General features: G+C 35.7%; 84 protein-coding genes, 1 other RNA gene and 13 pseudogenes (1 of these 98 running past the window's edge). 47 read left to right on the forward strand and 51 right to left on the reverse strand.

Features of this window, described 5'->3' with window-relative positions; all coding sequences use genetic code 11:
• The 3 genes and pseudogenes from AKG34_RS10585 to AKG34_RS10595 all read left to right on the forward strand — a co-directional run.
• On the forward strand, nt 1–137 hold the 3' end of the coding sequence (locus tag AKG34_RS10585) for an ATP-dependent Clp protease ATP-binding subunit (protein WP_053346049.1). It extends 1,993 nt beyond the left edge of the window; only the last 137 of its 2,130 coding nucleotides appear in the window; its start codon lies off the left edge, out of view; the stop codon is at nt 135–137.
• A 535-nt stretch (nt 138–672) separates the two neighbouring features.
• Nucleotides 673–2,556 (forward strand): annotated as a pseudogene (pulA, locus tag AKG34_RS10590) (type I pullulanase); the annotation flags it as partial.
• A gap of 383 nt (nt 2,557–2,939) precedes the next feature.
• Complete coding sequence (locus AKG34_RS10595; protein WP_053346051.1) at nt 2,940–3,440, forward strand: PCYCGC motif-containing (lipo)protein; 501 nt, start codon at nt 2,940–2,942, stop codon at nt 3,438–3,440.
• A 99-nt stretch (nt 3,441–3,539) separates the two neighbouring features.
• Here AKG34_RS10595 and AKG34_RS28805 read toward each other — a convergent pair.
• Nucleotides 3,540–3,897, reverse strand: a pseudogene (locus AKG34_RS28805) (transposase); the annotation flags it as partial.
• Nucleotides 3,898–4,115: 218 nt separating this feature from the next.
• Between AKG34_RS28805 and uvsE the strand changes: the two are divergent.
• Together uvsE and AKG34_RS10605 are read left to right on the forward strand one after the other, a co-directional pair.
• The gene (gene uvsE / locus AKG34_RS10600; protein ID WP_053346052.1) at nt 4,116–5,087 is read left to right on the forward strand and encodes a UV DNA damage repair endonuclease UvsE; all 972 of its coding nucleotides are present in this window, start codon (nt 4,116–4,118) and stop codon (nt 5,085–5,087) included.
• 534 nt (nt 5,088–5,621) lie between these two features.
• Nucleotides 5,622–6,194 (forward strand): site-specific integrase, encoded by a 573-nt coding sequence (locus AKG34_RS10605; RefSeq protein ID WP_223305274.1) that lies wholly within the window; start codon nt 5,622–5,624, stop codon nt 6,192–6,194.
• Between the two features lie 532 nt (nt 6,195–6,726).
• On the opposite strand, the gene AKG34_RS10610 is transcribed toward AKG34_RS10605, so the two are convergent.
• Nucleotides 6,727–7,122: a GyrI-like domain-containing protein gene (locus AKG34_RS10610; RefSeq protein WP_053346053.1), complete on the reverse strand. Its 396-nt coding sequence runs from the start codon at nt 7,120–7,122 to the stop codon at nt 6,727–6,729.
• Between the two features lie 435 nt (nt 7,123–7,557).
• Between AKG34_RS10610 and AKG34_RS10615 the strand changes: the two genes are divergently transcribed.
• The 6 genes and pseudogenes from AKG34_RS10615 (at nt 7,558) to AKG34_RS29625 (ending at nt 11,915) form a co-directional block, all read left to right on the forward strand.
• Complete coding sequence (locus AKG34_RS10615; protein ID WP_053346054.1) at nt 7,558–8,217, forward strand: GntR family transcriptional regulator; 660 nt, start codon at nt 7,558–7,560, stop codon at nt 8,215–8,217.
• Nucleotides 8,218–8,236: 19 nt separating this feature from the next.
• Nucleotides 8,237–9,454 carry an L-2-hydroxyglutarate dehydrogenase gene (lhgO, locus tag AKG34_RS10620; protein ID WP_053346055.1) on the forward strand — a complete coding sequence of 406 codons (1,218 nt, stop codon included), beginning with the start codon at nt 8,237–8,239 and terminating at the stop codon, nt 9,452–9,454.
• A 26-nt stretch (nt 9,455–9,480) separates the two neighbouring features.
• Nucleotides 9,481–9,822 (forward strand): DUF3870 domain-containing protein, encoded by a 342-nt coding sequence (locus AKG34_RS10625; RefSeq protein WP_053346056.1) that lies wholly within the window; start codon nt 9,481–9,483, stop codon nt 9,820–9,822.
• Between the two features lie 331 nt (nt 9,823–10,153).
• Nucleotides 10,154–11,092: a glutarate dioxygenase GlaH gene (glaH, locus tag AKG34_RS10630; RefSeq protein ID WP_053346057.1), complete on the forward strand. Its 939-nt coding sequence runs from the start codon at nt 10,154–10,156 to the stop codon at nt 11,090–11,092.
• Between the two features lie 173 nt (nt 11,093–11,265).
• A pseudogene (locus AKG34_RS10635) lies at nt 11,266–11,742 on the forward strand (FAD-dependent oxidoreductase); the annotation flags it as partial.
• A gap of 41 nt (nt 11,743–11,783) precedes the next feature.
• Nucleotides 11,784–11,915, forward strand: coding sequence for an IS3 family transposase (locus tag AKG34_RS29625; RefSeq protein WP_083450750.1), 132 nt, complete (start codon nt 11,784–11,786; stop codon nt 11,913–11,915).
• Nucleotides 11,916–12,086: 171 nt separating this feature from the next.
• Here AKG34_RS29625 and AKG34_RS10640 read toward each other — a convergent pair whose 3' ends face one another.
• Nucleotides 12,087–13,205, reverse strand: a complete 1,119-nt coding sequence (locus AKG34_RS10640; protein ID WP_053346058.1) for an NAD(P)/FAD-dependent oxidoreductase — start codon at nt 13,203–13,205, stop codon at nt 12,087–12,089.
• A 175-nt stretch (nt 13,206–13,380) separates the two neighbouring features.
• Between AKG34_RS10640 and AKG34_RS10645 the strand changes: the two genes are divergently transcribed.
• Nucleotides 13,381–13,974 carry a hypothetical protein gene (locus AKG34_RS10645; protein WP_053346059.1) on the forward strand — a complete coding sequence of 198 codons (594 nt, stop codon included), beginning with the start codon at nt 13,381–13,383 and terminating at the stop codon, nt 13,972–13,974.
• A gap of 147 nt (nt 13,975–14,121) precedes the next feature.
• Here AKG34_RS10645 and AKG34_RS10650 read toward each other — a convergent pair.
• Nucleotides 14,122–15,236: pseudogene (locus AKG34_RS10650) on the reverse strand (transposase).
• A 699-nt stretch (nt 15,237–15,935) separates the two neighbouring features.
• Between AKG34_RS10650 and AKG34_RS10655 the strand changes: the two are divergent.
• The gene (locus AKG34_RS10655) at nt 15,936–16,874 is read left to right on the forward strand and encodes an MBL fold metallo-hydrolase (protein ID WP_053346060.1); all 939 of its coding nucleotides are present in this window, start codon (nt 15,936–15,938) and stop codon (nt 16,872–16,874) included.
• A 552-nt stretch (nt 16,875–17,426) separates the two neighbouring features.
• On the opposite strand, the gene AKG34_RS10660 is transcribed toward AKG34_RS10655, so the two are convergent.
• Both AKG34_RS10660 and AKG34_RS10665 read right to left on the reverse strand, forming a co-directional pair.
• Nucleotides 17,427–19,034: an FMN-binding glutamate synthase family protein gene (locus AKG34_RS10660; RefSeq protein WP_053346061.1), complete on the reverse strand. Its 1,608-nt coding sequence runs from the start codon at nt 19,032–19,034 to the stop codon at nt 17,427–17,429.
• A gap of 141 nt (nt 19,035–19,175) precedes the next feature.
• Nucleotides 19,176–20,270 (reverse strand): CdaR family transcriptional regulator, encoded by a 1,095-nt coding sequence (locus AKG34_RS10665; RefSeq protein WP_053346062.1) that lies wholly within the window; start codon nt 20,268–20,270, stop codon nt 19,176–19,178.
• Between the two features lie 312 nt (nt 20,271–20,582).
• Between AKG34_RS10665 and AKG34_RS10670 the strand changes: the two genes are divergently transcribed.
• The 4 genes from AKG34_RS10670 (at nt 20,583) to AKG34_RS10685 (ending at nt 24,597) form a co-directional block, all read left to right on the forward strand.
• On the forward strand, nt 20,583–21,722 hold the full coding sequence (locus AKG34_RS10670; protein WP_053346063.1) for a glycerate kinase: 1,140 nt from the start codon (nt 20,583–20,585) through the stop codon (nt 21,720–21,722).
• Nucleotides 21,723–21,740: 18 nt separating this feature from the next.
• Nucleotides 21,741–23,087 carry a GntP family permease gene (locus AKG34_RS10675; RefSeq protein WP_053346064.1) on the forward strand — a complete coding sequence of 449 codons (1,347 nt, stop codon included), beginning with the start codon at nt 21,741–21,743 and terminating at the stop codon, nt 23,085–23,087.
• 183 nt (nt 23,088–23,270) lie between these two features.
• A complete protein-coding gene (locus AKG34_RS10680; protein WP_053346065.1) occupies nt 23,271–23,618 on the forward strand; it encodes a PadR family transcriptional regulator in 348 nt (115 codons plus the stop codon).
• Complete coding sequence (locus AKG34_RS10685; RefSeq protein ID WP_053346066.1) at nt 23,605–24,597, forward strand: HAAS signaling domain-containing protein; 993 nt, start codon at nt 23,605–23,607, stop codon at nt 24,595–24,597. Before AKG34_RS10680 ends, AKG34_RS10685 begins: the two co-directional genes overlap by 14 nt.
• 166 nt (nt 24,598–24,763) lie before the next feature.
• Here the strand turns inward: AKG34_RS10685 and AKG34_RS10690 are convergent, their stop codons facing one another.
• The gene (locus AKG34_RS10690; protein ID WP_053346067.1) at nt 24,764–25,297 is read right to left on the reverse strand and encodes a DL-endopeptidase inhibitor IseA; all 534 of its coding nucleotides are present in this window, start codon (nt 25,295–25,297) and stop codon (nt 24,764–24,766) included.
• Between the two features lie 479 nt (nt 25,298–25,776).
• Here AKG34_RS10690 and AKG34_RS10695 point away from each other — a divergent pair, with 479 nt between their 5' ends.
• From AKG34_RS10695 to ssrS, 3 genes are all read left to right on the forward strand, one after another.
• Complete coding sequence (locus tag AKG34_RS10695; RefSeq protein WP_236695008.1) at nt 25,777–26,052, forward strand: ArsR/SmtB family transcription factor; 276 nt, start codon at nt 25,777–25,779, stop codon at nt 26,050–26,052.
• Nucleotides 26,053–26,166: 114 nt separating this feature from the next.
• The gene (locus AKG34_RS10700) at nt 26,167–26,664 is read left to right on the forward strand and encodes an SRPBCC family protein (RefSeq protein WP_053346068.1); all 498 of its coding nucleotides are present in this window, start codon (nt 26,167–26,169) and stop codon (nt 26,662–26,664) included.
• A 315-nt stretch (nt 26,665–26,979) separates the two neighbouring features.
• A non-coding RNA gene (gene ssrS, locus AKG34_RS26845) (6S RNA) lies at nt 26,980–27,166 on the forward strand.
• 219 nt (nt 27,167–27,385) lie between these two features.
• Here ssrS and AKG34_RS10705 read toward each other — a convergent pair.
• On the reverse strand, nt 27,386–27,928 hold the full coding sequence (locus AKG34_RS10705; RefSeq protein WP_053346069.1) for a ribonuclease H-like YkuK family protein: 543 nt from the start codon (nt 27,926–27,928) through the stop codon (nt 27,386–27,388).
• A 594-nt stretch (nt 27,929–28,522) separates the two neighbouring features.
• On the opposite strand from AKG34_RS10705, the gene AKG34_RS10710 reads away from it, so the two are divergent.
• Complete coding sequence (locus AKG34_RS10710) at nt 28,523–30,148, forward strand: family 14 glycosylhydrolase (RefSeq protein ID WP_161804922.1); 1,626 nt, start codon at nt 28,523–28,525, stop codon at nt 30,146–30,148.
• A gap of 281 nt (nt 30,149–30,429) precedes the next feature.
• Nucleotides 30,430–30,759 carry a hypothetical protein gene (locus AKG34_RS10715; protein ID WP_053346070.1) on the forward strand — a complete coding sequence of 110 codons (330 nt, stop codon included), beginning with the start codon at nt 30,430–30,432 and terminating at the stop codon, nt 30,757–30,759.
• A gap of 353 nt (nt 30,760–31,112) precedes the next feature.
• Here AKG34_RS10715 and AKG34_RS27960 read toward each other — a convergent pair whose 3' ends face one another.
• Nucleotides 31,113–31,283: a hypothetical protein gene (locus AKG34_RS27960; RefSeq protein ID WP_161804923.1), complete on the reverse strand. Its 171-nt coding sequence runs from the start codon at nt 31,281–31,283 to the stop codon at nt 31,113–31,115.
• A 635-nt stretch (nt 31,284–31,918) separates the two neighbouring features.
• Here AKG34_RS27960 and AKG34_RS10720 point away from each other — a divergent pair.
• The 7 genes from AKG34_RS10720 (at nt 31,919) to AKG34_RS10750 (ending at nt 40,530) form a co-directional block, all read left to right on the forward strand.
• Nucleotides 31,919–33,907: a transporter substrate-binding domain-containing protein gene (locus tag AKG34_RS10720; protein WP_053346071.1), complete on the forward strand. Its 1,989-nt coding sequence runs from the start codon at nt 31,919–31,921 to the stop codon at nt 33,905–33,907.
• 48 nt (nt 33,908–33,955) lie between these two features.
• Nucleotides 33,956–35,332 carry a sigma-54-dependent transcriptional regulator gene (locus AKG34_RS10725; RefSeq protein WP_053346072.1) on the forward strand — a complete coding sequence of 459 codons (1,377 nt, stop codon included), beginning with the start codon at nt 33,956–33,958 and terminating at the stop codon, nt 35,330–35,332.
• Between the two features lie 169 nt (nt 35,333–35,501).
• Complete coding sequence (locus tag AKG34_RS10730) at nt 35,502–36,503, forward strand: TAXI family TRAP transporter solute-binding subunit (RefSeq protein ID WP_053346073.1); 1,002 nt, start codon at nt 35,502–35,504, stop codon at nt 36,501–36,503.
• A 26-nt stretch (nt 36,504–36,529) separates the two neighbouring features.
• On the forward strand, nt 36,530–37,630 hold the full coding sequence (locus AKG34_RS10735; RefSeq protein WP_053346074.1) for an ABC transporter substrate-binding protein: 1,101 nt from the start codon (nt 36,530–36,532) through the stop codon (nt 37,628–37,630).
• A 19-nt stretch (nt 37,631–37,649) separates the two neighbouring features.
• Nucleotides 37,650–38,816 (forward strand): ABC transporter ATP-binding protein, encoded by a 1,167-nt coding sequence (locus AKG34_RS10740; protein WP_083450754.1) that lies wholly within the window; start codon nt 37,650–37,652, stop codon nt 38,814–38,816.
• Entirely contained in the window at nt 38,780–39,724 is a 945-nt protein-coding gene (locus AKG34_RS10745; RefSeq protein ID WP_053346075.1) for an ABC transporter permease, read from the forward strand. The genes AKG34_RS10740 and AKG34_RS10745 overlap by 37 nt, the downstream gene beginning before the upstream one ends.
• Complete coding sequence (locus AKG34_RS10750) at nt 39,724–40,530, forward strand: ABC transporter permease (RefSeq protein WP_176527609.1); 807 nt, start codon at nt 39,724–39,726, stop codon at nt 40,528–40,530. Before AKG34_RS10745 ends, AKG34_RS10750 begins: the two co-directional genes overlap by 1 nt.
• 76 nt (nt 40,531–40,606) lie before the next feature.
• Here the strand turns inward: AKG34_RS10750 and AKG34_RS10755 are convergent, their stop codons facing one another.
• Nucleotides 40,607–41,248: a hypothetical protein gene (locus AKG34_RS10755; protein ID WP_053346077.1), complete on the reverse strand. Its 642-nt coding sequence runs from the start codon at nt 41,246–41,248 to the stop codon at nt 40,607–40,609.
• Nucleotides 41,249–41,612: 364 nt separating this feature from the next.
• On the opposite strand from AKG34_RS10755, the pseudogene AKG34_RS26850 reads away from it, so the two are divergent.
• From AKG34_RS26850 to AKG34_RS10790, 8 genes and pseudogenes are all read left to right on the forward strand, one after another.
• A pseudogene (locus AKG34_RS26850) lies at nt 41,613–41,854 on the forward strand (FAD-binding oxidoreductase); the annotation flags it as partial.
• Nucleotides 41,855–42,571: 717 nt separating this feature from the next.
• Complete coding sequence (locus AKG34_RS10760; RefSeq protein ID WP_180320462.1) at nt 42,572–43,018, forward strand: HEAT repeat domain-containing protein; 447 nt, start codon at nt 42,572–42,574, stop codon at nt 43,016–43,018.
• Nucleotides 43,019–43,785: 767 nt separating this feature from the next.
• Nucleotides 43,786–46,107: a xanthine dehydrogenase family protein molybdopterin-binding subunit gene (locus AKG34_RS10765; protein WP_053346079.1), complete on the forward strand. Its 2,322-nt coding sequence runs from the start codon at nt 43,786–43,788 to the stop codon at nt 46,105–46,107.
• A complete protein-coding gene (locus AKG34_RS10770; RefSeq protein ID WP_053346080.1) occupies nt 46,107–46,949 on the forward strand; it encodes an FAD binding domain-containing protein in 843 nt (280 codons plus the stop codon). Before AKG34_RS10765 ends, AKG34_RS10770 begins: the two co-directional genes overlap by 1 nt.
• Nucleotides 46,942–47,433 carry a (2Fe-2S)-binding protein gene (locus AKG34_RS10775; RefSeq protein WP_053346081.1) on the forward strand — a complete coding sequence of 164 codons (492 nt, stop codon included), beginning with the start codon at nt 46,942–46,944 and terminating at the stop codon, nt 47,431–47,433. The genes AKG34_RS10770 and AKG34_RS10775 overlap by 8 nt, the downstream gene beginning before the upstream one ends.
• Nucleotides 47,434–47,475: 42 nt before the next feature.
• The gene (locus AKG34_RS10780; RefSeq protein WP_053346082.1) at nt 47,476–47,931 is read left to right on the forward strand and encodes a hypothetical protein; all 456 of its coding nucleotides are present in this window, start codon (nt 47,476–47,478) and stop codon (nt 47,929–47,931) included.
• 761 nt (nt 47,932–48,692) lie between these two features.
• Nucleotides 48,693–49,514, forward strand: a complete 822-nt coding sequence (locus tag AKG34_RS10785) for an alpha/beta fold hydrolase (protein WP_053346083.1) — start codon at nt 48,693–48,695, stop codon at nt 49,512–49,514.
• A gap of 416 nt (nt 49,515–49,930) precedes the next feature.
• Nucleotides 49,931–50,761 carry a class I SAM-dependent methyltransferase gene (locus tag AKG34_RS10790; RefSeq protein ID WP_053346084.1) on the forward strand — a complete coding sequence of 277 codons (831 nt, stop codon included), beginning with the start codon at nt 49,931–49,933 and terminating at the stop codon, nt 50,759–50,761.
• A gap of 237 nt (nt 50,762–50,998) precedes the next feature.
• On the opposite strand, the gene AKG34_RS10795 is transcribed toward AKG34_RS10790, so the two are convergent.
• Nucleotides 50,999–51,445 carry a MarR family winged helix-turn-helix transcriptional regulator gene (locus AKG34_RS10795; protein WP_053346085.1) on the reverse strand — a complete coding sequence of 149 codons (447 nt, stop codon included), beginning with the start codon at nt 51,443–51,445 and terminating at the stop codon, nt 50,999–51,001.
• Between the two features lie 178 nt (nt 51,446–51,623).
• Here AKG34_RS10795 and AKG34_RS10800 point away from each other — a divergent pair, with 178 nt between their 5' ends.
• The 4 genes and pseudogenes from AKG34_RS10800 to AKG34_RS28810 all read left to right on the forward strand — a co-directional run bounded on the left by AKG34_RS10800 (nt 51,624) and on the right by AKG34_RS28810 (nt 57,993).
• Nucleotides 51,624–53,057, forward strand: a complete 1,434-nt coding sequence (locus tag AKG34_RS10800) for a DHA2 family efflux MFS transporter permease subunit (RefSeq protein ID WP_053346086.1) — start codon at nt 51,624–51,626, stop codon at nt 53,055–53,057.
• Nucleotides 53,058–54,865: 1,808 nt separating this feature from the next.
• Nucleotides 54,866–56,407 (forward strand): CehA/McbA family metallohydrolase domain-containing protein, encoded by a 1,542-nt coding sequence (locus AKG34_RS10805; RefSeq protein ID WP_053346087.1) that lies wholly within the window; start codon nt 54,866–54,868, stop codon nt 56,405–56,407.
• A 98-nt stretch (nt 56,408–56,505) separates the two neighbouring features.
• On the forward strand, nt 56,506–57,561 hold the full coding sequence (locus AKG34_RS10810) for a HupE/UreJ family protein (RefSeq protein WP_053346088.1): 1,056 nt from the start codon (nt 56,506–56,508) through the stop codon (nt 57,559–57,561).
• Between the two features lie 88 nt (nt 57,562–57,649).
• A pseudogene (locus AKG34_RS28810) lies at nt 57,650–57,993 on the forward strand (hypothetical protein).
• 517 nt (nt 57,994–58,510) lie between these two features.
• On the opposite strand, the gene AKG34_RS28815 reads toward AKG34_RS28810, so the two are convergent.
• The 10 genes from AKG34_RS28815 to AKG34_RS10855 all read right to left on the reverse strand — a co-directional run bounded on the left by AKG34_RS28815 (nt 58,511) and on the right by AKG34_RS10855 (nt 71,001).
• Nucleotides 58,511–58,690, reverse strand: coding sequence for a tyrosine-type recombinase/integrase (locus tag AKG34_RS28815; protein ID WP_236694928.1), 180 nt, complete (start codon nt 58,688–58,690; stop codon nt 58,511–58,513).
• A gap of 2,291 nt (nt 58,691–60,981) precedes the next feature.
• Nucleotides 60,982–61,134 carry a YfhD family protein gene (locus tag AKG34_RS27500; RefSeq protein WP_152952274.1) on the reverse strand — a complete coding sequence of 51 codons (153 nt, stop codon included), beginning with the start codon at nt 61,132–61,134 and terminating at the stop codon, nt 60,982–60,984.
• 216 nt (nt 61,135–61,350) lie between these two features.
• On the reverse strand, nt 61,351–61,878 hold the full coding sequence (locus AKG34_RS10820) for a GNAT family N-acetyltransferase (RefSeq protein ID WP_053346089.1): 528 nt from the start codon (nt 61,876–61,878) through the stop codon (nt 61,351–61,353).
• A gap of 323 nt (nt 61,879–62,201) precedes the next feature.
• Entirely contained in the window at nt 62,202–63,179 is a 978-nt protein-coding gene (locus AKG34_RS10825; RefSeq protein ID WP_056522828.1) for an NAD(P)H-dependent flavin oxidoreductase, read from the reverse strand.
• Between the two features lie 80 nt (nt 63,180–63,259).
• The gene (locus tag AKG34_RS10830) at nt 63,260–65,140 is read right to left on the reverse strand and encodes a sigma-54-dependent Fis family transcriptional regulator (protein ID WP_053346091.1); all 1,881 of its coding nucleotides are present in this window, start codon (nt 65,138–65,140) and stop codon (nt 63,260–63,262) included.
• 267 nt (nt 65,141–65,407) lie between these two features.
• Nucleotides 65,408–66,184 (reverse strand): acetoin reductase, encoded by a 777-nt coding sequence (locus AKG34_RS10835; protein WP_053346092.1) that lies wholly within the window; start codon nt 66,182–66,184, stop codon nt 65,408–65,410.
• A 35-nt stretch (nt 66,185–66,219) separates the two neighbouring features.
• Entirely contained in the window at nt 66,220–67,602 is a 1,383-nt protein-coding gene (gene lpdA, locus AKG34_RS10840; RefSeq protein ID WP_053346093.1) for a dihydrolipoyl dehydrogenase, read from the reverse strand.
• Between the two features lie 17 nt (nt 67,603–67,619).
• The gene (locus AKG34_RS10845) at nt 67,620–68,849 is read right to left on the reverse strand and encodes a dihydrolipoamide acetyltransferase family protein (protein ID WP_053346094.1); all 1,230 of its coding nucleotides are present in this window, start codon (nt 68,847–68,849) and stop codon (nt 67,620–67,622) included.
• Nucleotides 68,850–68,952: 103 nt separating this feature from the next.
• Nucleotides 68,953–69,987, reverse strand: a complete 1,035-nt coding sequence (locus AKG34_RS10850; protein ID WP_053346095.1) for an alpha-ketoacid dehydrogenase subunit beta — start codon at nt 69,985–69,987, stop codon at nt 68,953–68,955.
• Between the two features lie 21 nt (nt 69,988–70,008).
• Complete coding sequence (locus AKG34_RS10855) at nt 70,009–71,001, reverse strand: thiamine pyrophosphate-dependent dehydrogenase E1 component subunit alpha (protein WP_053346096.1); 993 nt, start codon at nt 70,999–71,001, stop codon at nt 70,009–70,011.
• 1,184 nt (nt 71,002–72,185) lie between these two features.
• On the opposite strand from AKG34_RS10855, the gene AKG34_RS10860 reads away from it, so the two are divergent.
• Both AKG34_RS10860 and AKG34_RS10865 read left to right on the forward strand, forming a co-directional pair.
• Nucleotides 72,186–72,767, forward strand: a complete 582-nt coding sequence (locus AKG34_RS10860; RefSeq protein WP_053346097.1) for a TetR/AcrR family transcriptional regulator — start codon at nt 72,186–72,188, stop codon at nt 72,765–72,767.
• A gap of 26 nt (nt 72,768–72,793) precedes the next feature.
• Nucleotides 72,794–73,996 carry an MFS transporter gene (locus tag AKG34_RS10865; RefSeq protein ID WP_053346098.1) on the forward strand — a complete coding sequence of 401 codons (1,203 nt, stop codon included), beginning with the start codon at nt 72,794–72,796 and terminating at the stop codon, nt 73,994–73,996.
• A gap of 545 nt (nt 73,997–74,541) precedes the next feature.
• Here the strand turns inward: AKG34_RS10865 and AKG34_RS10870 are convergent.
• The 10 genes and pseudogenes from AKG34_RS10870 to AKG34_RS10915 form a co-directional block, all read right to left on the reverse strand.
• Nucleotides 74,542–76,530 carry an acetoacetate--CoA ligase gene (locus AKG34_RS10870; RefSeq protein WP_152952275.1) on the reverse strand — a complete coding sequence of 663 codons (1,989 nt, stop codon included), beginning with the start codon at nt 76,528–76,530 and terminating at the stop codon, nt 74,542–74,544.
• 117 nt (nt 76,531–76,647) lie between these two features.
• A complete protein-coding gene (locus AKG34_RS10875; protein WP_236694929.1) occupies nt 76,648–77,922 on the reverse strand; it encodes an ATP-binding protein in 1,275 nt (424 codons plus the stop codon).
• 262 nt (nt 77,923–78,184) lie between these two features.
• Nucleotides 78,185–79,330 carry an acyl-CoA dehydrogenase family protein gene (locus tag AKG34_RS10880; protein ID WP_407946283.1) on the reverse strand — a complete coding sequence of 382 codons (1,146 nt, stop codon included), beginning with the start codon at nt 79,328–79,330 and terminating at the stop codon, nt 78,185–78,187.
• A gap of 116 nt (nt 79,331–79,446) precedes the next feature.
• A complete protein-coding gene (locus tag AKG34_RS10885; RefSeq protein WP_053346101.1) occupies nt 79,447–80,694 on the reverse strand; it encodes a GTPase in 1,248 nt (415 codons plus the stop codon).
• Between the two features lie 154 nt (nt 80,695–80,848).
• Nucleotides 80,849–81,601, reverse strand: coding sequence for a helix-turn-helix transcriptional regulator (locus AKG34_RS10890; protein ID WP_053346102.1), 753 nt, complete (start codon nt 81,599–81,601; stop codon nt 80,849–80,851).
• 263 nt (nt 81,602–81,864) lie between these two features.
• Nucleotides 81,865–82,611 carry a type I methionyl aminopeptidase gene (gene map / locus AKG34_RS10895; RefSeq protein WP_053346103.1) on the reverse strand — a complete coding sequence of 249 codons (747 nt, stop codon included), beginning with the start codon at nt 82,609–82,611 and terminating at the stop codon, nt 81,865–81,867.
• A 512-nt stretch (nt 82,612–83,123) separates the two neighbouring features.
• On the reverse strand, nt 83,124–83,324 hold the full coding sequence (locus AKG34_RS10900; RefSeq protein WP_053346104.1) for a hypothetical protein: 201 nt from the start codon (nt 83,322–83,324) through the stop codon (nt 83,124–83,126).
• Between the two features lie 646 nt (nt 83,325–83,970).
• On the reverse strand, nt 83,971–85,029 hold the full coding sequence (locus tag AKG34_RS10905; protein ID WP_053346105.1) for an LLM class flavin-dependent oxidoreductase: 1,059 nt from the start codon (nt 85,027–85,029) through the stop codon (nt 83,971–83,973).
• Between the two features lie 16 nt (nt 85,030–85,045).
• A pseudogene (locus AKG34_RS10910) lies at nt 85,046–85,987 on the reverse strand (ring-cleaving dioxygenase).
• A gap of 51 nt (nt 85,988–86,038) precedes the next feature.
• Nucleotides 86,039–86,482 carry a MarR family winged helix-turn-helix transcriptional regulator gene (locus tag AKG34_RS10915; protein WP_053346106.1) on the reverse strand — a complete coding sequence of 148 codons (444 nt, stop codon included), beginning with the start codon at nt 86,480–86,482 and terminating at the stop codon, nt 86,039–86,041.
• Between the two features lie 420 nt (nt 86,483–86,902).
• Here AKG34_RS10915 and AKG34_RS28820 point away from each other — a divergent pair, with 420 nt between their 5' ends.
• The gene (locus tag AKG34_RS28820; protein ID WP_236694930.1) at nt 86,903–87,043 is read left to right on the forward strand and encodes a spore germination protein; all 141 of its coding nucleotides are present in this window, start codon (nt 86,903–86,905) and stop codon (nt 87,041–87,043) included.
• A gap of 83 nt (nt 87,044–87,126) precedes the next feature.
• Here AKG34_RS28820 and AKG34_RS10920 read toward each other — a convergent pair whose 3' ends face one another.
• The 3 genes and pseudogenes from AKG34_RS10920 to AKG34_RS28825 form a co-directional block, all read right to left on the reverse strand.
• Nucleotides 87,127–88,386 (reverse strand): glycosyl hydrolase family 18 protein, encoded by a 1,260-nt coding sequence (locus AKG34_RS10920; RefSeq protein ID WP_053346107.1) that lies wholly within the window; start codon nt 88,384–88,386, stop codon nt 87,127–87,129.
• A 1,200-nt stretch (nt 88,387–89,586) separates the two neighbouring features.
• Nucleotides 89,587–90,222, reverse strand: coding sequence for an isochorismate family cysteine hydrolase YcaC (ycaC, locus tag AKG34_RS10925; RefSeq protein ID WP_053346108.1), 636 nt, complete (start codon nt 90,220–90,222; stop codon nt 89,587–89,589).
• Between the two features lie 144 nt (nt 90,223–90,366).
• Nucleotides 90,367–90,550, reverse strand: a pseudogene (locus AKG34_RS28825) (ring-cleaving dioxygenase); the annotation flags it as partial.
• A 121-nt stretch (nt 90,551–90,671) separates the two neighbouring features.
• Here AKG34_RS28825 and AKG34_RS10930 point away from each other — a divergent pair.
• Nucleotides 90,672–91,213, forward strand: a pseudogene (locus AKG34_RS10930) (NADPH-dependent FMN reductase).
• Between the two features lie 471 nt (nt 91,214–91,684).
• Here AKG34_RS10930 and AKG34_RS28830 read toward each other — a convergent pair.
• The 3 genes and pseudogenes from AKG34_RS28830 to cdaS all read right to left on the reverse strand — a co-directional run.
• Nucleotides 91,685–91,881: pseudogene (locus AKG34_RS28830) on the reverse strand (DDE-type integrase/transposase/recombinase); the annotation flags it as partial.
• Nucleotides 91,882–91,918: 37 nt separating this feature from the next.
• Nucleotides 91,919–92,062 (reverse strand): annotated as a pseudogene (locus AKG34_RS29445) (NADPH-dependent FMN reductase); the annotation flags it as partial.
• Between the two features lie 237 nt (nt 92,063–92,299).
• Nucleotides 92,300–92,920 carry a sporulation-specific diadenylate cyclase CdaS gene (gene cdaS, locus AKG34_RS10935; protein WP_180320463.1) on the reverse strand — a complete coding sequence of 207 codons (621 nt, stop codon included), beginning with the start codon at nt 92,918–92,920 and terminating at the stop codon, nt 92,300–92,302.
• Between the two features lie 315 nt (nt 92,921–93,235).
• Here cdaS and AKG34_RS10940 point away from each other — a divergent pair, with 315 nt between their 5' ends.
• The gene (locus AKG34_RS10940; RefSeq protein ID WP_053346110.1) at nt 93,236–93,556 is read left to right on the forward strand and encodes a 2Fe-2S iron-sulfur cluster-binding protein; all 321 of its coding nucleotides are present in this window, start codon (nt 93,236–93,238) and stop codon (nt 93,554–93,556) included.
• A gap of 351 nt (nt 93,557–93,907) precedes the next feature.
• Here the strand turns inward: AKG34_RS10940 and AKG34_RS10945 are convergent, their stop codons facing one another.
• Both AKG34_RS10945 and AKG34_RS10950 read right to left on the reverse strand, forming a co-directional pair.
• Nucleotides 93,908–94,471, reverse strand: a complete 564-nt coding sequence (locus tag AKG34_RS10945) for an MOSC domain-containing protein (protein WP_053346111.1) — start codon at nt 94,469–94,471, stop codon at nt 93,908–93,910.
• A gap of 417 nt (nt 94,472–94,888) precedes the next feature.
• On the reverse strand, nt 94,889–95,767 hold the full coding sequence (locus tag AKG34_RS10950; RefSeq protein ID WP_053346112.1) for a helix-turn-helix domain-containing protein: 879 nt from the start codon (nt 95,765–95,767) through the stop codon (nt 94,889–94,891).
• A gap of 101 nt (nt 95,768–95,868) precedes the next feature.
• Here AKG34_RS10950 and AKG34_RS10955 point away from each other — a divergent pair, with 101 nt between their 5' ends.
• The gene (locus tag AKG34_RS10955; RefSeq protein ID WP_053346113.1) at nt 95,869–96,774 is read left to right on the forward strand and encodes a DMT family transporter; all 906 of its coding nucleotides are present in this window, start codon (nt 95,869–95,871) and stop codon (nt 96,772–96,774) included.
• Between the two features lie 245 nt (nt 96,775–97,019).
• On the opposite strand, the pseudogene AKG34_RS28525 reads toward AKG34_RS10955, so the two are convergent.
• From AKG34_RS28525 to AKG34_RS27510, 12 genes and pseudogenes are all read right to left on the reverse strand, one after another.
• Nucleotides 97,020–97,175 (reverse strand): annotated as a pseudogene (locus tag AKG34_RS28525) (NAD(P)-dependent oxidoreductase); the annotation flags it as partial.
• Between the two features lie 149 nt (nt 97,176–97,324).
• Nucleotides 97,325–97,702 (reverse strand): VOC family protein, encoded by a 378-nt coding sequence (locus AKG34_RS10960; RefSeq protein ID WP_053346114.1) that lies wholly within the window; start codon nt 97,700–97,702, stop codon nt 97,325–97,327.
• A 423-nt stretch (nt 97,703–98,125) separates the two neighbouring features.
• Nucleotides 98,126–98,512 (reverse strand): iron chaperone, encoded by a 387-nt coding sequence (locus AKG34_RS10965; protein WP_053348073.1) that lies wholly within the window; start codon nt 98,510–98,512, stop codon nt 98,126–98,128.
• A gap of 234 nt (nt 98,513–98,746) precedes the next feature.
• Nucleotides 98,747–99,241 carry an amidohydrolase family protein gene (locus tag AKG34_RS10970; RefSeq protein WP_330219146.1) on the reverse strand — a complete coding sequence of 165 codons (495 nt, stop codon included), beginning with the start codon at nt 99,239–99,241 and terminating at the stop codon, nt 98,747–98,749.
• 506 nt (nt 99,242–99,747) lie between these two features.
• Nucleotides 99,748–100,473, reverse strand: a complete 726-nt coding sequence (locus AKG34_RS10975) for a YjjG family noncanonical pyrimidine nucleotidase (RefSeq protein ID WP_152952276.1) — start codon at nt 100,471–100,473, stop codon at nt 99,748–99,750.
• 354 nt (nt 100,474–100,827) lie between these two features.
• Nucleotides 100,828–101,085 carry a DUF2533 family protein gene (locus tag AKG34_RS10980; protein ID WP_053346115.1) on the reverse strand — a complete coding sequence of 86 codons (258 nt, stop codon included), beginning with the start codon at nt 101,083–101,085 and terminating at the stop codon, nt 100,828–100,830.
• 846 nt (nt 101,086–101,931) lie between these two features.
• Nucleotides 101,932–102,357, reverse strand: a complete 426-nt coding sequence (locus AKG34_RS10985; RefSeq protein ID WP_180320464.1) for an OsmC family protein — start codon at nt 102,355–102,357, stop codon at nt 101,932–101,934.
• A gap of 608 nt (nt 102,358–102,965) precedes the next feature.
• Nucleotides 102,966–103,601, reverse strand: a complete 636-nt coding sequence (locus AKG34_RS10990; RefSeq protein ID WP_053346116.1) for an FMN-dependent NADH-azoreductase — start codon at nt 103,599–103,601, stop codon at nt 102,966–102,968.
• Between the two features lie 627 nt (nt 103,602–104,228).
• Nucleotides 104,229–104,411, reverse strand: coding sequence for a twin-arginine translocase TatA/TatE family subunit (locus AKG34_RS10995; RefSeq protein WP_053346117.1), 183 nt, complete (start codon nt 104,409–104,411; stop codon nt 104,229–104,231).
• Nucleotides 104,412–104,454: 43 nt separating this feature from the next.
• Nucleotides 104,455–105,864: a metallophosphoesterase gene (locus tag AKG34_RS11000; protein ID WP_053346118.1), complete on the reverse strand. Its 1,410-nt coding sequence runs from the start codon at nt 105,862–105,864 to the stop codon at nt 104,455–104,457.
• Nucleotides 105,865–106,912: 1,048 nt separating this feature from the next.
• Nucleotides 106,913–108,172 (reverse strand): MFS transporter, encoded by a 1,260-nt coding sequence (locus AKG34_RS11005; RefSeq protein ID WP_053346119.1) that lies wholly within the window; start codon nt 108,170–108,172, stop codon nt 106,913–106,915.
• Nucleotides 108,173–108,662: 490 nt separating this feature from the next.
• A pseudogene (locus AKG34_RS27510) lies at nt 108,663–109,074 on the reverse strand (transposase); the annotation flags it as partial.

The raw sequence follows: 109,074 nt of genomic DNA on the forward strand, positions 1-109,074 counted from the left end.
GGGCAAGACCGCTCCGACGTGTTCTTCAGGAACAGCTCGAAGATGGCATTACTGACTATATCTTTGATCAGCCTGAAGTGAAAAACTTCATGGCAGTTGTTGAAGATAATCAGGTTAAAATAATCAAAACACCATAAAGAGTACTAGAAATGCCTCCAAGACCGTAAAACTGTTATGGAGGCATTTTTTTTTATCACTTTTTAAGGTTTATAATTTCAATAGGAATATTTACAAGACAAAGAGAGGTATATTCTACACAGAAGTAGAATTTTATGTAAAAGTGGTACAGGTTTATGATTTTTGGAGCAACATAGATAAACTTAACTATAAAAAATGGACATCGAGATTCTAAATTATTCCTGATCTTATTTCGGGTGAAAATACTTATCATTTATTAATGAATCCATCAAGTTTATTAACATATGTCTCTGAATACGCTAGGACGTTTGAATCATATTGATAGTCACACACTGATTTTTGATAGCAACCCTTCATAAAAAGGAAATAATAAAAATATATGAAATAAATTCCTGTTTTGAAATAGGAATTTCATTGGAGGAATGACCTATTAAAGATTCAATTTTTTATTTTGAAGAGGAAAATACCAATCAAACACCTAATGATAAAGATCTCGATAATAAGTCGGATGTTCTACCCATTGCAAATATTCATCTCGTAAACCCTGAAGAACTGGATAATCTTTATTACTATGAAGGAAAAGACTTAGGAAATTCCTATTCAAAAGATAAAACTTCATTCCGGTTATGGGCTCCCACTTCATCTGAAGCTAAGCTCGTTACTTATAAACGTTGGGATGATACAGATGGAATAGAAATTGATATGCAGCGTTCGGAGAAGGGAACGTGGACTGTTGAAATATCCGGTGATCAGGATGGGTTGATTTATACATATAAAGTGAAAGTGGGCGATGTATGGAATGAAGCTGTGGATCCCTATGTCCGGGCAGTGACTGTAAATGGGAATAGAGGTGTTGTAATAGATTTAGCAGACACCAACCCAGAAAAGTGGACAAATGATAAACCTGCGCTGAATAGCCCTGAGGATGCAATTATCTATGAAATTCATATCAGGGATTTATCGATTCATCCTGAAAGTGGAATTCAAAATAAAGGGAAATTTTTAGGAGTAACGGAAATGGGTACCAAGGGTCCTGAAGGAGTTAAAACTGGTCTCGATCATATTAAGGATTTGGGTGTGACTCATGTACAATTTATCCCCATTTTTGATTTCGCTACTGTCAATGAATTGAAATTAAATGAACCTCAATATAATTGGGGATACGACCCAAAGAATTATAATGCACCAGAAGGGTCTTATTCGACTGACCCCTTTCAACCAAAGCTCAGAATTCGTGAGGCGAAGCAGATGATCCAAGCATTACATGATAAGGGATTACGTGTAATTATGGATGTAGTTTACAATCACGTATATTCGGTGGATGATTCTAGCTTTAACAAACTTGTACCTAACTATTTTTTTCGCTTTAACGAGGACGGCACACTATCCAATGGTACCGGCGTAGGAAACGACACAGCGTCCGAACATAAAATGATGCGTAAATTTATCGTTGAATCTGTAATCTATTGGGTGAAAGAGTTTAACCTCGACGGCTTCCGTTTTGATTTAATGGGGATTCATGATGTGGAAACGATGAATGAAGTGAAAAAAGCTATTGATGAAATTGATCCGACTATTATTGTTTTAGGAGAAGGGTGGGATATGAATACCCCATTGTCTCAGGATCAGAAAGCGAATCAAAAGAATGCTTATAAAATGCCTGGTATAGCCCATTTTAATGATGCTATCCGGGATGGGTTAAAAGGCTTTGTGATGAATGAACATGATAAAGGCTTTATCAATGGCAAACCAGGGATGGAAGATATCATTAAAAAAGGGATAGCTGGTGGATTGAAATACGATGATCATATAGCAACCTATCAAAATCCAGCCCAGGTCATCAACTATGTCGAAGCCCATGATAATTATACATTATGGGATAAGCTCGTAATTACCAATCCAGATGCGACAGAGCAAGAACGCAAACAGATGCACAAACTAGGTTCCTCTGTGGTATTACTGTCACAGGGAATTCCAATGATCCATGCTGGGCAAGAATTTATGCGAACAAAGGATGGAGATGAAAATAGCTATCAATCATCTGACTGGGTTAACCGATTGGATTGGAAAAGAAGAGCGGAGTTTGATAATGAAGTAGAATATTTAAAAGGGCTAATTTCGCTTCGAAACAATATTTCAGCTTTCAGGTTAAGAACAGCTGAAGACATCGAGCAGCAGTTAATATTCCTTGAAGCTCCTGCGAATGTGATTGCATTTTCTCTAATGACAGAACATTCAACGATTGTTGTTATTCATAATGCAAACTGGGAAGCTGTAAATATTACACTCCCACTTCATGGAAATTGGTCTGTTTTAGCGAATGGTCAGCGGGCGGGTCTTGAAGAAATTGAAAGGATTCAGGGGATTCATATAACCGTTTCCCCTTTAAGTTCATATGTGTTGAGAAGGATTTTGTAATAGTAGTGTGGATTAAGAATCAGCAGCTGCATAAAGAATATGAAACGGCAGATATACAAGGACCGAGGTCCAGCGAATCTTACGGCAAAAGTGTACCCAGTAAAGGCGAAATGAACACCAAAGTAACACTTGCTGGTTTTGATTGTAGCCGGTGTTTCTCCCATAACAATTCCGCTGACCGTATTAAAGAAGAAGAAAAACAATTGAGAATAAATTAATATGGAAGGGTCCTTTAATGAATGCCTTTCTTACATTACTTGAATAATTTAAAAATAACTTTTCATGAAAACATCATTTAATAATGTACTTTTTGTGAAATAACTTGTAGAAATACATTCCACCCCATAAAATGGGAGTAACTATAATATTCAAGGAGTGTACAAATGAATTTTAAATTAATAGCCATAATTGGTATCTGTTCATCTTTACTACTTTCCGGTTGTTCGAATGAAGAAAAAAATGTTGCGGATAAAGAAACTAGTCATGAAGGCCATTCAGCACATACTGTTTCTGGAGATCTTCAAGAAGAGACTAAAAGTAAGGAAATAGCACCTGAATTTCTATCTGAAAAGCCAGAAGAAATGAAAACCATCTATTTAGCGGTTGCTCAAAATCAGGAACTATTAGAAAAAATACCATGCTACTGTGGTTGTGGAGAAGAAGCTAACCATAAAAACAATTACGATTGTTTTATCCATGAAAATAAAAAAAGTGGTGAAGTGGTTTGGGACGATCATGGGACGAGATGTGGGGTATGCCTAGAAATAGCTGCTCAGTCCATTTTAGATTTAAGGGATGGAATGACTATTAAAGATATTCGTACTAAAGTAGATGAAAAATATAAGAGTGGATATGCAAAACCAACACCTACCCCTGAGGTTTAAGTTCATGAATTTCCAAATTAAATAGTTATAAGCGAGTAAATAAATGAAAAAGAGCCTGAAATGAAGTAAATCCAAAAAGGTAGACACTTTATTTAGGTCAGCATTGAGGGCATGAACCCGGTAATCTATCCGGCTCATGCCTTTTAATTTTCCCTTGATTCGTTTGAAACTTTAGTAATGGATATATTCTCCTTCTAGTTCTTGTTTGAAATGCTCCATGCTTTCAAATTCTCGAAGATAGAGTAATTCTAATTTTAATGGGGCAAAGAAGTTTTCAATGACCGCATTATCGATACAATTTCTTTTGTGGGACATGCTTTGTGTAATTGTTATGTCTTTTTAAATCATGCGAATATTGTTTCATCTGGTAATGCCAGCCCTAATCTGAATGAAGAATGGGTGAATCTTTCGATTCCAAGCGATCAAAGGCTTTATCCAGCATCTTGGTAACGAGGGCAATGGATTTATAGGTTTTTTTCCCTTCGAAGTACTCTAAAACTGCATGTAATTATTCGTCTATCGTATATTTAGTAAAAAAAACTGCCCCCCAATTGTTACATGCTGTCTAACAATTGGGGGGCAGTTCAAATAATGAGGCTCTTTTTTATTATTCATATTAAAGATAAATAAGGGAATAATGACAAAAACAACTAAAAATATAAGGGGGTTATCCATCTGACTTTAATCCGCCTTGGTTATGTGGCCATGAGTACTCATATGCCAAACTGCTCACCATCTCAAACCATGACTTTTTCCCAGTTTTCGAAAATTAAGGATAGGGAGGCAGCCATAAGAAAACTTGAACGCATTTCAGTTTCTAATCTTAATAATTGCTGGCGATTACTAATCCATAACGCAGCTCATGATATCCAATTTTTTAGGCTTTCTTCTAAACTCATTCCCCTTGTCAATCACCCAGAAATTCCAGAATGGGACTACCTAGAACCAATTTCAGAAGAACTTGAAAAAATTAGAACCTATCTTACAAATCAGCCAGCTATAAGAATTGATTTTCATCCAGATCATTTCGTCATTTTAAATAGTTCGAATATCGATATACTGAAGACTTCTCTAAAAACATTAAGGATGCATTATACTTTATTAAAAAAAATGGGATTGGACCCTGAGCATCGTTGTGTTCTCCATGTCGGTGGTGGTTATGGTGAACATGAACAGGCGCTAGAGCAGTTTATACATAATTGGGGGTTTATACCTGAGTCAATTCAAAAAATGGTGATTCTTGAAAACGATGATACTACATTTACTTTATCGGAAACTCTCTACTTGTGTGAAAAACTAGGAATTCCCATGGTTTTTGATTACCACCATTACCTTGCGCACCATTCGGCATCTGAAAAATGGATTGATCATTGGAATCGAATACTCCAAACTTGGGATTATTCCAAACTATCTCCGAAGATGCATATTTCTAGCCCAAGATCGGAAAAAGAATTTAGAGCACACGCTGATTACGTTGATCCGGATATGTTTATGGAGTTTTTACAACAAATAAAAGGAAGTTTACCACAGTTAGATTGTATGATTGAAGCGAAGCAAAAAGATGGTGCACTTTTCCAATTGATGGATCAACTAAGAGCTTACCCGGAAATCGATATGATTGACGGTGCAAGTTTTTATATCCGCTGAGAGACTTGGATGAAACTTACATTTGATGAAGAGATGTGTAAGACTCTTTATCAAATGTAATAGACTAAATATTAAATATATATAGTTTACATAATGTTATTATCGTAAATAAATTAAATGGGTAAAATTGTATAATGTCATCAGGAAGAGAAAGGATATTATTGTAAATTATAATCCAGAAAAAAAATACCAGTGTTTGAACTTCTACATTTTTCATAAAAAAAACAATAAAAGATAAAAAACAGGTCCCATAAATTGATTTTAAGGTGTCCATTTTTAATCGTTAGGGTATTTCATCGCGATTGTTATAAAGTCTTTCTAAACGCTATTAAAATACATTTAAGGAGATTGGGAGAATTAAACTCTATATCTATCAATAATATAAGAATATTCCGAATGTAACAAAGGACCTGTATTGATACATTCGGAATCGCGTCAAATCAAGGTTTTTGAGAGCATTATAATTAAAAAAACTTGCCTTTTTTTCGTCAATTCACGTACAATGAAAGAAGAGGAAAGGGGAATGAGTTACTCATGCAAGCAACCTCTCAAAGAATCAAAAATGTCCAGCCGATACGCCGACTGGATCACATAGATAAGATGAAAAAATCTCTATTAAAATATTGCAGCTACCGTGATTATATGATGTTCTCTATCGGGATTAACATTGGGCTTCGAATCGGTGATCTTTTACAGTTACGTGTAAAAGATATCCTAGAGGGAACGCATATCGTCATTGTAGAGCAAAAGACAGAGAAAATTAAACGGTTCCTTGTCAACCCTCAACTTCGGAAAGAAGTCCGGAAGTATGTTCGGAAGATGAACCTGAAAAATGAAAACTATTTATTTCCTAGCCGAAAAGGAAATGGACCAATCACTAGGGTACAAGCATATCGGGTTTTAAACAAAGCAGCAGAAATGGCTGATATTCCGGATGTTGGCACACATACACTCCGAAAAACATTTGGCTATTTGCATTATCAAAAATTTAAGGATATCGCTTTACTTCAACAAATTCTTAATCACTCCAATCCAAAAGATACGATGATATACATAGGACTCACACAGGATTTAATGGACGAAACATTGATGGATTTCTATTATTAAAAAAAGGACCAATAAGGTTCTTTTTTTATTTATCATAATAACATTATGTAAACTAGTTATTTTTAATTGTAATTCTAAATTTAAGAGTAAATTATCTAGGATGAATCATTTGTATATAAATTGGTGGTTCATCTTATAATAAAACCCAGGGGAATAAAATGAGGTAAATCAAAAAAAGTTTTGTTATTAAATATATTTACATATTAATTAAATATTCTTTTGGAATAGTTGTTATTTTATAGAACCATCAGCGCACATTATAAATAACTGGAAAGTAGAACTCCTTATATTTAGAAAAGATATTCAAATCTGTACTAACAAAATACTTGATGAATCTAAAATAAAGAGGGAAGAACATGAGGGGATATTGCTCAACAAGAGTAATGACAGTGTCTTTTTCTTCTTATATTAAGTGTTAAATTCAATGGGAAAATGAGCTAAGGATAGTATAGATAACAAAGATCTTAGATAACTATTTTTTAGGGACATAACAAAAGAACCCTATATTTTATAGGGTTCTTTTGTTAATGCATTAATTAATCGCTATATGTATTTCCACTTTTCCATCAGGATAATATTTTTCATAATCCAGGCTATATGCCCTATTCAACTTTTTTTCATCTTCAAGCTGCCATATCTTTTTCCAAGTTTCACCTATGGAATGCTCATCTTGTAAACATTCAAACACTTTATATTCATTTTCTGGAATAATAATTTTTTCATTTGACACTGGAGTTTCAGTAGCAATAGTTAAAGTATAGTCACCACGATAATTACTTGTGTATTGATGGTAAACCCCATACTTAATATCATTTTCAATATTTAAATCATTCATTTTATTCCATAATGACCCAATTTTATCGAATAAATTTTCATCCGTGAAATTATTAGTACGAATATCGCCAATAATATATACTTCTTTACTCATTATATCCTCACTCCTTTGTATAAATTTGGTTTTTTAGTTAATTGTATCATAGTCAGAAAAAAAGAATCTCCTTATTCAAAATAACAAACGGAAGCATAATTGAAAAACATAAAGGGGACCAAGTTTTTTTGTCCGCTTTTAAATACCAACATTAATAATTATATAATCTATACAAAGGAGAGGATGTGTCTAAACAGATGAAAAACTCCGTCTTCCATAGAACGACATTATTACGTAGAGTAGAAAAATTAAAGATTGAACTAAAGTAAGCGTAGCAGAAGGTTACTTTCTTTTGTGATAAAAGGTGGAATTTCAGAAATATTGTATCCAATAATTTTTAGATTGGATACAATATCTTTTATTTTTACTATTGTAATCGTTTTATATAGTTGTTATAGTTGGAATTGTATCCAATATTGAAAGGTGGAAGATAAATTGGATAATGCTAATAGAGATAAGTCAACAATCGTAAACAATGTAACAAAAAGTCTTAGACAAGCAATTTTAAACGGGACACTGAAAAAAGGCGAGCGTTTAATTCAAGAGGAATGGGCTGAACGATTAGATGTAAGCAGAATGCCCATTCGAGAAGCGCTTACACAGCTTCAAATGGAAGGTTTAGTGGAAATGGTTCCACACAAAGGAGCTATCGTCACTCCAATAACCCGAGATGATATTGAAGAAATCTACCACACTAGGTCTCTTCTTGAAGGCCTTGCTGTTGAAAAGTCACTTCCCTATTTAACAGAAGAAGACAAAAAACAATTAGAGAAAATATTGATTGAAATGGAAGAGATTCAGTTATCCGATGTAACAAATGAACACTATATTCAATTGAATGCGGCTTTTCATGAAACCCTTCGAAAAGGTTGTCCATGGCCTAGGGTTCAAAAAATGGTAGAAACACTAGGTATCTCGCCAATTGCGCCCAACTTGCTTATTGATTATTACCCTGAGACGCAGCGGGAACACAGGATGATTTATGAAGCAGCTTTGCGAGGCGACCCTGCAGAACTTCGAGCATCTGTGGAATATCATATTTTACGAACAAAGAATAATTTAATCACGTGTATGGAGTTGCTAAAAAAACCATAAATAATAAGGAGTGGTAATTATGTATGATTTTGCAATTGTTGGTGGGGGAATTGTAGGTTTATCAACGGGAATGGCACTTTATAAGCGGTTTCCAAATGCGAGAGTGGTAGTTATTGAAAAAGAGTCTGTTGTTGCAGATCATCAAACTGGTCATAACAGCGGTGTTATTCATTCAGGAATATATTATAAACCAGGAAGTTTTAAAGCACGATTTGCTCGCCAAGGAAGCAAATCAATGACGGAATTCTGTCAAACACATGGAATCGAACATGATATTTGTGGAAAGGTCATTGTTGCGACAAAGCAAGATGAGTTACCAATTCTTAATGATTTGTATACACGTGGTCTACAAAATGAACTGGCTATAAAAAAAATAAGTGTGGATGAATTAAAGGAAATCGAACCACATGTAAACGGACTTGGTGCGATTCGCGTCCCACAAGCTGGTATTGTAAATTATCGTCAGGTCAGCGAAAAAATCGCCGATATTATCAAAGAATATGGCGGTGAGATTAAGCTAAATACAAAAGTAGAAAAAATTAACGAGGAATCAGATAGTGTAACGATCGAGACGAACAACGGTACCCTAAAAGCACGAATGGTAATTAATTGTGCTGGGTTGCACAGTGACCGTATTGCAGCAGCAGCGGGGTACAAAACTGATATGAAAATTGTGCCATTCCGTGGCGAGTATTTTAAGTTGATACCAGAAAAACGCTTTCTCGTTAACCATTTAATTTATCCTGTTCCAAATCCAAAATTTCCGTTTTTAGGGGTCCATTTTACTCGGATGATTAGCGGAGAAGTAGATGCTGGTCCAAATGCTGTGTTAAGTTTTAAACGTGAAGGATATAAAAAAACGGACTTCAATGCAAAAGATTTAACAGAAGTTTTAAGTTACAAAGGGTTCTGGAAACTCGCGAGTAAATTTATGAAAGAAGGGATGGATGAATATGTCCGTTCTTTTAGCAAGAAGCAATTTACGAAAAGCCTTCAGGAGTTAATTCCTGAAATTCAGGAAGATGATTTAATTCCGGCACCTGCAGGCGTTCGAGCACAGGCTCTACAGGACGATGGGAATATGGTAGATGACTTTCATATTATAATGGGGAAACGTACTGTTCATGTATGTAACGCTCCGTCTCCTGCAGCTACAGCTTCTATTGAAATTGGAAAAGAGGTTGTTAACCGTATTCCAGAACAATCGCACTTATTGGAAGCAGCTTTAATAAAATAAATCATTTTTAGGGAGGGAGAAGCCTCATGTTTAATGGTAAAACAATATTTATTGCAGGTCACGCACGTTTACCCCAGGGAATGGCAGCAAAAAGTGTCTTTGAAACGTTAACCATTACTGCAGAAGTCGATTCTAAATATGGGGTTATTCTAGAAGCTTCCTGTACATTGGCAACAGAGCATGGACGTGAATTTATTGGACGCGTGTTAAAAGGGACTAGTTTAAATGATGGTGTTGATAATGCGATAGAATCTATTCAATCCTATTATCGGGGAAAGGCAACAAATGCGTTGATCGCTGCATTAAAAGACTTATATCTCCATTTTCAGCAAATTAAGGCCGGGGAAAAACCAAAACAACTGAACTAGATTTTTAATTTAATTTATCTGAATAATAAGTAAAAAGAGTTGACATTAGAATACGAAAGTGTTTTAATTGAATTAAGCCAATATTATGACATTATCACCTTTGTAAAATACCTTTTCAAAATCGTGAATAGATTATAATAATTGGAAACAGGAAACATAAATAATACATAAACTGCATATTCGCTGTGACTCTATTTGCATAGAGCAGTGAAGTGAATATAAGCCAGTTGTACAAGTAGAATCCTATTTTAGTAGGGAACTTGTGCGACTGGCTTTTTATATTTCCCGTTAACTCATTACCCTATTCTACAAATAACAGGAGGAATTATTCATGAGTATTGCAGAAAAAAAGAAAGCGAAGTTTGAAAAGAAAACTGAAAAATATGAGGTGAAAGTTCACCCGCAAACAGATCGTTTGTATCATATTGAAATCTCAAAAGAGGCAATTGCAAGTTTTTTAGAAGTAGTGTTAAAGGATAATCAATCTGTACAACATTTGGAATATACACCATACGCACGTCACATTGTCGCTTCATACCTATTGGATCAAGTAGGAGAAGAGTTTGGCGAAGTACTTCGGAGCATTGTTCATGATCGAGAGTCTGGCGGATTCACTCTTGGTTTAGAAGGTGTCACTGAAAATACTGATGAATATGTTATTTTCGCAACAGCGATTTCACATTTACTTGGAACACCAAACCATGATGCAATGTCTGGAAAGTACTATGCACGTTTTAGTGTACAAGATACAGATAGCAGCGATTCATATCTACGTCAGGCATATCGTTTATTTACTCTTCATACAGACGGTACCTTTGTAGATGAGCCGACAGACTGGTTGCTTATGATGAAGACGATCGAAGAAAATGCCCGCGGAGGCGAATCACGTTTATTACACCTTGATGATTGGAAGGAACTTGATAAGTACGTCAATCACCCATTATCAAATCAAAAATTTACGTATAAAGCCCCAAAAAGTAAAAATATTGATCAAGAAATTGAACGTTTAACTTTCTTTAATCATAATAACAAGCCGGGTGTTTGTTTTATCGATCAATTTGTTTATCCTGAGTCCATTGAACAAGCAAAATACCTACGTGATTTCTCTAAATCATTGGAAGCTGATGAAAGTGTAATTGAACTAGAACTTCCTGTTGGTGATTTGGTTGTCGTTAATAATATTTTTTGGCTTCACGGACGTGCTGCATTTGAAAAGGATCCAAACTTGAACCGAGAATTACTACGCCAGCGCGGACGTTTTAACCAATAAGTTTTACCTGTAAACCCTATCGTTTATCTCTATCCCCAAAAACCTTTTAAAGATAAATTCTTTTCCTGCCTTTCGGTTCGGAACGAGAATTTGTCTTTTTTTTCTCTGAATTCGAAACTGAAGTATGATTGCATACCAAAAAGAATGACCCTGGACAAATGATATGATCCCCTTTGGCTATAAAAAAAATAAGTGTGGATGAATTAAAGGAAATCGAACCACATGTAAACGGACTTGGTGCGATTCGCGTCCCACAAGCTGGTATTGTAAATTATCGTCAGGTCAGCGAAAAAATCGCCGATATTATCAAAGAATATGGCGGTGAGATTAAGCTAAATACAAAAGTAGAAAAAATTAACGAGGAATCAGATAGTGTAACGATCGAGACGAACAACGGTACCCTAAAAGCACGAATGGTAATTAATTGTGCTGGGTTGCACAGTGACCGTATTGCAGCAGCAGCGGGGTACAAAACTGATATGAAAATTGTGCCATTCCGTGGCGAGTATTTTAAGTTGATACCAGAAAAACGCTTTCTCGTTAACCATTTAATTTATCCTGTTCCAAATCCAAAATTTCCGTTTTTAGGGGTCCATTTTACTCGGATGATTAGCGGAGAAGTAGATGCTGGTCCAAATGCTGTGTTAAGTNGGAGAATTTCTTCAGCCACTTTAAATCGGAGTGTTTCTATATGAACTCCTTCCGAACCTCTGAAGAGGTTAGAGGTGCTGTAAGTATGTATATTCGATTCTATAACCATCATCGCTTCCAGAAAAAATTAAACAACCTGAGTCCATATCAATATAGAACTCAGGCTGCTTAATTGGTCTTTTTTATTTCTGTCTATTTGACAGGGGTCACTCCAAAAGGCCGGGGTCATTTAGTGGTAAATCAAAGATATTACTGTTGTCAATCGTCTATTTCTGGGGCACAGTTCTTATTCTTAATCTAAATTTGTTTCGTGTATTTATACATCGAGCGCTAATTCAAGAGGTTACATTCCTAGAGCACCCTTCACGTCATACTTTTCTAAATCGATGTCTATTTCTCTATCAAGTGCAAGATTTGCCAGTTGAGAGCCGATATAAGGGCCCATTGTTAGACCGGAAGCACCTAGCCCATTAGCAACTATGATACATTCCCAATCAGGTATGGGTCCAATTACTGGAAGAAAATCAGGAGTGAAGGGTCTGAACCCTACTCTTGCTTCGATAAACGTACTATCTGCCAAACCAGGAGCAGTATTTAATGCTTTATTAAAAACTTCCTGCAATCCTCCTGCGGTCATTCGATTATCGAATACTTCCATATTTTCATGTGTTGCCCCGGCTACAATTTTATTATCTTCGAAAGCCAACAAGTATTGGTCACTAGGCGGCATAACAACCGGCCAGTTATTTGTGTTTGTATCCGGCAACCCTAGATGAACAATTTGGGCTTTTTGAAAGCTGACTTGAAAATTGACTCCCAATGGTTCCAGTAATTGATGGGCCCATGCCCCTGCGCATACAATTACTTTATCGGCGGTAATGACCTCATCAGCAATTGTTACACCCGTTACCTGTGAATCGCTATATGTCAGAGCAGCCTCACCATACATAAGTTTCGCTCCGTTTTTTTGTGAAGCACGAAGTAATGAATCACGAAGTGCCCGTCCATCGACTCGTGCGGCTCCACTTATATGAACAGCAGCATATTCGCCGGACAGAGGCGGAAATAGGGCATTCGTTTCCTCAGAAGTGAGCAAAGTAATATCCCCTATCTCAGGTGCATCTTCTTTTCGTTTTGTCGCTCGTTTCTGCATGGCCAGCAGTTTTTCTTCATCCGTATGTAAGCTGATAGCCCCTACTTGGGCATAGCCAGTCTCTGTTTCCCCGTCCCGTTCAAGCTCTTCAATTAGATTGGGATAAAAACGCGCTCCATTTTTCGCAAGGTGATACCAATCTTTATTACGCCGTTGTGAAATCCATGGACACACAATGCCTGCCGCAGCGGCGGTGGCTTGTCCTCTATCTAGGCGATCAACAATGACAACATCGGCTCCCATTTTTACAAGCTGATAGGCCGTGGAGGCTCCTAAAATTCCTGCTCCCACTATAATGATTTTTTGCATGTTTAACATCTCATTTCTTTCATTTGTATAAAACCCTCTAGTATAACTATATCGAAGACGCCAAACGATTGCCACAACCGATATATTAATTGATTTTTCACATAGTTATTTTATCTATAATGAATATGCTATGATTGAAACGGATCATTTTGAAAAGATACTAGGAGGACATACCATGTTAAAAAAACAAATGGAAGCATACATATCAAAAACTTTAAGTGAAAACAAGCTGGAATTGTTTAAAGAAGAATTGGATTATGCAGAGAGACATAAGTTAATCCCTGACGATATTTCTATCGTAGAAAAAGAAAACACTTTCCGCTTTGCTGATGCTTATATTGAACGCAGTAATAAAGAAAGCGAAGAAATGATTTCTGAAGAAACTGCTGCATTTTTATCTCAACCAATTGAGTTTTTAAAAACAAATATAGAGGAATTCCTTTACTTTGAATCTTCATGGTTCGAACTAATCGGGGTTGAGGCACTTTCTTTGGAAGTTGATGATGTATTCAGTACGTATAACGCCATGTTCGGATTAAAATTTCAGAAAAAAATAGGAGATGCTATAAAAGCCTATTTAAATAAGGAGCTTCAAGGCGGTATCGGGTCATTCAGTTTGATGTTCAACCAAGGTGATGGGCTATGGGACGTGAATTTTGCCTTGAATCATGTTAAAGGATTTCGAGAAGACATGTCATTAGGAGAAGCTTTTAGTCTAATCTATAATTTTCTATTTATTCTTGTTGAAACAATCGAGGAAGATAAGTAAAGCGAAGAACCTCCATCATATAGTGATGGCGGTTCTTTCAGTTTGTAGACAAAAGGGGTCCAGAATGTTTTAATTCCGGACCCCTTTTGAAATTCCCTTTGAATTTTGCTCAAGATTAAGAGATTGGGCCTCTACGAGCCCACTTTATTAAGCCATTCTTGGACCTTGCCATGTCCAATTGGCTATCTTCTTTAAATTCATGGCAGCGAATGTAAGCATCGCCTGCATCGACAATTTTTTAAGTCCCCTTAAAGTAGTCCAACGCATACCATGCTTTTCTTTTGCATCTGCGAATACACGCTCTATTGTTTCTTTGCGTTTCGCATATATAGGTTTTACATCCTTGTGATGACGCAGATGATCTGCTTCTTCCATATAATTTTGTCAGATATGGCGTGTCACCACTTTTTGATGGTCTTTGCTTACTGTACACTGTGATAAAAATGAGCATGTCGCACAAGTGTGTTTGGGTGATTTTTACTCGCGATAGCCCTCTTTATTTGTTGTAAGTACTTTAAAATCTCGCCCGATGGGCAGAGATAACAATTAAAATGTTCATCGTAAACATAGTCATGCTTGCGAAAGAACCCTTCTTTTGTTCGTTCATCTTTTACATAGTAGCCACTCTCAGGGTCAGTTGTACTTTCTTTAATTTCTTTGTTTTCTTCTTTATCAAATTTATCCGGTGGAAAAGGCTTCTTTCCATTGTTTTCACGATCTTGATTTATTTCTTCTTGAAGGCGTCCTTGATATGCTCGTGTTTCCTTACGAACGATTTTCTTTTCGAATTTTCGCTTATTCGCACTGGCTTTCACATGTGTTGAATCAACGAATACGTGCTCTGCACTTATTAACTTTCTTTCTGAAGCTGTCATTAAGATACGATAAAAAATCTGTTCAAACAGGTCTGTATCTTTAAAGCGACGCTCATAATTTTTCCCGAACGTTGAGAAGTGAGGTACTTTATCATGGAAACCGTAACCTAAAAACCAACGGTAAGCCATATTCGTTTCAACTTCTTCAATCGTTTTACGCATCGAACGAATACCGAAGGTATATTGAATGAATGTCAATTTAACTAAAATAACTGGATCAATACTTGGGCGGCCTATCTCTGAATACATCTCTTTCACCAAGTCATAAATGAAAGTGAAGTCAATGGCCCCCTCAATTTTACGAACCAAATGGTTCGCTGGCACCAGTTGATCCAAAGTAATCATTTCAAGTTGATCTCGCTGAATAGAATTATGTTTCGAAAGCATCGTCATCACCTCAAGTTTTAATACTCCTATATTAAAACAAAAAAGACTGTAGGCAAAAGTGTTTATTTCTAATTGTTAAAACAAAGTTGATTGGAACGGAAGGTGCGAGACTCCTGCGGGAAAAGCGTGTCCAAGGGAGACCCCACAGGCGCAAAGGCGCCGAGGAGGCTCCCTGACCGCCCGCGGAAAGCGAGTGCCTGGAGTGGAAATCAACGTTCGAATTTTTACAAACCCTCAAAAAAACTGTAGACAAACTCGATTTTCATCGAGTTTGTCTACAGTCTGGAAGAACTGCCATCATATAATGATGGCGGTTCTTTTTCATTAAGTTAACTAGTAGTGATTAAAATGGAATAAGCAAGATAAATGACCTCTCTAATAGAATAATTTCTACAAGAATTGAATTTGATTTAAGATTATCGTGGTGCTTTATACAGCAACTCAACTATTTAAAGAAAATAATAATTTGATTTTTATAACATTATCGATAAATCCAAGGATATTGATTAGAGGAACATCAGAGTACGCGTCGAATTAATAAATTATATACTTTATTTAATAGTTACTTCTATTAAATTGCTTGAAAAGTTTGATAACCAAACAATCTCCCTTAAAAGGTATCGCGTAATTACTCGGCGATAAATAACGGGATTGGAATTCGAGAAGATAATCGATACTAAATTGGAAGGAGAATTAGACTTGCTGAATGAATTGGAAGTTACTCAAGTTACCATTCCATTGCCTTTTAGATTGGACCACGTTCATTGTTTTCTAGCAGAAGGTGAAAAAGGGTGGACAATTATTGATACAGGATTGAACAACAAAGTAACAAGGGAAATATGGAATCCCATAATTGAAAAACATGATGTTAATGATATCGTACTTACTCATTATCATCCAGATCATTTCGGCTATGCTGGAACTTTACAAGCATTAACAGGTGCAGATGTTTGGATGACACAAGTGGATGAATTGGCGGGGACGACATATTGGGAACCTGGTTCACTACAAGTCCTTAAAGGCAATTATGATGCATGCGGTATTATAGATGATAAAGCATCTGCCTTGTCCAGTGATGAAATTAGCTTTATCACACAGGTAAAACCCTATCCTACTGTGAATCATCACCTTGAAGAAGGGATGAAAATATGTTTTGGCAAGTACGAATATGAAGTGATTTTGACACCTGGACATTCAGATGGGCTAATTACCTTATATAATAAGGAAAATAGTGTCCTTTTCTCAACAGATCATATTTTACCTAGGATTTCACCAAATATCTCTTATTGGTTTCGAGGCATCAACAATCCATTAGAATCGTTTTTTACTTCATTGAAAAAAATACAAAAGCTGGACGTTGAATATGTCATTCCTTCACATGGAACACCTTTTAAAAATGCCAATAAAAGAATTGTGGAATTATTGGATCACCATCAAGATCGATTAAATGAAGTTTATGAAAACATGAAAGAGCCGATAACCGTAAATACCGCGTGCAATGTCCTTTTTAAAAATTTATCAATCCACGAATCACGGTTTGCGGTGGGTGAAACATTGGCACACCTTGAATACCTCTATTCAAACGACCAATGCAGTAAATTCAAAAGTGAAGGCATATGGTATTATCAATCCATTTAATTTTTCTTCCTAGTTTTGATTTAAAAATTTAATTTAGTTTATACAAGCTCATACACATGAGCTTTCAGACTGTAGACAAACACGATGAAATTCGAGTTTGTCTACAGTTTTTTTGAAGGGTTGTAAAAATTCGAACGTTGATTGGAACGTAGGGCACTCGCTTTCCGCGGGCGGTCAGGGAGCCTCCTCGGCACCTTTGCGCCTGTGGGGTCTCCCTTGGACACGCTTTTCCCGCAGGAGTCTCGAACCTTTCGTTCCAATCAACTTTGTTTTAACAATTAGAAATAAACACTTTTGCCTACAGTCTTTTTTGTTTTAATATAGGAGTATTAAAACTTGAGGTGATGACAATGCTTTCGAAACATAATTCTATTCAGCGAGATCAACTTTCAATGATTACTTTGGCTCAACTGGTGCCACCATTTGGTTCGTAAAATTGAGGGGGCCATTGACTTCACTTTCATTTCTTTTCGTATCGAAGGAAATAGAAGAGGGGTCTCCGACAAACAACCGCCTATCAACAAAATAGGCGGTTGTTTAGTACTTTTACAACTATTTACTTACTCTTATTTGTCCCTTTACTTCATTTAGAATATTTTCAAGGGACGTGACGATTCCTTTGTCGTCCTTATAGCTAATATGCATTGGCTGGAAACGAACGGGAGAATCTAAACCAGCGGCTGCTGATATTCGGAATAGTCCTTTTCTTAGGGTAACGAGAAAATTTACGACCCGGTATTTCTTTTCATCAATGACAAGTGCCTGTTGCAATTCTGGATCAGTCGTTGCAACTCCGACAGGACAAGCATTGGATTGACATTTCATAGTCTGTATACACCCGATTGAAATCATGAAACCACGGGCTATATTGACAAGATCAGCTCCCATAGCTAAAGCGATGGCAATTCGGTCAGGAGTAAACAGCTTACCAGAGGCAATGATTTTTACCTGATCTCGGACGCCATATTTTTCAAGTGTTGAAACTAGGATTGGTAAAGCTGATTTGATAGGCAACCCTACGCTATCAATCAATTCTTGATAAGAAGCACCTGTGCCTCCTTCTCCGCCATCCAATGTTATGAAATCTGGACCTTTTCCAGTATCTCTCATATATTTGGCAAGTTTTTCAACACTATCATTTCCACCGATGACCATCTTAATACCAACCGGTATGCCTGTATGGTTTCGGATTTTTTCAATAAAGTCACACATTGATTCTACATCATGAAATTGATGAAATCGATTCGGACTATCGATTGATTTGTATGCCTCAACCTTTCGAATCTCTGCAATTTCAGGATTTACTTTTTCAGCATCGATATGACCTCCGCGAGTTTTTGCCCCTTGAGCTAATTTAACCTCAAATGCTTTGATTTCTGGAATTTCACTTTTTCTTTTTAACTCATCCCAATCCATTTCGCCGATACTATCTCGAACTCCAAACATGGCTGGTCCGATTTGCATAATAATATCGACCCCTCCTATTAAATGATAAGGGGAAAGGCCACCTTCTCCTGTATTCATCCATGTGCCTTTTGCTAAAGCTAATCCTTCAGACAGAGCAGTGATAGCATTCTTCCCCAATGATCCATAACTCATAGCAGACATCCCGATAAGTCCTTTTAATTTAAAGGGGTTTTTTGTGTTCGGACCAATAATCACAGCATCCTCATCATCCAATAAATAGGCAGAGGATTCTTCATCTCCCCAAGTTTCTTCTCGTTGTGAGAAAAGCGGATCCTTCATAAGGACGTATCTTTTAGTCATCACTTTTGTTTCTCGGTCGTATTTTTCTTCTTCAGCCAATTTTGGGAACATACTATTCCTTACAAAGAATCCTTCTTCATCGAAATCCCGTTTTGAACCAAAACCAATGACATCCCGTAAATATTTTGAGCTTTTTACCATGTGTTCATAGTCATCTCGAGAAAAAGGTTTTCCCTCATTATCACTGTTAAACCAGTATTGACGCATTTCAGGACCTATCTTTTCTAAAAAGTAACGAACCCTTCCAAGCACTGGATAATTCCTTAGAATCGCATGATGTTTCTGCCTACGATCAAAGAAAATCATATAGATTAATAAAAGAACTATTACAATGAAAATTAAGAAAATAATAGAAAATCCAAGAATAATTAAAATATTTGCGATGCTATTCATCCTAGCCCTCCTGTATGCAAAGAATCATGTATTGTTAATCTACTCGGTACTTCGATTATTTATACAAAAATTCACTCCAGACTTTTAAACAGGAAAGGAACATAATTAGATTGAAGGTACAACTTTATCACTCAATAAAAATCAAACTTTCCGCTGCATTTGTTTGACCCAAATGGCTAACTGTAAGGTTATTGCATCATTTAGCTCCTGAGGGTTATAACCAGTGATTTCCTTTATTTTTTTGATTCTGTAAATAAGAGAATTACGGTGAATGTACATACTTTTTGCACATTCGCCGATATTTAAGTTACTAAGGAAAAATTGTTGGAGTGTTTCAATCAGTTTTTCAGATAAGCTGCCCAATATTCTTTCTTGAAATTGTTGTTTCGTTCGATCATCTATTCTGTCCAAAAGGGCTTTGGTTTCCACTTCTGTATATGTAGTTAAAGACTGATTGTCGTCGCCGAGTAACAGGGCTGATTCGGCTTCGTGGAATGAGTGACATATATATAATTCGGATTCCGCCAATGAACCCATCCCAACCCGCAAAGAAAATCTTTTTGCGATTAATTGATGGATAGCTGTATTCATTTTTTGCTTCATTAAATTTTCAGAAAGGGTAGAAGTTAGTATGAAAACTCGATTAACGTTTAAGAATCCAATAAGAGTGTGTTGTATATCGAAAACATTTTCTAATAGTTGAATCACCTCATTCTTTTTTAACGGATTCAATTTTATTTCCAAAATACCTACTTGAAAAGGAGGTTCTAATTTCATTCCAATCAAGTTGAGTCGCTGATCTATTGAATTTTGATTAATCGTTTCCTTAAGTAAATCTTCAAAAACGAGTTCCTTCAAATGCTGTTTCCACTCGAGTTGTTCTGCCATAAATGATTGATTAAGCATCATTTCTGTAATCATTTTCACTAATTCTCCAAACTCCTTGAGTTCTGCGGGGTCTCCTGTGATCCCTATAACACCAATAATTACTTTCTGGAACTCTATGGGTAAATTAATACCAGGAAGTACGCCCAGCCAATGATGGCGATCCTGTTCATGAATAATTAAAGGTTTACCGGTTTTAAGTACCTCTATTGCTCCAAAATGCGCTTGGTTAATACGATCAGGATTCCCTGAAGCTATAATGGTTCCTTTCTCATCCATAATATTGATATTTCGATTGAGTCTGATAGTAGTTTGTTTAACAATTTTCCTTGCCATTTCTTGAGTTAGCATATAAATCATCCTTAAATAGTTTTTTAGGTAGTTTTACTGCTGAGATAGAATAAGTGTAGCTATTTTTATTAACTAACCTTTTAATTTTTATATAAGTGTTTTAAGGTAATACTCGAACCCACTCTAATACTAGTAGTTTATTAAATTTAGATATTAATGAAAAAAGCAAACATAGGATAATTATTTCTATGTAGTATAGCCAAAAAAACTAAATATGTCATACTAATTTTTTGTATAGCTTGAACGATGATTAAAATATTTCTGAATATTATAATAAAACTAATATTAAATTTATTCGTAGGGGGCCTGACCATGAAAATTGTTATTGCACCAGATTCCTTTAAAGGAAGCTTGACAGCACTAGAGGCTTCGCAAGCAATAGACCGGGGAGTCAAAAAGGTATTGCCAGCTGCAGAGACAGTACTAGTTCCCGTAGCGGATGGCGGCGAGGGTACAATGGATAGTCTTGTTGCTGCAACAAATGGTCGGAAAGTCGAAGTTACAGTAAAAGGACCATTACTTGATAGCGTGCAGGCTGCATATGGAATCTTGGGAGATCAGGAAACATGTGTGATTGAAATGGCAAGTGCATCAGGTTTATATCTAGTTGAGTCAGATAAACTGAACCCATTGATAGCCACTACATATGGAACTGGCGAGCTCATTCAAAAAGCATTGAATGATGGATGTCGAAAATTTATTTTAGGAATTGGTGGAAGCGCTACCAATGATGGCGGAGTGGGAATGCTCCAGGCTTTAGGAATGAAAATATTAGATTTAGAAGGGAAATCGGTTGGATTCGGAGGGGCGGAATTATCACGAATTGTGGAAATAAATACACAAGATTTTGATTCAAGAATAGCAGAATGTGAGTTTATAATCGCATCAGATGTTCAAAATCCATTGGTCGGACCTGATGGGGCCTCTTCTGTATTTGGTCCACAAAAAGGGGCAACACCAGTCATGGTGGATCTTCTCGATAAAGCTATATCAATTTGGGCTGATTTGGTAGAAACCAAGACAGGTATTAGCTTGCATAATAAAGCAGGGGCTGGTGCTGCAGGCGGAATTGGTGGTGCATTCCAAGCCTTTTTCTCTGCCGAAACGAAAAGAGGCGTCGATATCGTTATTGAATATACCAAACTTGGAGAAAAACTCCGTGGAGCTCATTGTGTCTTTACTGGTGAAGGACAAATCGATTACCAAACAGCATCAGGTAAAACACCCATGGGAGTGGCAGAAGAAGCGAAAAAGCAAGGCATTCCCGTATTTGTCTTAGCTGGTTCCATTGGAACAGGTATTGACGTTTTATATAATCATGGAATTACTAGCATTCATAGTCTTGTAAACGCTCCCATGACGTTACAAGAAGCTATGGAAAGAGGGGCTGAATTTTTAGAGGCTTCAGCTGAGCAAGTAATGCGCACTTTTTTAGCTTCTTTTAATAAATAAAAAATAGGGGGTTATCCTATGTTATTTATTGTTTTAGCCATCGGAGTTTTTTTGATTGTATTTGCAACAACCAAATTTAAGCTACATCCGTTCTTATCGCTTCTATTAGGAACCTTGTTTGTTGGGTTTGCTTCAGGAATGCCTCTAGAACAAATTGTAGAGAATATAAACGGGGGATTTGGTGGTTTGATGACAAGCATTGGGCTTGTCATCGTTTTTGGAACAATTATTGGAACTATTTTGGAAAAGGCAGGAGCAGCTTTACGAATGGCAGAGGTTGTACTGCGTATTGTCGGTCCAAAAAGACCGCAGCTAGCGATGAGTATGATTGGATTTATTGTATCCATACCTGTTTTTTGTGATTCTGGATTCGTAATTCTATCCAGCTTAAGAAAAGCCTTGGCAAAACGAGCAAAAGTGGCTGTTGCTTCAATGTCAGTTGCGCTTGCAACTGGCTTGTATGCAACACATACGCTTGTGCCGCCTACTCCCGGTCCAATTGCAGCAGCAGGAAATATAGGAGCAGATGGATATTTAGGAACTGTCATTTTAATAGGGCTTATTACCGCTATTCCTGCGGCACTTGCTGGATATTTATGGTCAATAAAAGTGGCCAGCAAAATAGAGGTAGAAGATGATCGAAATGATTTGGACTACGATTATGATGAGATTATTCGTTCATTTGGGAAAATGCCATCTGCTTTTCAATCCTTTTTACCAATTGTTTTACCAATCGTCCTAATTGGAGTTAGTTCGGTATTAAATCTGATTGGAACAGAAGGAAGTATCGCTTCATTTTTCATTTTCTTAGGCCAGCCCGTGATTGCATTGCTTGTAGGTGTTATCTCAGCACTCACCTTGCTACCAAAATATGATGAAGAAACGTTAACAAATTGGATTGCGACAGCCTTATTAGATGCAGCCCCAATTTTATTAATTACAGGAGCAGGCGGGGCTTTTGGAACAGTCATTAAAAATACAGGTATCGCGGACATCATTCAAGGTTGGGATCTTGGAAGCATCTTTAGTGGAGCTTTGTTCCTGTTAGTTCCATTCCTTATTGCAGCTGGTTTGAAAACAGCTCAGGGGTCATCCACAGCATCATTAGTCATTACATCATCATTGATTGCACCAATGCTACCAACACTAGGTATTGAGGGTGCTGTCCCACTTGCATTGGTTGTTATGGCTGTTGGAGCAGGTGCGATGACTGTTAGCCATGTAAACGATAGCTTCTTCTGGGTAGTCACCCAATTTAGTGGAATGAAAGTAACGGATGCCTACAAAGCACAAACGATGGCAACATTGCTACAGGGTGTAGTTACGATAATTACCACGATGATTTTATGGGTCATTCTTGTATGATTTTAATAACGAAATGCAGAGAGGCGTAAATCGCTTCTCTTTTTTGTGACTCTAAAATTTCCAAACACTTAATCCTTTTTCGGAAAATATTTACATTTTTTGTTGGTGTAGGAACTATAATAGTGTATGATACATAGTATAAAGTATAGTGTACGTCACATAGTATAGAGAAGAGGTGAGTGGGTGAGCACTTTATTGAATTCATTAACAACAGAACTTCGCAGAGGAACTTTGACGTTAGCAGTTCTAAGTCAGCTCAAAAAACCCCAATATGGTTATTCGCTTGTCCAACGATTAGAGAAATCGGGAATTACCATTGATCAAAGTACATTATATCCATTGCTTCGACGCCTGGAAAAACAAGAATTGGTGACTAGTAGTTGGGATACTACAGAGAGCAGACCGCGTAAGTATTATATTTTAAGCGATTATGGAAACAAAATTTTCATTCAACTAAAGAAGGAATGGGAAAAAACATCTCAGGAGCTTTATATTTTATTAAAAGGAGAGGAAGACGATGGAACTGATTGAACTTTATATTCAGGAAGTTACCCGCAGACTACCAGAGAAAAACCGAGAGGATATTGCGCTTGAGCTTCAGTCAACAATCGAAGATATGCTTCCAGACGATTATACCGAGCAAGACGTGAAGGAGGTCCTTTTAAAATTAGGAGATCCGGTTACACTGGCAAGTGGTTATCGTGATCGGCCAATGCACTTGATTGGACCACGTTATTATGATGTATATATCAGTCTATTAAAAATGATTTTACCAATCGCAGCCGTAATTTCCTTGATTGCACTTATAGGAGAAAATGTGTTTGGAGATATTGGTGAAAAAACGGTTATAGAAGTCGTTATCATGTTAATCGGAAAAGGGATAGCAGGGATCATCAGTACAGGTATCCAAGTGTTTTTTTGGTTAACGCTTTTATTTGCCATTTTAGAACGTACAGATACTTCAAAGGATCAGATGCCTTTAACAAAAAGTTTGAAACGATGGACTCCAGAGGATTTAAAACATATTCCGAACATTTCTAAGAAAAAAGTAATTCCTAAGATTGAGATTTTCGGAAGTTTGTTAGGTATTTCAATATTCGCTGCCGTTTATTTCAACGCAGCCAACCTCTTAGGAGTCTATGAAGGAAGAAATAACGGCCTCATTTTTGTGACACCCTCTTTTAATCAAGAGGTCTTGAATTCCTATTGGCCGCTGATTTTTTGCATCATTATCTTAGGCGTTATCTTGGCGATTTACAAGTTACTCGTAGGACAATGGACGCTAAAACTTGCCTTGTTCAATGCCATTTATCAGCTACTTTCCACTATAACTTTTATCATCATCATCAGTAATCCGAATTTATTCACTCACGAATTCATTACGTATATCTCGAATCTATTTTCTATCAATGAATGGAAAAGCTCGATTTACTGGGGAGTCATTCTAATCGATGTATTTTTTACAGTCTTGGAATCCTATAAAGGTTTTCGAAAAGCAAAAATTCGTTAATACACACTTGCTGTGCTTTTTTAGAAGTGAGGTTCCGCGCCATACACAAATATGAGCCTATATAAAGAATTTTCCATACAAACGGTAGTTCTCATAAAAAATACACCTCTTATCCAATATAGTTTTAACTATATTGGATAAGAGGTGTTTCATTTTTGCTATTTTCTTATTGAACTGCATCGAACTGATTTACTTTCCAAGTAGATCCTGACTTGAAAAAGGTAACAGTTCGGTTTACGGTGTCACCATCAACAGTAGGAACAATTAATTTATAAGATCTAACGTTTAGTTTTTGAGAGACCAATTTAATTTTTGCTTTCCGCCATTCTAACATGCTATCGCCGTCCCCTATAGGACGAGCTAATTTTCCTTTATACGTAATATATTTATACTTTGTCAGCCCTTTTTCTACTGCACTATTAGTAAATGTTTCAGTTAAGTATTTAACTAGCTTGTCTTTAGTATTAAATTCTTGGCAAAGGTAAGAATACTCTGTACCTTTATAATTAAATGTTTTTTGTGAACAGGATTGATTAGTGTATCCATGTAATGCATTCCAGAAATGATTGCTGGCTTTATCGGCTATCTTTAATGCATTTTTGTCAGATAAATTCTGTGATGTATTTTGTGCTGTAACTTCGGTACTCATTGTACAAAAAAGAATGATGATTGATAATAGCATACCTGAAAATTTTTTCATACTTTCTCTCCCCAATCTCTAATTAGGATAATTATGTAACAATAGCGCAATTAATATTACAATTGTTACATTTATATTACAACAAGATCGACATTAGTAAAAGAGAAATATTAGTAATTTCATAATATATTTTTTGTTTTTATTGGAGTATACATAATTTGTTCATATTATTTCTTTCAAAAGTAGCGTTTACCCTATCTACATTAAGAAAAGGGAATGATTTAAGAGTTGCAATCCAATTTAGCTTACAGCTAAGTATTTATTTATCATCCATCACTTATTCTATGAGGAACTTACATTATATAGAAGAGCTTCCGCTATATTAGGCAGTAATCGGAATAAATCGCTTTTCTTGTTGCCCTAACGTAAGCAAGATAGTGAAATAAAGAGTTGATGTTATACATTACACGAATCTGTTAAAAATAAAAGGCTTAACCAAATGGTTGAGTTATTTAGTTTTATCCATTATGTTCAACCATATGGTTGAACATAATAATGATAAACTAGATAATATTTTCCAAGCTTTTGCTGACCCAACTCGAAGAGAAATAGTTCGCCTTATTGCCTCTAATGACCGAACAGTTTCAGAACTGGCAGCACCTTTTGATATGTCTTTAGCAGCAATTTCTAAGCATATCAAAGTTTTAGAACGGGCGGTATTACTTAATAAGACAACGAAAGGGAGAACATATATATGTCGTCTAAATCCCGATTCGTTATCATCCACTATAGAATGGCTTCGTTTTTATAAGTGATTTTGGAACAGGTAGTTTGATGTTCTGGAACGTGAGCTAAATAAAGCCAAAAAGGAAGACATTAGATTGTTAGTACAATTTTATAATTAACTTTTTTAGGAAAGGTTGATAAAGATGGTTAATACATCAACAACAACACTTACTATGATTCGTCGTTTTGATGTCCCGGCGGAAAGAGTATTTGACGCTTGGCTGAACCCAGAATTGATGAGAAAATGGTTTTTTACAATGGAATCAACGAATAAAGTGGCAAACAATGAGCCTATTGTAGGTGGCACCTGGGAAATTGTCGACCATAGAGAAGGTAAAGATTACAGGGCAGTTGGTAAGTTCATAGAAGTTGACTCACCAAGTAAATTAGTTTTCACATTTAAAATGCCTCAATTCAGTGATACGGAGGACAGGATTACCGTTGAAATTAATCCTTTTGAAAATGGCTGCGAGATGACCTTCACACAATTGATTGTCGTTCCTCACGAAGAAGGTTGGACTGTGGAAGACATTGAAAAAGCACATGATGAATATAATAGTCAAACTGAACAAGGTTGGGGTTATATGTTTGAAGGGTTAAAACAATTAGTTGAAACTGGTAAAATTAATTATCCATCTTAAATTACATTCACACGAGCGTCTACTTTCGCTTTATAAGGTCGACCAGTAAAAATTACTGGTTTACCTTTTTTAATAGATTCTATTATATCAGTAGCCAGGGAAGGATATGAAAAAAATTTCGCCCTACCCTCATTACATAAACTTTTGAGACAGTGATCATTTAAGTTAGTAAATATGGGAATATACCGATATTTTGATTTACAAATGTTCAATTCATTCGTAGCTATTTTAGGTTGTATAGGGCTTTGCGGAATCTTTTTAGATAATGGTAATTATTTACATTGTGGAATGAGCGGAGTTTAGGTAATATAAGTATACAAGCTGCGCTGTTCGTAATGATTATTAAGTTTTAACCTTTAAGCTGTAATAGGGAGTTTTATATTGAAACAGGAATGTTATGCCTTGTCACTGACTTGGACAACAGGATTTTTTCTGCAAACACCCACTTTGAGGAGTGGTGGTTTAAAACTTTCTTACTGAATACGGCAATGGCGGCTTACATCTTTAAATGTTGAAACCGGTCTCGGTCTGAGGCCGGTTTTTTGCTGTTTTTTCACAATGTACTATAGGAATTGTATGTATCGCTTTGTAGTCTGAAGAATCGAACCGATAATATCGAACCCATATTGAACTAATATATTTATTTTCAACCGTCTTACTTTTTTTTGAAAAAAATGCCATAGTTTACAGCTTGGTACCTTACATGTTGTATTGGCAACATTTATTCTTGCTTTGTATACCGATTGGCATAACTTGAGGCAACGAAAGCATTGGGTTTAATTTTGGGTTCCACTCCCATGGATTCCATCCTAGCTACCATTTCTTTTACAAACTCACTTGTTTTGTTCCGTTTTCCAATCCCGATATCAATATGGCCCTCCATGATGAACGTTGCCCCTTGATATACAGCAGGCAGTACAATATCGATTAACTGATTTTTTCTTTCTTCCGTAAACATGGATACAATCTCCTCAGTTAACGACAATTCATGGGAAATACGTTCATGTAATTGGGTCATCCTTCTAGGAATCGTCACTTTTCTTATACAAGCCCACACACCATTCCCGACCTGCTGTATCACAATGCCTGTAATGAAAACCGTATGTTTTTTATGTACTTGAGAATCAGTACCGAACATCAATCGATAGTTACCAGATGGATTTAATTTCATGAACTCTACAATATGATCGAATACTTCTTCAAATGACATGTTTTTTTCCTGAAGATTTTGAAATGGAATGTTATGAATTGGATATTGCCTCATATTGTTGCCCCCAACCTTTCCCTGGTTATAATACTGATTGTTCCATATCTACTTCCCGCCAATAACACATCATATGAAGTAAGTTCTTGTTTCGTGCAGTGAGTAGAACCAACCCTCAAATGAAGATGTAGTCATCAATAAAAAGAAATGTAAGAAAGAGCTCTTATTAAGAGAGCAAAATCCTTAATGAAAAATCTATTTGAGAGATACCGATATGGACGAGAATGACCTTTGCTGATGAAGCTTATTAATAGATTGAATTGTTAACGGTTCGAAAATATATCCCAAACTAAACATATAGAAAGAGCATCCATTAGGAATTTTTTTCTGGATAGTCTTTTTTAGGACTATCCAGTTTTTCTTTTTTGAGGAGTTATGAACTCCTGAAGTCCCTGCTTAGCTATTATACTGAGACGGATATTCCCTATATTTCCCGAAAAAATAATTGATAAATATTTCCAAGTGAAATATACTTTTTTGTAAAGGTCAACTTTATTTTTCACGAAAATGAAAACGTAATCACATCATGAACCTTATTTCTGATTTTATTACTAAGTCTCGGTTTCTATTATCAATAAGGGAAGGTGTGGTTTTTTGAAAAAATTATCTATTGGCATGTTTACCTTTATGCTGTATTTTGTTCCTTTATCAAGTACTTCACCTGGTTTTGCAGAAGTAAAACCAGATTACAAGCTATATGTGATGGCGCCATTGGGTGAAATAACAGATTGGGAAGCATTTAAAGCAGAATTGATTCAGTTGAAGGAAAATGGAGTATATGCAATAACAACAGATATCTGGTGGGGATTAGTCGAGAGTAAAAAAGATAATAAGTTTGAATGGTCCTATTATAAAAAGTATGGGGAGGTAGTGGAAGCTTCCGGTTTAAAATGGGTGCCCATTTTATCTACGCATCAATGTGGTGGTAATGTGGGGGATGATTGTAACTATCCCATCCCAAGTTGGCTCTGGAAGAAAGACTCTGCCGAAAACATGGCATTCAAGAGTGAAAGTGGTTACTGGAATAAAGAAGTACTTGCTCCATGGTGGGATGGAACAGCTGATCAATACAACGAATTGTACAAATCCTTTGCAACGAACTTTGCTGATAAAAAGGATCTAATTGTCAAAATCTATCTAAGTGCAGGTCCAGCTGGGGAATTAAGATATCCCTCCTATCAAAATGCAGACGGTTGGAACTATCCTGAGAGGGGACAGCTTCAAGTTTATACAGAAGGTGCGAAACGGAATTTCAGGCTTACCATGAAAGAAAAATATTCAACTATTAAAAAACTCAATGCTGCTTGGGGAACTGAGTATAAAAAATGGAATGAGATTCAACCGCCAGGTAATGGGGATGAATTTTTTACTAGTGGTGGAGCAAGTGACACACAATTTGGAAACGACTTTATGGAGTGGTATCAAGGAGCTCTTGAAAATCATCTTTCAAAAATTTCGAAATTTGCCCATAAACATTTTGATAAAGTTTTTAATGTACCAATTGGGGCTAAAATCTCAGGTGTCCATTGGAAAATGAATGATCCAGTTATGCCGCATTCAGCAGAGTATAGCGCTGGTTACTATAACTACTCTCAACTACTTGATCAGTTTAAAAAATCTAATTTGGCCCTCACGTTTACTTGTTTAGAAATGGGAGATTACGACGCCCATACTGCACCATTCTATAGCGCTCCCAAAACGTTAGTGACTCAAATCGCTACTTTAGCTAAAGAGAAAGGAATTTCCTTAAACGGTGAAAATGCACTTCCTCTTATCAATAATGAATGGGGTTTCGATAATATTGCAGAAATGGTTTTCAACTACGATTTTGACGGCTTTACCTTGCTTAGAATGTCATATTTATTCGATGATGAAGGAAATCCAACAAATGAGTTTAGGATGCTGGCAGATAAATTAGAAGGTAGGTCTATTCCAGTTACATTCACAGTTGAAAATGTACCTGTCACACCCAATCAGGGTGTTTACTTGATTGGGGATAGAGGAGAAATCGGCAGGTGGAATCCTGCAGATTACGAATATAAGCTAACCCAAAATCCAGAAGGCAACTGGAGTGGAACATTCCATTTAGCCGCAGATCGATTCTATGAATTCAAGTTCCTCATAAAAGATGAAAGTGGAAATAATATATGGCAAGATGGTGAAAATAATAGCTATAAAACTCCCATGAATGGTAAAGGAAACTACAAAACCTCATGGTAGATAAATATATAAGGAGTTATAAGAAAATGAGTACTAATGATAGGTAGGCAAAGCTACTGTTTAGAGGAAATAGTGAAATACGATTTGGAAATTCAGAAAAAAATACCTTACTATTTAAAAAAAAGATTAAAGAAGAAGTAATTAGATACTCGGGAAATGGTTGGAATAGATGGCTTATTAAGTTAGCTAGTAATCAAAATGTAAATCGTTTGTCATTGTAATACCCTTGATGTTAGGAGTTTATACGTATAAACTTTATTTAATATTGAGGAGTGGTTAAGTTGAAAAAAGTAACAGTAGACAAATTAACATTTAAAAATCATCTATCGACGATTGAACGACTTTCATTGAAAGATTTTATGTTTAAGTGGCTAGGTAGCCCCGAAGAAGGTTTAGATGATTTTCTTCCACTTACGTACACAGATACTGTCTTTGCAAAGATGGAGACACCATTGGAAACCAATTTTCGGATTCAAGGTGATGAAACCTTAAGATATGTAACAATAACGGAAGATAATCAGATTGTTATAGGGGTCTTGGACCTAAATCAAGAGTTAGCGTTTAGAATTTTGTCTCTAGAGGAGCATCTGGAATCAAATCTCAACCGTTAGTTGAACAAGATAACAGAACCTGCCATAAATAAAGCCTTGTGATTTTAAGGAAATGCTTTTTGAAATTTTTCCATCTATAGAGTAATATTAGCTTTTTTGAGTTGTTAGAAATTAAATTGGGCAAATAATCAATGAATAGACAATTTTGTCCTATGAAATTCAATTAGGAAAACACCTTAAATGTTCGAGTTGGATTCTATATCTGAATCTAAGAAAATAGACTATTAAACATTTTCCTATTATTGGGTTTTTGTAGTGAAATGGAGTAAAATGAGCGAAAAGATTGACTTTAAGTTGAAATTGAATCTAATAAACATCCGGAACTAAATCTAAATAGTGAGTATGACCAAACATTACTTTCCGTTATATTTATGGCCCATTATATGTTTTAAGTGTCCAATCACTAATTTATAGCAATCTTGTAATTCTGGAGACATATTTTCATTCTTCACTAACATCCTTAAGGTCTTCTCTGTTTCAGAGACTACTTGGTGTTTAATTGGCCTAGTTTGTTGTATCGACATTTTATTCACTCCTTTTCTTAATATTATTGACATTTATCAATTTAATTAATCTCAATTTGCCAAAATTACATTAATTTTATACGAGGAAGAGTTTACTTTTTAGGAGTATACAATTGACTATGCGGACTATTTTTTTCTGTTGGAATTCTCTAAAATCGGCACCTGCTAGGTTAATCTTTTCTAAACTAAACTAAATAGAATCAGATGCTATTTCTAAAAGTGAATGAAAATTATATGAATTGTTTGAATAGCCCTTCTCAATGTGAGAGGGGCTATTCTTACTTTAGTTGCTTAGCTTTCTGTATTCAGTATGAATATGTGGTACTTAATTATATAGTAATTAGGCTTTTGACATTAATCTCGATTTACATATATACAGATTTTGCAAACGTGCTGATGCAATGGTGGCAGCGTGGCTACCTACTACAATAAGTTGATTTATTTATTGTAGAATAGCGGCACATAATTTGTTGCAACATGTAAAACTGTGTCAGATTTCACTAATAATATGTTTGATATTAAAGGTATCATGTTCTTATTGGAGAAGTATTAATATCATGGCGTTTTTTAACGAGAGTATGACTACATGGAATTAAGAATTTCAACTTTAAGGAGGGCTCTTAATTATAAAACAATTGTATAAAATATTAGGTATATGTTGTTTCACTCTCTTTTTTCAAACAATATGGTCCCCTGATATTTTTGCCGAACAAAAAACGTATAAAATTGCAGGAGAATGGGCTCTTCCACCTTTTTCATTTAAAAATAAGGATGGAGAGCTGACTGGTATTAACATTGATATAATGGAGAAAATAGCGGATTATAATAGGCTTGATTTTGAATATATTCCTATGGGTATGCAAGATGCGGAAAAGGCTTTAAAGGATGGATCTATTGATGCGATTGTTGGTAGTACATATAGTACCGAAAAAGATAATCAATTTGACTTTACCCAATCATATTTCACAATGTCTCAATCAATAATTATCCCAAACGCCAAGCAAAATGATATTCATACTCTCACAGATTTACGTAATTCACATGTTGTACTTGATAATAACACGCCAGTAATCAGCACATTTTTGAACATGAGAAATACAAACCTAACTACTGTTTCTAATCAATACTCGGGTATTCTAACATTATTGAACAAACGGGCAGATGTATTTATCGGAAACAAATGGACTGCAGACTATTATTTAAAAAAGTTCAGACTAGAAAATCATTACATCATACTTGATGAAGTTATTGAACCCGCAGATTATACGATTGCAGTTAAAAAAGGGAATCAAACGTTGCTTTTCATGATGGACAATACACTCACTGAACTTAAAGCAAATCGAAATTTAAACGAGATAATTGATAAATGGGTCATGCCTCAATCCAATCAAAAAATTGCCAGGTTGGAGCAATTTATCTTTTGGTTAATCATAATCTTAGCCGCAGTAGCTCTGATCCTTTTAATTATTTACATATGGAATCAAAAACTTAAGAAATCAGTCCATGCCCAAACAAAGAGTCTACACCTTTTAAATAAGGATTTACAGATGCAACGGCAAAATATTGCTAATAGTAAAGCATTTAAAGATCAAATTTTAAACAATATAAATACAGGGATCATTACATTCGACCTTGATTTTGTAATAACTAGCTGTAATGCAAAAGCATCGGACATTCTTAACATCTCCGCGGAAAATATTTTGAATCTTAGGAATTATCCAACTCTAATAAGGTTATTTAATAGTTCCTATCAAGAACATGAAGAGAAAAATGGGACAAATTATTTTCAAGTTTTGGTATTAAATGAGGAGAGTGAACGCAAAGTAATCTCGTATACGGTACATAAAATGTATAGTTCTGAAGAAATACAAACAGGATTCTTACTTTCCATGAATGATGAGACGGAAAAGAAACTATTAGAGAAAAAATTGGTCACTCAAGAAAAGTTGCATGCACTTGGTCAACTAGTCGCAGGTGTTGCACATGAAATTCGGAATCCCTTAACATCTATTAAAACTTTCATTGATCTGCTTCCGAGTAAATATGAAAATCCTCAATTTCGCCAAGTTCTTATGGAACACTTGCCAACTGAAGTAAACCGGTTAAATGCAATTGTTACTGATCTAATTGATTATGCACGTCCACGTCCACCAAATATACGAAATTATTACGCTCACGAACTTATTTCTTTACTTGCTTTTCATAAGGTAACTATGGAAAAAAAACAAATTAATTTTGAACAAACTATTGATGAAGACCTTGTTTTTTATATAGATTTACAACAAATTCATCAGGTGCTTCTTAACTTAGTATTAAATTCTATTCAAGCGGTAGAAGAAACAAAGCATAAAACTATTAAAATTACAATTGATAAAATGAACGAAAAAACAGGACGGATTATCATAGCTGACACGGGCAAGGGGATGAAACAGGAGGAACAAAACCACATCTTTGAACCTTTCTTCACCAATAAAGAAAAAGGGGTCGGATTAGGACTTACGTTATCATACAGACTAATTAAAGAAAATAATGGGGATATTTATGTGAAAAGTTATCTTAATTCAGGAACAAAATTCGTCATCTTATTACCTTTATCTGAAGAACAAGAAGCCATTTTGAGTTAATAATGTTAGTAAATCTTTTGTTATGATCATAAAAGGAGGAACAGAAATATGAAGCCACATGTGTTAGTGATCGATGACGAACCTGCAATTTGTACAGCTCTTAGCTTTGCATTAGAAGACGATTATCAAGTTGTCACTACTACAGATCCAGATGAAGGTCTTCGACATATTGAACAGATTTCAGTTGATATTGTTCTACTTGATTTGCGGATTGGAAGTATAAGTGGATTAGATATTCTTCAAAAAATTAAACACAGGTCCCCCAATGTTACTGTAATCATGATGACGGCCTATTCATCTATTGATACTTCCATTGAGGCAATAAAAAATGGGGCCTATTACTATATTGAAAAGCCTATCAATATAGAAGAACTGTCATTGCTTTTAATGAGGGCAGCCGAATTTAAACAGATGTCCAATCAGTTAGAGACGCTTCATGAAGAATTAGAGAAGACTAGAGGATTCGGAAATTTCCTTGGTAACAGCAAAGCAATGCAGCGTATTTTTTCAATGATCGAAAGAGTGAAGGATATTGATTCAAGTGTTCTTATTACAGGAGAAAGTGGAACTGGAAAAGAACTTGTCGCCCGAAACATTCATACTTTAGGAAGACGAAAAAACAATCCAATGCAGATTGTTAATTGTGCAGCTATACCCGAAATGTTGCTAGAATCTGAATTATTCGGTTATGAAAAAGGAGCGTTTTCCGGTGCCACACAGCGGAAGGAAGGGAAATGCGTCGCTGCCGATGGGGGTATCCTTTTTCTCGATGAGATTAGTGAAATGCCTCTTCCTCTTCAAGCTAAATTATTACGTGTGCTACAGGAACGGGAAGTAACACCACTTGGTTCCAATACAAAAATATCATTGGATGTGCGTATTATAAGCGCAGCTAATAAAAATCTGGAACAAATGGTAATGGAAGGTAAGTTCCGAGAGGATTTGTATTTCAGGCTAAATGTTATCCCAATTTCTATGCCACCATTAAGAGAAAGAAAAGAAGATTTACCATTGCTTATGGATTATTTCATCAAAAAACACGCTAAGGATATGAATCGGGAAGATAAGACGTTCACAGCATCAGCACGTCGGTTGTTGCTAGATTATCATTATCCAGGAAATGTGCGCGAGCTTGGTAACATTATAGAGTATGCTGTTGCCCTTTCAAACTCAAAAAATATGGAAGATACTGACTTGCCACAATATGTTCAAGAACAAAAGCTAATATTACAGTCTGGAAGTCCCGATGAAGACTCTAACAGTTTTAGTATCCCAATCGGAATCTCGATGAAAGAGATAGAGGAAAAAGTAATAACAGCTACACTTCAATACTGTAAAAATCACCGACAAAAAACAGCACAAATCCTAAAAATTTCAGAAAGAAGCCTTCGCGATAAAATTAAGCTTATTTCAAATGGGGATTAAGAGATAAATTAAATCAACTCCATACCGGCATTTTTTTCTGGGTATCCGGCAAAAAATGCCGATTTTTAAGATTAAAATGCACGAAAATTCGGCAGGAATTGCATTTTATAGCTATAAATCGACTTGGCACAGTATTTGCATTTAACTTTACTAAGAAAGGAGGGCCAATATGAAAAATGGAGCACTCTTTATAAAAGCTGCTTTGTTATTTTGTTTCATAACAGGATGCTCTTTTATGAATGAGCAGCAGGAAATAACTACACCTGCTAATACTTTAATTCAGAAGCAATTAATTTCTGAGGGTCAAGATTTAAATAATCGGCTCCTAATTATTGCAACAGGAGATATGTCAGGAGTTTATTTTTCATTAGGACAAGTATTGTCCAACTTGTATGAAAAATATAATGGAGCTGTAACGGGGACTCAAGTCACTCATGCATCTATTGAAAATACTGAATTAGTTAGCCAACATCAAGCAGAAATTGGGTTTACTACAGTAGATGTACTTGATTTGCCAGAAACGAAAAAATCAAAGTTACGTGCATTAACCACCCTTTATTCTAACTATGTTCAAATTGTTACAACGAAACAAAACAATATTGATTCCTTAAAAGATTTAGTTGGGAAACGCATTAGTATTGGTACGTCAGGAAGTGGTACAAGACTGATAGCAGAACGGATCCTTTTGGAATCTGATTTACCGCTTGACCAATTGAATTTATCCTATCTTTCATTTTCTCAATCTGCAGAAGCATTACGTAATGGTACTATTGATGTGGCTTTCTTCTCTTCAGGTATCCCGAATAATGAAATCGCTTTCATCTCAAAGGAAATGAATCTCTCATTTATTCCAGTGCCAGAAGATATCATTGACCGCCTTCAAAAACAATATGGTGGTTATACAAAGAATGAAATCTCAAGTGACACATATAAAGGCATGAAAAAGAATATTCAAACGATATCAATTAAAAATGTCTTGTTAACTTACGACGAAATGTCAGATTTGCAGGCGTACAATCTTGTTAAAACATTATATGAACATCTGCCTGAGCTGAAGCATACACATCCAGCTGCTTCTGATATTTCACTAAATGAAGCAACTCAGCAAATTCCAATTGAGTATCATCAAGGTGCCATAAATTATTTTACCGAACAAGAAATTATTCATTAATAAAGAAATATGGGGAGGTTTATCAATTGAAGAAAATAATTAGTTTATTCTCAATAATATTATTGGTTGTGCTTGCAGGATGTGGTAATCCAACGCCGCAAAAGCCCGGGGAAGCAACACAAACAAGTGCAGGTGAAAAAGGTGAGAAAAAAATTACGATAGCCGGTAATGGCGGGGTTATTGAAAGTGCCATTCGAGATGTGATTGCTCCAAAATTCAAAGAAGAAACTGGCATTACAGTTAACTATATTTCTGGTTTATCAGGTGAAATTTTGTCGAAAGTGGAATTACAAAAAAACTCACCACAAATTGATGTCGCCCTTTTTGTACCAGTTGATGTAATACGAGCTCAAGACAAGGGACTTATTGATTCCGTTGATGAGTCTAATGTTCCAAATATGAAATTTGTAGATTCGCGATTCATTCCAATTGAAAAGGCTGCTGCTCCAGTATTCGGCTTGGTTATTGCACCAGCTTACAATACAGAAACATTTAAAAAGAAAGGGTTAAAATCGATTGAATCTTGGAACGATCTTGTATCTCCAGATTACGAGGGTAAAACGGCATTTTCAGACATTACGAATGATTGGGGCTTTAATACTCTTAATGGTTTAGCAATTTCAAATGGCGGCAGTACAGACAACATGGAGCCAGGGCTTGAAAAAGCAAAAGATCTTGCAGGATATTCGAATACTTTTTATAAAAATTCTACACAAATGATGCCAGCTATCCAACAAGGAGCTGCTGACGTAACCGTGATGGGAAGTTATTCTATTGGCGAACTTGCTGTTTCAGGAGTTCCAATCAAAATGGCTGTTCCTAAAGAAGGTGTGCCGCTTCAAGCATTTAGTGCTTCACTTGTGAAAAATACACCTAACAATGAAGAAGCACTTGAATTTATCAACTATTTAATTAGTGAAGAAGCACAAGAGCTAATTTCTGAGAAAGGATTTTATCCGACGGTAGAAGGAATGGAAATTTCAGAAAAATTTGAAGAGTCAATCGGACTTAAAGAAACCGATAAAACATTCAAACCTGATTTTGCTAAGTTTGCTGAGATTCGTGCTGAAGTGTCTGACAGATGGGCAAAAGAAGTAACTCCTGAACTAGGTAAAAAACTCAAATAAAAAGGAGCGGGTTGAACACATGGAAGTTTTAAAAAACGATGTAGAAATTAAAAGGACACATACACATCTTGAACCAGTACAACACCTAGGTTCGAATAAAAATGATGTAGAGGTAAAAGGAGCATTTAAACAATTTGGATCAAATGTTGTATTAAATGGCATTGATTTAGAGGTGAAGCAAGGAGAGTTACTTACTCTTCTTGGTCCTTCTGGATGTGGAAAGTCGACAACCTTAAATCTTATTGCAGGTTTTCTCGATGCAGATCAAGGTGAGGTTTATATTAAAGGGAACAATGTAACAAAGGTTCCGCCATATAAGAGAGATTTAGGTATGGTTTTTCAAACTTATTCCCTTTTTCCTCATATGACAGTCTATGAAAATCTCAGCTTTGGATTGAAGTTGCGAAAAGTAGGTAAAGCTGAACAAAAAAAGAAAATAAGTAAAGCACTTGAATTAGTAAAAATGTCAGGATTGGAAAATCGTTATCCGAGAGAATTATCAGGAGGGCAACGTCAGCGTGTAGCTATTTCCAGGGCACTTGTAGTTGAGCCAGAACTCCTTTTACTTGATGAGCCGCTTTCAAATCTTGACGCTAAGTTACGCCATGAGCTAAGAGCAGAGATTAAACGTTTACAAAAGGAGATTGGGGTAACAACTATTTTTGTAACACATGATCAAGAAGAAGCTCTGTCTATGTCAGATCGAGTAGTGGTTATGAATGCAGGGAAAATCGAACAAATCAGTACCCCAACTGATATTTACAATCATCCTAAGACAGAATTCGTCTTTCAATTTATTGGAAAGTCAAATTGTTTTGAAGGTAAAGTTTCAGAAGTGGATAAGCGGAGAATTTCAGTCAAAATAGGTGATGATATCACTCATGTTGATGCAGATAATATCATGGGAAATGATAGCAATTTGAAAGCCGGGGATGAGGTGAAGATGTATATTAGACCCGAAAAGGTACAAATTGTTCCTGCAGAAGAAACCGCTTTATCACTTTTTGATTACCATAAAGCCAAGATTAGTCAAATTAATTATCTTGGTACGTCATGGGAAATTAATGTTTTATTACAAGGAAAAAGTGTTCAAGTTTTGACTTCTTCTTTTAATTCTTCATGGCAAAATGGGAGTGAGGTGTATATCGGATGGAGCCCATCAGAAGTTATGCTAGTCAAGAAATAGAAAAGGATTTGAATCCAATAGAGCCACAAAAAGAACCTAAATTCAAAAAAAGAAAAGTTTGGATACCTGGACTACTCCTTTTAACACCTATTTTATTATTTATCTTTGGTTTCTTTGTCATTCCAATGCTATATATTCTATATTTAAGCTTTATTTCAACTGATAATCTTGGTGGGGCAGATGCAGTATATAGCTTGAAAAACTACACACAAATATTTACGGATAGTTACTATTTGTCTTCTTTATGGTTGACAGTGAAAATCAGTTTATATTCGGTTTTAGTTTCTCTATTTCTAGGTTATCCAGTAGCAATGACAATGGCAAAAAGTTCAGCACGAATTAGAGGGTACATCACTCTCTTGATCGTGTCACCACTTTTGGTAAGTATAGTGGTTCGTAATTTTGGTTGGTATCTATTGCTACTACCTAACGGAACGATAAATCAAACGTTGATGGCTCTATGTATTATAGATACTCCATTGAAACTACTATTTTCGGAAATTGGAGTTGTTATCGGGCTATCTAACGCATACCTGCCTTTCATGATCTTATCTATTGTTGCTAGCTTATATAATATTGATCCTTCTTTAGATAAGGCGGGAGCAATTCTTGGGGCAAGTCCATTCAGAAGGTTCTTTTCAATTACTTTGCCGCTAAGTATACCTGGTATTGTCTCTGGTTGCATTCTTGTATTTAGCTTGTCGATGAGTGCCTATGTTACACCTGCACTAATGGGCGGAGCAAATGTACCAGTAATGCCAGTTGTCATATATGATCAAATAAATAACTTGCTTCACTGGACATTTGGATCAGCTCTTTCTTATATTCTATTAGCAACAACTGTCATTTCAGTAGCTGTCTTTACTAGAATGTTTGAAAAAGGGAAATTTAAGGAGGTATTCCGATGATGAAAACTCTTGGTGGCCTTCGCATCGCTGTTGCTGTGTTAGCAATAATCTACATCTTAATACCACTCATTGTAGTTATACCGGCTTCTTTTACAAGTGCTAATTATCCAAGTTTTCCAGCAGAAGGTTTCTCACTACAATGGTATACCAAAATTTTAGAGCGCCCTGAGTTTTTGGAAGCATTTATTAATAGTGCCAAATTCGCCGCCTTAGCAGCTATTTTCTCCGTCATATTTGGAACTTTAGGGGCTCTTGGCATTGCAAAGTATGATATACCCGGCAAATCGTATATTACGGCTCTCTTAACTTCTCCATTAAGTGTGCCGCAGCTTGTTTTAGGTATTGCACTGTTGATGTATTTCACACCAATGATGCTTGCCGGTACTTCTACAGGATTTTTAATTGCCCATATTGTCATTTGTATCCCATATGTAATGCGTCTCGTTTTAACTGGTTTAAGTGGATTTGATTATAATCTTGAACGTGCTGCAGCAATACTTGGTGCTAATCCACTTACTGTTTTTTTGAAAGTGACACTTCCGCTTATTGGATCAGCTGCTATCTCAGGAGGACTATTTGCATTTCTAACATCATTTGATAATGTAACTGTCTCTCTTTTTATGGTATCACCTGAAATGCGTACGCTTCCAATTGAGATTTTTTCACAAATGCAGGATGCCTATAATCCAATCGTTGCTTCCGTGTCAAGCGTAGTTATTTTCATATCAGTCGTTCTAATCGTTATACTTGAAAAAATTCAAGGTGTCGGAAAGGTTTTCGGCGGTTCTCATCATACAAACGGTTAATAGAAACGTAGACAATAAGTTTATTATTCACTTGCTTGAATCAACTAATTTTTTAGACATTTGCCCCTGCGGGTTTTTACACAATTTGTCCATTCAAATAAGCTAAACACCGTTTTGCTGCTGATAAAGGAGCCGTTAGGATGGGGACAGAAGGGTTAACCAGCTTTGCTACATGTTCCATACTATATTGGGAAAGCACAATCACTTCTGTTCTTCCATCCATTTGTTCAACCATCATTTTTACCCGCTCGTCATGTTCTGCTCTTTTTCCTTGCGATAATAAGTGGATAATCCCAGGATCAACTATGGATTCCACAATACAGTCTGGGTTTTTATCTCTTAGATAATTTTGAAGGGCGATTGGTGTTTCTTTTACCGTAGATATTAGACCGATACTATTATATTGAAGTGCTTCATCAAGCATCGCTTCATCTGACCGAAATAACTTCACAGGATAAAGAGGTTGTAAAATTGATGTAATATCGTTAAATGCAGAGCAGGTAAGTTGAATACAGGAAACACCAGAGTCATAGGCTAAGTTCACTAATAAAGAAAAGCGGCGAATGATTTCTGGAGTTAGCGTGCCGCTTTTTCCCATTAAAGCAAGCAGGTTCGTGTCCATAAAATGAAGAAGCTCAAGGTCTGGTTCAACTGTCTGAAACGCTTTTTCAATCGGATTTAGTGCGGTTGTTGTTGCATGAATCAATGCAATTTTCAATAGAAACCCTCCTTTTCCTTTAATTTCATTATATCTAGCAGGACACTGTAACGCTATTATATTCATTAAAAATGAATACGAATGACAGAGGTTACAAAATCACTTCGATAAAAACCTTATTTAATAAAAAATGTTGGATAGGTATTCAATAAAGTATGTCTCTTGTTAGGAAAATGATAAAGTGTTTGACTGAAGTAGTGATTTCAGTTATCGATATCTTTTCTGTCGTGAAACACGTATGTGTACGATCTTTTCGATCAACCATATTTTTATTCGAAAACTATTAAGAGGGTATGATGATTTTTTCTATTCATTTATCTCTAGATTATTATAGAGAAGGAAGTGAGAAGCATAGAGATGAAATTTCCCTAGAGGTTCAGGTACTTCACTAAGTGGTGGACCATTACCAGTTAAAGGTGGTATGGTTCTTGATTTGACTCGTTTAAGTGATAAATTGATTATAGACTGCGAAAATATGCTTGCCATTGTTTCTCCAGAATAATTACGGCAAATATACATAAAAAAGCTGAAGAAGTGGGATTGTTCTATCCACCTGACCCTAGTAGTTCCAATGTGGCCACTATAGGTGGGAATTTTTTAGAAAATGAAAAAATGAAAGATCTATAAGAAACACATGCTGCCACGGTCATCACTGTTAATCCTGCTGCCAGATGCAAATGAGCATTGGCATTCAAAGAGAAGGAGCGGCAAAGTGAATCAAAAGTATGCATCTTGTTAAAATACTCACTGAGGCTTGCGGAATACATTAATGGATAGAAAAATGCGGTAATTAGTCAATAGAACAAGTAAGCATAAAAAGCATCTGCAATTCCTTTAAATAAGGAGAACTTGCTGGTGCTTATTGTTCATCCATAATAATCTATTTCATGCTCAATTCTTAAAGCATATGCTACGAAATTATATGATTGATTTCAATATATACTATAGCTGTCTGACTCGGTAACTAACATTATCAGGTGCTCGAAATGTGCTGGTAAAAAATCTAAGGAGAACTTATATACAAAATATGCAGTTTAAGGGTTGTTGAACAGAACGGATGGCTCTATACCATTTTATTAGCTCCATTATATCGAAAGCTAGGGTGAGCCGCCTCGATGACCCCTTTTAGTTCGATTGATTAAAACCATTAATTGATATTACTAATCATAAGGCCTTGAAATTTTACTATATTAACATATGGAAAAGGGTATAATAAGAAATGTAAGAATAAATTTCTTATTATAAAGGATATTTGTAGTATCGGGTTTAATTTTTTATAAAACCTTAGATACTTACATAAAGACAGAAGGAGAAATGATTCGTTTGAATAATAAAGAAGCAAAAAAAATTGAGTTACCTGCAAATTATGAGGAATTAAAAAAATCTGCTAATCGTACATCGAATTGGAGAGAACGTTTAGATGCGATTGAAGAGTTAGGTCAGTTCAAAAATAAACAAGTTATCGATGTACTTACACATATAATGAATAACGATGCTGTGTATAAGATTCAAGAGGCCGCTTACCGTAAACTTAAAGCATTCGGTGAAGATGTTCAATTACCTTCAAGGAAAAAAGGAGAATTGATTAAGGGATTACGAAAAATCCTGTTAAGAATTAAGAAGAGCTTACCTGAAGATCATACGTTTAATGAATTCAAAGAGAAGTTAAAGAAAATGAGAATGGACATTTATGATACTTACGAAGGTGAAAAGGGAGCGGACTTTGATAATTGGCTTGAAAACACATGGACAGCCTTATCGAAAAAGTAAATATTAAATGACACAATTTTATTTTAAAGAATATAAAGTAAGTTACACATTCAACTATTAGCGTTTTAGTTTAATAACATAAGAAAAAGGAGCATTGTTTTGCTCCTTTTTCTTATGTTTAAATATCATTACATTAAAAATCACAAAAGGTATGCTCTTCTGATTCACTCAATATTGAATTCGTTAATAATTAATCATATTCCATATTAGGTGTTGTCTTACAAAGCATAAGCTGAGAAACCCAATATAGATGAAGCCATAAAGCAAAAGGGTCTTCTAATGAGAAACCTTTCAAGCTCCATAATGCCCTCCAAACACTTTGTACATTTCATTGTATATATAATGAATTATTTATTAATTCCCTCTAAAAACACATTTTCTTTATAACTCAACATAAAGTTATTAATACATATATTTGTGTCCAAAGATATTGATGTTAATTACATAACATGAAAAACCCTTTTTAGTATTTGCTGTAATGGTAGCTACCATCATCGTAGTATTCAAAAAGAACCTATCTACTCCTTAGTTGCTTTTAGTTTTCAAGGCTGTTACAACCTCCAATACTTAGAGACAAAAATATCTTTTTCTGAAATTAACAATATACAAGGAAACCAAGAGGCAAAACATATCCTGAAGTTTTAGATAGCACAGGAATACTTGTGCCTTTTTTAGAGGGAAATCTATTTGCTTATATTTACTTATTTTAGAAAAAGATATTTGATAACAATTAACCAAGAATAATGATGATAACGAGGGGATTCTATATGGATATTATCGGAAAAGGTGTAACTCGTAAAGATGCATGGGAAAAGGTGACAGGACAAGCGATTTACACCGGTGACCATAAAGAAACAAAAATCCTTCATGTTAAAAAGGTAATTAGTCCTTATGGACATGCCAATATTAAAAATATTGACATAACCAAGGCTGAAAAAGTTGCTGGAGTTCGTGCAATCATAACTGGCGGGAATTTACCGCTAACAGGAGAAGAAATCAGGGATCGGTACCCCATAGCTCAAGATAAAGTCCGCTATCATGGAGAAGTTGTCGCACTTGTTGTTGCTGATACACCCAAACAAGCAAAATTTGCAGCAGACAGTATTCAAGTAATTTATGAACCTTTACCTGTTATCAATTCACCAATAGATGCCATAAATCCTAAATATCCTTTACTCCACCCAGATTTAGATACCTATAAAAAAATATCCGAGGTATTTCCTGAGCCAGGTACAAATATAGCAAATCGAACCAAAATCCGAAAAGGTGATATAAAAAAAGGTTGGCAAGAGAGCGATATTATTGTCGAGGAAAAGTTTTCATTTTCCCCTTCAGACCATGTTGCTATGGAAACAAGATGTTCCTTAGCAGAAATTCGTGCAGATAATAAAGTCGTGATAAGCTCTTCTTCTCAAGCACCATTTATGATCAAGCGTTTAATAAGTGATTATTTTGGTGTTGAAATCGGAAATGTCATTGTAAACACGCCTCTAGTTGGTGGTGCTTTCGGTGGTAAAGCCTCGGTACAACTTGAACTATTAGCCTATATTGCATCAAAGGCTGTTAATGGAAGGCTAGTAATAGTTGAAAATAGTCGTGAAGAGGATATTTTGACATCACCATGTCATATAGGATTAGATGCGACAGTGAAATTAGGATGTACAAAATCTGGTTTGCTTAAAATTGCGGAAATGACTTATCTTTGGGACGGAGGAGCATATGCTGACAAGGCTACTGACCTGAGTCGTGCGGGGGCTGTAGATTGCACTGGTCCTTACAATATAGAAAATATTTGGTGTGATTCTCTTTGTATGTATACAAATCATCCATATGCCTCACCTTATCGAGGCTTTGCTCATTCAGAAGTTTTGTTTGCATTTGAGCGGACTATGGATTCCCTTTCCAAAAAGCTTGGAATAGATCCACTTGAACTTCGTGAAATGAATGCGATACTCCCAGGTAATTCCACTCCAACCCAGGTTCAATTGAATTCTAGCACGGTAGGTAATCTCCCTAAATGTATAAGTGAGCTTAAGAAAAAAATGAATTGGGAAGAGGGCCAGCTAGTTAAAATAAACGACAATACAATCAGGGCGAAAGGGATAGCTTGTGTATGGAAAACTTCTACGATTGATACCAACGCTGGCTCAGGTGTCATTTTAACCTTTAATCCTGATGGAAGTGTAAACGTCATATCAGGAGTAATAGAAATCGGTACAGGAACGAAAACGGTTTTAGCACAGATTGTATCTGAAAAATTGAAGATGGATATTGATCATGTAAAAGTTCAGATGGAGGTAAATACACAGAGTACTCCAGAACATTGGAAAACTGTAGCAAGTCGTGCGACATTAATGGCAGGGAGGGCAGCGATTCAAGCTGCCGAAGATGCTCTATTACAAATAAAGCAACTTGCTTCCATTGTGTTAAGAGCCCCAGTTGAAGACATCGACCTCGGTCAAGAAAGGGTATATCTAAGGGGTGATCCAGAAATTGGAATACCATTCAATCAGCTAGTTTATGGATATAAATATCCTGATGGAAGTGCAATAGGAGGACAAATAATCGGTAGAGGACAATATACCATTCCACACATAACAAATTTAGACCCCGAAACAGGTGCAGGCAAGCCAGGACCTGAATGGACAGTTGGTGCACAAGGGGTTGAGGTAGAGTATGACATAAATGAGTATACTTACAAGATAGTCAGGGCAATATCTGTCATTGATGCAGGAAAGGTACTGAATCAAAAAACTGCAGAAGGACAAATAATGGGTGCAATGAGCATGGGCTTAGCTTTTGGCGGACGTGAAACGTTCTACTTTGATAACTTTGGTAGGGTGTTGAATCCTCAATTTAGAACATATAGACCGTTAAGATATGGAGAAAATCCTGAATATATTTGTGAATTTGTAAATACACCACAATTAGATGCTCCATATGGCGCTAGGGGCCTTGGAGAACATGGTCTTCTTGGCATGCCAGCTGCTCTCGGTAACTGTTTATCTCTTGCTGCTGGAATACCATTAAACCAGTTGCCGTTAATCCCTGAACTTATTTGGAGAGGGAAGAAAGGGAGTAGACTGTGATGTTATCTTACAATTTCGAATACTATAAACCAAAATCCATAAAAGAAGCGATAGAACAATACCAAACATCAAAATCACAAGATAAAAAACCTTTGTACTATGGTGGAGGAACAGAAATTTTAACATTAGGACGTCTGAATTATATATATACCGATGCGATTATTGATTTAAAGGGTATTCCTGAATGTAAGGAATTCGGCTTTCAAAACAATGAACTAGTCATTGGTTCAACATTGAGTTTAAGTGTATTTGAAGAAAACAAGGTGTTCCCTTTATTAACGAATACTTCAAAAGAGGTTGCGGATTATTCATCAAGAAATTCAATTACTATAGGTGGAAATATATGTGGACAAATTTTTTATAGGGAGGCTGTACTGCCATTTTTATTATCAGATAGTACTGTAATTATTGCAGGTCCAAGCGGAGTAAAAAAATTTTTAATTAATGAGATTTTTAATAAAGAGTTACGCCTTGACGAAGGGGAATTTCTAGTTCAAATTGGTACAGAAAAAGAATATCTAAAAGCACCATACCTAAGTGTAAAGAAACGTAAGCAATGGGATACGGGATACCCACTTTTAACAGTTGCTGCTTTAAAAAAAGACGGGATTATTAGATTTGCATTCAGTGGGGTATGCCCATATCCATTTCGTTCAATTCAAATGGAAAAAATACTAAATGACAAGAAATTATCTTATAAGGATCGAGTTTTAGCTTCTTTTGAGTATTTACCAAGTCCTATATTAAACGATATAGAAGGATCAGATGGATATAGATTATTTGTTTTAGAAAATACCCTATCTAATATTTTGTCATATTTAGGTGGTGAAGAACTTGAATAGGTACCCCACAAATCAAAGATTCACAATTAATTTAGAAATAAATAAAGAATGGTACGAGATAGATATACTGGCTTCAGATATATTGCTTGATGTACTCCGAGATAAAATCGGACTTACTGGAGCTAAACCTGGATGTTTAAATGGGGACTGCGGGGCTTGTACTGTGATAGTGAATAATCAGCCAATAAAATCCTGTTTAATGTTAGCTATTGAGGCAATTGATACAGAAATTCTTACAATAGAAGGTCTCAAGGATACACCGATTCAAAGAGCATTTGTGGAGCATTTTGCTTTTCAATGCGGGTATTGTACATCAGGATTTATATTGATTTGTCAGGCATTACTCCTTAATGACAACAATCCTAGTCCTGAAAAGATTAAAACATGGCTTTCTTCGAATATTTGTCGTTGCACCGGATATAAAGAAATTGAAGAATCAATACGTTCAGTAATAAACAATATAAAAAATCAATCAATTAAGTGACGTTTGTCAGTTTATCTGAATAAAATGCCTACATAGGGAGTGATGATATTGAATGAGACCTGTGAATTTGATACAAATAAAAAAGTAATTCACTCCTTTCAACGTAGTATCGAAATTACTTCAGCAATCCTATTATTAACCGGGCAAATCACAATCATTGGCATATTTGTAAGACCAGGCAGATTTAGTCTCTCATTAGGTGGTCCTCTTTTTGGAGGACATCGTTTAGAAGGGAAGGACCACTCGCAAGAAGGAAACCTTTTTATCGATATACTGGACATCATTATAGCTATATTATTAATCAATGATGTAATACATGTGACTGGCTTATTTGTTTCGTCTGGTGAGTTTACAATTAATGTTTCGGGTCCTATTTTTGGTTATCCTGAAGTTACTCCGGCACTGCCAATTGAAGATTATAACTTATTTAATACAATCATAACTAAGCATTATATCGTACCACCAGAATTATTAACTAATATAAGAGGGAATGAGTAAAATGTCATTAACAGATATTCCTACAGTAAAAAGTTCTAGAAACAATGCATTTCTAATAGCCCTTCCCATTATCATTTTCATATTTTTCTTCACTCAGCAAAAGTCCACAGATGTCTAAATTCATTTATAAAGGTAATACCTTAATCCTAGATAAGTGTCATCTGCTAAAAATGCTAATATAGAGAATCCTTGATACAAAAGGTGCGGGAGATAAATGAATTATCTTTAAGGTATTAAATAAATTAGATGAAACACCCGTAAAGATTAGTTCAGTATATGAAAGAGCGGAACAACAAGATAAATGAATTAGCTTTGATATCTTGAGAAAAACATAGGTTTTAATCATTTCAGAGGTGAGGCCTGATTTTTATGCTTTACCTTTTTTGTTTTGTTTTATATGTCATATGTAAATAAAAAATTTTTGCATTGCAAGAATTCTTGATGTGGAAACATTTCGAAATCAATATAAACCTAATATATTTTGGAGGTGCATGAATTAATAAAGACTTATCATAAAAAAATCCCTGAGAATGCATTTTTAAATAAGCTTAGTATAAAAAAACACAAGCATTAAATCGCAGTTAAACATAGAAATGAGAGAGGGAGATTGGTAGAAATTTCATTGAGTCTCTCTATATAGTCAATTCAATATTTTATCAATAGTCTGTTTCCAAAGAAATTTCCTTTCTACAGTCCAGTAACTATGACCTGATTTTATGCTAATAAGGTTTCACCATACTTTTTTTAGGAGGTAGATTAAAGTGGAAAAGAAAAATATGATAATAAATGGAAAGAATTTATCTTATATTGAGAAGGGCAACGTTAATGATCCCCCTGTTCTTTTATTACACGGGGTACCTGAGTCCAGCCTTTTGTGGAAGGAAATGATTCCTTGCCTTGTGTCTTGTGGCTTTAGAACCATTGCACCGGATCTTCCTGGATTCGGCCAAAGTGAACCGTTTGATGAATCCTCAACATGGGAGAGATATGAACAGTTTATCTCTGATTTTACGAGGGAACTAAAACTAGATAAATTTCATCTGATTGTTCATGACTGGGGCGGACTTATTGGACTTAAATGGGCATGTGATCATCCAGAGAGAATACTAAGTCTTTTTGTTTCAAATACAACCATATCAGGAGATTACAAGTGGCACTCACTTGCTCAGATTTGGAGAACACCAAATGTCGGAGAAAAAATAATGAAGCGCATGTCAGATGATTCCCAATTTCAAACTGACATGAAGAATTCGATTCCAAACATAGTTGACGAAACTCTGGAAGACTTCTATCGTGTCTTTAGAACTCCCGAATCAAGTAAAGTCATCTTAGATCTATACCGGTCAGGAAATATAGAAAAGGTAAAATCGTACAATCAAAAACTAAACCAGATCAAAATACCAGTCACCATAATTTGGGGGGAGAATGATCCTTATATCCCTTTTGAATTTGCTTACAAGCTTCAGAAAGAAGGCTTACCACATGCACAGGTTCACATCATTCAAAATGCAGGGCATTTCATCCAAATCGAAGTGCCTGATAAAGTGAATTTTTATATCCAACAGCATTTTAAAAACGTGTAAACCTTTAAAAATTTTAATAGAGTGGGTGAAGCGGCAGCGTTTCCCTTACATTCTTATCGTTTTATTCTTTAGATCGACTTGTTCTCACGTAAAAGACACGATTTCTGAACGTCTCAATCCCTTTTTCACAAGTAATGTAAACATTACTTCATTCTGTTTGAATAATCTTATTGTATTATTAGAATAAGTACCTATAAAATAGGGTGATAGAAATCCTTAAAAGTAACAGTGAGTCATTACACAAAGCATTGAACGAAGTTAAGAATGACGAATGCTAATCTGTTGAAAAATCATTATAGAAAAAGGCTTTGTTCATTATCAGGAGCTGATTTGCAGCTCTTTTTCTTTTGCAACTATGGGGTAGAATAGTTTAAGAAAATAATATACATAAATTATATAATTTGAGGAGAGAAAAGATGAAGACAGATAATTTTGATTATATTGAACTTTGGAGACAAGCCATGGTAGATCATACTGGAAATATACCGAACCGACTAAAAGATGATGCAGCAGAGGAAGCTTTTTGGTCTTCTAGGTTGGAGGGGAAAACACAACATAAACCGGACCCTTATGCACAACTTGTACAGCAGGAGCTACGTTCTTTACTAAATAGTGATGATCATGTATTGGAAATCGGTCCTGGGTGGGGCAATTATACCTTCGCTATTGCTGAAGAAGTTAGGAAGTTAACTTGTATAGATAGTTCAAAAAGCATTATCAGTTTTTTGGCATCTCAGGCAAATGAAAAAGGTCTCGAGAACATGGAATTGATACATAATAAGTGGGAATGTGAGAAAAAAAGAGAGAAGTATGATGTAGTGTTTGGGTTTAATTGTTACTATCGCATGAATGATATTGGAGAAACCTTATTAAAAATGAATGAGGCAGCATCCCGATTAGTAATTGTAGGTATGACAACAGGGCCAGAAAAACCTCATTATATGGAATTGAAACAACGAGGATATACAATCAATTTGAGAAAACGAGATTACATACACATTTTGAATGTATTGTATCAACTTGGAATACTAGCCGACTGTAAGATCGTGAAGTTGAAAAGCAAAAAAATCTATTCTTCTTATGAGGAAATGATTCGCGATAATACTACAAAAATTCTGGATCAGCATTATTCTGACCATGAGGTGAAAACCATTCTTGATAAATATGTGGTAGAAAAAGAGGGGAAATATGAGTATGAATATCCATTTCATGCAGCCTTAATGTATTGGAGTCCAAAGATAATTTGAAAATAGAATTCTGAAAATCTTGATAAGTAAGTTGTGAAATAAAAGTATTTTCCTTAATTTAGTAAAAAAAGACGTTACAACAATAGTTAAGGTACTTTAAAAGCAGTTTACGTTGTAAAATCGTTCTATTGAAACTATGGAGACGAACTTGATCGTTAAGGGATAATCGTTTAGTTCGTCTCTTTGTTTTATACAAGTTTAATATGCTCTCGACATTAATAAAAGACTTACTTCGGATTAATGTTTACAATCCAAATACTCCTCAGCATTTAGGGCTATCTGATTTAGTAAGACTAATGTAATATTTTGTTCTTCTGTACTTAACCCATTCGCAAGAACCATCTTCCAATTTGTCAAAATTGATCGGATTTCCTTCTCAAATTCATGTGCCTTGATTGTGAGGTACAGTTTTTTTACACGTTTATCCGTATTAAAAACTTTACGTTCCACATATCCTTCAGATTCTAATTTTGCAATAGCTCGAGCTGTAGTGCCTTTATCCATCTTTAAAATACTTGCTACTTCATCCTGTGACAGACCTTCATTTTGATAAAGTACCATTAAAAATTGATATTGACCTGCTCCTAGATTATAGTCTTTCAATTTTTCATTCATGTATACATTCCCATATTTATTAAGGAGTGAAATTAATCGTCCAATTGATTTATTATGCTCACTATCCATATATCCTAACCTCCAGTTTTTTCATTAAGTATACTCGAAAAGTCCTGATTAACACCTTATTACGTTTTCAACTAAGTGTTTTAGTTGCAGGTGCAACTATATAATATTATTATATTACTTATAAGCTTTGTAATCAATATTCATATAGTTGTTAAAACAACTAGAGAGGTGTTGTTTTATGATACAGAACAAAATAAATTTTACTTTGAGCGGAAAAGAGAAAAGGGTGATGCTAACCATTTTAGTTTTAGGATCCTTCACATCGTTGCTCAATCAAACGTTATTAAACGTCGCAATACCTGAGTTAAGTGAGGTCTTTCAAATCGAACTAAGTTCGGCACAATGGTTAGTAACCGGCTTCATAATGGTGAACGGGATTGTCATACCAATAACTGCATACCTAATCGGTAAATTTTCGACCAGACAGTTATTTTTAGGTGCCTTACTCATTTTTGCGACAGGGACGATACTTAGTGCATTTTCTCCTAACTTTACCTTATTACTTACTGGTCGTTTGATACAAGCAATAGCAGGCGGGATTATGATGCCTCTCGTACAAACTGTCATTTTTACTCTCTATCCACCAAATCAACGAGGGAAGGCCATGGGTATGGTAGGTATTGCGATGACTTTCGCACCTGCGCTTGGGCCCACACTTTCTGGCTGGATCTTGCAACATTATTCTTGGCGAATGCTGTTTTATATTGTTATTCCAATCGCAGTTATTAACATTGTAATGGCATTCTTCTTTTTACAAAATGTAACTGAAAAAACTAACCCTAAATTTGATCTTTCAGGCGTAGTGACATCAACGATTGGTTTTGGTTCTCTACTATATGGATTCTCCATGGCTGGGAATCAAGGTTGGGATTCCACTTCTATTATAGCTACATTGATCATAGGTATTATTTTTATTGGTCTTTTTATTTGGCGTCAATTAACGGCTGACTACCCTATGTTGAATTTACGGGTATTCACAAATAAACAGTATTTAATCACAATTGGAATCGTATTTTTCGTTGCTTTAGCTATGTACAGTGTGGAACTATTAACACCTGTCTATGTTCAGCACATTTTAGGTCACTCAACTCTGCAGACGGGACTTGTACTCTTACCTGGTGCAATTATTATGGGAATCATGTCTCCAATCGCGGGTTCCATTTTAGACAAATATGGCATTAGACCTCTTGTCTTTATAGGGATGACATTAGTGGTTGTTATGTCTTATTTTTATACAACATTAAGCACAGATTCCAGTTTAGTTGTTGTATCGGTAACATACACATCCTTTATGTTTGGTATCTCATTGATGATGATGACGGCCATGACATTCGGGTTAAATCAATTACCTCGCGCAATGAGTAAACATGGTGCAGCCGCATCTAACACTGTTCGAATGTTTTCAGGCTCAATTGGAACAGCACTACTGACTACAATTATGACTACTCAAAGTCAATCATATCTACCTAAGTTGCAAGAAAAACTACCAAAAGAGGAAGCCTTTCGACATGCTAACGTATTAGGCATGCATGATGCATTTAGCATTATCACAGTAGCTGGTATAGCCATATTTATCATTACATTATTTTTAACAAAGAAAAAAGAGATATAATATTAACGCAAAATTATTATAAGGCGCAGTGAGACTCATTTCCTGCGTTAGAACACTATTTGAGTTAGTTCAGCCCTTCAGAGTTCACAAATGAGGCGGATCAATTCATGAATAATGTCGAAGCAACCACTTTACAAATGTTACTTGGTGGGGAATCTATCAACTGGTAACGAATCTTCAGATAGGGAATCAAACAGAATATTACCAAAAAACAACTACCAGATTGTGGTAGTTGTTTTTTGGTTAAAAGGGATAACAAAATAAAGATTAGAATCATTGTATTGAATTGGATAGCAAAGAATTGTTAATAAGGTATAAACAGCAAAAATAGATTTTCACATATTGATGTGAGTCCTAAGGAAAAGGAAATTAACTCACAGTTTAAAGAATTAGAAAGAAAAGGGGGATGGTTAGAAGAGCTGAATTCGGAAAGAAGCGTTATCAAAGTTTATGGACACCAGCAACTAAAATTAGCAGTATATCGACGAGTTTGTCAATTACTAAGCAATCATTCAGTCCAAACGTATTATGCTTTAATTGTAATTCTAGATAGTAAGGAATAAGTGATTTATTTAGTCTTGAGGCTCCAATGGATAAAGTAGTCACCATAAGTGACTTTTTAACTTCGCCAATAATACGAATAAGTCTAAAGAATTTGTAAATGTTAAAGCATATTTTTATGGCACAATCGTATTGAGTCTATTTATCATTATTCTTTACAGCTATTGGGTCGCGGAAAGAATCCGTAAGCCATTACAAAGTATCACTAAATCGCTTAACAAGATGACACTAGGTAACTATGGAACGAGAAGTTAGTTGTTTTTAACACTTAAAGAATGATCTAAAATATTAGAAGGAAAAGATAACACATTTATAACATTAGACATCAGGGGATAACCCCAATTTAATTATAAATTTTTCTAGTTTACATAATATATATTCAAAGTGCTAAAAAGCTGACTTATAAGTTACCGCTAGCCAAGAGGTTCCCTTATCTTGACTTTGGAAAGTGTCATATTTGTAGGTATCCAAAGTAATCTCAGTCCGATTTTTAGGATTTGCCGCTATATACAAAATGGGATTCTTTCATTAATCGTAGCAGGGGTGGATAACTTTGAATCCTTATGAGTCTTTAGGTCTTGGATATATAAAGCCGACTCTCCTAAGGTAATAAAAAGGCTTTTCTCGTATGATTGTTTCTTTTCACCATAAAAAAAGACCTGGAATTTATTTAACCACGTCTCTAAATTAATGTTACTTTCATATTAATATTCACTTATGTTTAGCCCTCAATCGTGTTAATTTTCTCTTGTGAGTTTTTATTGCTGTTTCTTTACCTTTAAGGCTTTTTGTAATTACTCCATCGCTTTCTACCACAACCAAATTATAGGTTCCATCTTGAAAATTCTTATAACTTATATACATACTTACCATCCTTTCTTAATGAACAGCAGTTGTAAAATGTTTATTTTCAATCTTCTAAAATAATTATAGGGCGTGTTTTTTAAGCTAGTGTTAAAAAACAACAAAGATTGCGAAACCAGCCAATAAAAAAGAGCATTGCCAATTTGCACGCTGCTCATATACTACTTTACTTAATTGTATACACCCTCTTTATAGTAATCTGGTGATATTTGTAACTGTTAGCAGGTTTATCATTTTCATAATTAAGTCTTAGCAGGATTTTGCTTTGGGATCTGTGATAATTGTCTAAATATTAACAATAATCTTACAATCAATTAATTTAATTCATACACAGGTTCCTTATAATTCAACTGTTGATTATTTATTATAGGAGGAACGTGAACATGAAATCTCGTGATAAGAAGAAGGCTATTCCTTTAATCGCAACAACACTTCTTGTAACCACAGCTTTTACAACCCAACCTTTTATCAATGATGGTGTTGATCAAAAAACACAAGCAAAAGGATTTTCAAAAGAAGAATCAAAGCAGAATAGGGCTACATGGCTCGCAGGTGATCATCATATTCATAGTGAGTGGAGTGTAGGCTGGGACAACACCAAAAACCCTCCTGCTCCGATCAAAGGTGGAGATGCTATTTACCCAACCGTCAAAAATGCTCAAAATGCACATAAATATGGACTTGATTGGATGGTTACGACGGATCATGGTGGACCGAACCATTCCAAGGTGAATTTAGAGCAAGCATACCCTGAATTGTTGAAATCTCGTCAAGCGGTTCCTGAAGTTCTTCAGTTCTATGGAATGGAATTTGATACGCCTGCTGCCGATCACAGTTCAATTATTATTCCAAAAGGTGATAATGAATCAAAGACACTTTATGACATTGAAAGCAAGTTTAATAAACGCGAGCCATATCCAAATGATGGTAGCCGAGATACTGAGTCCACTATGATCGATGCCCTTAACTATATGAAACAAATGGACGAGCCTCCAATTCAAATCGCACATCATCCTTCTCGTTCAGCGACAGGTGATGGTGAGTGGGGGCAGGATACACCGCAGGAATTCCGTAATTGGAATGACACAGCACCGAACATTTCCATCGGTATGGAAGGTGCTCCTGGCCACCAGGCTTCCGCTATCAATCCAGACGGCTCTCTTGACCCTAAAGGTGCCCGAGGGTCATATGGAAACGTAAACGCCCCGACAATGGGCGGATTTGATCAAATGACAGCTAATGTTGGCGGTTTATGGGATTCAATGCTGGGTGAGGGAAGACACTGGTGGATTACCTCTACTTCTGACTCGCATGTTAACTGGCGTGATGGGGGAAGCGACTTCTGGCCAGGAGAATACTCAAAAACGTATGTAAAAGCAGAGAAAGACTACAAAGACATCATGGAAAGCCTTCGTAATGGTAAAGTATTCGTAGCAACAGGTGACCTCGTCTCTGAACTAGATGTTAAAGCTCAAGCTGAGGGAAAAACACGGTGGTTCTCTAAATCCAAAGGAAATTCGGCCTCTATTGGGGAAACTCTTACATTACCAGGTAAGAAGTCTAAGGATGTAACAGTAACGGTTCGTATAAAAGATCCTAATGCTGCGAATTCTCATGGAGATCAACCAAAAGTAAAACGGGTCGACTTAATTGTAGGAGAGGTGACTGGAAAAGTGGAAGACCGCTCAAACGCTACCAATCCGACAACAAAAGTCGTCAAACTTTTTACTGAGAAAGATTGGAAGCAACGCGGTGAATATATCGAGATTTCCTATACGTTAAAAGATGTTGATAAAGATAGTTATATCCGTTTACGAGGAACGAGCACAGACCAGTTAGAGCCAGAAAAAGACCCTAAGGGCGAAAACCCATGGACAGATCTTTGGTTCTACTCGAACCCAGTATTTATCAAGTCCACTAAGTAAATGTGAAGAGAAAAACGGGCGAGGAGCATCATAACTCCTCGTCTTTGCTATAATCCTTAAACATCAGAGAAAGAAACAATCGGAATGGAGTGAATGCAATGAAAAAGATATGGTTCTTAATGTTCCTTGTGATGATTTCGTTTACCTCTTTACTATCTCCCCCTGCATATGCTCATAGCAATAACAGTGAAGGGTTTTCCGTCATTGAAGTAAACGAGAAAAACCTCGACTACGAGCTTAAACTGGATCTAACCGAACTAGGGCATTCGATTAATAAAGAAACAGATGAAAAGCAATTAATTGACTCCAAAACTGTTGAGCAATATATAAATTCGCATATATCGATTTACGCGGATGGTGTAAAAGTTGTTGGAAATGTCAAAAAATCAGATGTTGAAATGATAAAAGACAGCCCATTTGCCGTGATTAACCTGACTTATAAGATGGAACATAAACCAAAAAAGCTAATTGTTAACTATAACATGTTCCTGGATGACTCCGATCCAAGCCATGCAAACTTTTCCACCATTAAAATGGATGGAAAACAACAAGAAAAGATTCTTTCGTACGAATCAAGAGAATTAGAGATTGGAGAAGTTAGTGTTGTACAAAACGTAAAGCAGTTTTTATTGCTTGGGTTAGAACATATCTTTACAGGTTATGATCATATTCTTTTTGTCATTAGTTTGCTCTTTGGGGCAAAGACGATTAAAAACATTCTTTCCCTGATCACAGCCTTTACGATAGCCCATAGTATCACCTTGGTTCTTGCCACCTTAGAGATTGTGCAGTTACCAGGCAGGTTTGTAGAGTCGGCCATTGCCTTAAGCATTATCTACGTTGCACTCATCAATATTTTTGATAAAGATGCCAAACACCATCCATGGCTTGCCTTCGGTTTTGGGCTCATCCATGGCTTCGGCTTTGCAGGAATCCTGTCTGAAATGCGACTAGATGGAAACCATTTGGCCACTTCTCTGTTGTCTTTCAATATAGGAATTGAATTGGGACAACTATTAATCGTATCCTTGGCATTTCCGATAATCCTGTGGATAAAAAAATTAACAATAAAACCTATTAAATGGGTGATCCCTGGAACGTCGGTAGCCATATTAGCGTTTGGTCTGGTATGGTTTATTCAAAGAGCATTTTGATGAAAGTTTTAATTCATTTCTATTTGTATACAGACCATCTTTAATAAAAGTTGCCAAGTGATAAAATAACACATTTCAGGAGGATATAATGACTTTTGAAGAACTAACAAAAAATAAACCACCAGTAGAATGGAAAAAAAGAATGGATGAAGATGATGACCTTTTTACGGATGAAAATATCAATTCGACAAACGAGGTTCTTGATTCTTACATTAACAACTTAGTAAAACTTGGAGATAAGCCGACAGAGGAAGACATATTAGAATGTGTTAAAAAGAAGTGGTAATTAGTTTAAATGAATTAAATGAACAATACGATGATTTTATCGAAACAATGGAGAGAGAAGAACTATGTGAGTTTATTATTGAAGCTGCACACATAGCAGGGTTAGAATCCGAAGAAGACGTTACTGAAGACTGGAGAGAATGGTAAGAGAAATAGTAATTCTTGCGCTTTAGTTCAGCTATAATCTTTCGTTGGGGTTGCTTTTTGGCAGCTCCTTTTCTTAATGCACTATCGTGGATTGGATTAGGATTGAGTATGTAGGCAAGTAAAACCTCGTTATATTTCTTTTATTTCACAAACGGGTGCGTTATTTTTTTAGCCTAAATCTTCTGTAATTCCATATCCATCTTCTCTAGTAGGTAACCTAAAAGAAACATTTGCTCCAAATTGCTTTAGAGCCAGAAAAACAATTGAAGTAACGTAATGCTGTCTGCGTCGTAATCACCAAAAATTTAGATAGTCACTTTGTTTCTAATAGCCCGAACCAATTCAAAAAACAGATTTATTCATATCATTTAATAAAAACGGATCATGAAATGTTCGGATGCAAATCTAGTGAAACATCACTCTTTATCCACTTAGTAAAAATCTACTCCTGTTTCGATAAATTAGTGTACAAGTGGCATTTCAACTAGTAATTTTTCTTTTAAAAAGAGAGTTAAAATCACATTCTTGTTGTAGCAAGACTTTCATGGCCTAATAATTCCTGTAACGTTCTTAAATCCACTTTATCTTTGTTTTCTTGCAATAGTAAGGTTGCAAAAGTATGCCTCAAATGATGCAAAGAAAATCGGTGAGCGGGTAGACCAGCTCGTTCTAAAATCTCTTTAAATATTTTATGCAATCCACGAGGATTTAAAGGCTTATTTTTTTGATTATAAAAGATCGGTTCACTATAATGTTAATGCTTTTCAAAAAGAGTTTCTTTATAGTCTTGAAATAACGGTAAGACAATGGGAAGAAGGGGGAGGAGGCGTTCTTTTTTCCTTTTTCCTCGAACTAAAATCGTTTGATTTTCTAAATTAACTTGCTCCCAAGTTAAATCCACTAATCTAATTCTTTGGGGTCGCGGATCATGTTCTTAATAGGTAAATAATTTGTAGGGCTCCTGTAAGGTCATATATTTTTGGTAATTTCTTATCGGCTTTAGGTGCTTGAATACTTGCTGTGAAGTCAGACTTCATGTAATTTTCCATTAAAAATTATTTACTATATGATTATAAGCACGAAATGCGGCGTTGTAGAGTTCTTGGCTTAATACTATGATTGAATGACCTGGTCTAGCACAAAACGACGTACATTAGACGACGACCGTTCATCTAAGTCCAATGAACGGTCGTTAGCTGTTAAAAACTCACCTTAAAGTTTTAAATCGAATGCGTAACTAGTAAAGGTGTTCATGAAGTAATTTTTCTCAATTTCTAAGTACCTGAGACAATCATCCGAAGCTTGAACGTAATTCATAATTATCAGACATCCTGAGGATTATTCAGTCCAACCCAAGGAATTATGTTCGAAACCATTTATTATGATAACTAGCCGATTTATAGGAAGAACCCTGAGAGTTATCGGAAGCAGTAATGAATATTAAAGTCAACTTGAGCCAAGTTAGGGGACAATAATGAATCTTATCGAAACATAAAGCTGTGATCACTTGGCACTTTTATGTTTTATTCTAGTTTACATAATATATATTATAGGAAGTAATATTTTAATTGTTAATTTCGTCTCATATCTTAAGAACACTTAACAAAGTGAGACGGAAACTCAGATTTTTATTATTTATAATCTGTTTTATTTATTAATTTTAGAAATTACATTTAGTTAGAACAAATCAAATAATTATCATATATCATAATTTCGTTAAAAATTTGATTGATTTAGAATCTCAGCATTATAATGTGTTTTTTATTTTTCATTATTGCGGTTCTTACTAATTTCACAGAAAGTTCAATTCTTATGTAATTTAATTTACTTTTACTTAATTCTATAATTATCTGCTAATTTCTTCTGGCTACGTATATAAATGATTTTCAATCTTTATTTTAACCAGGATCTAATATTTCATTCGTAGTTTATTTCGGATTTCTCCCAAATTAAATCCAGCATTAATTATCACAATGTTTCCTCACGATTTGTTTACAAAAAGCTCTTACAAATTCAGCAAATATTTTGCTCTGTACTTGGTATCCTTCAACGTAAAAAATCAAAAAGAAATAAAATGACGAATTTATTATTCTGAAATATATAAATATCAGCAAAATGAGAAATATTTCGGGTTAACACTTCGAATAAGTTATATTAAAATAATTTATATACAAAAAAAAACGGAAATTCCTTATTGAATTGAATAAATCCATCAAAAATTATGCAATTGTTTAATTAACAACCTGAAATATCATAAGTTCCGCTTACCAATAAGAAATAATAAGATAGTCTTCTCTCTCTACCCACATAATTCTCATAATACCGTTAATATGTTTTATTATTAGTTAACTGTTTATTGCTAATGCTACTTAAACAAAGTTGTGTTTGAAAAAGCTGTTAGAGGAACGGTTAGCATAAATAACTTTCAGAAATATGTTAATAAATATCAAACATTTTGATCAAATATTAAATCCGCTCTTAGGTAGATTAATGCTGAATTAATTAACCATTCTTATTAAGCACACAAGGAAATAATGATGGAGAAAAACAAAGTAGATCCGCTTTCATATGATCAAACTTAATTACATCATAATAAAGATATTATGACTTATAATGTTAAACATAACATTACGTTTGAGTCTCTTTTCCGCTATATTAAACACAATCATGCTCAAATAGCTACTAAGTCATTTCAAGTAGTATTCTGTAATGTACTTAAAAATCACTAAACAACTAAGCATTTCGAGAAAAGGATACGAAATACAAAGATTCAGCTATCAGAGAGTACTTTCGCATATTACGCGATAATTAATAGCTTTAAGGTAAAATAAGTTACTGAATATGAAAACAATATGATCTTTTCAACATATAGCTTTGTAAACCTTAACATTGATTTTTAAACATACAAAAGAGACCACTTATTGTGGCCCCTTTTGTATCTGTTTTACGAAATTTAATAAAGGCATGCAATCAATCCGTATCTTAGTTTCATTTAGGTCTTGTAGCTCTTATTTTCGGACTTTCACCTAGCTCACGAGAAAACTCTTCATTAACACGTTCCGGTTCTATTTTTAAGTTTTTGGGAGTTTGAGGTAATGATTTTTTTCTGCTAGATGATTTTTGATTGTTTGATCTTCCCATAATATTGCCTCCTAACTAAATTTTAATCATTATTAGTATGGCTAGGAATCACGATTATATATCTTTAGATTAGCTCATGAACAAATATTTTATCTTAATAACAGTTTTTTTGGACAGCTCCTTCTTATACTACTAACGTATGAGTTAGTTCATAAAAAAAAGCGATCCTTATTTAAGAATCGCGCTCTTTTATTGAACCCTTTTTTAGGTATTACCTTATTCAAAAAATGCACTTGGATATTCAACAACTCCTGAAATATTATAAAGAGCATTTTCTTGCAACTCCAATGCCATAAATGCCTCTTCTGGTACTTCGAAAGGTGCTTTTATTCCCCATAAAGATGTTTTTTCAAACCCGAATTTCGGATAATACTCTGGGTGCCCTAGTACAACAACAGAATTGTATTCAAGTTCTTTTGCTTTTTTTAATGCTTCAAGAATTAAGAGTCTTCCTATACCTTTATTTTGATACTCTGGCAAGACTGAAACAGGAGCAAGGGCAAGTGATTCAGCAAATTGATTGTCATTATTAATTTTTATTTTAGATAAAAGAATATGTCCAACAATTTCTTTATTCACGGCCACTAAAGATAAATTTGGAATAAATGCGTCGGACTTTCTAATACGAGACACCAATTCATGTTCTTTTTTATCACTAAACTCCATATTAGCAAATGCACTTTTTACAACTTTTTCAGTAATTTTATAATCCTCAGATAGTTCCCGCCTAATTGTAATGCTCATTTATAAATCTCCTAACTCATATAGCTTATATTTTTAAATTAAGCCGTATTTTATCATATTTTTTTCGTCAACTAACCTGATCCTTTATTTACTTAAGAAAGAGGTTGCAACAGCAGAACTTCCCTTTAAGTAAAGCATCAATGACCTGGTTTAGTTGAGTAATCTATGTAGAGAATAATTACTTTTAAATAACACATATTAACGACAAATAAAGAAATCATTTTATATAGAGTTGCTAAATAAGTCGCATTTACTATTCATCTATAAAAAATAGAATAGGAAATCATATGCGTTTTCCTATTCTATATGAAAAGCTTTGTTGATCAAGTTCGAATCGATTCGACACGATTTTGGATATATTCCAACGAACCTTTAGCTTCATGAACGATTTGTTTTAAAAGTTCATCAACTGTTTTGACTTCCTTAATTAAACCGACTGATTGACCGCATGACCAGATCCCTCCGTCTAAATTACCTTCAAAGTAGACGCTTTTACTTCTTTGTCCCGTTATTAACGGGATTAATTCTCCTAAAGTGGCTCCCTCATTTTCTAGTCGGTCGACCTCTTTACTAACAGTATTTAACGCTACACGCGAAGGACTTCCTATATTTCGCTGAATGACGATTGTATCCGATTCATTTGCTGAAACCATCCAGTTCTTCACGTTATCATGAATAGGGGCTTCCTTCGTAGCCATAAAGCGAGTCCCCATAACAATCCCTTCAGCACCGAGTGCCAATGCACTAATAAGGCCTCTACCGTCTGAAAAGCCTCCACCTGCTAGTACAGGTATTTTAACAGAATCAACCACTCTAGGGAGCATTACAAGCGTTCCTACATCCCCCATGCCAGGATGGCCGCCCGTTTCATTCCCTACGATAACAACAGCATCGACTCCCAATTTCTCTGCAGACAGTGCGTTTTTGACACTTGCAACCTTATGGATGACAGTAAAACCATGCTTTTTAAGTTTTGGCATTAAAGCCTCAGGACTTCGACCACTGGTTTCAACAATTTTAACGTCTTCCTCTACTAAAATATCAATAAAGTCTTCATTTGGAGTAGCAGTTTGACTTGGAAATAGATTCAGGTTGACAGCAAAGGGTTTCTTCGTTAATGCTTTTACTTTGCGTACTTCATCACGAAGACCCTCGGGTGTAACCTGTGTTTTGGAGGTAATGATACCTAATCCGCCTGCTTCAGTTACTGCAGCAGCAAGCTGAGCTCGTCCAACTTGAAACATACCACCGCAAATAATTGGATATTCTATTCCTAATAATTCAGTAATTCTCGTTTTTATAGGCCATACCCCTCTCTATACTCATGCATTCCGTTAAATATAAATAATCTTTTATTCCAATGAAAATTACACATCCATGACTATAGACCATATTTATGAAGCCGCTTGTAAAATGTACTTCTAGGGAGATCTATCAATTTTGCAGCTGCGGTGACATTTCCTTGTGTCCTTTGCAATGCCTCTAGCATTAAATCTCTTTGTATTTTTTCTCGGGTTGTCAGTTCATTTCCCATAATACAATTTTTATCAATTTCCTTCGGAGACTGGCAATCCGCTTGCTGCGTAAGTGCTAGTGAATGCATAGAATTTAATAATTGTTCATAATCTACTCGTCCATCTTGAAGCAATATAGACAATCGTTGCAGAACATTCTGTAGTTCTCTTATATTCCCCGGCCAATTGTAACCCTTTAAACTATTTAATAATTCTTCTGATAATGGAATATTCCAGTTATTCACTTCACTAAGATAGCGGACAAGATACGGAATATCCCCTTTCCTTTCCCTTAAGGGTGGTACAAATACAGGATAAACATTTAAACGATAATATAAATCTTGGCGAAAGGATCCTTCATTTACAAGCTCTGCAAGGTTACGATGTGTTGCTGTAATAAAGCGAATGTCTAAAGATATACTTTTTGTACCACCAATCGGAACGATTTTTTTTTCCTGAAGTACACGCAATAACGCCACTTGCATCGCATGTGGGATTTCACCAATTTCATCGAGAAAAATAGTCCCTCCATTAGCCTGCTCAAATTTCCCTTTATGCCCTTGACGCTTAGCCCCTGTAAATGCGCCTTCGACATAACCAAATAATTCACTCTCCATTAAATCTTTGGGGATGGCTCCGCAATTTATGGTGATAAACGGTCCTTTTTTACGAGGACTATTTTCGTGAATAGACAAAGCAACAAGCTCTTTTCCAACCCCTGTTTCACCAGATATATACACATTAGCTTCGGTTGGTGCAACAAGCTTTACTTTATGTAATGTGTTTTGAAACGCTTCACTAATACCCATTTCACCCTTGAAATTAAACAACTTAGATGGCGAAGAAGTTGGAAAAAGCCTATTTTGGGTATGACCTTCTGATAAAAATATACACTTTCCTGATACCCTTTTATCTTCTGTAGAAATAAGCGGAGTTTCCTTTTCAATTTGGTATCCAAAGGTTAAAAAATCAGATAGTCTCATTCCAATAGATTGAGAAATTTTTTGACGGACTTGTTTGCTGGCTGAAATGATGATTTCTTTATGATTACAAACAATAAAGGGGCGGTCTGGATAAGCTTCTGCTAGTTCAATAGAATGCTGAGTTAGTGCCAACTCTCTTTTATAGGAGTGAACCGCCATCTCTTGTTCTATCGTATACGCCAAAGTGGCAACCATACCAAGCATAGATGGATGAAAATATTCAACCGGACACGATATATCTAAAACACCCATTAACATTCTATCTTCATTAAAAATAGGCATTGCAGAACAACTCCATTTATGTGAGGCAATAGAGTAATGTTCGGTTCCTTGAATCATTACTGCCTCCCCCGTTTTCAAAGCGGTTCCAATCGCGTTTGTTCCGACTTCCCCCTCCGTCCAGCGTACGCCTTCCACAAAATTTATTTTACCTGCTTCATCCAGAATTTTTTCGTTTCCTGAGAGGGAAAGAACATATCCATCAGGGTCTACTAATAAAGCCATCATGCCAGACTCTTTAATCGCTTGGTTCATTCTTGTTAATTGGGGCGAAGCTACATCTAGAAGTACGGAGTTTTTTTCTCTTTGAACGTTCAATAAATCATTTGTTAACACATGCTTACCTTTATTTAGATACGGATTGACTTGTTCTTTTTTACATCGATGCCAAGATTCCTTAATTCGCTTGTCCAAGCGATTTGAATCGAGAACCCCCTCACTAATAAACCGTTCCCATGTACGTAGATAACAACTAGTGGATAACATATAATCCTCCTCTAATCATCTGGTTTAAACATTTTCAACATTCATTTGAAAAATAAAAGCATGTCTTTTCAATCAAGAGAAATAATACCGTGGAGTAATAAAAAGGAAGTTAATCGAGGTCCACTTTATTATATTAGATTATGTATACGCTTACAATATTTTGATTACAATTAACATAAACTTCACAATAAAAGCTTCACATGATCATTCACGTGAAGCTTACTTATTAATCATTTATGCGTAATTCCTAGTCCTATAATGCTTGTTTTATGAAAAAATGACGCCTCCATCAATCATGATAGATTGTCCTGTCATATAGTCAGAATCTCGTGAGGCGAGATACGAAACAAACTTCGCAACATCTTCTGGGGTCTCAGGTCGTCCCAAGGTAATAGAATCCGAAAACTTTTTAAATGCTTCTCCTTTTCCCAGATTCATATATTGCCCCATTTTTTCATCGATAAGATCCCACATTTGTGTACCGACGATACCTGGACAGTATGCATTTACCGTAATTCCAAACTGAGCCAATTCTTGTGCTGCCGCTTGTGTAATGCCTCTAACGGCAAATTTAGTTGCTGAGTAAGTTCCTAGTAGGCTAAACCCTTTGAAACTAGCTATACTGGCAGCACTAATAATTTTCCCGCCTTCTTGCTTTTTCATTTGCTCAGCAGCCGCTTGCAGGCAAAAAAGCACACCATTTACATTTATACTAAAAATCTGTTCAAGATCTTCCTGAGTCACTTCAAGCAACGGTTTAATTTGGGCAATTCCTGCATTTGAAACCATAACATCAAGTTGTCCAAAATGATCCACAACTTGATCAACCATATTGAATACTTCATTTCTTTTACTTACATCAGCTTTCACTGCAAAGCTTTCACGTCCAAGTTCCTTAATTTCGTTTACGACCGATTCGGCGCTGTCCAAATTGACGTCGTTTATCACCACATTCAATCCATCTTGAGCTAGTCTCAATGCAATCGCACGTCCAATTCCACGACCTGAACCAGTGACAATCGCTGTTCGATGACTAATAACCATACAAAATACCCCCAATTCAATAGGATTCAGTTCATTTAAGTATGCACTGCTTGGCCACTAACGCTTAATAATGCCTCATGTATGCACTCCGACAAGGTTGGGTGCGCTGCTATTAAATCTTCCATAATATCAGTCGTAATTTCCGCATGGAGCATGACCGTTCCTTGACCAATTATTTCTGTCGCGTGTGGGCCAACGATGGAAAATCCAAGAATCTCATTAAATTGAGTATCTACTACGACTTTGACCTTTCCAATTTGTTTGTTAGAAATGACAGCTTTTCCATTTGCGGAAAAAGGAAATTCTCCAACTTTAATATCACCATATTTATTTCTTGCTTCTGTTTCCGTCAATCCTACGCTAGCAATCTCAGGGGAAGTATAAATACATCGGGGAATTGCTCGATAATTTACTTTAGTCTTGTGTCCACAGGCATTCAGAGCAGCTACTCTTCCCTCATGAAAAGCTACATGTGCAAGTTGGATTCCACCAATCACATCACCACAGGCATATATTGAAGAATTACTTGTTTGCATTTGATTATTTACAGAAATACCATGTTTAGAAAAATCAATACCATTCCGCTCTAGGTCCATTCCGTTTACTCTAGGCTTTCTCCCTATTGAAACAAGTACGTAATCGGCATGAACTTCGTCAATATTGCCATCACTTTTATCTAAAAATACTTTCTTATTATTAGTATTCATGTCTTTGACAGATGTGGAGGCATGGATTATTACCCCTTGGCTTTCCAATTCTTTATGTAGAACCCCTGAGATATCTTCATCTTCCCCTGGGAGCAGCTTTTCCCCCATCTCAACGATTGTGACCTTAGTGCCCATCCGGCTATAAATACTTGCAAACTCGCATCCAATGACTCCGCCTCCAATAATCAAAAGTGAAGTAGGAATAGAAGGGAGTGACATGGCTTGACCACTATGGATGATCCATTTACCATCGAACGGTGCAAATGGCAATGGAATCGGTTCGGAACCTGTAGAAATAATGATTTTACTAGCTTCAATCTCTTCATATTTATTGTCATTTTCTATCCGAAGTTGGTGGTTCGTTATTAAAGAAGCTCTTCCTTGAATTACTTTTATTTTATTTTTTTTCATTAAATAATGAACGCCTTGGACAAGTGTCGATACAATAGCTTTCTTTCGTTTCTGCACCACTTCCCAATCGATTTCAATTGAGTTAGATGGGAGACGGATTCCCAATTCACCTGCATTTTTCACCAACTCATACGTATCAGCACTTTCTAACAAAGACTTCGTTGGCATGCATCCTTCGTTTAAACAGGTTCCTCCAAGTGGCCCATCGACAACCAGTGTCACTTCTTTTCCCTGCTGGGCAGCAGTAATTGCCGCTACATACCCAGCAGGACCTCCTCCGATAATTGCTATACGATTCAAGAGATTTCCTCCTTTTTCTATAAAAGCATGGTCATTGGCTCTTCTAAATATCTTTTTATTGTTTGTAAAAAGGCAGAAGCAGGAGCCCCATCTAAGACACGATGATCAAAGGTTAAACTGAGTGGCAAAATAGTTCTTCTTTCCAACGTATCTTCAATATAGAGGGGAGTATCATAAGCAGAGCCAATTCCAAGAATTCCTGTTTCAGGGGTATTTAAAATCGGCGTGAAGTGTTCTACACCGTATGCTCCCAAATTGCTGATCGTAAAAGTAGAGCCATTCATTTCTTCAGATGGCAATTGACCTTCACGAGCAAGCATAGCTAGTTCCTTACCTTTCTTCGATATCTGTCTTAGTGAACATGCGTCCGCATTTCTAATAACTGGAACAACTAACCCCTTTTCCAAGGCAACAGCTAATCCAAGATGAACATGCTCAAACAAATGGATTTTATCTTCTACATAAGCACTGTTCATTTTAGGGTGATCTTTTAATGAATGGACGACAGCTTTGGCAACAAAGTCTGTGACCGTCAGTTTACTATCATCATGTTTTTGAATAATTTCTGTAGCTTGTCTTTGCAATTTGATTAAAGCGGTTACATCTGCCTTCATCGTAAGAGTCAATTGAGCACTACTTTGTAAGCTATCCTGCATACGTGTGGCAATAATTTTCCGCATTCCGTTTACAGGAATCTCCTGTGTTTTCTCTATAGATTGCGCAGGGATTAAGATACTATCTTCTTTATTTTCAGGCTTTGATTCAGGTCTCTTAATTGCTTTCTGTACATCATCTTTAGTAATTCTTCCACCCGGTCCAGTGCCTTGAATTTTCTCAATATCAAGATTAGCGGCCTGTGCCATTTTACGTGCAACCGGGGTAATCATCACACGATCCACATTTTTACTAATTGGCAAATTAGGTAGATCTGTCTTTTTCGGTGTTTCTTTTTTGTGGTTTTCCGGCTTGATTTCTTCAGCAACAGGCTTATTAACCATTACGTTTTCATTCGGATTTCCGATATAACAGATAACTGTTCCAGGAGGGACGCCTTGCCCCTCTGGTACAGCTATGTTTAGTATCGTACCTTCTGACGGCGACTCGATATCCATTTCTATTTTCTCAGAATTAATGCTGGCTATTGCTTCGCCCTTTTCTACCGTATCGCCGACTCCCTTACTCCATTCCGAAACAGTACCTTCTTTCATTGCCATGCCTAATTTCGGCATTACTACTTCAACAGCCATATCTTTTTTCTCCCTTCAGCTTTGTTTCTTTGCCTATCATTGGTTTCAGGCTCCAGCTTTCGAGGACCAATGCCAAAAAGGTGGAGCCTTTTTCATATTTTTCTTACACCCTAAGAATAGATGGTTCTCCTAACAATTCTGATACAACTTTAATTACTTTCTCTGGTGTAGGTAGATAGATATCTTCTAGTGGTGGAGAAAATGGTACCGGCGTATGTGGTGCAGTAATTCTTTTTATTGGCGCATCAAGCGTATCAAATCCTTTATCCGCCACCAATGCTGCAATATCTGTGGCCACGCTGCACCTTGGATTTGCTTCATCCATCACAATAAGACGGTTTGTTTTTGCGACGGAGGAAAGAATCGATTCTTCATCCAGCGGTGACAAGCTCCTTGGATCAACAATTTCAACTTCAATACCTCTACCAGCAAGTTGTTCAGCAGCATCCATTGCCGTATGAACTTGTTTACCGATAGCAACGATGGTTAGATCTGAACCAGACCGTTTTATTTCTGCTTTTCCGATTGGAATCGTATAATAACCTTCTGGTACCTCACCTACCATGTTATATAGCGTTTTATCTTCAAAAAAGATTACTGGATCATTATCCTCGATGGCTGAGAGTAAGAGCCCTTTTGCATCATAAGGGGAAGAGGGGACAACTACTTTCAGTCCCGGAATACTTGTAAACAAGGCATATAAGCTTTGCGAATGCTGAGCTGCTGCCCTAAATCCTGCGCCATGCATCGTACGAATCGTAACAGGAACTTGCGCTTTTCCTCCAAACATATAACGGAACTTGGCCCCTTGATTTAAAACCTCATCTAAACAACTCCCAATAAAATCGTTAAACATTAACTCTGCAATCGGACGTAATCCCGTAGAAGCTGCTGCCATAGCTGCTCCCATATACCCTGCTTCGGCAATCGGTGTATCTAAAATCCGGTCACGACCAAATTCTTGCACTAATCCTTTTGTAACCCCTAAAACACCACCCCATGCTTCGTCATCTTGAAGGTGATCAACTTCTGCTCCGCCGGCTACATCCTCTCCCATAAGAATGACATTTTCATCTTTTCTCATTGCGAGCGCCATTGCTTCATTTATTGCTTGTGACATACTGATTTTTCTACTCATCTCAATTCCTCCTTTTATTGTTTAATAGGATACATAAACATCGTTTAATAAATCGGAAGCCTCTGGATATGGGCTTTCTTCACTAAACTTAACAGCTTGTTTAATCGCCTCTTCAACTGAATTCTCGAGGGAAACCAATTCAGTTTCAGCTAACAGATTCTGATTTAGTAAGTATTTTCTAAATTGAGCAATAGCATCTTTTTCTTGTTTATGTTCTTTCTTGTCTTGTTCTTTTTTATATTTCTGAGCATCGCCCTCGAAGTGTCCATAATTTCTATAGGTTACGCATTCTATTAATGAAGGACCTTCTCCTCTGCGAGCTCTTTGAACTGCTTCTTCTGCTGCCTGATAAACAGCAATTACATCCTTCCCATCCACTCGAACTCCCGGGATATTGTAGCTTATCGCACGATCGGCTATCGTTTTGCAACTGGAAGCATAATTAAAAGGTGTGGCTTCACCATAACCATTGTTTTCAGCAATAAAAACAACAGGAAGATTCCAAATAGCCGCAAGATTGATCCCTTCATGAAAAGTGCCGTGATTATTAGCACCATCTCCAAAAAAACATACACTTACATGATCAGTTTTTTTATACTTGGCAGTTAATGCTGCACCACAAGCAAGTGGAAAGCCTCCTCCGACAATACCGTTTGCGCCTAACATTCCTTTATCTAAATCGGCTATATGCATGGAACCGCCTTTTCCTTTACAAAGCCCTGTTACTTTCCCGTAGATTTCAGCCATCATCCCATTAAGGTCGCATTCTTTAGCGATGCAGTGACCATGACCCCGATGAGTGCTTGTAATGCTGTCCTTTTCTGTAAGGTGGGCACACACGCCTACTGCCACCGCTTCCTCCCCAGCATACAAATGAACAAATCCTGGTAATATTCCCTTAGCAAATGATTCATGAACTTGGTCTTCGAATTTTCTAATCTCAAGCATTTTTTTGTACATCCAATAAGCCTTGTCCTGTGATAACTGAATTTCTTTAGTTTGAATCGTTTCCATATTCCAGCCCCCAATCTTAATAATGAGTCAATAATATATAGTGCAATTTACGTGCCAAAATGGAAATTCGCTATATTAGGAATTTATCTATTTTCTAAAGAAACAAAACGAGACAAAATGAGATTGTTGTCTCGTTTTGTCTCATTTTAAACAAAAAATGATAAAGGGGTTTTAGAATTCTTCATAAAGAATGTATGTAACATGATATAGCATGCAAAATTGAAAGGTACTATTAGATAGAAGTTCAAAAACTAATAGAGATGGGGACAAAAAAGACGGAGTCAATTTGCTCCGCCTGTATTTGTAGCTTTGTAATAAAGTTTGATAAAAAGTAGGTCACTAAATTTTATTTGGTTGTTAACGCAAAGACTCCATTTTGAAAAAAGTTTGATTATTTCATTGAACCTTCTTCTGCTAAAGCCCCCGTTAGTTCCATAAAAGTGCTGCTGACCTTCTCCTGATATTGAATTAAAGCACCGTTTAGTTGAAGAAGACGTCGCTTCCACCTACCTTTAGATGGTTATTATAGAAATCTCACATTATGAAATATATGTTTTTTTCCATTCCGTTCGATTATTAATTCTTCTATACCTAAAATTGCTGTAACTGATTTTGTTGTTTGTTCTTGAATCCATGGCAGGTAAAACTAAATTATTAAATTCTTCGTACGCTTTTTTTGGATAAGTATTTCTGGATATTGCAAAGAAATAAATACCTATCATTCTACCTCTTTGGTAAGAGGCAGTGGCGATAACGGTAGACATCTACTATCAAATTCAAATCGTCTAGTCAGACCAAAGCAAATACTTAGTTCGTCGTTATTCAAAAGTTGATATTTAAGTTGCTTTTGTAACATATTTCTCAGTATCGTTTAGATTCCTATAATAAGTAAATTACCTCAATTTATAAAAAAAGTTGCGTAGCAACCCTGTAATAGAAGTAAATCCACCTGTTAGGTGGAAGATCGTTCTGCATTACCGCGCTGCACTCTATTACAGATAGGGTCCGTTTGGTTATGTAAGTCGATAACTGACATAATAATCTGTATTACAATATTTATTTATTACTAAAGTATTTAACCTTAAATTATTTGTTTAGATATCTAAATATACTTTCCACTTGCTTATGTTAATTTAATTTGCTAATATAACTGACGAACGTTCGTTAAATTCGAGGTGATTTTATTGAAAAGCAATGAAATTAAGGAGGCAGCTCTAAAATATTTCACAATTCATGGTTATGAAGGAGCATCCCTTTCTCTAATAGCTGAAGAAGTCGGCATGAAAAAACAATCCATTTACGCACATTTTAAAGGAAAGGATGATCTTTTTTTACAAGTTTTACGTGATGCGAAAGAGACTGAGTTATCTTCAAAACTCCAATATTTCAGTAAAATTGATTCACAAAATCCCAAATTAGATTTATACGGATTTCTACAATTGGTAATCGATCTTTTCCAAAAAAATGAGCAGTTAAAGTTTTGGCTACGTATGTCTTTTTTTCCGCCAGCACATCTTGCGAAAGCAATCGAAAAGGAAGTAATCGATATAGAAGATAAGGTGCAGCTGATACTGGAAAGTAAATTTCAGGATTGGATCGATGCTAAAGTAATACTCGGAGATGTATCAAAAACGCCGACCTTTGCCTTCTTAGGAGTAGTCGATTCCATTTTGCTGGAGCTTGTATATGGCAATGATGAGCAGCGGCTGAAGGATAAATTAGAAGCCTCTTGGACAGTATTTTGGAGAGGTATTTCACATCAATGATTCATAAAGAAAGGAGGTGTTGATACATGGAGAAAACAATAAAAGAACAAAAATCGGTATTAATTATTCTTCTAAGCAATATATTCATTCCATTTCTAGGAATTGGTCTCATAATCCCCGTTATGCCGTCTTTTATGAATATCATGCATTTATCAGGAAAAACGATGGGCTATCTTGTAGCCGTATTTGCGATGGCACAACTACTTATGTCACCACTCGCAGGACGTTGGGTTGACCATTATGGCAGAAAGAAAATCATCATAATCGGCTTATTCCTTTTTGGTGTTTCAGAACTTATCTTTGGTTTAGGAACAAATGTATCAGTGCTTTATTTATCAAGGATTCTAGGGGGAATTAGTGCCGCCTTTATTATGCCAGGTGTTACTGCTTATGTTGCAGATATTACATCAGTTCAGGAACGGCCAAAAGCAATGGGCTATCTTTCTGCCGCCATTAGTACTGGCTTTATTATAGGACCTGGCATTGGTGGTTTTATTGCAGAATACGGCATACGCATGCCCTTTTTCTTCGCGGCAGCCATTGCCTTTTTAGCATGCATTTCATCAATATTTATTTTAAAAGAGCCGCTAACAAAGGAACAGCTTGCAGAAATTTCTGCTAAAACAAAGCAAACAAACTTTTTAAGCGATTTAAAAAGATCACTTAATCCGCTTTACTTTATTGCATTTATCATAGTATTTGTTCTTGCTTTCGGTTTGTCAGCATATGAAACTGTTTTTAGCCTATTTTCTGATCATAAATTCGGCTTCACGCCGAAGGACATTGCCGCCATTATTACAATAAGCTCAATCTTCGGCGTTGTTGTACAAGTATTTATGTTTGGAAGAATGGTAGATATACTTGGTGAAAAAAAACTAATCCAATTATGTTTAATTACAGGTGCAATATTTGCGGTGGCGTCCACCGTGATTTCTAGCTATTTGGCAGTGCTAGCGGTAACTTGCTTCATCTTCCTCGCATTTGACTTGCTTCGTCCGGCATTGACGACATTTTTATCAAAAGCTGCTGGGAAAGAGCAAGGATTTGTAGCTGGAATGAACTCAACCTATACGAGCTTAGGTAATATCTTCGGGCCAGCAATGGGCGGAATACTATTTGATGTAAACATCCACTATCCTTATCTTTTTGCTGCTGTCATTATGGTCATTGGCCTCGGTATTACAGTCATGTGGAAAGAAAAACAATTGGCAGAAAGCTTAGCAAAATAATTAGAAAAGCGCAGGGCGCCTTTGAACATTCAAAAACCCAGGTTGTTCCTGCGATGCTCATACAAAGTAGCTTCCCTTGTGGAGATAGACAATTTTTTTAACTCGAAAAGTTATACTTTCTTATCTTTGTATCTAAACCCCTTGTCCATATTGAACAAGGGGTTTAGATCTTCTCTACTAATAAAATTCCCTTTGAGTCAAAATGTAGATTTTAAACGTGTTTTAGGTACTGCTTTACCCTTTGAGCTTCGTCCGCTGTCGAGCCAACCGAGCCATTTTTTATATATAAAATCCTTCAGCGTCATCTTCATTTAATAATCTCAAAGAGACTTCTTCATCAATCTTATGGATAAACAAATTTTTCTCCTCCGTTGACCCTATCCTCCCTTGTCTTCAAAGAAAAAAGTTACTTCCCTTCTTTTATCACCAACCTGCTATTTTCTATAAATAAAAAATATCCTGCATTAAACAGGATATTTTATCAAACCACTCTTCGTCGGAACATTTTTTAATCATCACGACTTTATTTTAAAGCCACAGTATTCTTAGAATATTTTTTCCTCATTTAATTCAAATGCTAAATCTTTGAAAAATTGAAGCGATTCAGGATTGCCCATAGAGTCTGGATTCACTACCTTATCAAACTCAAAACCTAATAGTACTTTGCGAATCGGAACTTCCATTTTCTTTCCGTTCAATGTTTTTGGTATTTGCTCAACAACATAAATTTGGTCTGGGATAAAACGAGGAGAAACATTCCCTCTAATTTGTTCCTTAATTTTTGCTTTTAGGGTAGGGTCTAGACTGTTGCCAGACTTAAGAACAACAAACATCAGTAAGGACGAACCACGCCCTAGCACTTCTCTATCAATTACAAGACTTTCCATTACCTCGTCAATCGCTTCAACAACCCGGTAAATATCACTTGTACCCATACGTACTCCAGAACGATTAATCGTCGAATCGGAACGTCCATAAATGATACAACTGCCTTTATCGTCAATTTTTATCCAATCACCATGTTTCCAAATACCAGGATACGTATCAAAATAACTCTCGTAGTATCTTGTCCCATCTTTGTCATTCCAGAAATAAAGCGGCATGGATGGCATCGGTTTGGTAATGACCAATTCTCCGACATCATTAATTAAAGATTGGCCTTGTTCATCAAAGGCTTCGACATGAACACCTAATGCCCGTCCCTGTATTTCGCCAATTCTAACTGGTAATGTAGGCACACCTCCTACAAATCCGGCACAGACATCTGTTCCGCCACTTGATGAACTGAGCCAGACATCCTTTTTAACATTTCCATATACCCACTTATATCCGTCACCTGATAAAGGAGCTCCTGTAGAAAAAAGAGCCTTCAATTTTGATAGGTCATATTTTTCCATTGGTTTGATTCCTAATTTCATAGAATTCGTTAGAAAAGGGGCACTTGTTCCAAAGAATGTCATGCCTGTATCTTCAGCCAATTCCCAAAGAGTATCCATGTTAGGGAAGGAAGGACTACCGTCATAAAGAACTATTGTCGCTCCATTAAGCAAACCACCCATTAGCAGGTTCCACATCATCCAACCTGTCGTTGTGAACCAGAAAACGGTATCTTCGGAAGTCATACTTTGATGCAATCGTGTGGATTTAAAATGCTCCAATAAAATGCCCCCATGCCCCTGTACAATCGGTTTTGGCATTCCGGTTGTACCTGATGAATAGAGGATCCAAAGCGGGTGATCGAATGGAACACTTTCAAAAGATAGTTCCGCTGTTTCGTTTAAAAGGGTTGACCATGGAATTATTTCCTTCAGATTTACCTCAAAGTTCGTTTTATCTATGTACGGAATCAGCACTGTATGCTTGATAGTGGCTATTTCCTTTTGCAGCTGCGAAACAACTGAGGTTTTATCATACACGTTCCCATTATACTGATACCCGTCAATTGCAAGTAAAACAACCGGTTCAATTTGCTTAAAGCGGTCAATGACACTTCTTGCCCCGAAGTCGGGTGAACAACTCGACCAGATGGCGCCTATACTTGCTGTTGCCAAGAACGCTATGACGGTTTCAGGGATATTTGGCATATAGGCCACAACACGGTCACCCGATTTCACACCAAGTTTTCTTAATGAATGAGCGACAGAGGCAACTTTTTCTTTCAGCTCTTTCCAGCTTACCTCTTGCTTCTTGATAAGCTCGGAACGGAAAAAAATCGCCGTTTTATCTTCTTGATCATTCGATAATGCATTCTCTGCATAATTGAGTCTCGATCCTTCAAACCACTTTGCACTCAGCATCGAATTATCTGCTAAAACCTTGTCATATTTTCTTTCAGCTTTTACTTCACAAAAATCCCATATTGACGCCCAAAAGTTCTCTAGCTCAAAAACCGACCATTTCCATAGCTCATGATAATTATGAAACGCCAAACCTTTCTTTTCCTTTAACCAATTCACGTATTGAGTCAATACTGTTTGATCGATTTGTTCTTTACTCGGTTCCCAAATGATTTGTCCATCTGCAAGCGTTTTCATTAAAATCATCTCCCCTTGGCATCAAATGCATTATTGAATTATTTCATATAATTGGTAGTTTAATTAAATGATAAAGTATTCTCTCAAAACCGTCAATTCACTCAAACATAGGATGGATTAATTCTTTAATCTATCACTTTCGTTTCTATGAATAGGAAGTTTAATACAGAAGCAAGTTCCTTTCCCTTTCACACTTGACACACTAATAGTTCCATTCATACTTTTGATAATACTATAAGAAACCATCATACCTAGTCCTGTCCCTTTTTCTTTTGTCGTAAAATAAGGCTCACCTAAGCGGCTTATTTGTTCTTTTGTCATGCCAACGCCTTTATCTTGAATCTTAATTTGGAGAGTTGGGGCGTGATGGATTAAATGTATGTATAGTTCACCATTAACTTGCATCGATTCGATGCCGTTTTTTAAAATATTAAACAAGCACTGTTGAAATTTTTTTCTTTCTCCTATGATATAATAAGCGTCATCTTCCAATAGCGATAATTTTATGTCTATTCCATTCATGTTTGCCAAGGGCTTAATAAAATTTACCGCATGCTGAATCTCATCGGACACTCTTAAGTGTTCTTTATTTTCAGGGGTTGTTGCTGCAAACGTTAAATAATCATTAATAACTTCTGTAGCTCGATCTAATTCCCTCAAAGCGATATTTGCATACTTTACCTTTGTTTGCGAAGAAACTTCCTCTTGTAACATTTGAATATATCCTCTAGTTACAGTAAGGGGATTACGAACTTCATGTGAGATACTTGCAGCAAGGTGACTTACGATTTGTAACTTTTCTGCTTTTGCTAATTTTTCTAAAATCTGAAAATTCGCAAGGATGACCTCCCACAGAATAATCACAATAACAATGCCAACGACTTGGATTATAAAGTATTGTTTCCATAAACTTATACCTATATTGATTCCAAATATTTGTGTTGCAATAAACTGTGTAAGAATCTGAACAATAAAGATTAATAAAATACCAACGATATTTTTTTTGAAGACAGACATTTGTAAATAGTATTTAGAAATAAAAGAAATTGAAATACCAATTAACGGAAAAGTGATGCATGAAATATAAAATCCATTTTCTCCCCCCGACAAATATCGAATAATAAGAGTGATAGCTATTAATAAAAAACTTAATCGATAACCTCCATATAAACCACCTAAAAGAAATGGAATCCATCGGAGATCCCAAACAAAGTGTTCTTCTATTACTACTGGAAATAACATACATAGAACAAGTGAAAGAATAGGAAAAATGGCTAAGAACCATCCTTTTAATGCATCTAAACGGTACACGTATTTCACTAGATACACCATTTGCAATAAAAAGATGGGAAGAAGAATTAATAAAAAGTTAATCAGTAAATCTTTGGTCATAAGATTCATATCTACACCGAACTTTCAATGTTTTGCGAAAATTTTGAAATGCATATAAATCATAACAAGTTAGGGAATTTTAATCTAGTAAAATTATTGAGTAATTTTCAATAAAAAAATGCGCAAAACACTGAAGTACATAATAGAATACGAAACAAGAAGCGGTCGATTCAGTCTAAAAAATGAATAGGTGAGAACTCCTCAAAAAAGACAAAAAAAAAGCACTGAAACAGTCATTTCAGTGCCGCACAAATATAATTCTTTAATAAAGAGCTGCTTTCGCGAGCATAGTAATCGTTGCATCGTCCATTGGGGGATTATGAAGTCCAGCACGTACATCTCTGTAATAACGTTGCAATGGGTTCGTCCGTTGTAAGCTTTTGGCCCCAACGACCCTCATCGCTTTATCAACGATGGATATTGATTTGTTTACGACTGATAACTTAACTGCACCCAGCTCTTTCGATAATTCATCATGATTTTCGGTTTGTGTTTCCCATTTTTCCGCGACAGAATAGAGAAAATGGCGTGCTTCACTTAATTCCAGTTCAATTTCTCCAATCATTCTTTGAACATTAGGAAGATCTCGAATTGGTCCCGGCAGACTGTTTGGTGAATAAGCTTTCGCAAATTCGACTGCATAATTTCTCGCAGCCATTGCGATTCCTATATAGCAGGCTGGTATATGTAACAGCCAGGATTCAGGTTTCTTCTTGCCAGGTTTGCTTTGCATGACATAATACTTATCTGGAAGGATGACTTCATTTAACACTAAATCATGACTTCCTGTACCCTGCATAGAAATCATATCCCATGTTTCTTCTATACTAATCCCTTTTATGTTTCGATGAACCAAAAAGGTGCCAAGTTGCTCATCGTGAGGTAGCCAGGCTGTAACAAGGAAAATATCTAGGACAGGTGATAGGGTCGTAAAGGTTTTTCTGCCATTCAATACCCATTGATTACCTTTCTTGATAGCTGTCGTTTCAGGACGTCCTCCACGGGTCGGACTTCCTGTTCCTGCCTCTGATGCTGCCGTGTTGATGAGGGCACCTTTGGACACTTCATCAAACAATTCGTCCATGACCTCTTTTTCCCATGGTCTTTTTTCAGTCAGAGAAAGTACCGTTCCTACATGCCAGCCGATTCCTAAAGCAGTTGGACCACAATACTCTGCTATTTTCTCCTGGCTAAGGAGGAAATCATACAAGGAACCACCATTACCTCCATACTCTTTTGCTAGCGTTAATTTAGGATATCCGAAATCCTTTAATTCCTGAATGTTTTCAAAAGGAAAGCCTTTTGATTCATCAAGATTTTCAGATCGTCTGGAAAAAGACTTAATCGCCGCCTCTAATTTTTGTATATATTCTTTTTGCTCTGCTGATTGAAAAAACGACATGAAGATCATCCCTTCTATATATGTAAAAAAATATCCTATACCATCTAGCAGGGGAATCAGCATCTGCTAGAACTCACCTTTATCATATCACTTTAGTGGTGATTACAGTTTGAATCTGTACATTAAGAGTCAATGTCTTCATTTTTATATTGTTTATTAGCATTCTTATAAGCTTCTTTTGCTTGATTCATATCTTTATTTTCTATGAAATATGCAATGGCAGCTTGACCGATACCATAAGTAACAGCTCCCGCTACCGCACCTGAAACAGCAAGACCAGCACCTGGAATGAATCGAACTGCAGCACGAACACCTTCCCTGACAAGCAGACCAATTCCGACGTTAATTCCTAAAGCTGTGATGAATTCACTGGCAGTTTTCGTATTGATATCTTTATCTGCGATAAAACCAATAACAACAATCATCAGGCCTTGGATACCAGTCAATATTGGAAAATCAGCAAAAGGGATTGGCTCGGCACCGATTAGACTGGCAATGGCCGTGAACGTACCCACGATAGTCCGCGCAAATTTTTTCTTAACGAATTGGCTCTGTATCGCCTTTGCAGTCTTTAGTTTCGCTTCACTGGGTAAGGCCTCAATTAAGTAATCAGAAAGCAAATCTATATTCCAGCGCATGTCATATTCAATATTTCCCTTTTCATCAAAATCAATATATGAACAAATTGGAATGATGTTCAATAGTGGGATTTCACTTTCTTTAAACCGCTTAGCCATTAAACCGATGGCCTCATCAATATGCTGTTTTTTCTTAGGGTGGGCATCAAAAGGTACTTGTTTATAATGTGGCGGATCTAATTCATCTACTTGGGTGATAACACAGATTACTGGCACATCATAATGATGTTTATCTTTCACAATTTTCCGCAATTTACTTAACTCTTGTAAATCCTCTTCAATCCGAGAATCCGTTTCTTTTGCTTTGATTAAGAAAAGAAACACATCCGGCTGTTCCTCAGTCACCGCTTTAATTAATTCATCCATTGGTGTCTCTTCTTCATAGTCTTCCGTAGGAGTCTCACTCTCACCCAATCCACGAGAGTCCAGCAGACGAATTTTAGGTTGAGAATCACTCGGATACCAAAGCCATTTACCTTTACCAGTTCCAGATTTAACGGGGCTAACGTATTGCCGTTCTTGGCCAAACATTGCATTAATCAGTGATGACTTCCCTGAACCGCGCCTCCCAACAAGAGCAATCCGCGGTTCCCTCGCATCGACCGTCATCGTTTTAAGCTTCAAAAGCTGATCGAGCATTTTGTTCTTTTTCGATTCTGAAATAGGTAATTTATTTACCTGACCTTTAATAAACGTAAACAAACTGCCCATTTCATCGTGTTTCTCTACCATGTGAATTCCCCCTTGATAAGAACTGTTTTATATAATATTTACCCCTGATTGGTTCAACTTAAGCATGTTCATCGAACCATCCAATTACATCAGCTAAAGGGGATTTATCTGTTCTTCAGGAAACTAGAACTGGATCGAATTGTTCGTTTCTCAGTCAGGATTTATCTTTTAGAAACATAACCACACTGGCCATGTATTTTTGAATTTCCTGTACTTGATATGCGGCCGAATCAGCAATCTGTTTGTAATGATGTTGTCCTTCATCCGTAATTCGTAAATAACGTTTTGTTCGTTTTTCACTTTCCCATCTGCCAACAAGCAGGCCGGTCTCTTCCATTTCATGTGATAAATCGTATAAATACCCGTTAGAAGCAATCCAACCGAACTGATTTTTAAGCAGGTCCCCTATTTCCCCCATATAAATGGGCTTCTTTTTGAAAGCCGCCTTCAATGTGACATAACGGACTAGGTCCTTTACGGATATTATTTTCGAGAAATAAGATCGGTATTCCTCAGGAAGTTCGTTCACAACAGGAGGGTTTTCACCAGATCCTTTTAAATCGAACATAAAGCGGTCAATGACATTTTTCACTTCAGAAAAGCGTTCTAGAAAATTCTCCTGGTACCATTTATAAAGTTCTTTCCCTTTTTCCGTTAATTGATAATAATTTCTTCCCTTGTTCGTGTATAATGATAAATGGCCGGATTCGACAAGAGTATTAGAAATCTTACATAAGTAGTCATAGCTATGCACTTTTCCAGTAAACGTATTTTTCAGGTCCTGATGAATCGCCCTTGGATAATTCGTTTTTACTGTTAAAGAATGAAGTAAAAAAATCGTTAAAAATTCTCTCTGACTTAAACCAACCGATTCTACCGTTGTAGACAGTTTTTCCCCCTTCTTCACTGTCAAAACCTCCTTTATAGTGTGTATCAGTTAACTCGTTAGAATAAATATTTTTTCGTCCTACCCTTATTATCCTGTGCTACCACATAATAGTAAAGTTTTTAATACCTAATCCACTTAGTACTTTAGTTAGGGATTTCATCTATTATTGATAGAATAGAATTCTGAATATTCTGCCGAGGTATTCTTTCAAATAAATAATGATATTTAGGACATAAAAAAAGCAACGACCAATTATTAGGCCGTTGCTTTTTTAAAAACTCTTATTGTTCCGTTAAAATAATCGGAGCTTCTTTTGTAATAACAAGAGTATGTTCATATTGAGCGGAAAGTTTGCCGTCCGTTGTTCTAGCGGTCCAGCCGTCTTGGTCCATTTTCATATGCCATGTTCCTGCATTCAACATTGGCTCGATTGTGATGACCATTCCTTCTTTCAGACGAGCACCTTTACCTGGTTTACCATAATGTAAAACAGTAGGGTCTTCATGCATTGTTTTACCAATGCCGTGTCCTGTGAAATCACGGACAACAGAAAATTTTTCGCCTTCTGCATAGGATTGAATCGCATGTCCAATGTCACCAAGGCGATTGCCTGCCCGGGCAACTTCAATGCCTCTATAAAGTGCATTTTTTGTTACATCCATCAAACGTTGAGCTTCCTCGGAAACCTCACCAACTGCATAGGTCCACGCTGAATCCGCCAATCCACCATTAAGGTTCACAACCATATCAATCGTTACGATGTCTCCCTCTTTCAAGGCTTTCTTTTGCGGGAAACCATGGCAAATTACATCATTCACAGATGCACAAGTTGCATATTTGTAGCCATTATAGCCCTTTTGTTCCGGCGTTGCACCGTGCTCTGCTAGATATTTGTCGACAAACGCTTCAATTTCCCAAGTTGTAATGCCCGGCTTAATCATTTTAGCGATTTCTCTATGCGTCGCAGCAAGAAGCTTTCCTGCTTCATGCATCAAATGTATTTCTCGTTCACTTTTTATTGTAATCATTTAAAATCCTCTTTCGTTTAATATCTTTTCTGATTGAGACTCCTTATTTATCATATGCCTTTTTTTATATAAAAAGCAACCAAAAACCCGGTAAAATTACAGGGTTAATAAATTGATCGCCTTTTCTGTTTCCGAAATCGGCAGAAGACAAACAAAATTCTCAGGAATGATTTAATAACCTCCTGAATATCCAAAAGGAAATGAAACAACTAGAGAAATAGATACACAAATTAGTTAGAAGCTTTTTACATTTTCAAATAGTTTCAGTATCTTTATTAATGATTGCTTAATTAGTTACTGTAGAAGTTACAAAAGAAAAGGCTATGTTCTAAAAAATTGTTTGCTATTATAATTTTGGAATAAAGTTGGACAAAGATTATTGTGTTAAGTATTATTTTTCGCAAATAAAAAGAATCCATCTTGAAAAAAGGTTTGTTTACAATGGATTATTTTCCTAAATGCTAATCTGTTGTTTTAATAAATATTGATAATTCAACACTTTTTAATTAGAATTACTTTTTCTTTGATTGAATATATTTTTGTGTTAACATTCCTGCATTAAAGACGGATGAAATCATTGCAATGAAAAAGAGCATTCTAGACAATAAAAAACCTTCTTCATCATTAAACTCAAAATAAGAAAAAGTAAAATAAATAAAGCACATTGCAACTACGGTTGTTAAAATCCATTGCCCCTTCAGCGATTTAATCATTGTATCCTCCTATTAGTTAGTTGCTTACACCCTTGTCTAAATTTAATAATTTACTAATAAACATTTCTTCCTTATTTTCTCTCCTTTACTTGTATAACGCTTTCTTATTTTATTGTACTTGAATTGGTAAATAAAAACAGATCGTAAGTATTTCTTTAAAATCAGTTAGCAGTTCATATCATACTTAAATACTTTTAAAAAACTATCCCAATTTATTTAAAATCTACAGCTTTAAAGTAAATGACTTTTTTAAACTAGTATTAGGGAAGGTTAATTATTGTTAATGGATTGACCTCTCCAATAAGCTAGGGTGGAGCTAAATGAAGTGTAGAACAAGAGAAGTAATCCCCAAAAAAACCCACTATCAAAGTAGATAGTGGGTTTTTATACTAAATTTTTATCGCTGCTTTTAATAATCATATTGAAAAGCACCCGTTAGCAATATGAAATCCTAGTAAAACTTCACAAACAATCATAATTATCCATTGAAATTGTTAGAAAAAGGCTACTCTTATTAGTGATCTTATAATATATCATTCAGTTCTTTTCTCTTTTCTGTCCTCGTTCTGTGACTGTCTCTATTCCCTTTAATGCAGTTCTGTACTGATCCTAGTATCTTCAATTCCTAGCCTTACAGCGATACTCATTATTTTTCAGCTGTATGTTTTTTAATCGCTGGCATAATTTCAGTTGCAATCAACTCAATATTTTTCGCAATCTTGTCGAATGCCACGCCGCCAAAATCAATTTGTGCCATAAAGCGCTGTTGCCCAAATATTTCGTGTTGGTAAAGCATTTTTTCAATAATTTGTTGCGGGCTACCAACCATTAAAGCATCACGATAATCTGTAGATTGGGCAAACTGTTGTTTTGGATAGCCACCACCACGTAATACCTGCATACCAGAATTAGCATGTGGATAGTACTCACGGAGTGCATCCTGTGAATTTTCCGCAGTATAAAATAAACTTGTTGTTGCGATTGGTAAAGTTGCTGGATCAATACTACTACGCTCTGCTGCCTCACGATATGCATCAACAGAGACCTTAAAGTTGATAGCAGGACCACCAAGAGTTGTCAGCATCATTGGTACACCTGCATATCCAGCCTTAATCGCACTAGCAGGCGGGCCACCTACTGCACGCCAAATTGGCAAATGGCCATTTTTAGGCTGCGGTAAAATGGATGCATTTTTTAATGGTGCACGGAATTGTCCTTCCCAGGTTACTTTTTCCTCATTATTTAACTTCAAAAGAAGCTCCAATTTTTCTTCAAATAATTCTTCATAATCATGTACATCATAGCCAAGTAAACTATATGCCCCAACACGTGAACCACGACCAGCGACAATTTCAGCTCGACCTTTTGAAATTAAATCAATTGTGGCAAAATCTTCATACACACGAACAGGATCGGATGTACTTAACACCGTTGCTGAGCTAGCTATTTTAATATTTTTTGTTGCCTGTGCGATAGCCCCTAAAATGACAGTATGTGCCTGTGTTGTAAAATACGTTTGATGACTTTCACCGACAGCAAATACATCAAGTCCTGCCTCATCAGCTAGCCTACTTGCATCAATTAATTCTTGAATACGCTGTTCAGCACTAATCATTGAGCCTGTATGTGGATTAAGTAAATGATCCCCTATCGAATATAAACCGAATTCAAGTCCCTTATTTGTATTAATACGATATTGTTCCACATTACACTCTCCTTTATTAATCAAGTGGTACTAGCTTTGCTTCTATTTCTGCACGTTTTTCTTCTAAAAATGGAGGTAAATCTAATTTTTTTCCTAACTCTTCGACTGTTGAATCTGCAGTGAAGCCAGGACCATCTGTCGCGATTTCAATTAAAATGCCATTAGATTCGCGGAAATATAAGCTTTTAAAGTAAAAACGATCCACAATCCCTGTTGATTGGAAGCCACGTTCTTTAACGACCTCTTCCCAATAGCTCAACTCGTCTTCGTTTTTAACACGAATTGCTAAATGATGAATACTACCTCTTCCGGGCTTCTCACTTGGTCCTTCTTGCTGTTTGACTACAATCTCTCCAAATACCTGTCCAGCAACAGACTGATAAATAGCCACTTTATTAGAGTAAGAAACCTCTACATAGCCAAACATATCCTTTAATGTTTTCGCTAAGCTTTCTAGCTAGCGCACTGTTATTTCGATTGTGCCCATTCCCAAAATACGATGCTTTTGCTCGATAACTGAATCTTCCCATTCAGACCAATGTTTAGGTAATTCAGCACCGTTATTATTCAATAAAATCATTCGTAACCCTTCTGTATCTTCAAAATGTAAAGCATCTCGTCCAGCATACATTGTAATGTCACCATGCTTTACATCTAATAGATCAAATCGATTTTTCCAAAATACTAGACTTTCAAATGATGGGACAAGCAAACCAATTTGTGTGATTGCATTTGTGCCACGAGTTGTTCTTCCTGCAATGGGCATTTCGAAAAACGACAGCTCTGTTCCCGCACTACCTGTTAAATCTCCATAAAATAAATGATACATACTAGGGTCGTCTTGATTAACAGTCTTTTTTACTCTGCGCAGACCTAGTACTTTTTGATAAAATTCATTATTCTTTTTTGCGTTTTTTGTAATCATCGAAATATGATGATGTCCAGAAATTGTATACATCATTATTCCTCCTTTTGTAACTTGACTAGTCAAATGATAATGTAAAAAAAATTACTTTGGCGGTAATTCTTTTTTTTGGCTATGTTTATGAACACGTGTCATTAGTGTATATAGTATTTGTTGTTCTTCTTCATTTAAAACATCGTCAAAAAATGACGATTGAAATGCCAGTTGTTCAGGCATTACTTGATCTAAAATAGCTTCAGTTTTCGCTGAGAGGTTAATCGTTTTTGTTTTCCAGTCTTGTTTACGTACAATATAACCTTCTTTTTCGAGACGTGAGAGCATACGTGAAATACCACCTTGCGTAACCGTCACTTTTTCGGCTAACTCCATTTGCGTGAGTGGCTGATAAATGCGAATTTGCATGAGTACATCAAATTGAGCAGTCGTTAAATCAAATCGTTTTAAAAATTCATTCGACATCTGGTTACTTTGGTTCGTAAAACGCATTAAACGTAGCCAGATTAAAGAGCCTATCGTATTATTACGCATTTCAATTCACTCCCACCGTTAAACATAACATCACTTTACTACTCAATTGATAAAATAGCAAGTCTAAAAATCTGATAAAGCACTCAAGCTTAAGCTTTGTGTGAATGTCCTTCGCACAAAATAGGAGGGAGTTTAACATAGTGTTCGTAAGCTATTCAACAGTAACACACATAATTCTTCGAAAAAATTGCGCATTTAATACCGTATCACTATTCTGTTTGTTTTCAAATTAAGGTCTTGATAATTTAGGTCCAATTTCCGGTTCCGATCCTAAACTTAATCAAGCCATAGAACGATACATTTTGAACACCTTTACATATCTGTAAATTTAGGGCCTGTACAATCCGCCCATCATATGCGGGAACTCGCTGAGCTCTTTCCTGCTGAATTTTTGTCAACATTAATCCTGCGAAAAGCGATATGCCATTTCCGCATATAATAGATGTTCTTATTTTAGAATTTACCATCGAGTTACTACGAGAATCAGGAGCAAGTATGCCGACAAAAATAGGGAAATACGTTTGGTATCGTTGGGGGCATCGTTATTGCGGCAGCTGTTGAGGCTTCTTTAACGATTAATGTGCAGCTGATTATGGTTGATTTATCGGCTTTTTCTGTAATTATTCCCCGTTCTTGTTTTATGTTTAAATCACTCTTCTTGTAGTCAGAAATTCCTTTACTAAGTAGGCCGATTGAGGGAAGTGTAATCCTACTTGCCAGGCTCCAATCCCCCTTAATCGATATTCGACAACCAATTGCAGCTTTTGGGCACGAGCTCTTGAGTCTTCGTACCAAACGATATGTCTTGTGCCCGCTTCGTCTCGATAGCTAAAGAAAGGCTGCTGGTCTTGAATGGAATATTGAATAGGTACTTGATATTTCATAGCTGTATCAATAGCGTTGGCTACGGAAACAGCCCTTGCACTTAAAGCGGTTCCATTTGACATCGCCCAGTCATATCCGTACCGTGGGACACCAAGGATGATTTTATTTCCTCTCATTAATCTTTGAGCATACTCAATGGTTTTCCTTACTTCTTGTATAGGAGCGACAGGACCGGGCTGACTGCTCGCTTCATGCCAGTCATAGGCCATGATAAAAACAAAGTCAACAGCAGCTCCAATGCCCCCGTAATCATATCCCTTTAACCAAGGGATGTCATCACTTGTTTTTGCTGGAACGGCTACAGAAGTATAATATCCTTCAGGCTTTAATCGATCTCGTAACGCTCGTAAGAATCCGCTATACAAATCTCTTTCTCCTTCATGGATTCTTTCAAAGTCAACATTCACTCCGGCGTAATTTTTTGTCTTCACCAAATTGTAAATATTATTAATAACTCGTTCCCTTACCTCCGGATTATTTAATACTTTCCTGGTTAATTCGGGGCTGAATCCAGTCTCCGTTAAATTTGTAATTACTGCAAGAGGGGCGACCTTATTTTCCCTTATTAATCCGATAAGTTGTTGATCATCAAGTGTACTTAAGCTTCCATCTTCAAGAATATGATGTTCAAATATTCCAAAATACGTATTAATAGTAGCAAATGTCTCGACATTGGCTATATTTTTTTCTGGGGTAGAAGGTGTGATATAACTCAGTCCTTCTCCTTCGTGCTTAAGTCTTGGCGGCAAATAGATATTCATGCCAACCATCAATAAATCGGAGTGTAATCCATTATATAAACGGATTGTTTCAATTGGGACCAAAGCCATTTGAGAGATGGTGTATAGCGAATCTCCAGGCTGGACAATATACACATTTGTCGGAATAAGTAAGTCCTGCCCTGGTACCAAGCGATCTGTTTTTAAACCGTTAATAATTCTTATACTATCCATATTAATTCGATATTTCGTCGCAATGGAATATAAGGTGTCCCCCATTTTAACAATGTAAATTAACATTTGGCACCTCTTTCATCTTTTATCTCAGATTAAGAACCTGTAAAATCCCATCTTAAGTCTTTAAGAAAATCACATAAGAATAGGTGGAGGTGATAGAGCCCCCACTACTGAATATTTCACTTTATAACAAAAATTATATGTAGATGTATTTTGAATAATGATTATAATCGGTTTCGGAAGCAATTCACAGAAAATTTTTTATGGATCAGCGATAGTTCTTTTAAAAAGAAAAGGTATTGAAAACATACGATGGGTGAAGCATCATTGAATTTTTTTGAGAAAATTTAAAAGCACCATTAGTGTTTAAGCAAGTTATTGGCCAATATCTGAAAAGGAGACGGAAAAAATGTCAAATGTAAATTAGTAGTTATTTACTATAGCATTCCTGTAGAGAACTAAATATCGACTTTGAAAAAACAAAGCCCCTCAGTATGATGAGAGTACACACAAACCAAAACTCATCTCAAAGAGGAAGCTCTACTATGAATTTTATAATACAAAACATACATGTTTGATCTCCTTTACCAAATAATTTTAACAACTTAATTACCCCTAATTTTTGACTTCTTGTAAATCCACTAATCAAGTAATGAATACTCAAGAAACACTAAAATTAAGCAGGCTAATTATCATATTATCTGCGTGTCTTCTATATAAGCCCTTAAAATAATGTAATGATTTTATTTTATCGTTTTCTTGTATCCTTATTTGCTTTTCTAATTAAACAAAATTAGCATTACCTTCAAATAAGGTAGGTGTAAACTTCAATACCTGCATGTGGGTTTAGATTTATTATCATCGAGATCGCTTTCTTTAGTTACGAACCCGCCGTCATTCACTCAAGCCTTTTGTTTGCGGATATAATCAAACTATTCCCATCCTGTGTCTAATAACTCCGCATAAGTCACTCTAAGGTCATCGAAGTAAGGAAGTTATTTTTCAGCAGTCTAAAAAGGACGCAGTCTATTGAGACTCGTCCCTCCTTCATTTATTACCGAGCTTTACCCAGATGAAGTGATACTTTAAAAACTTTATGATAAAAATCATTGAAAATAGGGATTTCTCACATCCCTTTGGCATTAACTTGATGGATATTGTGGCAGTTCCTCTATTTACACTATTTTACATAATCTAATTTGATATTTTCGATAAAAAAGTGAAAAAGTTCACTTTATAGCATCCATCGAGAATTTAACTGTTCTATTTGCTAAGATCGTTCTGAGCCCCCATAAAAGTCCCAATCACATTTTGGTAACCCGCCAGATGTCCAGCAAGTAGTGCACCAAAACCTTCGTTGTCGTTGCGCCAATCGCGTTGTAGTTCGCTCGCCACGCTAAACCAGCTCATGAGCTGCACGCCAGCATGGGCCATGCGCATCATCGCGGTGTTCGCGACCTGTTGGCTAAAGGTGCCGGAGGCATCGGTGACGGCGAATACTTCATAACCCGCATTTACAGCAGAAAGTGCTGGGAAGGCCACGCAGACATCGGTAACCACACCCGCGATGATAAGTTGCTTCTTGCCGGTCGCCTCGACCGCCTTGACAAAATCTTCGTTATCCCAGGCATTGATTTGGCCAGGGCGAGAAATCATTGGTGCATTTGGGAAGAGCTCGACCAGCCCCTGCATTAGTGGACCGTTGGGACCTTTCTCGAAGCTTGTAGACAGGATGACCGGAAGATCGAAAAATTTGGAGGTATTGGCCAAAGCCAGGACATTGTTCTTGAACTCATCAACACCGTAGTCACGCACCAGACCGGAGATAAGGCCAGTCTGATGATCGACTAGAAGAACGGCGGCATCCTCCTTGGATATACGGGAATAGAGATCAGCCATTTTGTTTTCCTCCTTTAATAAGTAGAATATAGTACATAAATCAGTTTTTCCTAAAACATTATTTTTATCACCTTAAATAAGTTTCGATTTATTTGGAGCTTTTTTTGCGGTTTTTCTTACTAGGTGTGTTAATACTAGGATGTTTTATTTGGTTACAAGTGGTTTTAATTTTTGTTCAATTTGCTCTCTCTTTGATTCCAAGAATGGAGAGAGGGCAAGATTTCCCCCTAAGTGTTCGACATGTTCGTCTGTCGCAAACAGGTCCATCCGTCGCGAGTTCAAACAAGATACCATTCGGTTCCCTGAAGTAGAGGGAACGGAAATAATAAAGGATAAAATATGAAGAGTGATGAATCGTAAGGAAATTCATAACTTCGAGACAAGGTATGGTGGAAGAATTGAGTTTTTTAGACAAACTATTTGGTAGATTAGCTACGGAGGAAAAAGCAATGACAAAATTAAATATCGGAATTATCTTAGGAAGTACACGCCAAGGACGTGTAAGTCCACAAGTAGGAGAATGGGTAAAAGGAATTGCTGACAAACGTGGCGATGCGAATTATGAAATCGTAGATATTGCAGACTTCAATTTACCATTTGTATTTACAACTGCTGGTGATGACCAGGATTAAGAGCTTGGTCAGAAAAGCTTACTAATTTAGATGGGTTTGTGTTGATTGTGGCAGAATATAATCATAACATAACAGGTGCATTAAAAAATGCATTGGATTTAGCTCGTGACGAATGAAATAATAAAGCTGCTGGTATTGTAAGCTATGGTTCAACTGGTGGTGCTCGTGCAGCTGAACATTTACGTGGAATTTTAGGAGAATTACTAGTTGCAGATGTTCGTGTACATCCTACATTGTCATTATTTACAGATTTTGAAAATGGACGTGTTTTCAAACCAGCTGAACACCACCCTAAAAATGTAAATGCTATGCTTGACCAAGTTATCGCCTGGAGTGGTGCATTAAAAACTTTACGATAAAAATCATTCCAAACATTAGTAAATGTGAGGAGGATTATAGCTATCCCTCTTTTGAATGTGAAATTCCATTGGTCAAAAGCTTAACGAACGGGTGTATTAAGAAAAAAGAACTTCCCTAATAGTGAAGGGGCTAAGTTGAAGATTCTTATTTCACTGCTAATCATACACTGACTGTACAGAAGTCATTTGTGTGGTTTTTTCGGAATTTTTAATATTCCACCAATGACGCTTTTATGAAGTAAATAAAGCCTAATTTCTCACGTACAACACCGAGAAATTGGGCTTATATATTTGAATTTCCTTAACGTTAAATGCAGTTTCCTGATTTCACCCCATGTGATGAGAGTTGTGTTTTTTAAGATGAATGTGCAAAATAAAATAGGTGGAAAATAACTCCTAAAGTGACAAACGAACTCACAACTTTATAAAACGATGGTCCTGTTCTACCATATTATTCAGATGTTTAACTTACCTTATTTGCATGCCTGAAGTCATGCATTTCTCTTCTTTTAACTCTTGAATCGCTATAGGATAGGCTGGATTTTATCCAATGTTATGACACGAGGTTTATAAACATGAGAAATAGCCAAGGTTTTCTTGAAAAAGCGCTTGACTACTTGTTTATCTCTTGATTCAATGGTATTCCCTTCTGAATCGTCTGCTGACCACGAATCATATTGAATCGTCCAAAATAATGAACCTAATCTAAACTATATTTTGTTGTAAATAACGCTGAAGATATCTTTTTGTTTTTTCGTCAGTAATCATTCTATGATTGGAGTCAATCTTTTCAAGTACATGCGAAATTAGTATTTTTTGAAACGGAAGAACATGAGCTTGCACAGCTTCTCCAGCGAAATTCGATTGAATCATCCTGGTCTGGTAAATGCCTCAGCAATGATTCAATTATAAGATTCTTTTCTTAAGCTGCCGCAAATAAGGACAATTGTTTTGATCATTTCGATTATCCCTTTTTTCAAATCATTTTCTTCCCGGCTTTAACAAACCATTAAGCTAATTAATGCCTATGCGACTGTAATTATAAACAGCTGGTATTATTAGAAAAGACATATGGCTTTCATTCCTCTATAGAGACCCATGATTAGTAATTGGATACAGGTTCCCATTTAAGGCAAATGAAACTCTACCTGTTTCCTCAGATACTACCAGTACAAGAGCATCACTTCGTTCAGTTAAACCTAAAGCAGCACGATGGCGTGTTCCAAGTTTTTTACCCTCTGATGATCTGTCTGAAAGTGGAAGGACATTTGCTGCGGAATCAATATGATTAAGAGTAACCAGTACAGCACCATCATGTAGTGGATTTCCAGGGAAAAATATTGATTCCAATAAAGAATGGGTTAATTCTGCTCCAATTGAAATTCCTGGTTGAATCAAAGACTCAAGAGAATCTTCTCGTTGAATCACAATTAAGCCACCATGTCTCAGATTCGACATATTTTGTACACAAATTGATAATTCGGGATATTTGTCCGTAAACGGAGACAAATAACAGTTTAAATAAAAAGTTGCAGCTTTCATGTCAATGTAGACAAAATTTTCTTTGATTTTTTCAAAGTTTCCAAGAAGACAATAGTTTTCATTATCCATTGCTTCTAAGTTATTCTGTAATTCAGTTATTACTTGGCGAATATCCTCTTTTAATATTTGTTTCATTGGTGAAAAATCGCAATTACCATTATTCACAGACACGCACCTCCCTTCTATTTTTTCTCTCTTTTTTGCGATAATCATCATTGAACGCAAAAAGTTCAATCTAGATTTTTATATTATTTATATCGGCTTACATCTTGTTCAATCTAGATTTATTAATGTACTTAAAGTTTGTCTTCATGAGAGTTATTATTCATTAATGAAAGCAAAACGAGTTTTCCATTTCTTCATTCATCTTTTACATCAATCAGGAATGACTTTACATTTTTTTATGTCATATGGGCAAGGTAAGACAATAAATATGTTAAAGACCAATTGGAAGATATTATATATATGAGGTGGTATAAAATGCCTTACGTAACTGTATTTAACCAAGGAACTTTTGAAGTTGAAATGGGTAAAAAGTTAGTATTAGCGCTAGAAGATAACGACATAAATATTCTCCATCGCTGTGGAGGGAAAGCAAAATGTACGACTTGCAGAGTAGAAATATTGGGAGGTGATTTTTGTGAGGTAACACATAAAGAAAAAAAGGCTTTTGAGGAAAAAGGAATGGAAGATCATTTGCGTTTATCCTGTCAAATTTTCGTCAATGGAGACATAACCATTCGACCGATCATGACTGTAGAAAACTCTCGAATAGCCGCTGGACCAAGGCCAGCTGATTAAATTGAACCAATATTTTATTCAGTGAACCATTCTTAACATCATAACTTCAAAATATAAGCTGCAGCCGATTCGTGATCAGCAGCAGCTGGAAGATATGAAATAGAGGCTGAAGCGCCATTAATTAAACAATACTCAGGACTATCGGCAGTTAAGGCTGAAAAGTTCGCTGTCTTTCCCGGGATAGATTGGATAATAATCTTATATTCTTAATTACTTTTCGAACAAAAATATTGGAAGGTTGTTTGATTTAGTATAGCAACAAATATTTTAAGTTTTTATTGACAAACTATTGGCTGGTTTAGTTTGATTTTTTCTTCTGAAAATAAAAACAATTCAGTTCTAATAAAAACATTATACCCTTTCAAGAGGTCTATAAGGTAAAGGTGGTAATTGAATTCTAACCTGGTCTCCGGGGTGAACCTCACCACTTTCCAAAACTATGCTCATTATTCCTGCTTTCCGTATCAAGTTCCCCTGCTTATCTCGGTCTAAAACTGCTTTCATAAGTCCTGATTTAAATTGATCTATTTGGATACATGGATTTCGTAAGCCAGTTACTTTAATAACTGCTGTTTCCCCAATATATAGAACCGTATCCCTAGGTAATTCAAGAAGATCGATACCTTGTGTGGTGATATTTTCACCCATTTGTCCAGCTGTAACATTAAAGCTATCTTTCAATTCATCTAATAATTCAGAGTGGATTAGGTGAACTTGTCGTAGGTTAGGTTGATTTGGGTTATTCGCTACACGTGAACGATGCTTAACTGTCTTACCTATATGGGCATCTCCTTCAACTCCCAAACCTTTTAACAGTTTTATATTACTACAATTTTCCTTACTAAATGTGTGTTTATCACTTTTACTAACAGCTATTACTATTCCACTAGCCGATCCAATTTTTTCGTAATTCATTTCATACAACTCCTCATACTACTTATATTTGACATATTTATAAAACTTTCCTGCCCGATAGTTAAAGCTAAAGTGCAAATAGCATCTAGTTTCACATAATGGTGTTTATCTGTAATGAAAAAAGGATCTTCGATTGGAAGATCCTTTTATACTGATGCTTCAACGAAACGTATCTGATAGTTCCAAGAATAAATTTTTTAATGAAAGTTAGTTTCAAGATTATTCAGATCAAACCTTGCTATTTTTGATTGTTACAACAAAAAGCAATAAATGCATAATCTTTAAGTTCCCCTAATTCTTGATCAGGTTTAAGCACTGATGCAAAGGTATGACCGTACCCTAAACCACTTTCATCATTTTCTGATCCATTAATAAAAAACCAATATCTCTTTGGATGAAGCAACTTGCCAAAAGGCCTTAAATTTTTTTTTCAACTTGACGAAATTGATTCGGAGTCATGCCAAATGCTGCTTTAAACTTTTCGATAAAATAGCTAGTACTTAAAAAACCTACTTCTAAAGAGATTTCTGTAATAGAACTTGTTGTTCGAACTAAAAGCTCTTTACTTCTATCTAAGCGGTAAGCCAATAAATACTGAAAAGGTGTTCGGCCCAGATGCTTTTTAAAAAGTCGATTGGTTTCAGCTCTACTTAAATAAGCAACATTTGCGACATCATCTAGTGTGATTTTACTTCCATAATGATGATGCATATATCGCAATACTTCTTTTACTCTTGGATCATAAACTACTTTTTTCTGCCCATGATTAGGTACGATGTTCGTGACCAGACGCTCAATACAAAAAAGATACTGTTGTGTAATCACTAATTCACATCCAAATGATTTGTTCTCATACGCGACAAATCCTTTTTTGATTGCTTCCATAATGTCATTTTGCCAATTGATACTTGGTGAAAAAGGGATAAAAGGAACTTTTTCATTTTGAATAAGGATCCCTATATACTTCTTTTCAATATACGAACTGGCTATATGCACACCTACATTCCAACAAATATAACGTCCCTCACATGAATCGGCATGTGCTTCATGAATTACTCCTGAATTAATAAAAATCCCTTCTCCTTCATTTAAATTAATTTCTTCACCATGAATTTGAAAGCATACATGACCACCTGTTACAACGACAAACTGTAGCTCCTCATGCCAATGAAGTGGAATATAGCCAACAATATTTTTCCGAATATTAGTATGATAGAAAACGACTGGCCATTGTGGGTCTTTGTATTGTACAAGTTCTTGGTACTGTGAATTAATAGAAATGTTGTAGATTTGCACTTAATCACCTCAATATTCTTATATTTTTAGAGATTAATTCGCTATTTATACATCTTAATATTCTATATATTGATTATATCTTAATATTGATAGGTGATTATATGAATAAACAAAATCGTTTAATAGGAATTTTCTTTGTCATTTTTGGCGCTAGTTTTTGGGGAGTTGGTGGGACAGTCGCGCAGCATCTTTTTCAATCCGGTAATATCGATTTGGATTGGTTTGTGACAACACGACTCTTTATCGGGGGGATTCTCTTACTTAGTAGCCAATTAGTGAGCAGTAATCGTAAGCATCTTTTTCAAATTTGGAAGGAGCCGACCAGTCGGAATCGGTTAATCACCTTCAGTCTGTTCGGCATGTTACTTGTTCAATATTCTTACATGGCTTCCATCGCTCTCGGCAATGCTGCAGTAGCTACATTGCTTCAATACTTAGCACCGATTTTTATTATTTTTTATTTCATTGTAAAGGGGATTCAAAAATTAACACGTTCCGATCTTTTGGCCATTAGTTTGACACTCCTTGGTACTTTTTTATTATTAACCAATGGATCATTTAATAATTTATCTGTACCCTTTTCAGCTGTTATATGGGGCGTAATTTCAGGACTATCATTAGCTTTTTACACACTCTATGCACGTTCGTTATTGGAGTCCTTTTCATCCGTAATTGTTGTTGGTTGGGCTATGTTACTTGCCGGAATTGTGATGAATTTTGTTCATCCTATTTGGGCAATCGAAGCTATAAATTGGTCCGCTTCCATTTATATAGCGTTAGGGTTTACAATCCTCTTTGGCACAGCACTCGCTTTTTGGATGTTTATCAAAAGCTTAGAATACTTAACAGCAAAGGAAACGACTTTACTTGGCACAGTTGAGCCTTTAACAGCTGTAGTCAGTAGTATTCTTTGGTTGCAGTTACCATTTGGAACTTGGCAGATTGTTGGTGGATTACTTATTTTAGTTTTAGTTGTTTATCTATCTCTACAAAACAAGAAAAAATAGCCGCTGGATAAAATCTAATAAAATCCAAAACACAACTGTGTAGCTGATTAAAAGCTTCCACAGGGTTACTCATTTTTTTCCAGACATAGAACCCCGGCAAATTACCGGGGCTCTTTTTTATGAATAAAGCATTATGATTTCTTCTTATCCCACTTCGACAGCCGTTCCGCCAATTTCTTCGGCGTGTTTCGAAAGGCATCATTCGTACTTCCAACCATATACGATGTGATTGTCACATTGTCGAGTTACAAGAATAGACTGTTGTCCCCCAATGGCTCATGGTCAAACGTGTCGATGGCTGCTCCTGCAATTTCATTATTTTGCAACGCTTGAATGAGATCGTCTTCCTTAATGAGGCCGGATCTCGCTGTATTAACGATTATAGCCGTGTCCTTCATTTGTTGGAAGTGCTGGTCCTACACTGGCTACTATTATTAACGTAAAGCACCCGTTTAAGAAGGCCAAATACTTTATTGTCACTCAACATCAAAACGACTAAAAATAGTTTTCTTAGTCGTTTTGATGTTTATATCTTCTTTAGTTTTGTGATTTACTTTTTTTCCATAACCGCAAAGTAATTTTCTTCATTATCAGCAAAGTTAAATACTCTACCAAAAGGCATACTTACAAGTTCTCCGACTGTGATATTTTTATCCGTAAAGTCTTTATATAATTTATCGAGATTTTCCGAGTAAAACATTAACGACGGTGTATTAAGATTTAATTCAGGCTGCATTTTTGCAATTAATTCTTTATTGTGGAGAATGATACTCGTTTCTGCTTCCTTAGTTGGAGCAATTTCAATCCATCTCATTTGACCGTTATCTTCTTCAGAAACTACGGTAAACCCTACTTTTTCCGTCCAAAATTTTAATGTCTCATCTTGGTTATTTACATATAACATAATTTGACCGACTTTATTAATCATTTGCTTCTCTCCATTTCTACTAGTTAGGTTAATATTGATATTTTTTTCGTTTGAGCATTATACTTTTGTTTTTAAGCATATAACTACTTAATGATTATACCAAATGTAAGATTTAAGCCAAGTTTTGCTATGCTTCACTTTTAATTCCGTATTTGATAACAAATAAAGTTAAGTGTTACATTTTTTGTTATAGAAATCTGCCCAATTAGTAGCATAAGAAATGCACCTGTTTTCAGCCTGCCCCATATAGAAGTATTTGATAATTTACTTTCACTTCTTGATTATGATTTTCTTTTGCTTGAACAATTTATGAAAAGTATGAATAACAGAACAAAAAAGAAGTATCCTTATTAAATTTTGTTATGTGACTAAACTGTCCCGTTACTTGAATAAAAAATTATAAACAACAGAATTTAAATGAAATTATTTTTTCTTTTTCAATCTACCTTCAGCTTTCTTTATATTCTCAGCAACTCTAAATTTAACTATCTCGCTTATTAATTCATAAGGCATCGGCTTTTCTAGAGGAAACTGAACTGCCCCTTTTGAACTTTTATATTCCGAAAATTCAAGTTCAAAAGCAGCGATCCCGCTAGAAGTTGGATAAAATCCTATATGTTTTTTATAGGCAGCGAAATGTACCAGATTCCCATGTAAAACAAAGGTAGGCATTTGATAACTTATCTTTTCTTCTGCTTCTGGTGCTGATTCTTTTATAACTTTTCTTAACCTTTTAAGTTTTTCCTGAACCTCATGAGGAAATTGTAAAATGTATTCATCAATTGATTTAAACGTATAGGATCCCTCCATGATTTCTCCTCTCATTAAACCAAACCCTTAGAATTTCATTTACCTATATTATAACGTTTTCTTACTCAACTTTCCTTCCCATTTAGCTCAATAAAAAAAAGGCTGCCGCAGCAACCTCATTATTAAACTCAAGCACTCATTAGTTGAACAAGTCACTTCTCTTAAACTGCATATAATAGACGGACTGTGCAGTAATTAATCAATTTGTAATAGCGTTAAGGCCATTTCTTACTCCTATACTGATATTTTTAAATACCAATTAAGAGCATTTTTATAAAGAACTTTTTTAGCTTCTTCAGCATCAAAATTAATTCTTCCGAAACCAGTTGCTTTTACTCTTACACCTTTATCAACTAAAGATAAAAGATTCGTAAAACCGCTTTTTGATAAACCAAGATGATCTATCGAAACCGAAGGAAGCTTTGCTACTATCGTTGTTATCTCTGTTAAAGAGTTAGAATCAATGTATAGCTCTGTATGCCAATTTACTAATTCATAAACTCTTCTCGCTAAGTAATCTAAACGTGATATATCCTCGGAACTTCCACGATTTACATTGAATCGAATGGCTTTCACACCAAGTTCATTAAGTTTAATGATTTCATCATCTGATGTATTGTATGGCAATTGAGTTACACCAACAAAGTTTTCACAAAGGGTTTGTAACGCATTAATTAAATATGATTGGTCATATCCTTGAAAAGAGCCTGAGACAACGGTACCGCCCAATAAATTTATGTTACTTACGGGAATGTAGGTAATCGGCACAGGTAAAAGTATCAGGCATAAATCTCTGATTTACAATTAATAGAAATTTCGTATCGATAATATGTAAATGCGAATCAAAAACTTTCATATTTTTTCCTCCAGTCTAATTACCTTTCTACTAAATTTTATACCCTGAATTTCCATAATGAAATTAAATAACATTAATAAATATCGATAGGTTTAACTTATCAGTTGATTAATTAAGTTTGCATTTTGATGTTCAATTAAACCTGCCTCTTTGGCTCCATAAGAAAAGAAGCTGCATCAACAGCCCTTTATTAAACCCTTATTGTTTTAAAAAAAGTTTGATTAAAAAACACCATACAAACCCATGTTTTTCAAGATATGAAAAGAAACCATTTTAATCAAAGTTAGATCAAAATGGTTTTTTTCTTGCAAATTTATAGTTAGATTTTATAAAAAAATTGATCATTTTATTAAAGCTGTTATCAAAGATAATGCGATAGTCAGGAACAGTACTGACTAACAGCTGTTGATTCTTTTTCTACGTTTAAAATGCGATACAGCTCTTCAAGCTTTTGTATTTGATATGTTGGAACAATTTTAGTTTCATTAGGTTTCAGTTTAGGGTTGAGCCAACATGTATCTATAGCAGCTTGCTGTCCGCCTTTAATATACGCACTTAAGGAGTCTCCGATGATTAATGCTTTTTCCATCGAGAAATTAGGAATTCGCGCAAAGACATAATCGAAATATTCCTTCATGGGCTTTTGAAAACCAGTATCCTCTGAAACGAAAATATCCTTAAATAGCGGAAATAATCCTGAATCACGTAAGCGTTTATACTGGGTCTTGGAAACACCATTAGTAACAATATATAAGTCATATTTATTTTGCAGGTCGGCTATCAATTCAAAGGCCCCATTAACAAGCTGATGCCCCTCTTCTAAATAGCTACGATAGTTCTTTTCCATTAATACTCCATCAACTTCTCGACCGTATTCCTTAAATAAACGTGAATGGCGAGTATTCACTACCGTATCACGATCTATTATTCCTTTTTCAAAGGACTTCCAGAGACCTTGGTTTATTTTTTTATATTGTGCTTCGATTTCAGGAGTTAAGTGGATATTTTGATCCTCGAAAAGCAAGCGCAAAGCTAAATTTTCTGCTGCACCAAAATCCAATAGTGTATCATCTACATCAAATAATAAAGTCTGATATTTTCCCACAATTCCTTCTCCATTCCTACTTTTATATCTATTATAAATCATCTTAGACATCCGAACTTCCCTATTAATTTAACTTTATGATGCCATAGTTTTTATTTCTTCATCATTCCTGATTTATTTCCATTCAAATACCATTCAAATACCCCATTTAGGGGTGAATTCAACAGTATCTAATAACTCTACATCTACATTCTTAGTATCATTACAACTAAAAAATATTTGTATATGCCATTTATCGTTGGTAATTTAAAATTTGTCTATAAAAAAACACTCATCTATATAATGAGTGTCAGGCTGTCTAGGGTTATCATAGATGTTCGGCGCTATTCTTACGTTTAAGATCAGTAATATATTTTACTTTAATGACTCCACATATGAACGAATCATTTCTGGGGTAACCAATTTACGAGTAGGTATTAACCTTTGGTTTGCAAGAACATTGATTTGCATAGTGATTTGATTAATATTGTCTGTTGTAAAATCCTTTTCAGCTTTACATAATTCTATAGCTCCTTGAATATAATCTTCACGTTGTTGATCTAAAAGGGAAAATTCAGTAAAAAGTTGATTTTGTTTTTGGGCATGTAACGTAAGGGCTTTATGTACACTCATTGTCCTTCACTCCTATGATTTTTCTAATAGCTACTTCTATATTAACAAGATAATTTAGAAAACTAAAGAATTCTATTTTTTAATTTTTAAAAATTTCTATTAAATTAAACTTGTGGAACCATGACGTACCAAGTCAATTAACCTTAAGATTACCCCTTAGTCCCTTATAGATGAATATAAAGAATCATCTAAGAGTGTTTCTATTGAACGAGAATTTGTTACCAATCATCTATTTTTTCACTAGAAACAATACTGGTATACCACTAAATATCTCAAGTGTTATATACGAACCAAAAAGGAGAATCGGTTGGCTTACTCCGTACACCATAACATTTGTTCACCCAATCAATGACCTAAATAAACCACATAAAGCCTTAATAATGATTTCCACGTTTATTCCCTTAGAATAGAATATAAATTCCTTCTAATATTAAAATTTCCAACTTGCTTCTTCAAAGGAATACCCGAACGAACATCTCAGGCTGATTATCAATTGAATTAATTTACTTTCTTAAAATCTGGTATATTTACTTTGTTCTATTAGAATCATCTATCTGGAATGTAAACAATGAACCTCTAGTCTTATAAATAGATTGTAAAAGGGGCATTGTTTAAGGTTTTATATGTACTTTAAAGATCAACTAATATCCATGACCTATTTGTTTGCATTTTAGTAAACGCTCACACTCTAATTCAATAGTATTTTCAATAAAAGAAGGCTCTTTTTTGAACGTAAGCCATTGCATAAAAAATAAAGGAAGGAAAGTTAGATTATTTGAAATATTTTAACAATATAAAAATTTATTAAAAATTAGCTGTGCTTTAAATTACTCCCTAGATCAAAAATTATAATTTTTGATCTCCTTTGACTCCATTAATTGAATAGCTCACTTCAATGTTTGCATTTAATGAGTGATATACCGAACAGTACGTATCTTTCGATAATTTAATAGCACGGACTACTTTATCTTCTGGCAGTTCCCCTTCTAGTAAATAATGGATATGATAATCGGTAAATCGTTTTGGATGATTTTCTGCCCGTGATCCTTCTATTTCTATTTGAAAAGTAATTGGTTCAAATCGCATTTTTTTCAAAATCATTACAATATCAATTCCTGTGCAACCGGCTAAGGAATGTAACAGTAACTCTGTGGGTCTCGCTCCACTATTTTGTCCTCCTACTTCTTTGGCAGCATCCATTTTTATTACATGTCCTGACGGAGTAGATCCAGAAAAAGCCATTTCTCCTGTCCATTTAATTATTGTCTTCAATTATTTCAACCCTTCCTTGGTGTTTTCCTGTCCTTTAATAAAACGTTCGTAGAGCTATTTAATAAAATTTCAGGTCAATTAAGTTTTTATTAGTACATAACCTACCGACTATTTTTTGTGTTGAGTCTTAGAGTACCTTAAGGACTATTCCAATTCGTATTTTACATAGTTAACATGTGAATGCCCTTGAGAGATTGTTTGACCTATATATTATGTAATATAGCTAGAAATTATTTAACCAAATTTTCACTGCTATTCTGTAATTAAGAAGGATACTATGATTTGCAGGATTTTTTTATCTTTTAACTGTCATTGCAACAAGCACTACGTCTTGAGCTTTTCACGACTGATACCTATCTTCAATTTATTAAGAATAGTCTCTCTGCAGGGGAAATCTTTTCATGCAAAAAAGGAGTAAGGAAAACTCCCTACTCCTTTTTAAATTTAGGATGTTAATTAACTATTTCACGTTTTTTTCTAAGCCAAAACAGTAATGGACTAAACCATTCTTTTTAAAAATTTAAGATAAAGGTTGATCACATTTAACATTCCAGCCTGGATTTCCGACTAATAATAGAACCTATTTTGAAAAAATATTGAACTGGTAATTAAAAAGTAGAAGCTAAATCTTTTGCTCTTGTAATAGCATTTTCTTTAATTTCTTGTGCTTTATCAGGCATTGCAGCATGTCCTTCAACGAATAATCCTTCAAATGAAGGAACTCCGAAGAATTGCATCATGATATTTAGATATCGGTGTCCCATTTCCATTTCAGCTGCTGGTCCTTCGGAATAAATACCACCACGAGCTTGAATATGCAATGCTTTCTTGTCAGTTAAAAGGCCAACTGGACCTTTGTCGGTGTATTTAAATGTTTTTCCTGCAACAGAAACAGAATCAATATATGCTTTTAATACTGGTGGGAATGAAAAATTCCATAATGGTGTTACAAATATATATTTATCGGCAACAATGAATTGCTCACATAATTCTGAGAGTCGACCAACTTTAGTTTTCTCTTCCGACGAAAGTTCTTCAAATCCCTTTCCAGATTGAAGTTTTCCCCAACCACTGAAAACATCCACATCAATTTCAGGAATATTTTCTTTATAAAGGTCAATATTCACAATTTCATGGCTAGGATTTACTTCTTTATAAGTTTCAATAAATTTTTTTCCAACGGCCATACTGTAAGATTGAGTTTCATCATTCGGATGAGCTGTGATGTATAATACCTTTGTCATTCTGCATCTTTCCTTTCCATTTACATATTTGAACATTCTAGTTTGTCTAAGTAATTTAACATTTATACAATTACCTCTAGCTAAAATATCATTAATTTTAGGTAGTTATATCTTCTACTTTGTATCAAAAAGGAGTCTTGCCATAAAAGGTAAATAATTAATGTAACTAAAAAAGACACAATTCCTTGTACAAGAATTACGCCTAGTTAATAATCACAACAATAAAGGGCAGCTGAATATTTTCGCGAAAATTGAATAAAAGAGCCCATTAAAAATGAAACTGTCTAAATTATATAGTCACATGCAAAAACGATACTTCTAAACCTAAAACCCAGGCTAAGACATTTTACGGAAATAAAATGGAAACTTCCTTACAAGAAAAAAAAGAGAACATTAATTGCCACTCTTCCTTTTATTTCTAAATATCACTTAGCTATTTAAGATACATGATCTGCAGTTGCCCAATTGTTTATAGGTACTACTTTATATTTTACACCAGACTTAACTTTCAACATCGCCTTTCTTTATCAAAAAAATTTGGGATATGGGAGCACTCATTTTTCAGATGGAATACTTGTTAAAAACAAGAGGAAGATGCAAGCTTGTTGCTTACATCTTCCTAAAAAATTATTTGGATTGTGTCTTTTCTTCTTTCTCATCTGGAGAAATCAAATCTTTAGTAGAGTTTTTAAATTCTCTTAATGTGTTGCCAAAAGCACGTCCAATTTCGGGCAACTTAGATGGTCCAAATATGATGAGGGCAATGACTAAAATCAATATCAATCCAGGTATTCCAATATTTTGAAGCATTGTGTTTCCTCCTTTTGTCTTTCTCCTGAAAGCTAAAGTTATATTAAAGAGCCGCTAATGCTTTTGTTTTTTCCTCTATTTTCAAGAATGTTTTACTCATATTCCCAAATGAATCTATCGCATAAACTTCGATATCATAACTTATACCTGGCTGCAATCCCTTAACTGGCAGAACGAATGGGTTGGGTATAGGATCTTTGTAGAATTCTGAGAAAGCCCGAAACTCTTTCGCTATTTGTCCTGTTTGTTTGTTCTTCGCCACTACTTTATAAGAATGTACCAGTAAATTATCATTTGCCTGAGTAAACATGATATTCATCTCAGTACTAGTTGTATCAAGAACCGTAATGCTTGCTCCTTTAGGGAAATGAGGTTTTTCTTGCTCTCTCATTTCTGTATATTTAAATGTATTCTTTTTAGCGGGATAGTCAATTACCCATGGTTCGCCTACCCAATTATTTTGATTAAAGTCACGACGATGAATGTTCACTTTGTTTCCATGAACCTCTACAATTAGACCTTGGCTAAAGGTTTCGGATCCTTTAGGTAATTCTCCTTGAAGATACCCAGCCTCTACCCACATATTTTTTAGAGAAGCTGTTGCAACGGAGGTAAAATCCTTTTGATGGATTGCTCTTGGTTCATCTAATGGATAATGTGTGTGGCCGGAAAACGTAATTACTTGCGGATATTCTTTTAGAGTGTTATACAGTAACTCTCTGTTAACTTCGAATCCCCATTCACTCCCGTATACTGTATTTTTGATAGGCTGATGCAGAAACACAAATATCGGTTTCTTAGGATCATCTTGTTTCGCCTGCTGAAGTTGCTCCCCTAACCACGCAATTTGTTGTTCTGAAAAGTATCCTTCTGTCTTTCCATTTTCAGTGCCAAGAACTATGAAATGAAACCCTTTGATTACCTTATGGTAGAAAATAGACTCCATCCCCATTTTCTTTAAAAACAGTTTTTGGGCATCTGTTACAGATAAACCATTCCAATAGTCATGATTTCCTATCGCAAACAAAGAAGCGGCCTGCGTTTGTTTTTTTGCATTATAAAGAGCCACAAAGCGATCATACTCTTCCGCAAATCCATTTTCTGTTAAATCCCCAACAACAACAAGAGCATCTTGTTTTGGCACCAACTCATTCAATTGATGCAATGCGCTACCGAACTTTTGCAGATCGGTTGTACCACTCTTCAACATATGCACATCACTAATAACAGGAAACACCAAATCAGGATTTTTGTGTAAACCGAACTTTGATGCTTTTTCGACATGTGATGCTGCTTCGGCCTCAAGTCCATTTAGTGAGTTTACTAGCGATAATCCAAGCGTAAGCCCGGCAATCTTCGTTGTACCTCCCAAAAAACTACGTCGATCCATTCCCTTATCTAAGATAGTATTTGACAATTTTTCAGTCTCGTTTTTTAGATGCTCGTCTTTCATTGCATTACTCCTCTTTTCACAATATGATTTTATTGATTTCAATTAAGACCAATCTAATGAAATTTCTAAAATTTTATGTAAGTAAAGCAAATTTCAAGGTACTTTTAGTTTATTTTATATATAATAAATCATTGAAATTTTGGTAATAAGAATGTATTCATATCATGGAACCCGCCACTCAATCCCCCTTCTTATATTCATTTTTTCAGTAGAAAAATTCACTCCTAAAGTTAGTAACGCAAATTGTGTATCACTTACTTTGACAAACTCTAAAAAGAAGGAATAAAATTTTCTAATTTGAATTCTGTATCTTCCTATATGAAAGATCTAGAGGAACTAAGACTTGTTTGTCGGTACAGTATTTATTGTCTATGCAGGTAATAATAACGGAAAAATTGTTAATGCTTGTATTGATTTGTTTCCGATCATCATTTGCTCTCTACAAAACCCACATTAAAACAACTTTTCCACAAACGGCCTACTTCCAACTCAATATTACATATTAATTATTAAGATAACGTTAATGTGAAGTGTATTTTTTTTGATTTTGTTGTTAATTCAAACAAATAATTCCATGTTCATTTTTTAAACTAATAAAAAGAGGAAAAGCCAACATTCACTTTTCCTCAACGTAACATGGTATGATTTCTATTTATTCACAATCTCAATTCCTTCTTTTCGTACCTCTGCAATACTTTTTCCGACAACTTAGAATCTGAAATAATACGGTTAATCCTATCAAACTGGCAAACCTTTAATAAGGATGCAACATCAAATTTAACCCGGCAATAGTTATACTTCTCTTTAATTAATGGTTTTTAGCTTCTGTTACCTTCAGAAACCAATAGTATATTATTCTTAACGATTTATTCATGAATAACATAGTGAATGAAGTACAAAGTTTAAGTAACCAGATTCAATCTTTAAGTAATGCCCACTCCTTTAATAAGTTGATATCTTCTAGATTCATGTTATTCAAAAAAGCAGAGAGCCTGCTCTCTGCTTTTTTGAATAACATGTAAATTTTCACCACTTCACTGACTTTTCCTTATTCCTGCGACTGAGTTTCCAAGGATTTCGTTTCTATCTTTTGATTGTACAATGGCAAAATGAAAAACATCCCAATAATAAAAAAGAATGCCGCTGTTTCAAATATGGCGACGAGTGAAAATTGTTCTTTCAACACTCCTGCCGCACTCATAGTCAAAACCATCGAACCAGTGAATAATGGGCTTAAGATTCCATTTACTCTTCCGATGAACTCGCCTTCGGTCCTCTGCAATATCAATGTATTAATTCCAATTTGAATACAAGGCAACATTAGCCCGTTAAAGAACTCTGCGGACAGCGTAATCCAAAGGTTTGTCGACAACCCCATTACCGCTAAACCAATGGCATTCACAAGCATGCCAAAGGCCAATAACCTCTGCGGTGCCACCTTTTTAGCAAAAATCATCACTCCAGCACCGCCTAAAATCATACCAATACCATTCACCATAAATAACCATTGTAGATTTTCCTTAGGCAGACCTAATTGTTCGGTAACTAGGAAAATCGAGAGCGGCTGAATGAATCCAAGTCCGAGCCCGGCTGCCAGAAAACATAATCCTAATAGACTTAGTTCTTTTTTTCGCAACACGTAGCTCACTCCGCTTTTCATTTCCTGCCATAATGTCGTTTTTGCGGTTCCTTCATCCAGTTTGCGATCTTTTGGAAGGAAAGCGAGAGCACCCGCTGATAGTAAAAAAGCTAGGCCAGTAATCGCAATCGAGATGTTGATCCCGAATGATTGGAAGGCAAATGTACCCAGGATCGGGCCTAAAACCATAAATACGGCGAACACGGTCTGATATACAGACATCCCTGTTTGAATTTGACTCTCTGGCAAATGCATCTTAAATAGCTTCATGCCCGATGGCTGAGAGAATTGAGAAAGTATTGCAGAAATTAATGTTGCAAAAAATACCACTTTCCAACTTCCGAAGATAAGGGCGATAAGCACAGCAAATACCGATATTGCACTTAAAATATCACACCAAACCATCGTTTTTTTCGGGCTCCATCGGTCTGCAAACGTCCCACCAATAAATGAAAAAATAAAAATAGGTGCGAATTCAGCCACTGAAATCATTGAAATGGCAAAGGCATCACCGTTTGTTTGTTCCATGACGAATAACAAAACTGCAAAATTCCGTACCCATATCCCTATTTGTAGAAATAATCCTGAAAAGATAATGGCCCGAAATACACGATTTGTAAATAAGTTAGGTTCCTTATTATTTAATGTTACAGTTGCGTTTTTTCCCAATATAAAAACCTCCTGTCAAATATCTGGACAGGAGGCAGTACAATACAAATTAAAAAGGCAAAATATCCCTGATGATGGAAGGAACACAATGATCTTTGTTTGTATTTTAATGTACAGACTAATCCTATCCAGAAAAAAGATCGTATTTAACACGCATTTTTTCTTAAAGAATAGGATTATATTTCATTGTTTAAAGGTCACCCTTCCATTTAATGTTAATTATATAATAATCGAATCATTCTGATTAATCAAGTGCAAATTTCAAAAAATAATACTATTATAGAATAATTACCAAGTATTAAGTCATGAAAATAAAAAAACAGACTTTCTTTAAGAAAGCCCCAGTTTGTAGACAAAAGGGGTCCAGAATGTTTTAATTCCGGACCCCTTTTGATATTCCCTTTGAATTTTGCTCAAGATTAAGAGATTGGGCCTCTACGAGCCCACTTTATTAAGCCATTGGACCTTGCCATGTCCTATTGGTTATCTACTTTAAATTCATGGCAGCGAATGTAAGCATCGCCTGCATCGACAATTTTTTATGTCCCCTTAAAGTAGTCCTACGCATACCATGCTTTTCTTTTGCATCTGCGGCAACAGCTTCAGGTTTTCCAACTTTCTCAATCACTTGTTCAACAAGAGGCTCTAAGATATTACTATCATGCGTATTTCCTGGTGTTACAATCGTCCCTAGCACAAAACCGTTGCGGTCTGCAGCCGCATGAAATGAATAGGCACACTGTTTTGTTCGTTCATCCTTTACATAGTAGCCACTCCAGGGTCAGTTTTACTTTCTTTAATTTCTTTGGTTTCTTCTTTATCAAATTTATCCGGTGGAAAAGGCTTTTTTCCATTGTTTCACGATCTTGATTTATTTCTTCTTGAAGGCGTCCTTGATATGC

The sequence above is a fragment of the Peribacillus butanolivorans genome (genome assembly GCF_001273755.1).
Taxonomy (GTDB): domain Bacteria; phylum Bacillota; class Bacilli; order Bacillales; family DSM-1321; genus Peribacillus; species Peribacillus butanolivorans.

What these genes read in the sequence shown, in the direction of transcription:
- AKG34_RS10675 (WP_053346064.1), top strand. Translation starts at nt 21,741, where the DNA reads ATGTTATTTATTGTTTTAGCCATCGGAGTTTTTTTGATTGTATTTGCA.
- AKG34_RS10800 (WP_053346086.1), top strand. Translation starts at nt 51,624, where the DNA reads ATGATACAGAACAAAATAAATTTTACTTTGAGCGGAAAAGAGAAAAGG.
- AKG34_RS10705 (WP_053346069.1), bottom strand. Translation starts at nt 27,928, where the DNA reads ATGAGGCAATATCCAATTCATAACATTCCATTTCAAAATCTTCAGGAA.
- AKG34_RS10955 (WP_053346113.1), top strand. Translation starts at nt 95,869, where the DNA reads ATGAATAAACAAAATCGTTTAATAGGAATTTTCTTTGTCATTTTTGGC.
- AKG34_RS10820 (WP_053346089.1), bottom strand. Translation starts at nt 61,878, where the DNA reads ATGAGCATTACAATTAGGCGGGAACTATCTGAGGATTATAAAATTACT.
- AKG34_RS10885 (WP_053346101.1), bottom strand. Translation starts at nt 80,694, where the DNA reads ATGGTAGAGAAACACGATGAAATGGGCAGTTTGTTTACGTTTATTAAA.
- AKG34_RS10685 (WP_053346066.1), top strand. Translation starts at nt 23,605, where the DNA reads ATGGAACTGATTGAACTTTATATTCAGGAAGTTACCCGCAGACTACCA.
- AKG34_RS10770 (WP_053346080.1), top strand. Translation starts at nt 46,107, where the DNA reads ATGTTATCTTACAATTTCGAATACTATAAACCAAAATCCATAAAAGAA.
- AKG34_RS10700 (WP_053346068.1), top strand. Translation starts at nt 26,167, where the DNA reads ATGGTTAATACATCAACAACAACACTTACTATGATTCGTCGTTTTGAT.
- AKG34_RS10805 (WP_053346087.1), top strand. Translation starts at nt 54,866, where the DNA reads ATGAAATCTCGTGATAAGAAGAAGGCTATTCCTTTAATCGCAACAACA.
- AKG34_RS10990 (WP_053346116.1), bottom strand. Translation starts at nt 103,601, where the DNA reads ATGACAAAGGTATTATACATCACAGCTCATCCGAATGATGAAACTCAA.
- AKG34_RS27960 (WP_161804923.1), bottom strand. Translation starts at nt 31,283, where the DNA reads ATGTCGATACAACAAACTAGGCCAATTAAACACCAAGTAGTCTCTGAA.
- AKG34_RS10795 (WP_053346085.1), bottom strand. Translation starts at nt 51,445, where the DNA reads ATGGATAGTGAGCATAATAAATCAATTGGACGATTAATTTCACTCCTT.
- AKG34_RS10940 (WP_053346110.1), top strand. Translation starts at nt 93,236, where the DNA reads ATGCCTTACGTAACTGTATTTAACCAAGGAACTTTTGAAGTTGAAATG.
- AKG34_RS10835 (WP_053346092.1), bottom strand. Translation starts at nt 66,184, where the DNA reads ATGGTTATTAGTCATCGAACAGCGATTGTCACTGGTTCAGGTCGTGGA.
- AKG34_RS10915 (WP_053346106.1), bottom strand. Translation starts at nt 86,482, where the DNA reads ATGCGTAATAATACGATAGGCTCTTTAATCTGGCTACGTTTAATGCGT.
- ycaC (WP_053346108.1), bottom strand. Translation starts at nt 90,222, where the DNA reads ATGGCTGATCTCTATTCCCGTATATCCAAGGAGGATGCCGCCGTTCTT.
- AKG34_RS10605 (WP_223305274.1), top strand. Translation starts at nt 5,622, where the DNA reads ATGCAAGCAACCTCTCAAAGAATCAAAAATGTCCAGCCGATACGCCGA.
- glaH (WP_053346057.1), top strand. Translation starts at nt 10,154, where the DNA reads ATGAGTATTGCAGAAAAAAAGAAAGCGAAGTTTGAAAAGAAAACTGAA.
- AKG34_RS10640 (WP_053346058.1), bottom strand. Translation starts at nt 13,205, where the DNA reads ATGCAAAAAATCATTATAGTGGGAGCAGGAATTTTAGGAGCCTCCACG.
- AKG34_RS10810 (WP_053346088.1), top strand. Translation starts at nt 56,506, where the DNA reads ATGAAAAAGATATGGTTCTTAATGTTCCTTGTGATGATTTCGTTTACC.
- AKG34_RS10690 (WP_053346067.1), bottom strand. Translation starts at nt 25,297, where the DNA reads ATGAAAAAATTTTCAGGTATGCTATTATCAATCATCATTCTTTTTTGT.
- map (WP_053346103.1), bottom strand. Translation starts at nt 82,611, where the DNA reads ATGATTACAATAAAAAGTGAACGAGAAATACATTTGATGCATGAAGCA.
- AKG34_RS10845 (WP_053346094.1), bottom strand. Translation starts at nt 68,849, where the DNA reads ATGGCTGTTGAAGTAGTAATGCCGAAATTAGGCATGGCAATGAAAGAA.
- AKG34_RS10965 (WP_053348073.1), bottom strand. Translation starts at nt 98,512, where the DNA reads ATGGAGGGATCCTATACGTTTAAATCAATTGATGAATACATTTTACAA.
- AKG34_RS10870 (WP_152952275.1), bottom strand. Translation starts at nt 76,530, where the DNA reads ATGAAAACGCTTGCAGATGGACAAATCATTTGGGAACCGAGTAAAGAA.
- AKG34_RS10745 (WP_053346075.1), top strand. Translation starts at nt 38,780, where the DNA reads ATGGAGCCCATCAGAAGTTATGCTAGTCAAGAAATAGAAAAGGATTTG.
- AKG34_RS10980 (WP_053346115.1), bottom strand. Translation starts at nt 101,085, where the DNA reads ATGAGTGTACATAAAGCCCTTACGTTACATGCCCAAAAACAAAATCAA.
- AKG34_RS10850 (WP_053346095.1), bottom strand. Translation starts at nt 69,987, where the DNA reads ATGAGTAGAAAAATCAGTATGTCACAAGCAATAAATGAAGCAATGGCG.
- AKG34_RS10750 (WP_176527609.1), top strand. Translation starts at nt 39,724, where the DNA reads ATGAAAACTCTTGGTGGCCTTCGCATCGCTGTTGCTGTGTTAGCAATA.
- AKG34_RS27500 (WP_152952274.1), bottom strand. Translation starts at nt 61,134, where the DNA reads ATGGGAAGATCAAACAATCAAAAATCATCTAGCAGAAAAAAATCATTA.
- AKG34_RS10780 (WP_053346082.1), top strand. Translation starts at nt 47,476, where the DNA reads ATGATATTGAATGAGACCTGTGAATTTGATACAAATAAAAAAGTAATT.
- AKG34_RS10875 (WP_236694929.1), bottom strand. Translation starts at nt 77,922, where the DNA reads ATGACCAAAGATTTACTGATTAACTTTTTATTAATTCTTCTTCCCATC.
- AKG34_RS10765 (WP_053346079.1), top strand. Translation starts at nt 43,786, where the DNA reads ATGGATATTATCGGAAAAGGTGTAACTCGTAAAGATGCATGGGAAAAG.
- AKG34_RS10960 (WP_053346114.1), bottom strand. Translation starts at nt 97,702, where the DNA reads ATGATTAATAAAGTCGGTCAAATTATGTTATATGTAAATAACCAAGAT.
- AKG34_RS11000 (WP_053346118.1), bottom strand. Translation starts at nt 105,864, where the DNA reads ATGAAAGACGAGCATCTAAAAAACGAGACTGAAAAATTGTCAAATACT.
- AKG34_RS10725 (WP_053346072.1), top strand. Translation starts at nt 33,956, where the DNA reads ATGAAGCCACATGTGTTAGTGATCGATGACGAACCTGCAATTTGTACA.
- AKG34_RS10730 (WP_053346073.1), top strand. Translation starts at nt 35,502, where the DNA reads ATGAAAAATGGAGCACTCTTTATAAAAGCTGCTTTGTTATTTTGTTTC.
- AKG34_RS29625 (WP_083450750.1), top strand. Translation starts at nt 11,784, where the DNA reads ATGAACTCCTTCCGAACCTCTGAAGAGGTTAGAGGTGCTGTAAGTATG.
- AKG34_RS10865 (WP_053346098.1), top strand. Translation starts at nt 72,794, where the DNA reads ATGGAGAAAACAATAAAAGAACAAAAATCGGTATTAATTATTCTTCTA.
- AKG34_RS10645 (WP_053346059.1), top strand. Translation starts at nt 13,381, where the DNA reads ATGTTAAAAAAACAAATGGAAGCATACATATCAAAAACTTTAAGTGAA.
- AKG34_RS28820 (WP_236694930.1), top strand. Translation starts at nt 86,903, where the DNA reads ATGCCATTTCCGCATATAATAGATGTTCTTATTTTAGAATTTACCATC.
- AKG34_RS10900 (WP_053346104.1), bottom strand. Translation starts at nt 83,324, where the DNA reads ATGATTAAATCGCTGAAGGGGCAATGGATTTTAACAACCGTAGTTGCA.
- AKG34_RS10610 (WP_053346053.1), bottom strand. Translation starts at nt 7,122, where the DNA reads ATGAGTAAAGAAGTATATATTATTGGCGATATTCGTACTAATAATTTC.
- AKG34_RS10670 (WP_053346063.1), top strand. Translation starts at nt 20,583, where the DNA reads ATGAAAATTGTTATTGCACCAGATTCCTTTAAAGGAAGCTTGACAGCA.
- AKG34_RS10665 (WP_053346062.1), bottom strand. Translation starts at nt 20,270, where the DNA reads ATGCTAACTCAAGAAATGGCAAGGAAAATTGTTAAACAAACTACTATC.
- AKG34_RS10595 (WP_053346051.1), top strand. Translation starts at nt 2,940, where the DNA reads ATGAATTTTAAATTAATAGCCATAATTGGTATCTGTTCATCTTTACTA.
- AKG34_RS10660 (WP_053346061.1), bottom strand. Translation starts at nt 19,034, where the DNA reads ATGAATAGCATCGCAAATATTTTAATTATTCTTGGATTTTCTATTATT.
- AKG34_RS10790 (WP_053346084.1), top strand. Translation starts at nt 49,931, where the DNA reads ATGAAGACAGATAATTTTGATTATATTGAACTTTGGAGACAAGCCATG.
- AKG34_RS10855 (WP_053346096.1), bottom strand. Translation starts at nt 71,001, where the DNA reads ATGGAAACGATTCAAACTAAAGAAATTCAGTTATCACAGGACAAGGCT.
- AKG34_RS10625 (WP_053346056.1), top strand. Translation starts at nt 9,481, where the DNA reads ATGTTTAATGGTAAAACAATATTTATTGCAGGTCACGCACGTTTACCC.
- AKG34_RS10945 (WP_053346111.1), bottom strand. Translation starts at nt 94,471, where the DNA reads ATGAATTACGAAAAAATTGGATCGGCTAGTGGAATAGTAATAGCTGTT.
- AKG34_RS10920 (WP_053346107.1), bottom strand. Translation starts at nt 88,386, where the DNA reads ATGTTAATTTACATTGTTAAAATGGGGGACACCTTATATTCCATTGCG.
- lhgO (WP_053346055.1), top strand. Translation starts at nt 8,237, where the DNA reads ATGTATGATTTTGCAATTGTTGGTGGGGGAATTGTAGGTTTATCAACG.
- AKG34_RS10830 (WP_053346091.1), bottom strand. Translation starts at nt 65,140, where the DNA reads ATGTTATCCACTAGTTGTTATCTACGTACATGGGAACGGTTTATTAGT.
- AKG34_RS10740 (WP_083450754.1), top strand. Translation starts at nt 37,650, where the DNA reads ATGGAAGTTTTAAAAAACGATGTAGAAATTAAAAGGACACATACACAT.
- AKG34_RS10995 (WP_053346117.1), bottom strand. Translation starts at nt 104,411, where the DNA reads ATGCTTCAAAATATTGGAATACCTGGATTGATATTGATTTTAGTCATT.
- AKG34_RS10695 (WP_236695008.1), top strand. Translation starts at nt 25,777, where the DNA reads ATGGTTGAACATAATAATGATAAACTAGATAATATTTTCCAAGCTTTT.